The following is a 115,343-nucleotide window of genomic DNA, read 5'->3' on the forward strand; positions in this document are numbered from 1 at the left end:
CAGAGTAGATGTAACTGTAAACGATAAAATTTCAATTCTTGACTATTTAAAGAAACAGCCGAAAGCGAATGTCAAAATTGCAGCTGAAGCTGAAGATGCAGGACAAAGTGGTCTTATGTTCCGTAAAGGAAACGACAAGTTAGTAGAAGAAGTAAACAAAGCGTTAGAGGAAATGAAGGAAGACGGTACGTACAAAGAGATTTCTGAGAAATGGTTCGGAGAAGATGTATCTCCTAAGTAGTATCTACCAGGACCCTGAAGCAATGATTGATATTCTACAAAGCTCCCTGCTTCCAATGCTAGAGGGGGCTTTGTATTATTCTATCCCTCTGACGCTGATTTCTTTTGCTTTAGGAATGATCCTGGCCGTCCTTACTGCCCTTGCCCGATTGTCCAATGTAAAGATTTTAAGGGGTATTGCACGATTTTATGTATCTGCGATTAGGGGAACACCATTACTTGTTCAATTGTTCATTATTTTCTACGGATTACCGACACTTGGAATAAAGTTCGATCCGTTCCCGTCTGCCATCATTGCTTTCTCATTAAATAAAGGTGCCTACTCCTCTGAAATCGTCCGTGCAGCGATTCAATCGATTCCCAAGGGCCAATGGGAAGCAGGCTATTCCATCGGTATGACGTATTCACAGGCTTTAAAGAGAATCATCCTGCCTCAGGCTACCCGGGTTTCCATCCCGCCATTATCGAATTCATTCATCAGCCTGGTGAAGGACACGTCGCTTGCTTCACTGATTCTTGTAACAGAAATGTTCAGAAAAGCACAGGAGATTGCTGCGACCAACTATGAGTTCCTGCTTATGTACATGGAAGCCGCACTCTTGTACTGGATCATTTGCTTTATCTTATCCATCATTCAAGGCCGTATCGAGACACGACTAGATCGATATATTGCCAAGTAATTATATGCCGCAACAAATTAAAGGGGATTGAATATGATTTCCATCAAAGGATTAACGAAACGATTTGATCAATTAGAAGTGTTAAAGGGAATGAATGTAGAGGTGAATAAAGGACAGGTAATCGTCCTGATAGGCCCTTCGGGTTCAGGGAAAACAACCTTCCTGCGTTGTTTGAATGCCCTCGAAATCCCTAATGACGGAACCGTTTCAATAGGCGGAACCTCCGTTGATTTCAATAAAAAAGTATCCAAGCAAGAGCTTATTAAACTAAGAAGAAAGACAGGGATGGTGTTCCAAAACTACAATCTGTTCCCTCATATGACAGCCCTGGAAAACGTCATGGAAGGACCTACTATTGTACAGAGGCGCAATAAGTCTGAAACAAGGGAAAAAGCCATCAGACTGCTTGAAAAAGTAGGATTGGGTGACAAAGTTGACTACTACCCATTCCAGCTTTCAGGAGGACAGCAGCAAAGGGTAGGAATCGCCAGAGCACTTGCTATCGAACCTGAAGTCATGCTTTTCGATGAACCCACCTCAGCACTCGATCCTGAACTGGTTGGAGAAGTTCTGAAGGTCATGAAGGATCTTGCCGAAGAAGGGATGACAATGGTTGTCGTTACTCACGAAATGAGATTCGCGAAAGAAGCGGCCGATAAGGTCATTTTCATGGATGGAGGATATATCGTAGAAGAGGGAACGCCACATGAAGTCTTCGAAAACCCTACGAACGAACGTACGAAACAATTCCTTAATTTAATACAATAGAGTGAAAAAGATGAATGAGAAAACTGCTCATTCATCTTTTTTATGTTCATGAAAAAACAACTTAACATTACGATTTAAAGAATAAATTGATGAGTCTTTAATAAACTTCTCAGAAAAAGGTTAGTTCACCGGGATTAGTGGAAATATGGTAATAATAAGAATAAAACAAGGGAGGAACCAGAATGGAATATCGTATTGAGCATGACACAATCGGAGAAATGAAGGTGCCGAAAGAGAAATATTGGGGTGCCCAGACTCAGCGGAGTAAAGAAAACTTTCAGATCGGTACAGAGAAGATGCCCATTGAGGTTACATATGCCTTTGCACACCTGAAGAAGGCGGCTGCGGTTGTTAACCATTCACTTGGAAAGCTTTCAGAAGCGAAGCGGCAAGCAATCAGTACAGCATGTGATGAAATACTGGAAGGAACATGGGATGATCATTTCCCCCTTGTCGTATGGCAAACAGGTAGCGGTACTCAATCCAATATGAATGTAAATGAGGTAATTGCCTATCGTGCGAATGAAATCCTTGGAGAAAATGGTGTAGATGAAAAAGTCCATCCCAACGATGATGTGAACATGTCCCAAAGTTCCAATGATACATTCCCGACAGCTATGCACATCGCAGCATATCAGGAAATCGAAACAAAGCTTTTTCCGGTCCTTCAGGAATTCACTATGACGCTGAAAGAAAAAGAAAACCAATTTCAAGACATCATCAAAATAGGTCGTACCCATCTTCAAGATGCAACGCCATTGACGCTGGGACAGGAAATCAGCGGGTGGAGGGCCATGATGGAAAGATCCTATAGTATGTTAAGAGAAAGCGTTCATCGATTAGTCAACCTGGCTATCGGGGGAACGGCTGTAGGGACGGGCATCAACGCCCATCCAGAATTCGGTGACAGTGTGGCAAGACAATTAGAAAATCAAACAGGAATCAAGTTTCTTTCATCAGATAATAAGTTTCATGCCCTAACGTCCCATGATGAAATCGTGTACGTACATGGTGCTGTAAAAGCCCTGGCTGCGGATCTTATGAAAATAGCGAATGATGTAAGGTGGTTAGCAAGCGGGCCCAGAAGTGGAATTGGAGAAATTACGATACCTGCCAATGAACCGGGAAGTTCCATCATGCCTGGCAAAGTGAATCCGACCCAAAGCGAAGCAGTGACGATGGTAGTGACACAAGTCTTCGGAAACGACGCGGCTATAGGATTTGCCGCAAGTCAGGGTAACTTCGAGCTGAATGTATTTAAGCCAGTCATCATTTATAATATGCTGCAATCCGTACGATTGCTGACAGATGGAATAAAGTCTTTCAACGACAAATGTGTGAAGGGACTAGAAGCGAACGTAGAGGTAATAGAAGACTTTGTTCAACGGTCTCTTATGCTTGTAACCGCATTAAATCCTCATATCGGGTATGAAAAAGCTGCTGAAATTGCCAAGAACGCTCATAATGATGGCTCTACACTAAAAGAAGCAGCCATAAAATCAGGCTACTTAACAGAAGAGCAATATGACGAGTGGATTGATCCCGCAAACATGGTCCATAATAAGTAACAGGAAGAACTGGCTCTGAGCCAGTTCTTCTTTATAGTGCCTGACTGACATATTTAAAACCCCCGGCCAAAAACCGGGGGCTTGATCCATTCATATGAAATTGCTAATTATTTTTGGTACCCGCCACCGATTTGTTGTTCAGCCATTTGAACTAGGCGTTTTGTGATTTCTCCACCTACAGAACCGTTAGCACGAGCTGTTGCATCTGGCCCTAATTGTACACCAAATTCAGAAGCGATTTCGTACTTCATTTGGTCGATTGCTTGTTGAGCTCCTGGAGCTACTAATTGGTTAGATGAATTGCTGCGAGATTGTTGCTGTTGCATAATCTGTCATCTCCTTAAAATGTATAAGTTTTTTTGGTTGGGTTAGCTGGACTTGCACCAGCCCGCTATTCCATGAGCGACCATCTTTAGTATGGTGTAACCCATCGAGTTGGGTGTAAGAAGGCTTGTTGCTGCCTTGTTACTAGGTATTATGGTTTTTCCGGGGAATTATATTCAACGTGGGGACAGGGAATTTATTCCTGTTAGTTACCTATAAGTTTTCTACATAAATCATCATGAATGTAAAAAGGATAACACTATACAATGATTAGATTGAAAGTATGGTGACACAGCATGAAAGCTTGCGCATTATGTAATGGAATCGTTGAATATAGGGGGCTTTGCAAAAAATGTGGGGACTCTACAACGGATCAGGGAAGATATTATGATTTTTACGATGAGTACAGTGCGTACATGGATATACAGCATGTACAATTAGCCGATGGCATTCCGAATAGCAGCTGCTCGGAAACTTGTCTGCATCTGTTTATTTGTGTACGATGTGGTGAAGAAGAGGGCAAAAGCATAGATTTGACGGAGTTTTAATAAAAATGGCGCGCCCTCGGTAAGGGTGCGCCATTTTCTTTTATTTTTATCGAATTCTGGACTCGGATTCTGAATCAAAGAAATGAGCTTTGTTCATATCAAATGCCAGTTCAATCGTTTGACCAGCCGCAATATCTGTGCGGGAGTCAACGCGTGCTACAAACTCTTGTCCTTCTAATTGAGAGTAAAGCATTGTTTCAGCACCCGTTAATTCAGATACTTCAATTTTCGCCATGATTTTGGCACCTTCAGCAGTATCTAAGAACAAGGGTTCATCATGAATATCTTCAGGACGCACTCCGAGAATAATGCTCTTGCCTACATGCCCTTGTTCGCGAAGCACTTTCATTTTTCCTTCTGGTACCGAAACCTTAGCATTACCGATAACGAATTTTCCCTCTTCAAGGGATCCGTGGAAGAAGTTCATGGCAGGTGATCCAATGAATCCGCCTACGAAAACATTTTCAGGCTTATCGTATACTTCTTTTGGAGAACCAACCTGTTGGATGACTCCATCCTTCATGACAACGATACGTGTTGCCATTGTCATTGCTTCTGTCTGATCATGTGTTACGTAGATTGTTGTAGTTTGTAAACGTTGGTGAAGCTTGGCGATTTCCGCACGCATTTGCACACGAAGCTTAGCATCAAGATTGGATAATGGCTCATCCATTAAGAACACTTTCGCATCACGGACGATGGCACGGCCAAGTGCCACACGCTGACGCTGACCGCCTGATAATGCTTTCGGTTTACGATCAAGCAGTGCTTCAAGGCCAAGGATCTTAGCCGCCTCTTGAACACGACGGTCAATTTCCTGTTTATCGAACTTACGTAATTTAAGACCAAATGCCATATTATCATATACGCTCATATGTGGATAAAGTGCATAGTTCTGGAAAACCATGGCGATGTCACGGTCTTTTGGCGCTACATCGTTCACGCGTTTCCCGTCAATGGAGAAATCTCCTTTTGAAATTTCTTCAAGTCCTGCAATCATTCGCAGAGTAGTTGATTTTCCGCAGCCAGATGGTCCAACAAATACGATAAATTCTTTATCTTGAATGTGAAGGTTAAAGTCATTTACTGCCGTTACCTTCCCATCATAAATTTTGTGGATGTGATCTAATTTTAATTCAGCCATCTTTCTTTCTCCTCCTTGAAATGCAATCGTTTTCATCTATAGATTCATTGTAGAGAAAGCGGATTCAAAACGATATGGTCAACCTGCACAAAGTTCCTTAATCCTTTTTAGGCAGGTTGTCAGATTGAAAGTTCAAGCAGGCGAAATAAGCCAATATACCGCCTTGAAACGTTTTAATATCAATATTGGTCTTTTCAATAAACTTATCAATTCGATACTGGACGCTGTTTCGGTGCATGAATAATTTCTTGGCGGTTTGACTGATATTTGATTGATTCTCGAGAAAAGCTTTTACGGTATAAATCAGTTCAGCATCCTCCCTGAAGATTTCGGCAACCTTCGAGAATAACTGTGTTCTCCACTCCTGGGGTAAATGATGCAGGGTGAATGCAGGCAGCACCGTCACTACGGTTTGAATAAAAGACTGCTTCTGAACCGTCCTGGAAAACGAAAACAACTCCTGCTCATATTTAAAAGTGAGAGGGAAATATGAATCAATTACTTGAAATTGACCTATGAAAAATGAAAGACTGACAAAGAAGTCCGACTCAATCACATGTGAAATCGACAGCAATTGCTCTTCATCCATATTCCATTCATTTTTCTCTTCAATGAGTAACCCCATATTGTCATCTAGTAATACAAGAGTCGTGTTGAGAGGTAAAAGGTGTTGAAACGCCTCTTTTAATAGAAGCTGGTCCAAGCTTTCCTTCATGGAGAATTGAATGATACGGAATTCTCCTGCTATATTCGAAGGGAATGGTCCGTTCTTAAATAAAAAGGAGAACCATTCCATAGATTGGGGAGAATCATTGCCGGGGCCAGATGGGTTCTTAATCTCTTTGAACAAACAATGCAATAACTCCATTTCCTCTTGAGTGATCTCGCTTCTATCAATCCCTATGTATTCATCAGCCGCATCATTTGTAAACCAAATCTTTGTCGCTTCGAGGTTGATTGGATAATGATCTTGAATAATTGCAGCAGGATATTTTTTACGTAAAGGTGTAAACATGTCATCCCTCTTTGTTCATTATTATAGTAAAAAAGGTTATAATGATATTGTACTGAAATAGTTCGAGTAATCAAAGGGTACATGATTGCAAAAATTCACTAATTTTAATACTATTGTAGAATGAATAAATCATTATGAGGTGTCCAAAATGGAATATAATAAAGAAGTTACGAATCGAATGAAGCGTCTTGAAGGACAAGTCCGCGGCGTTTTGAAAATGATGGAAGAGGAAAAACATTGCAAAGATGTTGTGACTCAGTTATCTGCCGTACGTACTGCCGTAGACCGTACAATCGGCCTCATTGTAGCCAAAAATCTGGAAGCTTGCATACGCGAATCAGAAGAAGAAGGCATCAATGCAGAAGATGCTATTCAAGAAGCGGTCAATATGCTTGTCAGAAGTCGATAAATAGTAAAAAGCTGCCGAAGGATCATGATCCTTTTTGGCAGCTTTTTTGTTGGCCAGCTCCAGCGCCTAGCCCCTCGAGGTCATAAGTCAGTCTTGCTAAAAAGGCAAAGAGCGCCTTTCCAGCAAGCCCGCCATATGCTTGTCGGGGCTGAACAAGGCGCTTCCGCTTTTCTATTTAGGCGGTTCTTCATAGTCCGTGATTTCTATCGCTTCTTCAATGTTGGTGGTGTTTTCCCTCATGTGGACGGAACCTCCGGACATTCCTTCGTTGATGAAGCGGTCAACATCGAGAAATGCTTTTTCTTTTCCTTCATAATTCGTATCTGGAAGGAATTGATCGTCTTTATTATCCTTTTTCATGCTCATCAGCCTCCTTTCTTTAGTTTTGGAAAGGGGGCTGAAGTTATTCATGATGAACAAAATAATTTATTATCTCATGTGCATTATGTGAATTTTATCAATCATAAACATGGAAGAGCATTAGTTCATGCAGTTGCTTTATAAGGGTTTCTTCCTTCTCCACTGGTGGAGTGGGACCGGTCCATTCAACCCTCCCGTCTTTATGGTAATTCCCTTGGTATTTCAACCCGCTGAAATAAAAGGAAAAGGTCCAGCCGGGCAGCTGTTTATTTTCGAACATGCTTTTATATTGAAAATGTTGGATCATTGTTCATCACCTCCATCATTATTGTAAACGTTTTAAACCAAGCTGTGTAGGATTGGTAGTTAAATGTATCATAAATGGAATTCTCCTCTAATAGAATTTACTGAAGAGATAGGGGAGGGACGAAGAATGAATTCGTTTATTCGTGATTTGCAAAAGGCGATCAGTGATGAATGGACAGCCTATTATTTCTATAAAGAATTAAAAGGACGGACGAATAATCCATTATATGTAGAGTTTATCGATCATGCCCAGAAGGATGAAAAAGAGCATTATGAAATGTTTCAATACCTCCATTATTTATTAACGGGAGAGTATTACGAGCATAAGAAAGAGAAGGTGGGGTTTACTACTTTTAAAGAAGGAGTCCTGCGGGCACTGAAGGATGAGCTTGAGGCAGCAGAATTCTACCGGGACATGCTGCTGGAGATTCCGAATCAACAAGCATATAAGCCCCTGTTTATTGCCATGACAGATGAAATGGAACATGCTACGCGGTTTTCTACCATCTATAATTCATTGCGATAGACTAAAAATGAAAAAGGTTGAACCAGCCCGGATTCAACCTTAGTTATTTTTTGCGCTGAGTGTGAGAAATGTGCGGACGAGCTGTTGTCGCCGTTTGCTTTCAATTTCTTCTTCATCAAAGCTCATGGGCTTTGAGTTGATTTCAAATAATACAAATCCCCCTTGTTCCCTGGGAGCTAAGTCGATGGAAAATTCTCCTACATACCCAAAGGATTTAGCCAGCTCTTCTCCACATTCTTGAACGATCAGTGAGATCTCCTTTTTTGTTTGAGCGTCTGCCACTTCTTTGAGTGAAATGATCTTTCCTCCTGTAGGTACATGAGTTGTGACTTCCTGCCGCTGGGACATGCGGACTCCGATACCTATTAAACGAAAATCTTCTCCCGTGTGAAGAACTAAAATCCGGAAGTCATAGCGGTGATCATGCAATGTTTTACAGGAAACTGCTTCCTGCATGATCCATTGATTACTCTTAAACCATTCGCTATAGGATTGAAGTAGACGGGATACGTTCATAAACCTCTCCATTTTTTTGATGCTTTTGCAAAGAATACGTCCGTTGGAATCCATCTCAATGAGTCTGATTCCTTTTCCTTGAGAGGCAAGTGAGTGTTTCACATACACTTTTTTATGTGTTCTAAGAAAGCGGATAAAGGACTCTTCATTTGCTACAAGTTCAGTTTGAGGCAGGTAAGGCGCGAGTTCAAGGCTCCTGGAAAGAAGCTCGTGAATTTTCCATTTATTAAAGAAATGAGGGTTGAAAAAAGGGATCTTGTGTTTATTGATGAAATGAATCAGCTTTTCATATGCTTGATTTTCCTCGGCATGCCTCGAGGGTACCCGATTGTAAATGACATTTGGAACAGGGAACATACATTTTACCCATTTGTTCAAAGGCTGATTGTACATAATCCCCGAAATGGTCTCTCCGAATACATCCTGGGGGGAAAAGACGAAGCAAATCCCCCCAGCCTGTTCTACGTCTTGCTGGATTGCCCTGAATAATTCAAAGTTCCCTTTGTATTTATTGCTTTCTTCCTTACTTGCGACAATCCCGATCAACGGGATCGCCGGGATGTTCTTTTGCTTGGAGGTGATTGTAAATTGATAGCAGTCCTTTGAATCTTTAGAAGAAAGAAGAAATGAATTCTTAGCAAATCCAAATGTCGTAATGGATTTTTCTTCATGAAAAAAGGTTTTCTTTACCCGATCATACAGGATATTCATGGAATCATTTCCTCGGGATGATTCAAGCTTTGCTGAGTAAGGAAGATCCCGAATGATAAGGCGAGTTTTCTTGTTAATAAGTCAAAGCTTTTAAGGTGTGGGTGAGAAAAGATCGATCTTCCCGGCTTAGAGTTTGCTTCGAACATCCAAATACGGTGATTTTCGTCCACTCCGAAGTCAAAGCCGATTTCTCCAATATATCCTTCCAGATTTCGTTCGATGGCAAGAGAAAGTTTTAAAGCAGCATCCTTAAGTGCATCTTCAATACATTGTCGATCCGCTTCATCTGTAAACAGCTCGGATAGAATCTTTACTTCTCCTCCGTTATTGGCATGGGTTGTCACACTCCCGGATCCGGCAACTTTTCCAGCCATAGCGCTTACCTGCCAGGCACCTTCTTCATCTTTGTTCGTATGCACCCGGAAGTCGATTGGACGATTGTTTTCCTGCAATAAGGAAATCCCTTGTTGAACGATAAAGGTGTCAAGGTTTCGATGTTTAAACACCGTATTGACAAGCTGCTCCAGGGTTTTGAATTTCAGTAAGCGGTTTTTGTGATCTTGATCTCTGAACCTGCAATAATACTCCTGGGTTGAGCGGCTATACGTAATCTTGTGAATGCCGTTACCCAGGCTGCCATTTCTGGGTTTTAAGTAAATATGCTGGTAGGTGGCAAGCATGCGTTCAATCTCATCGAATGATTGAAAAGGATGTGTTTCTGGGAGGAAATGCTGGACAGAAGAATCGTTTTCCAATCGTTCAAACAAATCAAGCTTATTAAAGAACCCTGGATTGTACCAGGGAATACCGTACTCCCTCTGCAGCCTCTCTTTGAGACTCTGATACGTTTTCCTTTTTTCACTGCGGCGGTTTGGCAGTCTGTCATAAATGACATTGGGAAAAGGGATCTCCTCGATTTCCCATCCTTCTCCAAAGTGAAAATAACCCTTTACGAGTCCGTTCTCCCAATCAATATGCCGCTCCCCGAACACAAAGGGAATGACTCCCAGGGATGATTGGACAGATAAGAGCTTTTTGAAAAAATAGGAACGCTCACCTATGGGACTTAAGCGAAAGCTTGTGAATCCAGAGGTGAATATACCTATGAGCACTCCTGCATATAGACAATCTTCTTTACACAAGAGTGAAAGGGACTTTACTTTAGAAGGAAGATGTATCTTCGCAGCTAAACCCGAGCTAATGCCTATCACGTTACGTCCGTTCGGATGACGCTTACATTCGGCGGCTTGCCTTGCAGTTCCAAGGATCACTGTATGAGGGAGCGTTTTTCCCTCCAGCTTGAAACCAGAGGGAAGATAGAGAAGGCTTTCTTCACCTTGAAATTGTTCTATTTTGTACGTTTTAAGCATTAGAAATCACCTCGTTTTAGTGATGAGAGACATTGGGAAGCCATGAAATCACAATAATCTAAAGGAGCTCGAAATAACGAAGAAAGCTTCTCAGGGCCTAATTCATCGACTACCTTATGTCCCGGCTTTGAGTTCATATCCAGTATCCACAGTGATCCATCTTCTGCAATAATGATATCCACGCCAATTTCAAATAGAGATGAAAACTGTTCTTCCAGTATTAAAGGCATTTCTTCCAGGATGTCAGTGAGTTCTTCTTCAATATAGTCCCATGAAGAATCCTGTAAAGCCTTCCAATCACTGTATGATCTATAGGAAGCCCCCCGGCTGATATTGGTCAGAAGTCCCTTCTCTTCCCCTACTCGGATCGCCCGCTGAAATTCTCTCCATTCTCCATAAGCGTCTTTATTCAGAAGAATGCGAAGATCAAAAGGAGCATCGTCTTTCGTCAGGTTGAGAAGGCGCTTTTGACAAATGAATGTGTGCTTCTGAAGAATTCGGTTCAGCCACTTAAGAAAAATCTCTTTGTTAGGAAAGGATTGTTCCATGATCCCTTGCTTTTTTGTTGTTCGAACGACTATGTCCTGTTTGCTTATCACGAGATGGTAAACGGCATATCCATGGGCCCCATCGACTGGTTTGATTATTATATCTTTATGTTCGGTAAGAAGATTTAATAAATGAATTCCATCGGTCACAAGGTGCGTTTCAGGTATATAGGGGGAGAGAGAAGTCTTTTTAAGTTTTTCGTATAGATGCCATTTGTTTGGTAGTCCATAGCCGAGAAATCGAATATGCTTCTGGTTTTTTAGCCACTGAACAACGGCCTTTGCTTGACGGGACTGCATATCCTTCTGGTAATACGTACGGTCATAGATATATACGGGGATTTCAAAGGCTTCATTTTCCCATGTTTGTGACTCCTTATTGAAATAGTATCCGTCCACCGTTTCGTGTAAAGGAGAAATTCCTTGGGGAGAGAACAGATACAGGTCAATAGGATAAGAGAGGGATTGCTTCGCAATTTCAGTAAAGTAGCTGTTCGTTACTTGTGGAGTCAGGGTCATAATGCCCATTGAATGGTTCATCGTTTTAATCCTCCTTGTTCATCCATTTTGTGAAGCTATATTCATAGAGTGCTTTAACCGACGGACGGGTCCGGTCATTTTCCAGATACGTTCGTTTAGAAGGTTTGGAATTGACTTCGATGAGCCAAGGCTTCCCGCTTTCATCGATGCCGACATCAATGCCAAGCTCCGCGTAGTGGCCATCAACAGTCTCAGAAAGGAGCATGGCTGAAGTCGTACATAATTCCTTCATGTCAGTTAGAATCTCAACGCTTTTCTTATGTGGAAAGACAGTGTGCAAGATGGAAAGAGGTCTTTCAATGCTTCCCCCCTGATCAACGTTTGCCACGAATTGATCCTGTGATGCAACACGTGCAACAGAAGAGACGATCTCCCAGCTTTCTCTCCCATTGAGATGACATAGAAACCGAAAGTCCAATGGCTGACCTTTCACAGTAAGGAAAGGAATGGTTTCCTGAATGATATAAGAGGAAGGTTTACACCAGGATCGAATTTGTTTATAGAGTGCTGAGTAAGTTGGGAAAGTAAGTGGACTCTGAGAGGAGAATGAATTTTGGTACATGATAAATCCTTTATCTCTTTTTTGAATACGCATGATGTAACGTCCCTTGCTCCCGTTTATCCCTTTAACGAACACATCGTTATTCAAGGAAAGCATTTTCTCCAATGAATCGATTCCGTGCATTGTTTGGGGCAAGTGATGTGCTAGGGACGGGCTGTCTTTCAATGCATTGTAAACATCGTCTTTCGATAGAAAACCAGAATTGAAAACATGGATTTGGCGATTTTCAGAGCGGGTAAGGGCTTTTTTGTAGGAAGGGGTTCTTTCTACCTTCCGGGAATGACAACGATTGTAAATGACGTGAGGAGCAGGAAGCGTTGTGGACTGCCATTCTTGATCGAGATATGCGACCCCTTCAGGGAGGTCTCCAACAAAGGTTGAGAGTGGAAGCAGGTAAAAAAGTCCACCTTTTCGTTGAAACCAGCTCTGACACTCTGTAAAATATTCTTTTAAAGAGTGTGAATGTAATTCATTCAAAGAAAATTGGTTGATTAATAGGGCCACAACCGGTCCCATGTGAATGAGGGCATTCCTTGAATCGATGAATATCCATATGTTTTCCAGATTTGGTATAGAAGAGAATAATGAATCGCTAGTATCTAACATAATCTGTAAAGAATCAGTCGAAGCCTCCTTACATGTAACATTAAGAAGGGAGTTCCCACATTTCAACGTCATGCTCCGTTGAAAAGGGTATCGATTCATCATCTGCTTAGGGATGTATAAGTGATGATGATCATGAATATTTTTATGCGAACTAAATGAACATTTTATCTTCATCCGGCATTCCCCGTTTGCATAACCCGTAAGAATGATTCTATAATTATTTATTGGGCTAATGTTGATATAGCATTCTATGTAAACCCGGGCAAAATGTTCAAACTGGAGAAGTAGAAAAGGAAGGTGCAATCATGATGGATGCTTTCATCCTAATACTGTTCATGGTTTTGATTGGAGCCCTCATTGGAGGAGTCACCAATTCATTAGCCATTAAAATGTTATTCAGACCTTATAGGGCTTACTATATCGGGAAATTTAAAGTACCATTCACACCGGGGTTGATCCCAAAACGCCGGGGAGAATTGGCAGAACAACTTGGGAAAATGGTGGTCGAGCACTTAATCACTCCTGAAAGCCTTCAGAAAAAAGTGATGAACGAAAATTTTCAAAAGGATGTAACCCATTGGCTGTCAGAAGAAATACAGCCTGTCTTCACATCGGACAAAACCGTGAATGAATGGCTGGACATCCTGCAAATCCCTGTCTCCTCAGAGCGTCTTAATGGATGGCTTAAGGAGTGGGTAGCTGTAAAGGTGAAAGATACGAAGGCTTCCTACACATCTAAAAATCTTGAAGAGGCTCTTCCTGAAAAATGGCAGGAAAAAGTAGAAGAAAGTATTCCTAAGCTTGTTGACTTTATCGCAAACCGGGCGGAAGCCTATTTCACAAGCCCTGAAGGAAAGCTGAAAGTGAAAATAATGATCGACGATTTTCTGAAAGAACGGGGTATGCTTGGAAACATGCTGGGAATGTTCCTGGGTAACACATCGGTTGCTGACAAAGTACAACCTGAAATCGTAAAGTTCATCAAGCATGAGGGGACACAGGAAATCTTATTCAATCTGCTGACAAAAGAATGGTCCAAACTGAAACAAATGAAGCTGGGAGAATTTCTCGATCGATTACCAGAATATGATCTGATTCAGACCGTCCAGGCATCCCTGATCAAACTCGTCAACATCGAAGGCCACCTATGTAAGCCGTTAAGACACTTTATTGAGCCACATAAGGATTCCTTCTTCAACCTCCAGCTCCCAAGATGGGTGGACAGAGGGACGGACCTCTTATCGAAGAAGATTCCGAACCTCATGGAGAAGATGCACCTGCAGCATATTGTGCAGGAGCAGGTTGAATCTTTTTCAGTTGGAAGATTGGAAGAATTGGTTCTCGGCATTTCCCGTCGTGAATTCAAGATGATCACCTACTTAGGGGCATTACTTGGAGGAGTGATCGGAATCGTTCAAGGGGTCATAGCCCTCTTTATCTCTTAATTCAGCATGGCTTAAGGGTCCTTCCTAGAATTTCACTCTATAGTTTGTTATAGTGGTGTAGGAAACATAGAGTGAAATTATAGGAGGTACGTATTTTGGCTATTAACTTATACGATCAAGCGAACGAATTGGAAAGTGCTTTACGTCAAAGCGATGAATTTTTACAACTGAAAAAAATGTATGACGAAGTAAACAATGACGAATCTGCTAACAAGATGTTTGAAAACTTCAGAAACATTCAAATGAATCTTCAACAAAAACAAATGAGCGGTGAAGAAATCTCTCAAGAAGAAGTAGAGCAAGCTCAAAAGACAGCTCAACTTGTTCAACAACACGAAAAAATCGCAAAGCTTATGGAAGCTGAGCAACGCATGAGCATGGTCATCAATGACTTGAACAAAGTCATCATGAAGCCGCTTGAAGAACTTTACGGTTCAATGCAGAAATAATAGTGATGAAATTGACCGACTTCTTGATGGGGAGTCGGTCTTTTTTTATGAACTGGCTAATGGTATAAAGATGCATAAAAGGTGGAGTCGGCCACCGGTCCTCCGTGAATTCATAATTTCCGAATTACCTGACCCCCTTGTCATATTTGTCTCCCTCCATTCATAAAAGTAAAGAAAGGGAGTAGACAACATATAGGGGGGACACCAATGATGATCTATAGAATGTTAGCGTTAAATATTGATGGTACAATTGTAAATGAAAACGGAAAAATTGCGAAGGAAACAAAGGATGCAATTGAGTACGTCCAAGATAAAGGGGTACCGGTCACATTGGTTACAAGCAGGAGCTTTGCTTCAGCAAAAAAAGTAGCCAAAGCCCTAAAGCTCAAAACCCCGCTCGTCACACATAGTGGGGCCTATATCGCTGGTGAGCTCGAAAAACCGATGTATGTAAAGAAGATTGCCGAAGACATTACGTATGAAATTGCTCAATTCCTCGAAGGGTTCTCATGTCAGGTACACCTTTCCCATGAGAAGCGCTCAATCGTGGGCAAAGCCAATTCCCAGGCAAGGGATATGGCGAAAATCTCTTGGCAAAGAGAGTCCAAATTACTGTATAGTAAGCAATTTGTGGACCGTGTGAGTGATCATCTCTTAGAGAATCCAATGTCGGTTCCAAAGATATCGGTGGTCATGGAGCATCGGGAAGATGTGTGGGACGTTGTCGCATCTTTAAAAGGGATGTATGAAGAGGTGGACGCCATTCCGACATCTGACTATAAGCTGGATATCGTACCAAGGGGCGTATCGAAGCTACGGGGACTAATGTATCTGTCTGAGCGCCTTGGAGTGAAGAAGGATCAAATCGTGATGGTCGGATCGGGGCTGGATGACATCGATTCCTTGGAATGCTGCGGTCTTGGGGTTGCTATGGGAGACGCCCCAAGACAGGTAAGAGAAGCAGCGAACTGGATTACACGCAGCCAAAGCGAAAAAGGCATCCCGTACTTTGTAACAGAACTATTTCGGAAGCAGCACCCCATCCCATTCCTGAAAAAAATGAACATCATTAAATCTTGAAAAACAACACCCCGCACTTCCATGAGGAAATGCGGGGTGTTGTTTTTATATGAGTTGAGCCCGCCGGCCATTGACCATTCCACCCCCTTTCTGTACACTTATAAAAGCTTATTAGATTTTGGAAAAGGTGATTAGAACGTGAATGTTTTGATAAAAGGGATCGAGGATGAGCGTTTCGAGCGCCCTCTGAGATTGATTGCGAATTTATTTTTTGAAGAATCCGTGATTCACTTTGGTGTTTGTGATGGCGCTGATCTTCAAGTCCATATAGAGCTTTCGATAGAAGAAAAGATTAGAGCAGAAGCGATATTAACAAAACCGTTCTCTGAACAATCATACACTGCCAAGTATGAACATGATTGGGCACCGTATGAAAATGAGAAAGAACGATTCAAACAGTTGAAAACTGCCGTATCCCATGTGTATTTAAATGTACTTCAAGACATGACGGGAATCAGGCAAAAGTGGGGGATTTTAACGGGAATCCGACCAACCAAGCTCCTGCATAAGCAGACGCAGTTGGGAGTGCCCCAGGAAGAAATTCATTCGAAATTGAAGGAAGAGTACCTCATTACCGATGAAAAAATTCAGCTGATGCAAAATATAGTAGACCGTCAGTTATCTGTTGTACCAGACCTCTATGATCTGCAGCATGAAGTAAGCATTTATATCGGAATCCCATTTTGTCCGACCAAATGCGCCTATTGCACTTTCCCGGCATATGCAATTCTTGGCAAACAAGGACGGGTCGATTCCTTCCTGGCCGGACTTCACTACGAAATCCAGGAAATGGGACGCTGGTTGAAGAAGAATAACGTCAAGATTACGACTATTTATTACGGTGGCGGTACACCGACGTCCATCACCGCAGAAGAAATGGATGCCTTATACGAAGAAATGTATCGCTCCTTCCCTGATGTGGACAAGGTAAGGGAAGTGACAGTGGAAGCGGGGAGACCCGATACGATCTCCACTGATAAACTTAAGGTACTCAATAAATGGAATATCGATCGCATTTCCATCAACCCTCAGTCGTACACTCAGGAAACACTAAAAGCGATCGGCCGTCATCATACAGTGGCAGAGACAATTGATAAATTTCACTTATCCCGCGACATGGGAATGAACAACATTAATATGGATCTGATTATCGGCCTTCCCGGTGAAGAACTTCCGGAGCTTCAGCATTCTTTGGATGAAACCGAGAAACTCATGCCGGAATCGTTGACTGTCCATACTCTTTCCTTTAAACGTGCTTCTGAAATGACGAAGAACAAAGACAAGTACAAGGTGGCAGACCGGTTCGAAATCGATAAGATGATGAATCGAGCTGAAGAGTGGACAAAGCAGCATGGTTACGAGCCGTACTATTTGTATCGTCAGAAGAACATTCTCGGGAACCTGGAAAATGTCGGTTACGCCCTGCCCGGACAGGATAGCATTTATAACATCATGATCATGGAAGAAGTCCAGACGATAATCGGAATAGGATGTGGAGCGGCAAGTAAATTTATCGATCCGAAGACAGGAAAGATCACTCACTTTGCCAATCCGAAAGAGCCTAACGCCTATAACCTTGGCTTTAAAGAGTATACAGAAAAGAAAATTAAGATTCTTGATGATTTGTTTTCATAAAAAAACACGCTGTTCGGGAGAAGATCCTGCACAGCGTGTTTTTGACTGATCATTTGCAACCACAAGAATTTGTACATTACAGAAGTCACCATATCATCAACTCATAGCTGGTTGTAACAAAAGATAAAACGTCAATTATCGGAATTTTTCAACATTACATAAAGGATTAATCGTATAAAGGTAGAATTACTTAAGATAGACATAGACATTTTTGTAAACGCTTACCGAATTGAAGGGAGAGATCGAATATGATGCAAACACCTCTGCTTCTGACACAAATGATTGAACGAGCTGAAAAGTATTTTCCTAAGAAAGAAATTGTTTCACGTACGGAGTCCGGAATTAACCGCTTTACCTATAAACAGTGGGGGGAAAGGACACGCAGACTTGCAAGCTCCCTTTCTAAACTTGGGGTAGAAGAAGGGGATAAGGTCGGTACACTGGCTTGGAATCATCACCGGCATCTTGAAGCGTACTTTGCGATTCCTTGTAGCGGTGCCGTGCTACATACAATCAATATTCGCTTATCTCCGCAGCACATCGTTTATATTATCAATCATGCCAAGGATCAAGTATTGCTCATTGATTCAGACATTGTTCCACTCATTGAAAAGATCCAAGATCAGATTCCAACGGTTAAAGCCTTCATTGTGATGACCGATGGAGACTTGCCCGAGACGTCTTTAGAACCAGTTTATCATTATGAAAGATTACTGGAAGAAGGAGATCCTTCTTTTAAATTCCGCACAGACATTGATGAAAATGCCCCGGCAGGAATGTGTTACACTTCCGCTACCACCGGCAATCCCAAAGGAGTCATCTATTCTCATCGTGGAATCGTATTACATGCCATGGCTTTAGGGCTTGCAGATACGACTGGAGTTTGTGAGCGCGATGTTGCCCTTCCTGTTGTACCCATGTTTCATGTAAATGCATGGGGACTTCCGTTCGCATCGGTTTGGTTTGGAACGAAGCAGGTACTTCCTGGACCATACTTCACTCCTGGATTGCTGGCTAAGTTAATGCAGGATGAGGAGGTAACCATCTCTGCTGGTGTACCGACGATTTGGCTTGGGCTGCTCAATGAACTGGAGAAAAATGATTATGATCTTTCAAGCCTTCGTTCCGTTTTATGTGGGGGATCAGCTGCTCCTAAAGGAATGATCAGGACCTTTGAAGAGAAATTCGGGATTCCGTTCATGCATGCATATGGAATGACAGAAACAAGTCCACTTGCCGTGATTGCAGCATCGAAAAGCTATCATGATGCCCTATCTGCTGAAGAAAAGCTTGATTTGAAAGCAAAGCAAGGGATCCTCGTCCCTGGATTAGACATGAAAATCGTCGGGAAAGACGGGGAAGTGGCTTGGGATGGAAAGGAAATGGGAGAGCTTGCCCTAAGAGGACCATGGATTGCTTCTGAATACTATGAGGATGAAAGAACAGAGGAAGCATTCCGTGATGGCTGGCTGTATACAGGTGATGTCGTCACCATCGATGAAGAGGCCTACATTAAAATCGTTGACCGCACAAAGGACTTGATCAAATCAGGTGGAGAATGGATTTCTTCTGTAGACATTGAAAATGCTCTCATGGCACATGAACATATATTCGAAGCAGCGGTAGTTGCAGTTCCCCATGAAGAATGGCAGGAGCGCCCGATCGCTTGTGTGGTGTTAAAGGACTCGGGAAAAGGAAATGTGGCCAAAGAAGAAATCATGGACTTTCTGAAACCACAGTTTGCCAAATGGTGGCTGCCGGATGAAATCCTGTTCCTTGATGAGATTCCCAAAACGTCTGTAGGGAAATTTTTAAAGAGAGCCTTGAGGGATCAAGTGCAGGATAAAATGAAACAAATATAACTCGTAAGAGAGAGGTCGGTCAGAAGTCGATCTCTCCTTTGAATTATTGTACTATTCAAAATAATAATTCCTAAAAATAGGATATTACGCTATGCTAGAAGAAAGGGGAGGGATTTTTTTGACAGTGTCAAATCAATACGAAACAGTAAAATTACATAAGAAAGGTAAGGTGGCAAGGCTACAGCTGAACCGTCCTCAATCACTGAATGCGTTGGATGCAGGGCTTATGGGAGAGCTCCTGGCTGCATTAAAAGAAGTGAAAAATGACCCATCTATTTCTTTATTGGTCCTTACAGGGGAAGGAAAGGGGTTTTCTTCTGGAGGAGATATCAAATCCATGCTTTCATTAAGTGGAGAAGAACAGTTCTCAAGTATTATGGATACCATCAGTGAATTGGTGATGACGCTATACACCATGCCTAAAATAGTTTTGACAGGTATACATGGTGCTGCTGCAGGTCTTGGGTTCAGCCTGGCGCTTTGCTCTGATTATATTTTGTGTGAAGAAGACAGCAAACTCGCCATGAACTTTATCGGCATCGCACTGATTCCGGATGGAGGAAGTCACTTTCTTCTTCAGGAACGCCTGGGAACGCATAAAGCAAAACGAATGATATGGAACGGTAAAGTATTTGAAGGACAAGAAGCCCTTATGAAAGGACTTGTCGATGAAGCGATACCTTCGGGTAAACTGGAGGAGGGCATCGAGCGCTACACGAAGCAAGTATTAAGTGCACCGACAAAAGCGATGCTGAAAACGAAAGAAGTGTATGTCTCATTAAACAAAGACAGGCTTCAACGTGCGCTTGATCTTGAAAAAGAGGGTCAATGGCTCATGCGTCAAACCTCCGATCACCAGGAAGGCATTCGTGCATTTGTGGAAAAAAGAAGACCTGAATTCAAGGGGGAATAGTGGTTAACGAGAACTGACCTGATGGAGGTTGGTTCTTTTTTGTTCAATGAATCTCCCCCATATAACAAAAAATGCATCACAAGCCACTCGAGGTGACCCGTAATGCAGGATGTAAGTCTTACACATGGAACAACAATAGTTTCCCCAGAGGAGAAGTACAGCGGTGAGTATGATCGGCATACCCCTTTTCCTCTAACATGGATTCTCCCATTTTCTTTGCATCGCTATCGGATGAAGCTTCGAAGGATTCATCCAGAATCTTTTTTCCGTCTTTTTCAAAGACTGTCAGTTTGTAGACCTTCATCGTATTTTACCCCTTTGTATAGAATTCATTTACTCTTTTATTTTTTCATATTATCATTTTTTTGGAAAGTCTAAATAGTTTGATAATGAAAAAAAGAATTGGGAAATGAAACCTTTTGTGGATGAAATCGTAGAGTACTAGAGAGAAAAAAGATGCTTGTTTACGGGTATAGGAGGGGAATGCTGAAATGAGTTTGAATATACAACAGGTAACCAAAAGGTTTGGACAATTTACAGCAGTTGATCAGCTGTCACTGGACATCCCATCAGGTGAAATGTTTGGGTTCCTGGGCGCGAATGGGGCCGGGAAGACGACGACATTTCGAATGGTGTTAGGGTTGATAGATGCTTCGGAAGGGCAGATTACGTGGAAAGGGAAAAAGATCGATTATTCCACAAGTCCGGAAATTGGATATTTGCCTGAAGAGAGAGGGCTTTATCCTAAAATGAAGGTAAGTGATCAAATCGTCTATCTGGCACGTCTTCGTGGGATGGAGAAAAAGACCATCCTGGAAGAACTGAATTACTGGCTGGATCGATTCAATGTTCCTCAAAACGTCAACAAGAAAGTTGAAGAACTTTCAAAAGGAAATCAGCAAAAGATTCAGTTTATCGCATCGGTCATTCATAAGCCCAGTTTACTGATTCTTGACGAACCTTTCAGCGGTCTGGATCCGGTTAATGTTGAATTATTAAAGGATGCGGTCAGGGAAATCAAGAATAATGGAACCACAATCGTGTTCTCCAGTCACCGCATGGAGCATGTAGAGGAGCTCTGTGAAAGCCTGTGCATCATGCATAAAGGACGTCCCGTGGTGCACGGTGGCTTGAAGGAGATCAAGCGTTCCTTTGGGAAGAAGAATGTAGTGATTCACTCCGATTTTGATCTTCTATATTTAAAGGATATGAAAGGCGTGACAAAGGTGAAAGAAACAACAGAAGGAGTTCTCCTTCAGGTCGAGTCTGAGGATGCTGCCCAAAGTGTATTTCATGACGTTGTTCAAAAGGGATTTCTTCGTAAGTTCGAATTAGAAGAACCTTCCCTGAACGATATCTTCATAGAAAAGGTGGGGACTTCTTATGAATAATTTCTTCTTGATTCTTAGTCACTCTTATTTATCAAAGCTTAAGGCAAAATCTTTTATCATATCCACCGTCATTATAGCAGCTGTCCTCGTATTACTGGCCAATTTTGATAGTATCATCTCGAACTTCAGTAATGATGACACGAGTATAATAGCGGTTCAGGACGAGTCGGGCAACCTGTATGATCCCCTTGTGCAGCAGATGAAGATCATGAATAGCGAGATCGAGCTTGAACCTGCCACTCAATCGATGGAAGAAATCGAAAAGAAAATAGAATCTGAAGAATTAAAAGGATTACTCATTTTAAGTGAAAGCCCTGAAGGTCTTCCGCAAGCTCTGTATAAATCCAATTCATTATCAGAGTCCAATGTGAGCGGGGAATTACAAGTCGCCCTGCAAAATGTGAAGTCTTCACTGGCTGCAAGTAAACTGGAGCTTTCAGGTGATGAACTGGTACTGTTAAGCGGTCCTGTTCCCTTTGAAAAGGAAGCCCTTGTCGAAGGAGCCAAGTCTGAAGAAGAACTGAGCCAGGCGAGGGGCATTGTCTATGTCCTATTGTTTTTTATTTATTTCTCTGTCATTGCTTACGCTAACATGACGGCCATGGAGGTCGCGACGGAAAAAAGCTCGAGAGTGATGGAAATCCTGATATCAAGTGTGTCTCCAGTAAAACAAATGTTTGCCAAGATCATTGGAATCGGTCTCGCCGGCTTGACTCAATTAGCGGTTATCTTGGCAGTAGGCTATTTTACTATGATTCGAAAGAAGGATGAACTAGTAGGTGGATTTTTTGAAGGGTTCGGATTTGAATCTCTGTCCGCGAGTGTCGTTATTTACGCGATCATCTTCTTCTTATTAGGATATTTCCTGTATGCGACCCTTGCAGCATTACTGGGATCCCTTGTCAGTAGAATTGAAGATGTGCAGCAGATGATCATGCCGATGACCTTCCTGATCATGATCGGATTCTTCATTTCCATGTTCGGTCTTGGAAATCCGGAAGCGGGCTTTGTCACGATTACTTCTTATATCCCATTTTTTACACCAATGGTGATGTTCCTGCGCGTTGGGATGCTGAATCTTCCGGTGTATGAACCGGTCATCGGCATTGTGGTCCTTCTTGCTACGATCATTATTCTCGGGGTATTTGGGGCACGTGTGTATCGTGGAGGAGTGCTTCTTTATGGAAAGTCCAATTCCTATAAAGATATTAAGAAAGCAATCGATTTAACATCCAAAAAATAATCCGAAACGAAAGGCTGTCTCTGTGCCCGGGGCAGCCTTTTTCTGTTAATCGTGCAAATTGTGAATACATACTGAAATTATCCCCCGTTTTAGGATATAATGAAAGAATATCAGAACGTATATTCGTAGTTACGGGAGGGAACTTCATGGATAAAATCCGTTTTTTTCATGTGGCAGATCTACATCTGGATAGTCCATTTATTGGACTTAAACATTTACCGAAAGAAGTGTTCGAACGTATTCATAATAGTACCTTTGCTTCTTTTGAAAGAGTGGTAAAGGAAGCGATTCATAGACAAATTGACTTTATGATCATAAGCGGGGATCTATTTGACGAAGAAGATAGAAGTATTCGGGCGCAAGCTAAATTATTGAAGCAATATAATCTGTTGCACACAAATAATATCCCCGTATATGTCGTGCATGGCAATCATGATCATCTGGGAAGCTATCGATTAGAGCTCGATATGCCGGAGAATATACATATTTTTAACGAGGATACCGAAGTGAAGCAAGTTACCACTCAAAGTGGAGAACCCGTCGATATTGTGGGATTTAGCTATGGTACCAGACATATTAGAAATCGAAGAATAGAAGGCTTTCCTAAACGATCCGAAGACCGCTATACAATCGGTATCCTTCACGGGAGCGAGGGAAGTGTCCACTCTTCTCATGAAACATACGCCCCTTTTACTGTCAGTGAACTCTTGGAGAAGAATTACCACTACTGGGCCCTGGGGCATATTCATGAGCGACGGATCCTACATGAAAATCCTTTTATCGTCTATCCAGGAAACATCCAGGGAAGGCACAGGAAAGAAACCGGGATGAAGGGATGTTATGAAGTTGAGCTTGATCAGCACCATACGAAATTAACGTTTATTCCGACTCACGACATGATGTGGAAGACTTGTACAGTATCCCTCAAAGGCGTCAATCGCTTTGGAGAAGTGTTTCAACGCATCCAGCAAGCCCTGGAACCCTTGAACGACGGGGATATGCTAATAGAGATCCTCCTGACCGATGATGATTCGCTTCCCCAGGACATGGCAGGGAAAATAGAAAATGGTGATCTGTTGGAAGCATTGCAGTCAGATTATGAAAGTCAACAGGGGGTGAAGTGGGTTCATTCAATACGGTGGGATCGAACACAAGCGAGTAGGGGCATTGAACGGGATCCGTTTACACAGGAAGTCATGGCGACGTTAAATGGCATGAATGAAGAAGAGTGGGAGGATGCCCTGGCAGAGCTGTATGAGCACCCTTCTATTTACCGCTTCCTGGATCCCTTAGGGGAAGAAGAGAAGAAATCTTTAATAGGAGAAACAGAGCACTTGTTACAAAATAAAGGCTGAACGTGGAGGTGGATGAGGTGAAACTACTCGAACTTCATATATACGGATATGGAAAAATAGAAAATAAGCGTTATTCACTTAGAGACCTTCAATTATTTTTTGGGGAAAATGAAGCTGGTAAATCGACGATAATGTCTTTCATTCATAGCATTTTATTCGGTTTTCCGACTAAGCACCAATCACTCCTGAGGTATGAACCGAAATCATCTACAGAGTATGGCGGGAAAATCCTTTGCCAATTGGAAGGTCATGGAATCGTTGGTATCGAGCGCATCAGGGGCAAGGCAGCAGGCAACGTAACCGTCCAATTCGAAGATGGAAGAATGGAAGGAGAAGAAACCCTTCAACAATTGCTGGGGAATATGGAGAGAGCCACCTACCAAAACATATTCTCATTCAATCTGGAAGGACTCCAAAACATCCAGCGCCTCAAGAAAGAAGACCTGAACCGCTACCTGTTCTCTGCAGGCTCGACAGGGACGGACCTCCTTTTAAAGCTGGATCAGAACTGGCAAAAAGAAAGGGAGCAGTTGTTTAAGAAATCAGGTAGGAAACCACAGATCAATACGGTGCTGACACATTTAAAATCCCTTGAAAACCAAGTAAGGGAAGGAAAAGAAAAAAATGAGCAATATCTTCCTCTTATAGCAAAGAGGCAATCGTTGGAAGCCTCCGTTACATCCATGGAGGCAGAGAAGGCGGATCTTACTGAAAAGAAACAGTACCTGGTTTCGGTCAATGAAAACTGGGATTCACTCACTGGCTTCAAAAGAGTGAAAGAGCGGCTTTCTCAGCTGGAAGTAATCGATTTTCCTGCAAAAGGATTAGAGCGCTTAAACGAGCTTAAAACCGAGGAAAGACAGGTATCAGCGCACCTTGAATCCCTGATGGTGAAACAAGAGAAACTCCAACATAGATTAGAATCTGAAGAAATCGATACTTCCTTAAATGAAGACCTTCCATATATGGAAAAGATAATCTCTCAACAATCCTTTTATCTGAAATGGAAAGAAGAAAGTAGTGAACGGAGCAGAGAACTGAGAACGGTTCGTAGTAAAATCAATGACACGATCCGGGAATTGGGATTAACAGTAGAGATGGAAGAAATTCGGTCACTGGATACAAGCTTAATGATGTCTGACCGTATTCACAATGCGCTAGATCAGCAATCAAAGCTCCTTCATGAACGTGATAACTTGCAGAAGCATTACGAAGAGGAAAAAGAAGAGCTCCGCCTCATTGAAACCAAATGTGATGATTTAGAAGATAGGCTGATGAAAGAAGATGAGTATCAAGAATTACAAAGGAATGTGAAAAACCAATCTTCCCGGCAAGCTTCACGGGATCAGGCACATTGGATGAACTTACAAGTGAAAGAAGCAGAGGAACGATTCACCAGAAAGAAGGCATCCTTTTCTCAACAGCTCCTATTAATTGGTGCAGCACTCCTCCTTTTATTTGGGTTTGGTGCGTGGTCTATCGTAACCGGGAATTGGCTGGTTACAGGGATCAGCCTGCTTCTCCTCATTGTGGTCGGTGCAATGGGAATGCAGGCCAGGGGGAATCTGCAGGAAGAATCAAAAAGCCTTCAAAAAGCTAAAGCAAGAGCTAAAGAGCTCCAGCCTGAAGAAAAGATGGAATTCAATTCTCCCGAAAGAACCGAGCAAAACTTAAAGCAGCAAATGGAATTGAGGAACGAGTGGAAGCAGCGTATTCTTTCATTAGAAGAGCAGCAAGCAAAACTTCAGAAGCTCCGTGAGAAACAGAAGGGGATAGAGAGCGAAATTGTTCAGGGAGAAAAAAGATTATCCCACTTGAAATCAGAGCTTTGTTTACCTTCTGATTTTCACTGGGAGTGGCTGCGTGATGCGTTTGTCAAAATGAAAGCAGCGGTCGCTAATTATGAGACTTATATCCACTTGAAAGAAGAACAAGCCTATGTGGTCCACAAAATGAATGAGTATAAGGAAGGCTGCCAGGAATGGTTTCATCGACATTCTTTCACGTTTACGACAGTCGAGGAGGCTTTGATTAAACTGAAGGGGATCATGCAGGATATTGAAAAGAGAAAGCTTACAATCAATAGTATCCAATCGGAGCTCGAACCTCTTTCTCTTGAGATAGAGAAGCTTTCCATTGAAGTGAGAAAAGTCAGGGATGAAACCCAAACCCTTATTGAGTCTGCTGGCTGCCTGGTGGAAGCTGAATTTCGTGAAAAAGCACTTCGCGTCGAAGAAAGAAACGAACTAACTGCTCAGTATAGTGGAATGAAAACACGGATGACGAAACGGACATTCGAAACATTTCTTCGGTTCGATTCCAAGGAAGAAAGCAGAAAAGAATTAACAAGCGTGTCACAAAGAATCGACGAGCTTTCGGCAGAGCTGTCCGCTCATCAAAAAGAGCTCGCTTCCATTTCGTATGAAATAAAAGTGTTAGAAGAAGGAAAGAGTTACTCAAGCATCCTCCAGGAGTTTCAAGGTAAGAAAGCGGAGCTTCAGGAGCTTGCGTATGAATGGTCAAAGTATACGTTAGCACAAGTGTCCTTAAGCAAAACAATGGATCTCTATCAGAAAACCAAGATGCCTAAGGTGATGAAGCTTGCAGAACAAAATTTCAGGGAGCTCACAGAAAATCACTATCTTCACATTTTCTTGCAGGAAGGTGAGATGATCAAGGTAGAGAGGAAGGATGGTGCAGTCTTTCACGCAGTGGAGCTCAGTCAAGGAACGAAAGAGCAGCTTTACATCGCCATCCGATTTGCCCTTATACAATCTTTCCGAGACAAGTACCCATTGCCGATATTGATCGATGATGGGGTAGTCAACTTTGATAGAGAGAGAACGAACGCATTTTTAAAGCTGTTGAGGAAAATGGCTAAGAAGCATCAAATTCTGTTCTTTACCTGTCATCCTCATATTAAAAATACGTTCTCCTGCGAGGAAATGATTGTATTAAAACGGTTGGAAAAGGAATCGATCCGCACAACCTGATTTTTTGTCCAATAGAATTAGCAAAAAACTCCTGGATTCGTTACAATACTACAAGGACTTGTTTAAACATCCATGACGGCTGATTATGAAAAGAAGTCTCATGGTGAAGAAATGATTGCTGGAAAGAAGGAACACATAGTATGACAAAAACAAAAGGGTGGAAACGAAATAGGGGGCCATTGGCACTGCTCAGCTTTAATTTATTTATCGTCATGGTTGGAATCGGTCTGGTCATCCCCATTCTTCCTTTCTACGTAGAAAAATTCGGCGCCAATGCCCAAACGCTTGGAGCGTTGGTGGCTGTATTTGCATTTATGCAGTTTTTATTTGCTCCCATTTGGGGACGTCTATCCGATCGAATCGGGAGGAAACCATTAATCACAATCGGCCTGATAGGCTTTGCCATAGCTGAATTCATTTTCGCCTTCGCTGTAGGATTATGGATGCTATTCCTGTCCAGAATCCTGGCAGGTGTTTTCGGTTCTGCATTAATGCCAACTGCAATGGCCTACGTATCAGATGTAACGGATGAGGATAATCGGGGTCAAGGGATGGGGATCCTGGGTGCAGCCATGGGTCTAGGTATCGTCATAGGGCCTGGAATCGGAGGGTGGCTGGCAGAAATCAATCTCTCCTATCCATTTATTTTTGCAGGGATCGCAGCCTCCATTGCAGCGATCGTCTCGGTCATCATATTACCGGAATCCTATCCTAAGGAAAAAAGAACGTTCGATCAGAACGAGAGACGTGAAAACCGCTTTGTGGTCATGAAGAATGCTGTCTTGAGTCCTGTCGGATTTCTATTGATTCTTGTGTTTATCATGAGCTTTGGATTGGCTAACTTCCAATCGATTTTCAGCTACTATGCACTTGAACGTTATGGATATGGTCCGCAGGAAGTCGGTATCATCATTTTGATTATCGGTATCATCGGTACCGTTGTTCAAGGAGTGGGTGTGGGAAGGGCGACGAAGAGGTTCGGTGAAGAAAAAGTCGTAACGGGCTCTTTACTACTTAGTGCACTGGGATTTGTCATCATGACATTTGCCACCAGCTTTATAGGGGTCTTGATCACAACCGCCGTTTTCTTTGTCGGAAACTCCATGCTCCGTCCATCGTTGAATTCCCTTATTTCAAAACTGGCAGGTGAAAGACAAGGGACCGTCATGGGTCTGAACAACTCGTTTCTCAGTCTTGGTAACGTCGCTGGGCCATTACTTGCCGGGACACTTTTTGAGTGGAATATACATATTCCCTACTTCTTCGGAGCATTCATTATGCTCGTAGGGCTGGTAGCGACGAAGGTTTGGATTAGTAAGAAAGAGAAGAAAGCGGTAGTGAATTAGATTTGAACCGTCTCCCATGGGGGCGGTTTTTTATTGTGGGAGGAGAGGGAAAGGCCTTTAAAGGGTGTTCACAATTTTGAATAATTTGGAATCAGGCAAACGATTTGCAGAAAGGCGGCACAACAACATCTAAATTCACCCCAGCCCTTTCCACCCATGTACTTTGACGAAATATGATATACTTAAACTACTAATATAGTTGGACGGAGGAGAAGAGATGTCTGGGATTACACATTTTAATGTAGGAGAAACAATCGATTTACCACTTTTAATTAAACAAATGACCAAAGGTACGACAAATACAGGAAAGCCGTTTTTAACGCTGATTCTGCAAGATAAGAGTGGAGATATGGAAGCTAAGCTTTGGGATGCTTCTGAGCAGGATGAGAAGGCATATCAGCCTGAAACGATCGTTAAGGTTGTTGGGGATATACATAGTTACCGTGGAAAGAGTCAGCTCAAGATCAAACAGATTCGCCCGGCTTCCCCGGCAGATGGTTATGCCATTTCCGACTTTCTTGAAACGGCGCCGGTGAGCATTGATGAAATGACGAGTAAGATCACTCAGTATATATTTGAAATGAGAAATCCAAATATCCAACGCATCACAAGACACTTGATTAAAAAATATCAGAAGCCTTTCCTGGAATATCCGGCGGCTACTAAGAACCATCACGAATTTGTATCAGGGCTTGCGTATCACGTTGTCTCGATGCTGGATCTTTCGAAAGCCATTGCTGGACTTTATCCTTCCCTGGATTCAGATCTTCTCTATGCCGGGGTGATCCTGCATGACTTAGGGAAGGTCATCGAGCTGTCAGGTCCTACCTCTACAACGTATACAATTGAAGGGAATCTGATCGGCCATATCTCTATTATGGTCAATGAGATTGGTAAAGCTGCCGACGAACTTGGAATTGAAGGGGAAGAAGTGATGATCCTTCAACATCTGGTACTGAGTCATCATGGAAAAGCGGAGTGGGGAAGTCCTAAACCGCCACTCATTCGTGAAGCTGAAATCCTTCATTACATCGATAATGTAGATGCAAAGATGAATATGCTGGACCGCGCTTTGGAGCGAGTCAAACCAGGAGAATATACAGAAAGAGTATTTGCCCTGGATAATCGATCATTCTATAAACCGACTTTTCATAAATAGGTAAACAAAAGCCCCCGGTCCATGAATCGGGGGCTTTTTCTGTAGAATAAGTGTACTGTTTTATCTATTCACTACATATAGTGTTAATAAAAGAGGACAAACCTATAAGGAGATGAAGCAGATGACACTACCTATTTGGATGTACTTGGTTGTAGCAGGGATTTTCGGGAGTGCCTTTATGACGATTAAATCAGCTAAGGAAGAAAAGAATATGGAAGATGAATGGATCGAGAAGGAAGGGGAAGTCTACATCCATCGTATGGAAGAGGAGAAGCAGCGAAGACGTCAATTATCGTCTTGATTATCATACACATACATTAAAAAAGGACTGACGGAATGGATCCGTCAGTCCTTTTTGGTCTATTCCTCCGCAGGTGCAGGAGCTTCTTCTCCTTCAGGTGCAGCGGGAGCTTCTCCGCCTTCAGGTGCAGCGGGAGGATTTAGCACTTGATCAAATGCCTTTTTTAGATCTTTATCTTTAATGTTTAAATCAGCTTTTTCGATTTCAGCTTTCATGGCTTCCTGGATTTTTTGAGGATCTACTTTCGAAAGCTTCAATTCTTTTTCGATTTCCTTCTTCATCTCATCAAAGGATTTCTTTTCTTTTTTATCTGTCACTTCAATGATGTGGTAGCCATATTCTGTTTTGATCGGCTCACTCACTTTGCCTTTTTCAAGAGTGTCCAGTGCTTTAGAGAATTCAGGTACGAAGTTTTGACGACCTGCATTGTCTACCCAGCCCAAGCTTCCGCCATTTTCAGCAGAACCGGGATCTTTAGAGTATTCCTTTGCAAGATCTTCAAACTTTCCACCATCAGCTAATTTTTGTTTTACTTCTTTGGCGGTTTTTTCATCATCCACAAGAATGTGACGAACTTGAATGTCAGGCTTCCATGTCTCGTAGTATTCCTTTACTTCTTCTTCTGTCACTTTCACGTCGGAAATCGCCGCTTTTTCTTGAAGTAATTGAAGCTTTAAGTATTCTTTAAACGATTTTTCATCAAGATTATATTGTTGTAAGAACATTTCAAATTGAGGTCCCAATTGATCTTTGGCTTCATTCAGCTTTTCATCAACTTCCTCTTTTGACACGTCATACTTTTCTTCAAGTACTTTCGTGTAAACCAGTTCTTGAAGGGCTTGTTCCATTTGTGGAGTGAATTTTTGCTTCATTGATTTGTAAAGTTCATCTTTTGTTACGTCGCCAGCTTTTGTTGTTGCAACAACGTCACTGTTTCCTTCAGCACCATCTCCACTGCATCCTGCAAGTCCAGCGACTCCGGCAGCCAATGATACTGAAATGATCCATTTTTTCATGGTGACCAACTCCTACACTAAATTCGTTTAATGGCTTGTCAAATTTCTACAAAACATACTATAACACACTTTTTCCATGAAAAAAAATATTTTCCAACTTAATCTTCAGAAAAATGGGCATTTTACACACCCATTTCCTAGGTACTTTCATATGATAAGAGCGAAGAGAGAAAAGGAGGTAATAAATATGAGCTGTGGATACAATTCCGGATTCGCGTTAATCGTAGTGCTGTTCATCTTATTAATCATCGTTGGTGCCGCATATATTTGCTAAAAAAACTTAAATTTATGACATTAGCCTAAAACAAATGGCAGCTAACTTGAATAAGATAAATTAGCGCTTCAAAGGAGGTGGGAAGTTATGGGTCACGCATACGGCGGAGGTTTCGCGTTAATCGTAGTACTGTTCATCCTGTTAATCATTGTAGGTGCAGCATGGCTATAATTTAGCCTCAGGGTTTAGGTTTACCGGATAAAGACTGTAAGAGGGGGCAATACCTTTGAAAGGCTGGCCCCTTTTGCTTTATTCCTATTTAGGTGGCTTTTTCATACATGAAAGGAGGAAGCGCAGATGTCAGGTGCTTACGGCGGAGGATTTGCGTTAATCGTTGTTCTATTCATTTTGTTAATCATCATTGGTGCAGCATACGTTTATTAATTAAACGATGACAATAGAAAAAACAAAGCAGATCCGGATTTCCGGATCTGCTTTGTTTTTATGGTTTTCTAATTGTCCAGCTCCGGCGGCTAGCCCCTCGAGGTCATAACTAAAAAATCCCCAAAGGCAAAGAACGCCTTCAGGGATTTCCCAGTTATGCTTGTCGGGGCTGACCAAGCAGCCTCCGCTTTTCTATGTAAAAAGTATTTCTATATAAGAAGAAACCAGTAAGATGGTGATTAGGATATTGATGGTTCTAAACACCTTAGGTTGGCGTTCTTCAGGTATTTCTTTTTGTAAACATAATGCGTTTGTCATTTTATTTATATAAAATAAGATGAAAACTGCAAACACTAAAAACATGGAGATCATCCAAACCCCTCCCCGTTATCTCCTATAAGCTATACATTACCAAATTATTTCTCTAATTGGTAGCGAGAGTATTGCCGAAATCGTGCAAAAAAGACTTTTTCGCATTCTTTGTTACATTCAACCCAGTGCAGGTAGGTATTTATGAGCACGTAATCGAAGAATTTCACCAAAGAGACCTTTGATAAAAATAGAAGGATGACTTATACCATCGAGTGTATGTTTCAATGGCCATCCATCATCCTTACTGATAAATCAATATTTCGTATCCATCATCATTCTCTTCAATTAATGCATCCTTTGGCGAATCCATTAGTTGTCTCGCATAAATAAAGTCAATGGCGCAGATTCCGGAATGGAATGCAAGCAGCATTGAAAAGTAATGAGAGTAGTGTGGGAAATAGATGCATCCGTATATCAAAATGCCGTTTAGTATGAAGAAGGGTGCCAACAGTGCAAGCATATAACGGAACTTTGAGATAGGCTGATCCACCCGCAATGAAACGATCGGTAATAGATATAGTTTTCGATTGCATCTGCATTTGATTTTTTTAACAAAGGGCAGAATGGGTACAACGTGAAAAAACTTATGCAATGGATATATACTTAACAGTCCTATTAAGAATCCAAGGAAATGGTTATCATAGAATGCGCTAGGGAATAGTAAGTTAATTGGTACGTATATTAATGAGAATACCATCATCATGATGATGGATGAAAGTAAAAAGACTCGGTAAAACCCGAATTGTTTTTCCAGATTGATTGTTTTCCAGCAATGCATAAAAAAATCGCCTCCATTAGACGAATAGGTTTTAGATAAGTGCTTTACATACTTTATTACGATTGCCGGAAAAAATCAATACATTTTGCCATGATTTTTTCTTATTTTTTAGGCGAAGTTTTTGGGACAGGTATGTTATAGTTTTGTACAATGAGAGTATGAGAATTTGTGCAATGAATGGAGGGTGATTAATATGAATGAATTAGAGAAACGTTTAGAGAAACTTGAGTATTATCAACGATTGATGGTTGATATGATTCCCGAAAATGGTTTTCCATTTCATCGATTAATTATTCGTAATGGTTTGTCGGAGAGAGAAGTGAAGGAGTTCTTTATCACTTGTGATAGATTGAGCATGAAACTTGAAAAGCAAAAAGCGGAAGGATTTGTGTACAATACTCCGCTTTTCAAAGAGTTTGAAGAAGAGCTTCATTCAAAGCTGAAGGTTCAGGAAGTGGTGGATGGCTGTTTATCTCAAAACCTCTATCCAGCTTTGATGAAACTTTTAAAGAAGAGCTTGTAGATCAAGCCAGTTCTTCTTCATCCTGAAATAGTTCTCCCAGTTTTCCGTTATCATCAGAAAAATCATTTTCAATGTTATGAAACGATTTTTCAAATATCTCCATAAAATCATTCCCATATATATTTCGTACGACGGTCATCATCTCGATCATTTCAGGGAACTTTCCATATAATTCTCTTAATGGAGAAACTCCTTGGAAGATTGAGTGACTTTCAGGCTTATAGTTCTTCATTAGTTCGAGAAGGATTTTTTCCCCTTTGTCCGTCAATTGAATATAGGTGTTTCGTTTATCGTTCTCCCGTTTAGAAAACTGCAGTAATTCCCGTTCTTCTAATTTCTTGGAGAAGTTAAATGCAGTCGAAACATGCATAACACCAAACTTGGCCACATCTGAAATAGAAGCACCCTTTAAATGATACGCAATCCAGAGAATATGATGTTCGTTAATATTTAAGTCGTATGGCTTTATCCATTGCTGCCAGTCCTTTTCTATGGCCTTCCACAGAGCCTTACTAAGCTGGGCCATTCTTTGACTGAAGAGCATAGCCTCTTTCAAAGTAAATTCTCTTTCCTTCATCTCATTCACCCACTTTGCTAGAAAATCTTTTTTGAATTTAAGTAGTACGAAAATGACTCACCAAAACAACTATCATAAAAAAGAAAGCGCTTATATTTTATTATGCCAATAAAGTAATAATTAATAAAGGTTAAATTGACAAAATTTTTCGAAGTATATAATTTTTGGCTGATATATTCATAGGAAAACAGCAGTCGGTGAGTAGATGAATACTGTGATGACGGGATTTGTAAGTGTAATCATTATATTGAAAGAAAAGAAAGGAGTATATTTAATTTTTTAAATGTTTCTGCAGAAACGTTACAATCCCCCTATCCAATTAAAGTAAAAAAAGTCCCGCAGCCTTCCATCATTAGTGAATGGAGGGATGCGGGGTTTTGGTTATTGATTCGTAGTGTTTGCTGTGTTAATCGATTTTTCCAAGTCTTCGATGGTTCTTTGGATGGATTGGATCTCTTCTTGAAGTCGTCGATTATTTGGTTCTGTCGAAGCCTGCCATTGCTTGAATGAAGCTTGAAGATCCTTTGATAGCTGAAGGACCGTTTCTTTTCCTTCTTGAGACAGGGTGCCGATGGATTCTTTCAATTCACCAATATGGACCTTCATCTCATCGATTATTTCTGACCAATCGTCCTTCTTGTCTTTAATTTGTGCCCGGATTTCTTTCCCTGATGAAGGAGACGTCAGAAGAGATGCTACTCCTCCAACCACTCCACCAATTAAAAGCCCGTAAGCAAGAGATTTTTTATTCACTATGATCACCTCGTTCTTCTACTTCTATAATACTCTATTTCTACAATCAACATGTATTCTCCTTTTCCCTTTTAGAACAGATTAAAACAAGTGAATTCATAACCTGCTTATTTTCAGCATAAAAATAAAGGTAAGAGGTGGAGTAAAGGAGGGGGTTCTAAGTAATGGACGGGATAATTTTTGGGTTCTTTGCTCTCTGTGGCGTATTATTTCTAAGTATGGTGTATAACTTCATTACCATTCAAAGGCCGGGAATGTATCCTCCTAAGAATATACTGAAAAAGCGTGCTGCCATATTGGGATCCGGTGGGGTGATCACTTTTTTAATTGGGGTACTCTTGTGGGTTGCTGTCAAGTAAGGAATTGGAAAAAAGCCCTCCATTTAATGCCGGTAGCATATTTAATGGAGGGCTTTACTATGATCTAATTTAGGATAGCTGTTCTGTTGTAACAGCTTCTCGAATGGTTGAACGTTTTAAAATCCCGTTAATGATTGGATATACCACAAACATTGCTCCAGCGTTAACTAGTGTAGCCGGAAGTACGACTGCTGCAAATAAAGCAAAAAATGCTCCAGGCAGACCGACAATCACATAAGCAGAAAGTAAGAAGACACTTCCTGATACGAGTGTACCAATAGCTGTCAGAACAGAAGCTCCTACAAGTGAACGAGTGATTTTTTTAGTGGCCAGGAAAAGTCCGTAAAAAACGAATGCCGTGATCGGCTTATCGATCAGGTTAGGTAAGAATCCACCAGGGAACTGAGTTGTTAATCCTGAAATAACCCCTGTTAATAAACCTAATAACAATACGTTCTTCTTGGCTGGAAATAATATAATGCCAAGAAACATCATTGTCAGCATCATATCCGGCTTCATCCCTAAGAAAATTCCCGGGATCACTGTGTGCAGGACAGCTCCGATCCCTACTAATAATGACAGGGATACAAGTGTTTTTGTATTCATTTCTCATCTCTCCTCAACTAAACTATACTTTTTGCTTCTCCTAATGTGCACTGTTGCCATTAGCGAAAAGATAGGTATATTATAACATACAGGGTATCGTTGTCAAAGATTAATTATTCTGAAAAAGTGCCTGATCCAAGGGGATCAGGCACTTTTCTTTATGTCAGATGCTGGGCAATGGATTCAGCTATTCCTTTCAGGTCTTCTGAATTGTAGTCATCGTTATGTGTCTTCCAGACGGCTCCAAAGCCATCTCCCTGGCCATAGCGGGGAATGAAATGCATGTGGAAATGGAAGACGGATTGTCCTGCTTCTTCACCTGCATTGCTTAACAGGTTCATTCCGACTGGGTTAAACTCGGCCTTGATACTGTCAGCAATCTTAGGTGCAACAGAGAAAAGGTGGCTTGCAATATCAGGAGTCAGTTCATAGATATTTTCTTTATGTACTTTAGGAATAAGTAATGTATGCCCTTTCGTCACCTGGCTAATATCAAGGAAAGCAAGGACATGCTCATCCTCGTACACTTTCATAGCAGGAATTTCACCGTCGATAATCTTGCAAAAAATACAGTCACTCAATGCTTTCTCCACCTTTCATTAATGGCATTTTTATGTATTTTATCATGAAAGAGAAAATAAATGAAGAAGAGACAGGAACGATTTTCCTGCCTCTCTTCTTGAAGGGGTAATACTATAAAGGTTTATATGTCAGGCTTCATTCTCTTTGATAAACACCTCATTCGCTAGTAGCTTCGAAATGTGTACCATTCTGGGTTAGAATGAAAATTGTTCAATGCGACCATCCCCTTATCTTTTCGCTATTTAAGCAATTCAGACAATAGAAACTGTTAGCCGTCTTGGACAAACACCTCATTTGCTATAAGGATGATATGTGTAAACCATTAGAAACATGAATGACTTTGTGCAATGTGACCATCCCCTTATCTCCTAAGCTTAATAAGCTAATAAAGTAAGTTGATTCAGTCAAAGTGTGCTTTAACAAACACCTCATTTATCAATTTTTTGAACAAATGAATATGGTGAGTGTGTCATTCACTATAGAAGACGACAATCCTTACAGTCGCAAACAATAGTGAAATCGGTTAGCTGGTCTTTAACAACCATCCCCTTTTTCTTATTGCTGGCCCCTTCAAATATTATGATGTGCAAATCGGGTAGAGTTATGAATGTTAAAATGTGGAATGAGAAACTGGATTAACAATGCCTTTACCATGAAATTTTGATAAAATAGAGAAAACCATGTAGAAGAGAAAGGACGTTGCTGCTCGTGTCATTATTAGAAATCAAACACCTGGTTGGCGGATATACCCGAAAACCGGTATTAAAGGATATATCATTTTCCATACATTCAAATGAAATTGTCGGATTAATCGGCCTGAACGGGGCAGGGAAAAGTACGACTATCAAGCATATAATCGGTCTCATGGAACCCAAGCAAGGAGAAGTGTCCATAAATGGTCATACCTTGAAGAGTGATGCCGATCAGTATCGAAAACAGTTTTCATACATACCGGAAACGCCGATTCTTTATGATGAGCTTACCCTTGAAGACCATTTAAAACTCACAGCCATGGCTTATGGATTATCAGAGTCTGAATATAAAGGTAGAATTGATAAATTATTGAAGGCCTTTCGTATGGAGAAAAAAATGAGCTGGTTTCCTGCCCATTTTTCAAAAGGGATGAAGCAAAAGGTGATGATCATGTGCGCTTTTCTCATTCAGCCCAGTCTTTATATCATCGACGAACCTTTTGTTGGATTAGACCCACTTGGGATTCAGTCGCTGCTGGATTGGATGCAGGAAATGAAGCAAAGTGGAGCTGGAATACTGATGTCTACGCATATTTTAGCAACGGCAGAAAGATATTGTGACTCATTCATCATCCTTCATGAAGGGAAAATTCGCGCAAAAGGTACGCTTCAGGAACTTCGTACGGAATTCTCCATGCCGGATGCGACTTTAGATGATATTTATATCCAGCTGACAAAGGAAGAATCCCATGATGAATAAGGTGGAAAGTATTTGGAAGAAACGAATCCTAGAGTATAATCAAGAGCTTCAAAAGTACTTGAAATACATGTTTAACGATCATTTATTATTCGTCCTGATTTTTGCATTGGGAGGAGCAGCGTATACGTATAACCAATGGGTGAAAACCCTGGATCCGGCTTTTCCGGCACCACTCATCATGGCGGTGATCCTAGGTCTCTTACTGGCATGGAGTCCCGTTTATACGTTTCTGAGGGAAGCGGATGCCGTGTTTCTATTGCCATTAGAAATGCGCCTATCCCGTTATTTCACCAAATGCATCTGGATCAGTTTCATGTTTCAATCGTATATTCAGCTGCTCGTATTGGCTGCACTGATGCCAATGTATGTAGCTGTATCGGGCAACAGCTTTGGAAGCTTCTTTCCGTTACTTGGCTTTGTTTTAGCATTAAAGGTCTGGAACCTGTATGTACGCTGGTTTATGCTGCGATTTCAGGAAAAGGAAGCTCATTGGATCGACAGCTTTATGCGCTTTTTATTAAGCGGTGCTCTCGTCTTTTTAGTGTTATCTGGCGCTGCTATCGTGATGGTCGTAGTTGTTGCCACCATCATGATCGGATATGCGCTCTACTTTTATCAGTCAACAAAAGGAAGAAATCTTAAATGGGATTTGTTAATCGACCTGGAGCAGCAGCGGATGCTGATTTTCTACCGAATCGCCAATATGTTCACAGATGTACCTAAGCTGAAAGGGAAGGTGCACAGGAGAAAATGGCTTGATGGAATGGTGAAAACATCATTCTCCCAAGCATCTACTTATCGCTATTTGTATCTTCGCTCCTTGGTGAGGACAAGTGAATATTCAGGTCTTTATCTTCGATTGACCCTGATCGGCGTTTTGCTGATTTATTCAAATTCGTCCTTTATTTTCAGCATTCTGACGGCTTTGGTGTTTCTGTATTTAACTGCTTTTCAGCTCATACCATTGTTTAAACGGTTTGATTATAAAATTTGGGTGCTCATTTATCCCGTATCAAGGGAATTAAAGAAATCATCCTTCCAAAAAATCATGAATCAGGCGATGATGATCCAATCAGTTGTATTTTCCCTTCCTTTATTCATTAAGGGGGCTTGGATGGAAGGATTGATCACCCTCCTGGCTGGGCTGTCATTCTCCATTTTGTTCAGCCAATTTTACTTAGTAAAGCGATTGAAAAAGATGGAAGAAACATTGTTTTAGTGAAACTATCCAGTGGGAAAGAACGTATAGATTGAGTAAGCCGATAAAAAAGGACGGTGGTTCAGTGTGAACCATGAAAGAGAGGAACTCAGTTCCTGGAAACGTAAGTTCAGTAGAAAATCGTCTATCTTTCAACGGGTTTCTAAGCAAGCTCAAACAAAAGTGAATCAATTGATCCCTGAGAAAGCGCACAAATTGGTAACGGAAAGCATTAAGAGGATGGTAGAAGTTACGTTAAAGGGCAGCGAGTGGGTACCTCTTCATCAGATATCATTGAAGGCTTCATTAGAGGAAAGAGAAAAGCTAATGAAGGAACGGATGGAATTTTACCGAAAAGCTGCGACGATTGAAGGAGCAGGTACAGGTGCAGGAGGAATCTTTCTCGGCCTCGCGGATTTCCCCTTGCTCTTATCAATCAAAATGAAATTTCTGAGCGAATGCTCTGCCATTCATGGGTATGATGTAAAACAATATGAAGAACGACTGTTTCTTCTGTATGTCTTTCAACTGGCATTCTCCAGTGATTCCCATAAAAAACATGTCCTTTACATCATCGAAAACTGGGATGAGGAAAAAGAAAAGCTGATGGAATTGGATTGGCGAACCTTTCAACAGGAGTATCGGGATTACATCGATTTCGTAAAATTGTTTCAACTCATTCCGGGGGTAGGGGCGGTCGTTGGAGCTTATGCAAACTATCAGCTTCTTGATCAACTCGGGGAAGTGGCAAAATTTGCTTATCGGATTCGGTACTTTAATGATTTAGAATAGTAGCGAGGGAAGGTCGATCATGATGGTCGATCTTTTTTTGTGATGTGGGCTTTACGGGAAACGAACGCATTTTTTTATTTCCTCTGAATATTCAGGTATAGTTAGGTAGTACTGTTACATTGATTTAGAGAGGTGTTTACTTGATGAACAAACGTAAAAAGGGATTGAAGCTGTTAGGACTTATCCTATTCTCATTCTTCTTCTTTTTAGCAGGGGTGTTTCACTTTATTGAAGCGCAAGGATTTGCCCGAATGATTCCTGAATTCATACCCCTGAGAGAAGAAATCATTTATATTACGGGAATGATTGAATTTATATTAGCTGTGCTGCTGCTCATTCCAAAGACACGTGAAAAAGCCGGAATCATAACAGCGATTTATTTAGTTCTCATCTTTCCTGCCAATATCTATGCGGCCATTAAAGGAATTCCAGCTCCAGGGAATGAAGAAGCGAATGTAGTGCTGCTTTGGGTGAGGTTATTGTTTCAACCTCTCCTGATCTGGTGGGTATTGGTGGTAAGTAAGATCGAGAAAAATCATCGCTTTTATTAAGAGTAAAGGATCAGGCCTTATGGTACCTGATCCTTTTTTATGAGTCAATTTGTCAGCGTCGTTTCTGTGGCAGAATGCCTTTGTTGATATTCGATGGTAGCAGACGCCAGTGATTTAGCGGCTATCAGAAGAGCCTTTTCATTAATATCAAACTTGGGGTGATGGTGGGGGAAGGCAACTTCAACATTTTCGGGCTTGGCTCCTGTAAAAAAGAAGGTACCCTTTACATGTTCTAAGTAATGAGAGAAATCTTCCCCGCCCATTTGCATTTCAATTTCTTCCACTCTATGAACTTCATCGACTTTATCCACACTTTGAATCAACAGATCCGTTTCTTCTGCGTGATTAACGACAGCAGGATATCCCCGTTCATACACATATTTATACTCGCAACGTGCTGAAAGACATGCACCTTTCAGGATTTGTTCAATCTCTTCTTCAATAAAGTCTCTGACCTCAGGATTGAATGTACGGACGGTTCCAATGAGTTTAGCGGAATCGGCAATCACATTGAATGCGTTATCTGCCATGAAGGAACCGATTGTGACGACGGCCGGGTCGATCGGGTTCACTCTTCTGCTGACAATTTGTTGTAGTTCGGAAACAACCTGAGCTCCGATCACGATGGAATCCTTTGTTTTATGAGGTTGTGCCCCGTGCCCCCCGGACCCCTTGATGACGATTTCAAATCTATCAGCAGCAGCCATGATGGGACCTGTTCGATATAGGACCTTTCCAAGAGGTTCACTTGACCATAAATGAGTTCCGAAAATAACATCCACTCCATCTAGGCAGCCCGCTTCAATCATGGGTTTCGCTCCTCCTGGTGCATATTCTTCCGCATGCTGATGAATAAGAACCACTGTACCATAAAGCTTACTGCGCATTTCATGCAGGGTTTTACCCAATACTAACAGGGTTGCTGTATGACCGTCATGTCCGCATGCATGCATGACTCCTGGAACGGTGGAGCGATATTCCACATCCTTTTCATCCTGGATGGGAAGGGCATCAAAGTCTGCACGAAGAGCTACCGTTTTACCGGGGAGAGCTCCTTCGATTCTTGCGACTACCCCATTGCCGCCGACATGTTCCTTAACTGTAACGCCGATGCTTTTGTAGTATTCAGCTATGTATGCAGCTGTATTTTTCTCTTGGAAGGATAATTCAGGATGTTGATGAAGAAATCTTCTGATCTCAACCATTTCTATCCAACGTTCTTCTAATTTCTGATATAATTCATTCAGCAAGTGCACAACCTCCTAATATTTGATGAATATTACGAATATTATAACACTAAATATTGAGTGGGAAGTGGGTAATTAGAGTGAAATCCAAGGAGGATCAAGATGAAGAAGTTTCAATACATAACGGCCATCATTTCATTTGTACTGTTTATGACCATCGCGCATTTTGTTTTTTATGAAATGGAGATTTTCGGTGAGGATTATTTATTGTCAAACATGCGCAACCTTCACTTTATTGAATTGTTTTCCGTAATCGGCACTGAATTAGTGATCGGGATCACATCCATCGCCCTTATTTTATATCTTTGGTGGGCCAAGAAGGACTTTGTGGGAATCATCACAGTTGTTGTCCTGGTAGCCGGAAGTAACGTGCTGAATAAAACAATCAAAGGTTTGATGGAAAGAGAGAGACCTCCGTTCTCACATGGAGAGGAAGGGTTCAGCTTTCCAAGCGGCCATGCCATGGTGGGACTGGTCTTCTTACTCGTCATTGCTTATTTCATCAGTAAAGAGGTTTCTTCCACAGGAGCAAAAATAACGCTCTATATAGTGGCCATCACCCTTTCCGCGCTGACAGGACTCAGCAGGATAGTGGAACAGGCTCACTATCCATCAGATGTCGCAGCCGGATACCTGCTCGGATACTCCTTTTTCGTACTGTGCATCTTTCTCTATGAGAAGAGGCCGAAACAAGAAAAATAGAGGGACGGACCTAAAACAAGGTCCGTCCCTCACTATATTCAAATTAAAAACATCGCTACAATCGTGGTTGCTACTAATCCGATGACGACTGGAAGCATGTTACGTCTTGCGAGTTCGAATGGATCGACTCCACAGATGGCGGCAGCCGGGATGAGGGCCCATGGGACGAGTGTTCCACCGCCGACCCAGATGGCTGCGACTTGCCCGAGGGCGGTGAGGGTTGCGCCCCCTGAGCCAATGCTGTCTGCGAATAGATTGGCTACAGAACCTGCTAGGGAAATACCGGAAAAACCGGATCCGTCGAGGCCCGTGATCGCTCCAACTGTCGTAAGGGTGATCGCCCCGACTGCTGTAGAGAGGGGAACGACGGCAGCAAGGGATGCCCCGAGGTCATTGACGATTCCTTGCGACGTTGAAGGAAGGAAGTCGCCGATGATCGTTTGAAACCCTGAATCCCCCAAGTAGAAGAAAGCAGCGATTGGAATCACGGGACCAAACACTTTAAATCCAAACTGAAAGCCGTCAATCATGAAACTAGTCGTTTTCTCCAATCCCTTTCCTTTATAGGCTGCCAATGAAATCAAGAGAAGTATGACGATGGATGTTCCACCGATCAGTGCGGTTGCATCTCCTCCTTGAAGATCAAATAAAACCATTGCGGTAATATCCAGGGCAAATAAAATAGGGATAAGAATGGCAATTGTTCGTTTCCACACTGAAGATAACAGGTTTGGTGACTCCTCCTGGACCTGGTTGATGGACGCCAGGGAGCTCGAATCCACCGAAAGGATTCCTCTCTTCATATCTCTTTTAAGGAAAAGGAAAGCAGTAACGGTTGTGACGACACCCATCACGATAATTAGGGGGATACTTGCAGAAATAACATCTGATACAGGTATTCCGGCTGCGTCGGCTGTTAACTTCGGGGCTGCCTGAATGACAAAGTCACCGGAAAGGGCGATACCGTGTCCGAATAAATTCATGGCCATGGCAATGCCAAGTGCGGGTAATCCGACTCTAAGGGCGACTGGCACTAACACGGCACCTAGGAGGGCTACAGCAGGCGAAGGCCAGAAGAACCATGATATAAACATCATGACTAGGCCGATTGTCCAGTAAGCAAGGACCGGAGTGCGGATGAACTTCGTAAACGGCCGAATCATCACATCGTTAATCCCCGTAGACGTCAGTACCTTACTCATCGCTACGATAATGGAAATCACGAGAATGGTAGAAAGCAGTTCGGTGATGGCGAATATAAAGCTATTAAATATACTACTAATCGATCCGCTTAATGATCCTGTTGCCACCAGGGCAATACTGAAGATTCCCAGAATACATACGATCGTGGTGTCTTTCCGAAAAATCATGAATAGGATGATGAATCCTATGAAAGCTAAATAAATCCAATGAAGAGCCGTTAAATCAATCTCCATTTGGAACCCCCCCCTCTAAATCATTGCTAAACTTTGGGCATCTGCCCTGATCTGTACTATAGATTATGAAAATATTGAAAAGGTGTGATGCACGACAGAAACATTTTTTCCGTCTCGAGACTGAGGCAGAATCATGCCGATGTTCCTCAAAGACGTTGAGAAACCAATCTATAATGAAAGTCGTAACAGGAATTCATGCATATTTAGCGAAACTAATAGTAGATGTGAAGGTGGTGTCGGGATGAGGTATAAGGGAAGGAAACAATGGTTTTTCTCGTTTATGTTGATGGCGGTAGGGTTGTTGTTATTATTATTGAATATCGGTGTCATTTCCTTGGAAATAACGCAGATATTTGTCAATATTATTCCTATTTTGTTGTTGCTCCTTGGCTTGAAGTGGACGATAGACAGTTTTTTGAAGGGAAGCTTTGGGAAATTGCTGTTCGGATTATTCAGTATGGTGTTAGGGGGGCTCATTATACTCGATGGGTATGATGTAGTGGATTTCGACTATGGAAGCTGGTGGAAACTATGGCCTCTCTTCATAATTGCCATTGCCATTAATAGAGTGGGAAGAAATAAGCCCCTCAAGATTAGCATAAGCAATGAATCACCAAATAAAGAGGAGACAACTCAAATAGGTTTTGAAAACCAGCCGATGGGGGAGAAAATCCTTCAAAAGAAAAATAAAATGAACAAAGGGTTTATTGTGGGGGATATACGTTTTTCTGAGCCAAACTGGCCGCTGGAGTCAATGAATCTTTACAATGCCATTGGAGATTACTATTTTGATTTTAGTAAGGCCTTTATACCTGAAGGGGAAACCCCCATTGATATTAAGGGCTGGATAGGTGATGTAAAGATGATCATTCCAGAAAACGTTCCCGTGGAGATCACCTTGAAAGTGCAGGTGGGGGATATTAAATTATTCGATCAAAAGTCTGCTGATATTCGTTCGGAGCTTTATTACCGTTCCCCTGAATACGAGCTTGCAAGCAAAAAGATCAAACTGAACGTTAATGTAAAAATAGGATCGATTCGAATCAGCCGAGTGTGATTTGAACCGGATATATCAGGTGAAAGGAGGGGAGAGAGTGGAAAAGTCATCAAATATTCGCAACTGGATTTTTAAAAGCTTTTTCATGATGTCCATCATGACTGTCCTGCTTTTCTTTATTTCCTTGCAAATCTATCTGTACTTAGCAGACAACCCAAGCTTTTCTCTTCAGGTTTCCCTTTATATAACCATTTGGCTTGCAAGCATTCTTCTATTATTAAGCATATATTTCGGATTTCGCACAGGGTATACATTTAAAGGGAGAATTGATGATATTTCCACCTTTGTAACGCTGTTAAGAAGCGGGAAGTTTTCTGCCAGGGTGGACCGATTTGAACACGATGAGCTTGGGATCTTATCGGATGAGTTAAATCAACTTGCTGTGTTCATTCAAGAACAGGTGAAATCACTACAGAGGTTAGCCGATGAAAAATCCGAGCTTGCCGACCAGGCTCACCAGGCGGCCGTGATGGAAGAACGGCAAAGGCTGGCGAGAGATCTGCATGATTCAGTCAGTCAGCAATTATTCGCATTAAATATGCTATCTTCTGCCGCGCAAAAAAGTATCGGGAAAGACTCGAAGAAGGTTGAAATGATCGTTAAACAAGTAGCGGACATTGCGGGGAAAGCGCAAGGGGAGATGAGGGCTCTTCTCCTCCATTTACGACCGATCGATTTGAAAGGTGAAAGTCTTTGTGAAGCATTAACCATTTTAATTAGAGAATTAAAGGAAAAAACACAAATCGAGATCGAAGCAAGTCTTAATGGGATCGAGAATCTTTCAAAGGGAACCGAAACCCACATGTTCAGAATTATTCAGGAAAGCCTATCCAATATCCTGCGTCATTCTGAGGCAACGAAAGTAAAGATTGTGACGGAGAAAAAGGGTGGATATGTCACACTGTACATTAGTGATAATGGAAGAGGTTTTAACCTGAAAGAAAACAAGATGACATCTTACGGACTGCAGACGATGAGAGAACGGGCCGAGGAAATCGGAGGATTGTTTCAAATTCGTTCTAAAGAGAAAGAAGGAACGTATATTGACCTGCGGATTCCAATTTAATCGAAGGGGGAAAACAGGTGGGTAAGGTAAAGGTGATGATTGTTGATGATCACGAAATGGTTCGATTAGGAATGAAAACCTATTTGCTGACAGAGGATCGGATCGAATTTCTTGGGGAAGCAAAAAGTGGAAAAGAAGCCGCTCAGCTTGCGAAACTGTATATGCCTGATGTGATTTTGATGGATTTATTAATGGAGAACGGGAACGGGATAGACGCAACCAAGAAAATCCTGACCTTTCATCCACACTGTAAAATCATCATTCTCACAAGCTATTATGATGATGAAAAAGTGTTTCCCGCCATCGAAGCAGGAGCTCATAGTTATTTGTTGAAAACGGCAAGTGCGGAAGAAGTGACATCTGCTATTTATAAAGCGGTGAAAGGGGAGTCCGTCATTGCCTCCAAAGTGGCGGATAAAATGATGAACCGTTTCCGCACTAGGGAAGCGATGCCTCATGAGGAGCTGACCTCTAGGGAAATGGATGTATTGAAATGCCTGGGAGAAGGAATGACGAACCAGGAAGTATCAGAAGAGCTATTTATTGGGGTTAAGACTGTCAAAACTCATGTAAGTAATATCCTGAGCAAGCTTGGAGTGGCCGATCGTACGCAGGCAGCGATTTATGCAAATCGAAATGGAATCTTGTATAAAGCTGGTAGTAAAGAGTAGAAAAACTTTTGCAAGAAGAATTTATATTGAAAAAACGCAAAGGGGCTTAGTCAAAAGGGATGATTTCATCCCTTTTGACTAAGCCCCTTTGCGAAAACAAAACATTTTTTAGAATGTAACAGGTTTACTTAATTTTAATCGTGAAGAAAGAATGGATTCTGTTGAAGCGATGGTGGCGAATTCATGATGAAGATTAGCAAGTGACAGTCCGTGTACAATTTCTGCAGAAAATAATGAACCGTCATAGGAATATGTTTCAAAGCATGCTGTAGCATCAAAAGGTACCGTCACATCATACCCTAAATTCGCAGCCATCCGAACCGTACTGGACACACAGTGATTCGTCGTTAAGCCCATGACGACAAGGGAGGTAAACTTTTCCCGTTTCAGATATAAATCCAGGTCTGTATCGATAAATGCGCTGTTGACGTGCTTGATGATTTGCTTTTCGTTTCGTAGTGGAAGGAATTCTTCTATAAAATCGAAACCTGCTGAACTGGAATGCAGCGGTGATTCCATATCATTAGAAGAGTGCTGTACGTGAACGACCGGCCATGCTTTTTCTCTCCAGGCGTGAAGAAGCTGATAGGCGTTTTCTTCCATACCCGGATTATTCCGCTTTCCCCATGAAGGATGACTAAATGCCTTTTGGAAGTCAATCAGAAGCAAACACGTTTGACTCATCGGTACTCCACTCCTTTCATATACGTTGTGTAGTCTTAACCTGCAAAGTAAATATCTATGACCAATACGATAAAGTATACTGTTAATAATTTGTAATTATGTATGTACACCTTAAGTGTAATGATTAAGATTGAAGGTATAAATATCAGGATAATAAATAAGCTGCCAGGAATATGGCAGCTCATGTTTTACTCTTCACCGGTTACATGGTATTCACTCACATAGGAAGCGCGGGGAAAGATATCCTTTTTATTATCAATTCCTTCTTCCGTCCCTCGCTTTTCATGTGCTTTTTTGTATTGCTCTGACTCCTGCCAGGCAGTGAAGTTTCTCTCGTCTTCCCAGAGTGTCATAATCACATATGTATCCGTGTCTAATGGACGAAGGACCCGGATAGCCGTAAAGCCTGGAACTTCTTCGATCAATCCTGCACGATTTTTGAAGCGGTATTCAAAGAGTGGGCGCCCTTCATCTGTAACAGGGATGTTATTGAAAACCACATACCCTTTATTTTTAAGCTCACCTGATTGATCGACAATTTCATATTTCCGGGGGGATTCAAATACACTCTCTCCATTTGTCTCATGAAGCAGCATTGCATCTTTCCCCTGCATTAAGATCATGTTTTCACCTTTATGCCGATTCATTAATTTTTTTAGAAATTCATGGGTTCCCGTTGTTATATACACCTTCATTAAAATCACCTCAATTAGTTAGTAGTCTCTATTATACTCTTCCCTAATCATTTGCTCATGTAACATGATTTCTGGATATTTTTTCATCCCCCTTGAAAATCGGCAAATTTATGACATTTTCCCTTGATAACTATACAATTCTCTTTAAAACGTCTATAGTTTAAAAGGGTTACAATCCGTACGGTTCATATTAAAAATAGGACAATTTCAGAATCTAAACAAATTAGTATACAATGGGAATAATGGAGTTACATAGAAAGGTGGACGAACAAAGGTATGAAACAAATGAATGATACATTTTTACGAGCAGCAAGGGGAGAGAAGACGGACTATACTCCGGTTTGGTATATGAGACAAGCCGGGCGTTCACAACCTGAATACCGTAAAATCAAAGAGAAGTATTCTCTGTTTGAAATTACACACCAACCTGAGCTTTGTGCATATGTGACAAGGCTGCCGGTGGAACAATATGATGTGGATGCAGCGATCCTTTATAAAGACATTATGTCACCACTTCCTTCTATAGGAGTGGATGTAGAAATCAAATCAGGGATCGGTCCGGTGATCGATAACCCGATTCGTACGACAGCGGATGTAGAGAAGCTGGGGGAAATCGACCCCGAAAATGATGTTCCTTATGTACTGGATACCATTAAGTTATTGACGCAGGAGCAACTGTCCGTGCCATTGATCGGATTTGCCGGTGCACCATTTACAATGGCAAGCTACATGATTGAAGGCGGTCCTTCGAAAAACTATAATAAAACAAAAGCGTTTATGTATGCAGAACCTCAAGCCTGGTTTGCATTAATGGATAAACTTGCAAACATGACAGTGACGTATGCGAAAGCTCAAATTAAAGCAGGAGCGTCTGCTTTCCAAATTTTCGACTCATGGGTCGGTGCATTGAATATACAAGATTATCGTACATTTATTAAGCCGGTCATGGAGAAGATCTTTACAGAATTGAAGGAAGAGAACGTACCATTGATCATGTTTGGTGTTGGTGCAAGTCACTTGGCAAATGAATGGCATGACCTTCCTCTTGATGTAGTTGGTTTGGACTGGCGCCTGCCGATTAAAGAAGCAAGAGAAAGAGGCATCTCCAAAACAGTTATGGGAAATCTGGATCCTGCGATTCTGTTAGCTCCTTGGGAAGTGATCGAAGAAAGAGCCAAAGAGATCCTTGATCAAGGAATGGAACTTCCTGGCCACATCTTTAACTTGGGACACGGGGTATTTCCGCAAGTTAATCCGGATACATTAAAGCGTCTTGCAAGTTTCGTACATGAATACAGTGCCAGGTAGAGCACATTCATATGTGTGCATCCATGGATTCAACTGAAGAAACATGGCACAATAATGGAATGTATGATACTGATAATGAGGTGAAATGGTATGACAAAGAAAAAAATGGGTCTATTGGTGATGGCCTATGGAACTCCATATAAAGAAGAAGATTTGGAACGTTACTATACTCATATCCGACATGGAAGAGCTCCCTCGGCTGAATTGCTGGAAGACCTACGTGGCCGTTATGAAGCGATCGGTGGGATTTCCCCACTGGCTAAGATCACCCTGGATCAGGCGAAGAGCCTTGAAGAACATTTAAACAGCATTCAGGATGACATTGAGTTTAAAATGTATCTTGGTCTGAAGCATATCGAACCTTTCGTGGAAGACGCTGTTGAACAAATGCATAAAGATGGCATTGAAGAAGCCGTTTCGATTGTACTTGCCCCTCATTTCTCCACGTTCAGTGTTAAATCCTACAATGGACGTGCGAAGGAAACGGCAGAAAAGCTGGGTGGACCACACATTACATCCGTTGAGAGCTGGTATGATGAACCTAAATTCATTCAGTATTGGGTGGATAGAGTGAAAGAAACCTATGCAAGCATGTCAGATGAGGAAAAGAGTCATGCTGTCCTGATCGTATCTGCCCACAGTTTACCGGAACGTATCCTGCAGTCAGGCGATCCATATCCAATGCAATTAGAGGAAACAGCGAAGATGATCGCAGAGGGCGCAGGCGTGAAGGAATATGCAGTAGGCTGGCAAAGTGAAGGGAACACTCCTGATCCCTGGTTAGGTCCTGACGTTCAGGATTTAACCCGTGATCTTTATAAAGAAAAAGGATACAAGACATTCGTCTACACACCGGTAGGTTTCGTATCAGATCATCTAGAAGTGCTATATGACAATGATTATGAATGTAAAGTGGTAACAGATGATATTGGAGCTTCGTACTATCGTCCTGAAATGCCGAATGCCAAACCTGAATTCATCGATGCAATGGCAGATGTCGTGTTAAAACACCTTAAATAATTTCTCGTTTTTGGCTGAAACAAATGAAGGACTGAGGCAAATGAGTTTACACTCACCGCTTTAGTCCTTCTCTATTGTTCAATAAGATATATTGTTAAAGAAGGCGATGAACGTGTTGGAACAAAATAAAAGGGTCGTAATCATAGGTGGAGGGATCACCGGATTAACGACGGCGTACTACCTGCAACAGGAAATAAAAGAAAAAAACCTTCCCATAGAAGTAAAGCTGGTGGAAGCAACCCATCGACTCGGTGGAAAAGTGCAAACCTTGAAAAGAGACGGGTATGTGATCGAAAAGGGACCGGACTCATGTTTAGCCAGCAAACCGGAAGTCTCCCGCTTAGCGAAACGACTGGGAATCGAGGATACGCTCATCCGTAATCGTAAAGGCACGTCCTATGTGATAGCGGGTGGTGAGCTGTACCCCATACCCGGTGGATCCATCGTAGGTATTCCAACCCAAATCGCCCCTTTCATTACGACCAGTCTGTTTTCATTGACAGGAAAGATGAGGGCTGCGGCAGATTTCGTGCTTCCCCGCTCACAGGAAACAGAAGATCAGTCCCTGGGGAAATTCTTTAGAAGAAGAATGGGGGATGAAGTTGTTGACCATTTGATTGAACCACTCCTAACAGGAATCTTTGCCGGAGATATCGATCAATTAAGCTTAATGTCAACTTTCCCGCAACTCTACGAATTGGAGCAGAAACATCGCAGTTTAATAGCAGGTATCAAAAAGAGCGGCCAATCAGCCAACACGGATGAAAAAGGTAACTTCCTTACATTCACAGGAGGGCTTCAGTCCTTGATCGACGCCATGGAGGCAGGTCTGGAGCCGAACACGGTATACAAAAGCATGAAAGTAACCAACATAGAAAAAGAAGACGGCAATGATTACACGATTACCTTCACAAACGGGGAGCAATTAGAAGCCGATAGCGTAATCGTCACTACACCTCATCATGTAGTACATTCCATGTTTCCCACCTACCCATTCTTAACCTTTTTGAAAGAAATGCCAGCTACCTCGGTGGCAACCGTTGCAATGGGGTTTTCACAGGATGCCATAAAAAAAGACATCGCCGGTACGGAATTCCTTGTGTCAAGAAACAGTGACTATTCCTTGACGGCCGGTACCTGGACCCATAAAAAATGGCCACACACCGCCCCGGAAGGGAAGGCACTATTGCGATGCTACCTGGGGAAATCGGGTGACGAAACCATCGTCGATTTATCTGATGATGAAATTCAGCAGATTGTCCTTGAAGACCTGAGCAAGGTCATGGTTATAGAGGGTGCTCCTGAGTTTACGATCGTGTCCCGTTACAAGAACTCCATGCCGCAATATACAGTGGGCCACAGGGAACGGATACTGGACATGTATGAACAGGCTGAAGCGAGCCTGCCTGGACTATTTATCGCCGGGAGTTCTTATGAAGGAGTAAGTATCCCGGACTGTATCGAGCAGGGAGAAAAGACCGTATCGAAAGTATTGGAGTACCTGCAATAGGATTATGGAGGCCGCCATGGTGGCGGTCTTTTTTTGGATCTATTAGGAAAGCATTCACGCCAATTTCTTCAAGATAATCAACAGAAAAATACCTCCTGCAGACAACAGGAGGTACACCACTCACTTCACAACCCGATACCTTGAATGCTGCAGCATCCAATTCTGTGGAAAGGCAGATCCCAAAACCCAGTAACTTAAACCCCTAAGTCCATACTCATCCACCGTTTTCTGTTTGGCCAGCATGCTTCGTGCGTCTTCAAACCAGACTTCATGCTTTTGGCCGGTTTCATCCCAATAAGTGAAATAAGGGGATTGATTAACGTCGTTGTATTGAATCCTTACACCATATTTGCTTGCGAGATCAAGTGCTCCTTGAGGCGAGACCGTTTTAGCGAAGGTTCCGTCTACCCATGGAACATTCCAGTTGCGTCCATAGAGGGGAGCGCCCATCATGATTTTGTTTCTCGGTATTACGGTTACGGCGTAATCAAGTACTTTTTTCACTTCATTAATGGGGGCAATCGCCCATGGTTTTCCGCCTGCCCATCCCCATTCGTATGTCATGAGGACAACGAAATCGACAATATCTCCGTGAGCTTTATAGTCATGGGCTTCATACAAGAGTCCTTTTTGGTCAGCTCTAATTTTAGGTGCGAGGGCCGTCGATACAGAGTACCCTTTAGGTTTTAAGGCTGCAACGGTTCTTCTTAAGAAGGTATTATAATTTTCCCTGTCTTCGGGGTACACATATTCAAAATCAATATTTAATCCTTTATAGCCCTTCCTCTCCATTTTCTTCAAGATCGATTCGATTAAGGTGATTTGCAGAGATTCACTTCTAAGGATGGTGGCAACTAGGTCAGAGTCGAATTTTCCAGCTGAATAATTCGTGAGCACCATTATTGGATCCACGCTTTGATTGTACGACGCTGTAATTAAACCACTATCGTTTAATTCAGTGACAGAGCCTCCTTTTGTAATGGAATGAGTAAAGGGAGTCAGGTAGGTGAAATAGCTGCCTAATCCGTTCACTTCGGCTACTCCTTCACTGTCTGTCCTTGTGATGTAGGCGTTTACCTCCTTCGTGATTTTCGTGTTTGGAATCCTGATTTGCTGGTTTGGATAAATGAGAGAAGGATTCGAAATAGAATTGGCCTTTAAAATCTCCTGAAGCGGGACTTTATAGTTATAGGAAATGACATAAAGTGACTCACCCGATTTTACTCTATGGATAAAGGAAGGCATAACGATCAATTGACCAACGAATAGCATTGATGGATCAGAAATTTGATTGAAATCGATCAGTTCATTTAGACTAATATTATACTTTTGGCTGATGCTATACAATGTATCTCCTGGTTGTACGATGTATTCTTTTAGAGGTTCCGGAATAAGAAGACTTTGTCCAATCACGAGAATATTGGGGTTTTTCAATTGGTTTCCGTATGAAATTTGATTCATGTCTGCACCATATCGTTGAGCGATCGACCAAAGAGAATCCCCGCTTTTAACAACGTAAATATTCATAAGACACCCCCAAACAAACATTATCCTTATAGCCTATTCACGAAGGCTTAATCTATATGAGGGATGAAAGGTATACTATAAGAAAAAAAACACTTGTGGATCGGCAGGAAATGTGATAAATTATTCAATGTTAACAAAATGACCGAATTACAAATTTGGTCAAATGGTCATATTAAGGGGTGTGTTCATGGCGATCGATCGAAAAAAACAGGTTCTGGAGGCAGCGACGAATTCGTTCTCACTGTTCGGTTATAAAGCAACGACAATGGATCAAGTGGCAAAATTGGCTAATGTGGGAAAAGGGACGATTTATACTTTTTTTAGAAATAAGGAAGAATTGTTTGATGAAATTGTATCATCGTTAATCAATGAAATGAAACGGGAAGCGGAAGAAGTCATCGATCCCCAGGAATCCTTTTCTGAAAATGTTCATCGTGCATTGTTCCGCATGCTTGAATTCAGGAAAGAGCATAAGCTGACCATCAAGCTTTATCAAGAAGCCCGGGAGATGGGAACTCCTGCTGTATCGGAAGTCATTGATCGCATGGAGAAAGTGGTCATTGAGTTCGTGAGTAAACGAATTGAAAAAGCGATCGCCTCAGAAGCGATTAAGCCATGTAATCCTGAAATGACCGCCTTTGTTATGTTGAAGATGTACGTTTCACTTATTTTCGATTGGGAACGAGCACATGGTCCCCTTGATAAAGATGAAATTGCCAACCTCTTTGAACTATATTTAATTAAAGGGTTATCGAATCGATAGTCCTTCATTTTTGGCAAATAATGACCAAATGAATAAAATAGTCATTTATTTTTTTGTATAAAATGACTACTTGGACTAAATGGTCAATTATTCAAATTTAGGTAAATTGGAGGAAAACATGAAGAATTCATTTATTGGTTCAGAGTTCAAAGCGATATTCAAAAATAAGAAACTTCTCATTCCGATTCTAGCCGTCCTTTTCATCCCTGTTCTGTACAGTGGTATGTTCTTGTGGGCATTTTGGGATCCATATGAACAGTTATCAGACTTACCTGTGGCTGTAGTAAACAGCGACCAGGGAGCTGAGTTTGACGGAAAGGAATTGCATATCGGGGATGAACTTGTTGATAAACTGAAGGATAGCGAGCAATTCGACTTTCACTTTGTCGATAAGGAGGAAGCATACAAAAATTTAGAGAAACAGGATTATTACATGCTTGTTGAGATTCCGGAGGATTTCTCTGAAAATGGAACAACATTACTAGAAGATCATCCTAAAAAGCTTTCTCTGAAATATGTTCCGAATGAAAGCTTTAACTTCCTGTCCGCCCAAATCGGTGATACAGCGATGAAAGAAATCAAGGCGAGCCTTTCGAAGTCTGTCTCTGAAACCTATGCAGAGACCATGTTTGATAAAATCAAGCAAATGGGAGACGGCTACCGGACGGCCAGTGACAAAGCTGGTGAAATCAATAATGGGGCCATCGATTTATCTCAAGGTGCCAATAAGTTAAAGGATAATTTAGCCGTTTTAGCAGAAAAGAATGTTGAGATGAATGACGGTGTGGCGAAAACGCGGGCAGGTGCCGAGAAACTCGCAAAGGGTTCTCAGGAACTATCGGACGGTGTTGGGGTCATGACGGATAAATCACAACAACTATATAAAGGAACACAGGATGTCCAATCCGGAATCAATGCCCTTGCAGCAGGGATTGATAAAAGCAAGGCTGGTTTAGAGCAGGTGGATGCCGGATTAGCCAGTGCAGTTGCTAATACTTCAAGAGATTCGGAACTATACGGTGGTACTAAGAAACTGGCTGCCGGGCTTGAAGAATTGAAAGGGTATGCGAATAGTGCAGGGACAGGTGCTCAGCAAATCAATTCCGGGGCAAATGAATTGGAAAAACAATTGACTCCATTGATGGGAAGTCTTCCTGACGAGCAACGTGCTGAATTAGAAGCAGCCATTGCACAAATAAAAAATGGGGCTTCTGATCTTCAAACAGGTACAGGTGCATTAAGTAAGGGAGCAGGCGACCTTAAAAATGGTGCAGATGGTCTTACAGCCGGTATTGAGAAACTGAATAATGGCCAAATGGAGCTTCATGCCGGAGTCGGGAAATTAGTAGACGGCTCAGCCCAACTGGATGAAGGATCCAATCAGCTTCAAGCAGGTCAGGGTGAAGTTGTGAAAAACTTTGGCTTATTAAACGATAAGCTCGGTGAAGTATATCAAGGAACAGTAAGTGTCGCTTCAGGAGCAAGCGAACTAAGTTCAGGTCTCAATAAAGTATACAATGGTTCCACTCAATTAACAGATGGTTCTAAGAAACTTGCCGATGGTTCAACAGAATTAGCAGAAGGTTCAACGAAACTATCAGATGGAACAACAGAATATGAAACAAAATTAAAAGACGCATCAAAAGAAGCAAACAGTGTCAAAGCGGATGACGATACGTATGACATGATGGCTGGTCCAGTCGATGTGAAAAATGAGAAAATCAATCATGTTCCAAACTACGGAACTGGTTTTGCTCCTTATTTCTTATCTCTAGGGTTATTTGTCGGAGCACTATTAATTTCGATTGTGTATCCATTGAGAGAACCGGCAAATCGTCCTTCAAGCGGGATGAGTTGGTTCCTTGGTAAATTCACTGTCCTTACAGTGGTAGGGATCATTCAATCCCTGGTTGCAGCCGGTATTTTACTACTTGGATTAGGCCTTGAAGTGGAAAGTGTTCCATTATTCTTACTTTCTACGATCATTACGAGTCTTACATTCCTAGCCCTCATCCAAATGCTTGTAACGATTTTAGGAGATCCGGGACGCTTTGTAGCAATTATTATATTGATCCTGCAATTAACTACGAGTGCAGGGACATTCCCATTAGAATTAATCCCGAGTGCTCTGCAGCCAATCAGTGCATTGTTACCGATGACTTACTCAGTATCAGCGTTCAAAGCGGTCATCTCAAGCGGGGACTTTGCCTTCATGTGGCAGAACATCTTCATCCTGCTGGGATACTTCAGTGTGTTCATCGCATTGACAGTTGTATTCTTCATAGGGTTATTCAAGAAACAATATACGAAAACAGTAGAAGCATAAGGAAAAAAACGGGAGATGCAACACAAATCTCCCGTTTTTTCTTCATAAAATGGACAAACCATCCGTATGCATGACAGTGTATACTAATTGGTGAGAAGTACATAATGGTGAGACACTAAATAGAGAATGCCTAAAGGAGAATATAATTATGAAGAAAATAAGCTTGTTTTTGCTGGTGGGTTTCCTGGCATTGTTTATCGCTGCATGTGGTAATTCAAATGAAGATAACGGAGCAAAAGAAGACGAGAAATTGGAAGCGATTGAAGCAAAGTTAGACGTGCCTGAAAAAGGGGAAAAGGGTGAAACCGTTTCTCTATTGACTAAAGTCACTCAAGGTGATGAGAACGTCGAGGACGCTGGTGAAGTGAAATACGAGATTTGGAAAAATGGTCATAAAGAACAAAGTGAAATGATTGAAGCGATGCATGATAAAGACGGTGTATATAAAGCTGAAAAGACCTTTGAAGAAGACGGCATGTATACTGTGCAGGTCCATGTAACGGCCCGTGATATGCACACCATGCCGACAGCTGAAATTGGAATTGGAGAAGTAGAGGCAGAGGAACATGGAAAGGAAAGCGAAGACGATCACCACGGTCATCACGAAAGTTCAGTTTCCATCCATCTTATGAAGCCTGATACGATTAAGATGAACGAAGAAGCAGAAATGAACGTTCATGTGGAAAATGAAGATAAAGCACTGGGAAAAGCAGAAGTGCGTCTGGAAATTTATAAAGAGGGTCAAGAGAAGCATGAGTGGGTCGACTTAACAGAAGGTGAAGCCGGTAAGTATAATGGGTCGTATGCTTTCCCGGAAGAGGGTACATACAATGTACAGGTTCATGTGACCAAAGGTGAGGAAATTCACGAACACACAATGCAAACAGTAGAAGTACAATAAACCTAAAAGGGATGCTCTTCACTTTGAAGAGCATCCCTTTTATTACCCCTTGTTTCTTAACTCCTAGTATTCGTAATCAGTCGTACATTTCTCGCAATAAATGCCGTAGCATTCATGCTGTTCTTCAATTGTATCTCCACACTGTGCACAAGACTTAGGCGGCAAATTTCGAAAGAACTCCACAATATTTTTTACCATGTTAATCACCCTCCGTAAATTTTTTCACCCATCAATTGTTCGTGTTATATAACTGATGTGTTAATTTATTTTATTGTATTATAACAGTATGAACTTCGTCAACAATTAATTCAAAAATAGGCGAAAAAAATGAAAAAATAGGCACAATGAAGTATAGTAAGGGTACAAACTAAAGTGAAGGGCGAGGTTCAAATTGAAGCTAACCGTTATTGGCCAATGGGGCGGCTATCCGAAGGCAGGAGAAGCGAGCACCGGGTATTTACTTGAACATAATGGCTTTAAACTGCTTATAGACTGTGGCAGTGGTGTACTATCCCATCTACAACATCATGTAGAGGCAACAGATTTAGATGCGGTGCTTCTATCCCACTATCATCCAGATCATGTAGCTGATATAGGTGTACTACAACACGCTCTATTGATTCAATACTTCCTGGGGAAAAATAAAGGTACATTACCTGTATATGCCCATAGAGAGGATCAACGGGGTTACGATACGATTACATATAAAGATTTAATGAAAGCTCACGAATATAAGGAAGATACATCATTATCGATTGGCCCTTTTACGGTAACATTTGTGAAGGCCAAGCATCCCGTGCCATGCTACGGAATGAGAATCGAAGCAGACGGCAAATCGCTGTTCTATACAGCAGACTCGGCTTTCAAACAGTCATTTGTTTCATTTGGGATAGACGCAGATGTACTGCTCTGTGAATGTAATTTTTATGGAGGGATGGATGCTTCGAATGCTGGTCACATGACGAGTCTCGACGCCGGGAATCTTGCTCAGAAAACCAATGCCGGAATGCTCATTCTCACACATTTACCTCATTTCGGCGAACTGGAGCAATTGGTAACAGAAGCGAAAACCATGTATAGCGGCGAGGTATTGTTAGCGAAGAAAGATATGGAAATAGATATTTAGGAGGAAGAAAGATGTTATTTATCGATAATAAAGGGATTACGGATCCAAGGATCAATCTTGCTATTGAAGAATATGCACTGAAGAACTTAGATATTAATGAGAGTTATTTATTATTTTATATTAATGAACCTTCCATCATTATCGGGAAGAACCAAAATACGATTGAAGAGATTAATACAGACTACGTGGAGAAGCAAGGTCTCCATGTCGTTCGCCGACTTTCCGGCGGGGGAGCGGTCTATCACGATTTAGGAAACCTGAATTTCAGCTTCATCACGAAAGATGACGGAGAGAGCTTTCACAACTTCAAAAAATTCACTGAACCCGTTGTAACCGCCCTACATAGGCTGGGGGTGAAGGCGGAGCTTAGCGGACGTAACGATATTATCGCAGAAGGCAGAAAGATTTCAGGTAACGCCCAGTTCTCCACTAAAGGCCGGATGTTCAGCCACGGAACGCTCCTGTTCGATTCCGAAATGGAAAACGTCGTGTCAGCTCTACGGGTGAAAAAGGACAAGATTGAATCAAAAGGGATCAAATCGATCCGAAGCCGTGTGGCCAACATTTCTGAATTCCTGTCAGAAAAAATGACCATCGAACAATTTCGTTCAACCCTTCTGGATTATATTTTCGACGGAAGCGACGTAGAAGAATATGTCCTGACGGAAGAAGACTGGAAGAACATCCATGAGCTTTCAAAAGAGCGCTATCAGAACTGGGATTGGAACTACGGTAAATCACCGAAATTCAATCTCCAGCATTCCCACCGCTTCCCGGTCGGATCCATTGACGTTCGTCTAGAAGTGAACAAAGGGAAAATTGATAACTGTAAAATTTTCGGTGATTTCTTCGGAGTCGGGAATGTTGATGACATCGAAGAAAAGCTGATAGGCACCCGCTACGAACGAAAAGACATTGCCAGGGCTATGGAAGGTGTTGATATTCAACACTATTTCGGGAATGTGACGAAGGATGAATTTGTGGATTTGGTGTACTAATAAAAAGAGATTTCCTAATTTAGGAAATCTCTTTTTGTCTCAACTAGGAAAATCCTCCCAACCAAAATATAGGACTAAATATTTATGTACCGTTATGAATATTTATTCTATCATTATACTATTACATAATTTGGAGGTACATAAATGAAGCAGAAGATTATTGCAGGAATTGCCAGTTTTACTCTACTATCCACCACACCATTCAACGTTTTAGCAGAATCTCCTCAAACGACGATTCAAAGTACTCAACTCGATGAGAAAGATAAAAGCTTATTTAATAGTGAGCACTATGACTTTGTGAAGTACTCTGAGATTGAAGGGAAGCTTGATGCGATCGCACAGGAAAGCAATCGTGTGACGGTCGAGAAGAGCGAAACAAAATCGGCAGCAGGTCATGATATGTATGTAGTGACTGTCTCGGATGCGAAAGCGAAAGGGAAGTATGGTTACTATAAAGGTCTGCGTAAAAAAATGATCCAGTCCCCTGAAAAAGCACAGGACTTTATCGATAAGCACCCTGATCTGAAGGTCCCTGTCATGATCAATGCATCCATCCATGGAACAGAATTTGTTGGAACCGATGCAGCTCTTCAATTAATCGAGCGCTTCGCCACAGAAAATGACGAACAAACGATGGGGATCCTTGAGGATAATATCCTGATCTTCAATGTTGTGGCGAACCCGGATGGGCGGATTGATGCTACACGTTTCAACGGGAATGGCATTGACTTGAACCGTGACTTTATCACGCAATCTCAACCTGAAACAGAGCATATGGTTAACCTGATCACGGAATGGAACCCGATGGTGTTTCTTGACCTGCATGGTTATGTGAGAGGATACGGCGGACCGACGAAACCAGGTCTGATTGAGCCTTGTACGCCTCCTCATAATCCAAACTATGAATATGATCTGTATTCGAAGTGGGCATTGAATCAAGCAGAGGCGATGGAATCCAGTATCGTGTCGAATAAAGAAAACTATGAAAATACTCATACGGATTCGTCAAAAGTAGATTATCAGAATATGGAAGGGACTTATATCCCGCAACGTGATGATTCAGCAGGCTGGGATGATTATCCGCCGATCTTCACTCCAATGTATGCCATGTACCACGGGGCATATGGGTATACACTTGAAGCACCGACCAATGATTGGGACGGGGTTCAATGGACATATGATGCCGTGATGGGTGCACTGGGCTATGCGAGCGAAAACAAAGTGGGAATGGTCAAAGATCAGATCGAAGTATTTAAACGTGGTGTGAAGTTTGACCACCCGTTCCACACTGAAGGCCATTTCCCATCTGCATATATTCTGCCAAATGATGAACAGGATCAAACGAGTACTTTGAAAGCCGTTCGCCATCTTCAAGATAATGATATTGTCGTAGAAGAGGCTCAGAAGGATTTCACCTTTGATGGCGTGACGTATCCGAAAGGAACGTATATCGTACCGATGGATCAAGCGAAAGCCGGCCTTGCCAACACGATGCTTTGGGACGGTGAAGACATCACAGAAGATACACCGAGTATGTATGACATCTCTGCCTGGAATCTGCCTGAATTATGGGGCTTCGATGCAGTGGAAGTGAGCAGTGACAATGAACTGAATGTGAAATCCAGACAGGTAAGAGCACTGAATGAAAGTGGAGCCGTCATTGGGGACGGACCTTATGCGATCCCCAATACCTCTGCCAAATCAATTGCGATTGCCAATCAATTACTAAATAGCGGATACACTCTTCAGCGGGGAGAAGATGGAACATTGTATGCAGGAGCAGACGCGAAAGCAAAACTTTCCGACCTGGTGAAAAATACTGCTGTCACGGTTTCTTCCCAATCTGTTCCTGTTGGAGCGAAAGAAATCACGTCCCAGCATGTGACCCTCTTAAAAGATGGAGGAATGAATAAAGCTCAATCCCACTCTGGAACGAAGCTGGCACTTGAACGTCTCGGCTTCACAGTGGAGGAAAAGACCCCCGGACAAGTAGCAGAAGAGGGTCTTGGCTCAACGGATGTGTTTATTTATAACGGCAGATCGAATCTCATTTCCTATCAAAATAGTGTGGCCAATTCGGAATTTGGATTGAAGGATGCAGCACAATATGAAGCATTTAAAACGAATGTGGAAGGTTTTGTGGCGGATGGCGGACAATATCTTGCCATCGGTGCAGGTGCATCCCAAGCTACGACAAAGCTTGGATTAAGTGATGTGAAAGTGGAAACAGGCGGCTCCAACAGCAACGGAATCGTCCAATTATCCCACACGGATTCTACTTACACAGCCGGTTACGAGACAGAAGACCTTGGATTTGTTTATCAACCAACTTGGTATACAAACACAGGAAGTGCAGACATTCTATCAAGCTATCAAAACAGCAGTGAATTCTTCCTGGCCGGACATTGGAAAGGCAGTGAAGCGGCTCAAGGTAAGGCCGTTATCGTGAAGGATGAAAATGTATTATTGATTGGACTCGAGCCAACATTCCGGGATCATACGGATTATCTGTTCAGACTCGTTTCAAATGCGATTTTTGCACAATAAGAAAATGGAAGAGCCGTCCAAATTGGGCGGCTTTTTTCTATAAGATACTTGTATTAATACTATTCTTTATATAGAATATATTTTGAATACTTTTAATAGTTTGATGAATGACCATTCATTCAGTTTATCTAAAAGGGGAGGGATACAATTGAATATCGCAACACGGTTAGACCAAATCGCTCAAGAGAAAGCAGATAAAACAGCCTATCATTTCTTAAATACCTCAAGTACATACGGGGAATTAAATGCAGCTGTATCGAAATTTGCAAGCGGCTTAGAGCAATTGGGTCTGAAAAAAGGGGATCACATCGCGCTTGTATTAGGGAATTCACCACATTTCGTCATTGGATTATATGGGGCATTACGAATGGGGTTAAAGGTGATACCGATCAATCCGATCTATACACCGGATGAAATCGGCTACATCCTGAAAAATGGTGACGTGAAAGCTATCGTCACACTTGATTTGCTTGTGCCATTAATCGAAAAGATGCAGCATCTTTTATCTGATGTGGAGCACTTCATCCTATGTGAATCAGGAGATGAACGAGCTAGTGATATCGACTTAGAAAAGATTTCTCTCGTTTATCCAAAAATGAAATCGTTTACAGGTGTTCTCGGAAAGGGCGATCCTGCATTTAAGGGGGAGGAAGTGGATGAAAGTGAGGTAGCCATCATCCTTTACACTTCCGGAACGACTGGGAAACCGAAAGGCGCCATGCTGACGCACAAAAATATTTATTCCAATGCAACCGATGTCGGCAGCTATTTACGAATGAATGAAGACGATCGCGTCATTACAGCACTGCCAATGTTCCATGTATTCTGTTTGACAGTGGTACTGAATGCGCCATTGATGACAGGTGCGACCCTTTTAATCGTTCCACGCTTCAGTCCAAAAGACATTTTTGAACTGTCCAAGGCCTATCAGCCAACCGTATTTGCCGGTGTACCAACCATGTACAACTTCCTGTACCAGTATCCAGAAGGGAATCCAGAAGATCTATCAACTCTCCGTCTCTGTATTTCAGGCGGCGCTTCCCTGCCGGTGGCCTTACTAAAGAACTTTGAAAAGAAATTCAACGTCATGATTTCTGAAGGCTATGGCCTATCCGAAGCATCACCTGTGACATGTTTCAATCCATTAGACCGTCCGAGGAAACCGGGCTCCATCGGAACTTCGATTATGAACCTGGAGAATAAAGTCGTCGATGAACTGGGAGAAGAAGTACCAGTCGGACAAGTCGGCGAATTGATCGTCAAAGGCCCTAATGTCATGAAGGGTTATTACAAAATGGAAGAAGAAACAGCCGCGACGATCCGTGATGGCTGGTTATACACCGGAGATCTTGCCCGCGTAGATGAAGAAGGCTACTTCTATATTGTCGATCGAAAAAAAGAGCTGATTATTGTTGGAGGATACAACGTCTATCCACGTGAAGTAGAGGAAGTGCTATACAATCATCCTGGAATCGTAGAAGCAGCGGTCATCGGTGTACCGCATCCCGAACTGGGTGAAGCCGTCAGCAGCTATGTTGTGAAAAGCGAGCGATCCTTAACCGAACAGGAAGTGCTGGATTACTGTAAAGAGCATCTGGCGAAATACAAACTTCCAACTTCCATCGAGTTCATTGATGAGCTTCCGAAAAATACAACCGGGAAAATTTTAAGAAGAGCGCTGAAAGAACAAGTGCTTCAATCATAAAAAAAGAAGATGTTCAGTGGATACTGAGCATCTTTTTTACGTTATTTCATCGCCTTGCTAGCCTGTAAAAGCTTTGATTCACCTTTCTCCCACGTTTCTACCTGCTCGATTGCCTGTTCGGGTGTGAATCCCTGCCCGACCAGTACACCTGACAAAATGAACTCCTGGAAGAGATGGGTAAGGTTGATGCCTTCTTCCACTTCAGACAGGGCGCGGGTGACTAGAGGCTGAATATACTCAACCCATTGATCGGGAAGACTTTTGGTTTCACGGTAGTAGTTGTGCAGCCAGGCAATATCGTTTGCATATTGGTTTGAATAAAGATTCACCTGTTGATGCCTAATGTAAGGGTTTTGATTTGAAGGATTATACAAAAGAATTACAGCTCCTTTATGGGTAGATGTCACATTTTAGTCTATGCACCCAACCGTGAAGTGTTCAGCTCTATTAAAAAATGAAAGGGTTTTCTCGGTTTGTGTCGAATCATACATAGGGAGGAAACACTTAAACAAAGGGGAGAACTAACATGGAATCAATCTTACTAGAACAAAAAGGCAACGTCGCCACTGTAACCATCAACCGATCTGAGGCAATGAACGCCTTTAATTACGATACCCTGAACGAACTCCAGCAGGTAGTCGAAGCACTCCGCATCAACCCGGACGTCAGAGTCGTCATCTTCACGGGAAGCGGGGAGAAAGCCTTCTCGGTTGGAGCCGATCTAAAAGAGCGCAAAACCCTTACCGAACAACAAGTCATCCGCAACGTCTATAAAATCGGCGAAGTCTTCCAATCCGTCGCCACCCTTCCACAACCGACCATCGCCGCGATGAACGGCTACGCATTCGGCGGAGGAATGGAGCTGGCACTGGCATGCGATTTCAGAATCGCAGTAGCAGGCACCACAATGGGACTGACCGAAACGAGCCTGGCCATCATCCCGGGAGCAGGCGGAACCCAGCGTTTGCCGCGATTGGTCGGAGAATCCAAAGCACTGGAACTTATTCTGACAGCTAAGCGATTAACTTCAGAAGAAGCCTTGGACATCGGACTCGTTACAAGAGTAGTAGAAAAAGAGAATTTCCTGGGGGAAGTCCATGCATTTGTGGAACCGATGCTGGCAAATGGCCCGATTGCCCTGCAGCAGGCTAAATTTGCCGTGAAGAATGGTATGAATGTAGACCTCCAAACCGGATTGCAGATTGAGAGAAAAGCATATGAGATTACCATTCCTACGGAAGACCGGGTGGAGGCTTTATTGGCGTTCAGTCAAAAGCGGAAGCCGGAGTTTAAGGGGAAGTAAGTGGGTTAGTCCATAATCGGGGCCAGTTCCAAATTTCCAAAGATCAAATTTCTCAAGTATATCACAGAGAAATTTGATCTTTTTATATTCAAAAGTTCTTAGATAAACGATTACACCTCAAGTCTTACCTTAAGGTAGTCCCTAAGCCGTTAGAGAGAATAATCATTTAATGGTAATTTTATGTAAAAGATATATATGAATTCGATGACGGATTAGTAAGGGGGATCAAGGGTTTGAGAAAAGTACTGATAGCTATATGCTTGTTTTGCCACATTTTTTTTTCTTTTCAGTTCCATGTAAGGGCAGAGAATGATAGTCAAATAGAACTCTTAGAAAGATTTATGAATGAATCGATGGAGGAGTATGGAATTCCCGGGGCTTCTTTAGCGATTATTCAAGATGGAGAGCTCATGTTTCAACAAAGTTGGGGGGAACAAAGGAAAGGGACTCCTGTCACAAAGGATACACTGTTTACGATTGGTTCTATCAGCAAGCCTTTAACCAGTCTTGCTATCATGAGGTTAGTTGATGATAAGATGATTGAACTTGATCAGGAGATTGATCGGTATTTGCCTGACTTTCATTACAATAGAAATGGATTTGATAAGAAAATCACCATTAGGCACCTATTAACACATTCAAGTGGAATCAGTTCTTATGATGGGTTGAAAATTGCTGATCGTAATTTGCGAGGGGAAAATGCAATAAATGTTGCGGTTCAAAATCTGAATAATGTTCATTTGAATTATGAACCAGGGGAAGTGCATCAATACAGTGCTGCGAATTATTTACTTTTAGGAAGAATCATAGAGAATGTCACAAACCAAACATTTTCGGAATTTATGGATGATGAGATATTCAGTGTGATTGGGATGGATCGGACCGTATCGAATTTCGAATCGGCTAGAGTATTGGGGTATCAGCCCGGCTATCAATCATGGTTTGGAAAGCCCATGAAAAGCAGAGGTTTTTTTGATGATAGTGGGGCTCCATATGGTTACATGGTCTCTACAACTGGTGATATATCAAAGTTTATTAAATTTCTGCTGGATGGTGGTGAGATCTTATCTAAGGATTCATTCGATACTTATACTTCACCTCATTATCATAGAAAAGAAGATATGTATTATGGACTGGGCTGGAGAATCTCTACAGAGGTTGATAATTCTTATTATTTTCACGGCGGAGAAACACCTGATTCCCGGGCTGAATTATTCATTAATCCCCAACAAGGCTATGGATTTATCCTACTCACAAACAAAAATAACTTCTCTGAAGTCCTTTCCACCTTTAGGATGAGGGAAGGAATCAAAATGATTGTGGAAGAGGGAAAGTCCCCGGAAGTTCAGCAGTTGAACCATCACATGCAATGGAGCACTTTTATAGTAACTCTTTTTCTTCTGCTATTGTCATCCTGGAACTTATATCGACTAATAAAGAAAACCAAAATTAAGTCGAAGGTATGGATATTCATTGGAGTGCTATCTATACTGTTATCAATTATTATGATTCCACTTATAATCTATCTGTTCAACTCTCCTTGGAATACAATCAATCTATATGCACCTGCTATTGCTATCCTCATCAAGGTTTTAGTTGGTATACTGGCAACGAATGGAGTTCTTTTGTTATTTGTTGTTTATTTCAAAAAAAGTTCAGTTGGTGATTGAAGGATAATACCTGTAAGCAGAATGTATTACTCAGCTAGAAAAAACGATTTAACAAACATATTTTAACCAAGAGGTTCCAACTCGGAGCCTCTTTTTCACATGGCCCTTTTTAAACACCAAAAATCATGTAAAATAAAGAATCATACTAAAAAACACTGGAGTGACTCCTGTGAAAAAGAAACAGCTTAAACTAAGTACCATCATCATTCTCTTCGTATGCATCGTTGTCCTGGTATCACTTGTAATAACCGACTTGCTTATTTCCAGGACGATTAATGACAACATTGAGTCTAATATTGAAGAAAAGGCGAAAATCGTTTCCCGGACGGTCGCTCATTCCACGATTGTGAAGAGCGGTTTAGAGGGGGAAGGGAATGCAGATCGGATTCAGGAGTACACCCTTGATATCCAGAAATCAGCAGAGGTTCTGTTTGTAGTGGTCATGGATATGGAAGGGATACGTAAGTCTCACCCTGATCCTGATCGTATCGGCAAGCATTTTGTCGGCGGGGATGAGAAAGATGTACTCCAAGGGAAGGAAACATTGTCTATTTCAGAAGGGACTTTGGGCAAATCCGTCAGGGCATTTTCTCCTGTCTTTAATAATGAAAATCAACAGATAGGGGCTGTCGCAGTAGGGATTTCCCTGGGTAGCGTGGAGGAAGCATTGGACCAGAGTCATTGGAATATTTTAGTGGGATCTATGATCGGGATTATTGTTGGAGTCATTGGGGCCATTATTATAGCCAGGTACATAAAGAATATGTTGTTTGGGTTGGAGCCGATTACGATTGCGAAAATATTGGAAGAGCGAAATACGATGCTCCAGTCGGTTCATGAGGGGGTGGTGGCTGTCAATAAAGATACATCCATCTCATTAGTGAATAAATCTGCCCTGAAAATATTTAATAAAGCGGGACTAAGCTCGGATCCGATTGGAATGCCCATCAAAGAATACATGCCACAAACCAGGTTGGAAAGAGTCATCGCAACGGGTAACCCAGAGCTTGACGAGGAGCAAACCATCAATGGGGTATCTATTCTGGTAAACCGTGTTCCGTTGATCGTCAATGATGAAGTAGTCGGAGCGATCTCTACCTTCCGTGATAAAACGGAAGTGAATCAATTAGCTGAGCAGTTAACGGGTGTCAAATCGTATGCGGAAGCACTCCGGGCCCAGTCCCATGAATTTATGAATAAGATGCATGTGATTCTGGGGTTGGTGAAGATGAAGGATTACAATCATTTAAATCGCTACGTGAAAGAGCTTGTTTCCTTGCGGGTCGATGAAGTGAGCACGGTGACGTCGAAAGTGAAGGATCCTGCTTTGGCTGGTTTTATCATGGGGAAACTGAGCTATGCGAGGGAAAAGAACATATCGTTAACTATCGAATGCCATGACTTCATACCAGAACCCAAGGAGCCTGCCGTTACCCATGAGCTGATTACCGTGATCGGAAACCTCTTGGATAATAGTATTGAAGCAACGGTGGATGGTGACGTAAAGGAAGTACTGATGGAGTTATTTTATCAGGAAGGTCAGTTTGAAATGGTTGTGACCGATACAGGAAAAGGGATGCCGGATGATATGGTAGAGGATATTTTCACCAAAGGGTATTCTTCTAAGGGGGAAGGACGAGGTTACGGTCTTTACTTAGTGAAAGAGAGTCTCCGTAAACTGAATGGAACTCTGCACGTTGAATCAAAGGTAGGCTCTGGAACGACAATGATTATTCAAGCTTCATATAAGGAGGGGGAAAAAGGGTGATTAATGTATTGATCGTGGAAGACGATCCGATGGTGGCCCGGTTTAATCAAAGGTATCTAGAAGAGATCAAAGGGTTTCATTTAATCGGTATTTCGCATTCGATTGAAGATGCCATGGTGAAAGTAAATGAGTATAAGATTGACCTGGTTTTATTGGATGTTTATATGCCTGGGAAACGAAACGGGATGGACTTGTTAGAGCAAATACGGAAGGAACAGCGGGAGACAGATGTCATACTCATCACAGCGGCATCAGAAGTCGATAATATCCAGAGTGCCCTTCGCATGGGGGTAGTGGACTATTTGATCAAGCCTTTTGAATTTGAACGGTTTAAAAAAGCATTGACGTCTTATCGGGAGAGTAATCGTATGCTTCAGAAGCAATCTACCATCGATCAGAGTGAACTGGATTTACTTTTACTTAGGGATGTACAAGCCGGGGAGAAGTCACCCCTTCCTAAAGGATTGACGAGCAGTACATTATCGTCTATTTACGATGAGATTATGAGTTTTGAAGACGAGTCGTTTTCAACAGATGATATTGCTGACGTAACGTCCATTTCACGGGTTTCGATCAGAAAGTACCTCAGGTTTCTGAAAGATATCGGGGTGGTGGATGAGACCCTGATCTATGGTATTGGAAGGCCGGTCTATCAATATACATGGAACAAACTGAATAGCACGCGTATTCAAAGCTATTTGTAAGCAGCCCATCCGGCTGCTTTTTTTAATTTCAAAAGTCAAACAATAGTTTCATAACCTATGAAAAGATAAAGCGTTTTCATATGATGGGTATACATTGTAAGCGATTACGTTAGGAGCGATTGGATGACTCGAAAGAATTTAAAGGAAGAAGCAATATCCATACATGCATCTCATGCAGGAAAAATTGAAGTGGTGAGTAAGATTGATGTTTCATCTGAAGAAGATCTTAGTCTTGTCTATACACCGGGTGTCGCGGATGTATGTAAGACGATAGCCGAGGATCCCAGGCAGGCCAATACGCTGACATCGAAAGGAAACATGGTGGCCATCGTCACAGACGGTACAGCTGTATTGGGTCTTGGTGATATCGGTCCGGAAGCCGCGATCCCGGTCATGGAAGGGAAAAGCATGTTGTTTAAGAAGTTCGCCGGTATAGATGCCTTCCCCCTTAGTTTGGATACGAAGGATGTAGATGAAATCGTCACGATCATTAAAGCCCTGTCGCCTTCATTTGGAGGGATCAACCTGGAGGATATTTCAGCGCCTCGCTGCTTTGAAATTGAAAATCGGTTAAAGAAAGAGTTGGATATTCCGGTTTTCCATGATGATCAGCATGGTACAGCCATTGTCGTCTTAGGCGCGTTAGTCAATGCGCTGAAGGTCGTAAACAAATCATATAAGAAAGTGAAAATTGTCATCAATGGGGCGGGGGCAGCTGGAATCGCGATTGCGGAACTCCTTTTATTCGCTGGTTATGAAGATATTACTCTCGTAAGTTTGGAAGGTGTCCTGTGCAAGGGGGAGAAATGGATGAATGCTGCCCAAGAAGATATTACTTCACGCACAAACCTTTTGGGGGTGCGGGGTGAATTATCGGATGCGATAAAAGGGGCCGATGTATTTATCGGTGTATCCGGCCCTGGAGCCCTCAAGAAAGAGTATATTAAAACGATGAATATGCAGCCGATTGTGTTTGCCATGGCTAATCCGATTCCTGAAATTTATCCGGAGGAAGCATTGGAAGCAGGCGCAGCGGTAGTGGGGACGGGGAGATCGGATTATCCGAACCAGGTCAATAATCTTCTCGCTTTCCCTGGGATATTCAGAGGAGCGCTGGATGCGAAAGCAAAGGACATCACAATGGAAATGAAAGTGGCCGCTTCTTATGCCATAGCCGATGTGATCAGTTCTTCTGAATTGAGCCCTCAATATATTATTCCGAAGGCGCTTGATTCCCGAGTGGCAGAAAAAGTCGGGGAGTCCGTGCGAAAGATTGCATGTAAGGAAAGCAAAGCAAACAGTTCTGTTTCGTAATTATTAATATGACAAAGGGGATGATTAAGATGGGACAAGCAGCATCAACACTTTCATATAAGAATGAGAAAACAAAAGAGAATGTGACGCTTACGAAAGATCGATCGCTTCAGATTTTCAATATGCCGATCCTTTGGTTCCTGATCTTTACGGGAATTACGTTGGCCAGCTTGTATACGGGGAACCTTCCAGGGGGAATGATCGGTAGTCTTCTCGTCATGATGGTTCTTGGGGAATTATTCGGATGGTTAGGAGACCGTACGCCGATTGTGAAAACATTCCTTGGCGGAGGTGCCATCATTGCGATCTTTGGATCTGCTTTTATGGTTTACGCAGGTTTACTTCCGGAAGCCACCGTCACGTCCATGACTGACTTTATGAAATCAGGCGGATTTTTGAATTTCTATATTGCTGCATTAATTACGGGAAGTATTTTAGGAATGAATTCAAAGGTTTTAGTTAAAGTGGGTCTGCGCTATTTCCTGCCGATTTTCGGAGCGGTAGCCGGAGCCGTGATAGTAGCAGGAATCTTTGGATCTCTTGTCGGATTTACCCTTCAAGAAGCCATCCTCGTCATTACGATGCCGATCATGGGTGGCGGAATGGGAGCTGGAGCTGTTCCTATGAGTCAAATCTATTCTGAAATGATGGGGAATGATCCAAGCTATTATATCTCCATGCTCGTGCCTGCACTGGCATTAGGGAATGTATTTGCCATCATTTTAGCATCGGTTCTTGATATTATCGGAAAGAAAGTACCTTCCCTAAGTGGAAACGGACAGCTTATGAAAGGCTTTACTTATGAGAAGACAAAGCAGAAGTATAATATTGAAAAGATGGGAGTGGGCTTACTCGCTGCCCTGACATTCTTCACGGTTGGGACATTACTGGGATCCGTTCTTCCCCTTCATCCATATGCCATCATGATCATTCTTGTGGCTGCAGCGAAGATTTCGAACATGATCCCTCAAAACGTCGTAGAGGGAGCAAGTCAGTGGTATCAATTTGTAGCCAGCAACTGGACGTTCGCTTTATTATTCGGGATCGGTGTCGCGTACACGGACTTAGATACCGTTCTTGCTGCGTTGACGCTGCAATATATCTTGACTGTATTCGGAGTCGTTTTAGGAGCGATCCTCGGTGCGGCGATCCTTGGCAAAGTCGTTGGCTTTTACCCGATTGAAGCAGCGATCACAGCGGGATTATGCATGGCGAATATGGGAGGAACGGGAGATGTTGCTGTGTTGTCAGCATCGAAACGAATGGAGCTTATGCCTTTCGCTCAAATCTCTTCCCGATTAGGCGGCGCATTGATCCTGCTGTTAGCCGGATTAATCATCCCGCTGTTGTAAATATGGTACACTTAGGCTTGACTCTAGTAGTCAAGCCTATCTTTCATATTAATAGATTGTGGTGACGTAAATGGACGTAATATTGATTGTACTGCCTGCATTACTCGTCTTTGCCGTTGGATATATCGGCCAAAAGAAACTTGGTTTCGAGATCAATTCGATTTCGAAGATGGCCATATACTTAATGTATCCGTTTCTTGCATTCAAGACCTTTTACGAGAATGCACTGAATATGGACTATCTTTATATTTTTCTCTTTTGTATCGCGCTTTGTGTAATTTTGATTGTTTCTATTAAAATAGTGGCGAAGGTTAGGAACTATTCAAAACCGAAAGTGTCGGCCATGATTCTATCCGGGGTATTCATGAACAGCGGTAACTATGGAGTACCGATCATCCTATTCGCTTTCGGTGAGCTCGGTTTTCGCTATGCGGTCATTATGATGGTGATACAGTCATTTCTGATGAATACAATCGGCCTCTATTATGCTGTCAGTGGCAGTGATAAAAAGAGGGAAACGAGGGAAATTTGGATGAAGATCGTCAAGATGCCGATTCTGCATGGTGCTTTTCTTGGATTGGGCTTTCAATTGTTGCATCTTGATGTGCCGGTATTTATGAGTCAGACCATTGATCTGATTTCCCAGGCAACGATCCCTACTATTATGGTGGTGTTAGGGATGCAATTAGCGACATTGGGAGGGAAGAAGGTGGAAAGAGGCGCCCTTTCCTTAATTGTGATCATGAGAATGGTAGCTTCACCCCTCATAGCTCTCGTCGTCGTTTCATTCCTTCCTATTTCTACCATGTTGGGATCGATCCTCATAATTTTGGCAAGTATGCCGACTGCTGCGAATACGACGATGTTTTCTCTGCAGTTCAATACAGAGCCTGATTTAGTGTCTACAAGTACCCTTGTCACTACACTTATGAGCATTGTGACGATTCCGATTATGCTGGCTCTTGTATCCTTATAGACCCGAAGCTGCTTGAGATTTTTCAAGCAGCTTTTTTTAATAGAAGAAAATAAGTGGAAGTCTGTCTTTTTGACAACAGCCTTCTATTCTATTACTATTGTAAAATAAATTCCAACCAATTCAATAAGATTAAGGAGGATTATTCATGGCTGGCTATGTTCAACCGATTAATGAACAAAAGGGCCCAGAGAAAGCGAGTAAGGAATTGAACCCGCCACAGACATCTTTAGTGGCCGGCGGTTTAATCGTTTCAGCGATTCTTGGCCTATATCTACTCTTTACACAAGAAATTGCCCAAACCGTGTTATTGGTGCTGGGGCTTCTGTTAGGATATACATTATTTCATGCACGATTCGGATTCACTTCTGCTTTCCGCAGAGTGATGTCTGTAGGGAACGGGCAGGCACTGCGGGCACATATGGTGATGCTTGCCGTTGCCGTTACGCTGTTTGCTCCGATCCTTGCGACAGGTTTTACATTCTTTGGCGGAGAAGCGGCAGGTTATGTATCACCCGTCGGGGTAAGTTTACTGGTAGGTGCCTTCCTGTTCGGGATTGGCATGCAGCTTGGAGGAGGCTGTGCTTCAGGTACCCTTTACGCAATCGGCGGCGGCCGCTCCGTTATGTTTATCACATTGCTATTCTTTATTGTCGGTGCCACAGTCGGAGCCTATCACCTTCCATTTTGGACAGAGGAAATGCCGTCCTTTAAACCTGTTTCATTAGCAACCTCTACCGGTTTAGGTTATTTCGGGGCATGGGCCGTTTCGATTTTATTCTTTGGGTTCATCGCGTGGATAACACTGCGGGTCGAGAAGAAGAAAAACCCGCCCCGCATGGCGACACTTCCAACATCTAAGGGATGGAAACGGATTTTACGGGGATCTTGGCCACTTATGGCAGCAGCGATTGTTTTGGCTGTGTTAAATGCCCTCACTCTCATGACACGGGGGAATCCTTGGGGAATCACTTCTGCCTTTGCTCTATGGGGATCAAAGGTTGCCGGAATGTTCGGGGTCGACGTGGCAGGCTGGGGCTACTGGACAGGAGCCAATGCTCAAGCTCTTCAAGCATCGATCTTTGCTGATTCCACAACGGTATTAAACTTCGGTGTCATCCTTGGAGCATTTCTTGCATCTGCTGCAGGAGGCCTGTTCCGATTTAATAAAATCACTGGGAAAAATGCCATGGCGTCCGTCATTGGTGGACTGCTGATGGGGTACGGTGCCCGTTTGGCATTTGGATGTAACATTGGTGCTTACTTCGGAGGGATTGCTTCCTTCAGCCTTCACGGTTATATTTGGGGGATCCTCGCCCTTGGAGGTACGTTCCTGGCACTGTATCTTCGTCCGCTATTCGGATTGTCGGTGCCGAAACCGAAGGATACATTTTGCTAGCCGGATAGTTTAAAAGATCCTGCATGTCATCTCATATGCAGGATCTTTTTGTTTATTCACCGCCATAATAAATAACCATCTGGCATACAGCTGGTTCTCCAGAATCATTTACATATTCATGCCCGGAGTCAGCGGCAAAACGAATCGAACTTCCTTCTGTCAGCTCATAGGTTTCTTCTCCGATTTTAAGGTCGACCTTCCCAGACAGCACCGTGATGTATTCCTCTACACCCTTCGTATGCCCTTCATTTTGATACGAGCAGCCCGGCTTCATTTCAACCCGGTAGCTTTCCCATTTTTTTAGGGGATCGAAAGGGAAGATGGGATAAACGATGTAATTGCCGTTATCTTCAAGAACAGGCTGGACGTCTTGATAGTGAATGATGGATACTTGATTGTTTGGCTTTTCAATCAGCGTAGAGAAGGAAACCTTTAAACCATTGGCAATCTTCCATAGAATCGCGACCGTCGGATTCGAATCACCACGTTCAATCTGACCGATCATCGCCTTGCTTACACCGGTGCGCTCTGCCATCTGCTCAAGACTGAAGCCACGCTCCCTTCGGATTTTTCGTATATTATCACCAATTTGAATCGGGAAATTTTCCATGCCAAAACTCCTCTTGTATACTATAACGTCTATATGTATAATATAATAAATTATCAAAAAATTAAAATAGTAAATTACCTCTATTATAAAGGATGTGAGTGGATGGAGGCACTGCTTTCCACGAAAAAAGTGAGTGATTTTCGTCTGGGTCTACAGGGAGGACTCAGCATTGCCATCGGATATATGCCTGTCGCGTTAACCTTTGGGTTGTTGGCACGTACAACCGGCCTCACGGTGACGGAAACGGTACTGATGAGCATGCTCGTGTTTGCAGGGGCTGCTCAATACATATCACTGAGTCTGATTGCGGTTGGTACAGGTATCTTTGAAATCATTCTTACAACGTTCATCGTAAACATCCGTCACTTCCTGATGTCGGCTTCTTTAAGTGAAAAACTGGAGGAAGACCGTTTGTTTAAAAAGCTTTTTTATGCGTTTGGTATTACGGATGAAACCTTCACGGTCATCAGTGTCAAAGATGGCAAAGTAAGAACGGGTTTTGCCGTCGGGGTGATGCTCATTTCATACGGGAGCTGGGTCGTGAACTCTGGTGTAGGTTACTTCATTGGGGAAATCCTTCCTGAATTTCTACAAGCGAGCATGACGGTCGCTCTTTATGCCATGTTTGTGGGGCTCCTCGTTCCTTCCATGAAAAAAAGTGTGAAGGTCACGTTTTTAGCTGTCGTGGCGGGTGCGTTAAATAGCATCCTTCTTTTCACGACGAACCTTTCAAACGGCTGGTCGATTGTCCTGGCTACCCTCGTTTCAGCCGTGATTGTGGAATTGGTGGTCATGATGAAGGGAGGAGGGAGAACGAATGAATAGCACGGTTGTTTTGATGATCATCGGTATGGCGGTTGTCACGTATATTCCCAGAATGCTTCCTTTCCTCGTATTCAAAGGGAAAGAACTGCCTCCATTTCTTCAAGGGGTATTAAAGAATGTCCCCTTCGCTGTATTAGGCGCTTTAATTTTTCCTAGCATCTTGTTGATTCAAGAGGGGAATCTTATGTTTGGAGCCGTCGGGACGGCATCCGCATTTGTCATTGCCTTTCTGGGTGCCAACGTCATCCTTGTGGTGATTGGGGCGATTTCTGTTCTGTCTTTGTATTCGGTATTCCTGATGTAAGCCGCGATTCGGATCGTGGTTTTTTTTATTGGAGGGAGATGTCGCGATTTCTGCCGTAATGTGTTTAGGTTCTAAATCTTTGGACAGGGTATTACATATAGTAATGAAGACGAGAAGGGAGGAAATATGTTGGCTAAAAAATGGGCACTTCGTTCGATATCGGCTTATTTGCTATTAGGCATGCTTCTATATGGGTATTTATTTTTCTTGGCGGATTCTACTTTGCCTGACATGTACAAAGGAAGCAGTGCTGATCCAGCCACCTTTATGAATGATAAAGAAATCACGCTGAGTGAGGATTTCTCGAAAATCAAGAATCTCCTGTTTTTCTTATCCACTCCTTATGAATGGTTGTTTTATTTTCTGATCCTGATTCTAGGGGTCTCTCGTGTGTTTGAGAAGTGGGCAAGGGGAACGGTGAAAAATGGTTTCCTGCAAACGGCCATTTATTTGTTTTGGTTATCGATTGCTTCTTTCGTAGCGATTTTTCCTCTTCAGTATATTTCCTATAAAATTTCGAAGAGCTACAATATTTCCACTCAAACCTTTTCCATGTGGATGAAGGATGAGGTAACGGATTTCTGGGTGAATTACCTCCTCATGTTCATCATTGTATCGGTGTTATATGGATTGATGAAACGATTCAAGCAGCGCTGGTGGTTAGCGGCCTGGGCATTGTCGGTACCCTTTACGATTTTCATGATGTTCGTGCAGCCGGTTGTGATTGACCCGCTATATAATGACTTCTATCCACTGAAGGATAAAGCGTTGGAGGAACAAATCCTGACTCTCGCCGACAAGGCAAACATTCCAACGGACCACGTATTCGAAGTCGACATGTCGGAGAAAACGAATTCACTCAATGCTTATGTAACCGGAGTCGGATCCAATTCCCGGATCGTTCTTTGGGATACGACACTTGAAAAATTAACGGACAGGGAAATCCTGTTTGTGATGGCCCATGAAATGGCTCACTATGTGGAAAAGCACATCTATATCGGCATTGCCATATACCTGTTTCTATCCTTTTTCGGGTTATTCCTGACGGCCAAGCTGATGAGAGGCATCGTCGCCAATCATAAGGAGGACATGAAAGTATCGAGCGTGTCTAACTTGAGCTCATTACCTCTGTTCTTAATGATCACTTCCATGCTTCTGTTCACTGTCAGTCCCCTTAGCAACTGGATCTCCCGCTACCAGGAAACGAGGGCTGACCGATATGCAATAGAAATGACCGGTGACCAAGAGGCCGCCATCTCATCTTTCCAAAAGTTATCGAAGGTGGGATTATCTCAGGTCAATCCGCCTTTACTTGTGAAGATTTTCCGTTACGGTCATCCGACGATGCTTGAACGATTGACGATGCTTGAGGAGTATGAAAAGGAGAAAGATACAGAGTAAAGGAATAAAACTGACGAGATACCTTATACAGATTGAGAGAAAGCGAATGACAGGAAGGACGACTTGTGAATGGAAGCGAGTCGTTTTTTTGTCTATTTTTCATTTTTATTTTCGTTATTCCAAATTTTAGTGTGCAACCCTCGTGTATATGGTAAAATAAGGGATTATATAGTTTGAATTTTCCGTTTTTTTTAAACAGGCAGGAGGATGGGGAAGATCAAAAATCATAAAGTTTGGATATTGTTTATTCGTTTTATGTTCACCGTTTTAGCGTTAATCGGTTTACCTTTTTTGAGTTATCTTAAAACTGGTCGCCCGATGATGGAGTGGTCTCTAATTATTGGGATACTAGTTACCTTGATCATTATCTATGTGAATGGAGACGGCTATTTTTACAAAAAGGGGCAGCATTTGATCAAAGAAAAAAAGAAAAGGTTTTATCATTCGATCTCTTTTTGGACAGCTTTCGTTTATACCGCAGTGGCATTATACTTTACGATTAAAATTTATGGGGATTTACTACATTAGATTTTTCGTGAATTGATTATGAACATGCGATGAATAAACCGCCATACTGAAAAAAGCCCAGTCTTTTAAGTAGAGACTAGGCTTTTTCTCTTTTATTGATAATCAGGTTCTTCGCTTTCTCTGTCATATAAGCGAAAATCACATCTTTATGATGAAGTCCGGAGTTGGTCAGTTGAGTTTCCAGCCATTCTTTTGATTTCCCAAGGAGCACCAGGTTCCGAGTTTGGATTTTGCCATCCACAATCACTGAAATTGGCAATCCCTCGTCATCTATTTTGAGGTTGAGATGCTGTACGGTCACAGGGGTGTTTTCCACCTTTGGAATGATGCTCACTTCACCGATGGGCTCGAGCATGGCATAGTCCACGTCTGAAATCTTAGGGTAACCTTGTGAGCGTAGAATGGAGGTCAACTGAATCAGCGATATCTTGGATTTCTCCAGGTTATCCTCTAAAATCTCACCATTTTTAATCAGCAAGGTCGGTTCTCCAAGAAAGAAACGGTTTCCCCATTGACTCAAGGTCATGAATGAAAAAAGTACATGCAGTCCTACTAAAATTGAGAGAGCCGCAATCGTCGGCCAGAATTCTGTGGAGATTAAGGGCTCAGAAGCAATGGTCCCGACTATGATGATGGCCACAAGATCATAAGGGGTCATTTGTACAATTGTGGATTTTCCCATCAGTCGCATAGCGGCTATGGTAATTAAGTAGAGGACAAGAACTTTTATAAGCAGCATCATCGTATTCGCTCCAGAGTGTTTAAGTTAGCTATAGGATTTGCTATTAGAGTAGAAGTCATGCATGAAAAGGGGTACCAATGGCCCGTCCATTAAAAAAGGAATAGCTGACTCTGTGGAGAGTCAGCTATTATTTATCATCCGTAGCTTAGGTTCAGTTCGTTTAATTCTTTTGTTAATTTCATGAACAAAGGTTTATTTTTCTTATCCAGGGCGGCGTCAATGTCTGTCAGGAGTTTTGTCTTGCGCGTCGTCAGAATGCTTTCATGCAGCACCATGTCAATATAGATCTCCATTACGCTTCTCTCAGCGGCTTTCTTCCGGGTCATGGCAGAAGCTTTCATCATTTCGGTATAGGACTTTTTGTTTTCCATATACGGTCACCCCTGAATTCTTTTTATTAGTATATGGGGTAAGTAGTAAAAATTCAACCAAAAAATTAAATATTCTGATAATTTTTTACTCATAAACGGGTGGCGTGCAGTAAATTTCAGAATTTTTAAAAATATGCGAGACAACCCTCGAAATTTATGGTATTATTTTGGTGAAAAATGTAAATGGAGGCGATGAAATGAGAGAAAAATCTCGAATTATAGAAGAATATGAAGTGAATCCCCATACGATGATCCTGCAGCCAATTGAGTACGGTGCCAGGACATTCACCAAAATCATAGAGGTAGATGACGTGCTGATCTCCCCATTCAAACCGTTTGATATCTTGAAGAAAAGCTGTGAATTCTTTGGTTCCTCCTATGAAGGACGAAAAGAAGGCACCAAGAGACTTACGGGTATAATCTACAAAGCTCCCATCATGGTGAATCCCCAGATGTCCATTTATCTCTTTCCAACATCATCTCCCGTCAAGCAAGAATGTGCCTGGGTTTCCCACACCCATGTTCGTGGGTATGAACGATCGACAAATGGATCAACGAAGGTATATCTTCAAAACAATGAGTCCTGCACGGTTCCGATCTCATACAGTTCCTTTGAAAATCAAATGCTCCGTACCTCTGATTTGCGTATCGCATACACACAGCGGGTTGCAGAAATGGAGAGTAAATATAATTCGAAGGTTCACACTGAAACGAGTAATATAAAAACGTTTTATCTTAATCCAAATATCAAAAAAGCCGATGCGTGAGATCGATCACGCTTCTTTTGTTGTGTCTGTTTTCGTTTCCAGGAATCGGCGAAACAAATAATGCCTCATTAAATCCTCCACCCGGTTGCGAAGGCGCGGATTAAAGTAATTATGATGTTCTTCATAACCTTTATAAAGGAACATATACATCGTAAAAGCATCATCTGATTGAATTCGCTCAACCTTCATCTTATTGGTCCTCATGTACTTTTTCACATGAGCGAGTTCTCCTTGGATGACCTTCATCGTCTCCTCTATCATTTCCAGATACGGTCGTTTTAATTTAAATGGACTGCTGTCGACGATTTGCAGATCACGATTCAAAATCGTCAGTACCATCGGTAAATAAATCGCCTGTTCTAATATATTCCTGTCGTTCTCCGGGATTCTTGTCATATGAAAAGACTCCTTTTCATTTTGGTATAGAACAAATGTTCGTATTTTTATTTTACGTGGAATCCGATTTACTTTCAATAGGGAAAGTTGTAGAATTTGAATTTGTTTCTATTATGAAGGGCAGATCGTATTTTTATTCATAAAGGGAAAAGTATTTCTAACGTCGAAATAATAATGGAACAGAAGAAAGGAAGGTGCAAGAACATGAATAAAGGAATTGAAATACAGGACCTCTACGAGTTAAAGGCCGTATCCGATCCAAGGCTGTCTCCAAGCGGAGAAGAAGCCGTATTTGTCCAAACCATCATGTGTGAAGAAAAAAATGAGTATTTTTCAACCTTACATAGCATTCACCTGCAAGATCAAACCACTCGCCAATGGACTTTCGGGGAAGAAAGGATTTCATCTCCTAGATGGTCACCTGATGGGGGGACCATTGCTTTTGTCTCGAATCGTTCCGGAGTGAATCAGCTCTACGTCATCCATCGTGATGGAGGGGAAGCCGAGCAGCTGACGGATTATCAAAAAGGCGTTTCGAATCCTGTTTGGTCTCCTTGTGGTGAGAAGATAGCTTTCTCGATGCGGTTGGAGAAGGGGGAGTCCTTTGAAAAAAAGGAAGGCGAAGAAGAGAAATTAAAGCCATTCGTTACGACAAGCATGAAATATAAAAGTGATGACCGGGGTTTCAATGACAACTGCCACTCACAGATAGTAGTGCTGGAAGTGGCGTCGAAGAAATTAAGAAGAGTCACGGATGATGTCCATGATCACACTCTTCACTCCTGGTCTCCCGATGGTAAGCACATTGCGTTTTCAGTGGACAGAACAGAAGATAAAGATTTCTCCTTCCAGTCTGATTTATTTATTTTTCACCTTGAAACGAACGAATATAAAAAGATTAATGGAGAATCGGGGTACTACGGAGAAGCAAGCTGGTCTCCCGATGGAAAGCATCTCGCCTACTTAGGGCATGGACGGGAATATGAGAATGCGACACAAGATAAGGTGTGGCTGCATCACCTTGAAACCGGCCACTCCATATGCCTGACAGAAAGCATGGATGTTCCTGTAGGAGACTATCTCAATAGCGACAGCATCCAAGGCTCATCTCAAGCTGGAATCCTGTGGTCACGGGACAATGAAAGTTTCTATTTCCTGGCATCTGATTCAGGAAATACGGTTCTTTACTACGCTCACATCGAAGGGGCCATCTACCCAGCATTGCTGCAGGAGGAGCAGCATGTATACGGATTCGACTTCGATTCCGATCGACAAGTAATGCTCGTTGCCATGAGTAAACCGACAGAACCCGGTGAATTGTATACTCTTCATGTCCCTACCGGAGAGTTGAAGAAAATGACCAACCTCAACGGGGACCTGGCGGGTCGTGAATTATCATCTCCTCAACCGTTTATGTACAATGGTGCGAAAGACTGGCCGGTACAAGGTTGGATCATGAAGCCGGCCGGTTATGAGGAAGGAAAGAAATATCCACTGATCGTTGAAATCCACGGAGGCCCCCACACCATGTATGGGAACACTTTCTTTCATGAATTCCAAGTGCTTGCAAGCAAAGGGTATGCTGTTTTATATGTGAATCCAAGAGGAAGCCATGGCTACGGGCAAGAGTTCGTAGATGCCGTAAGAGGAGATTACGGCGGCGGGGATTACGAGGATATCATGGCAGCAGTCGAGTACGCCCTGGAGGAATTTTCGTTTATTGATGAAACTCGCTTAGGTGTGACCGGTGGAAGCTACGGAGGATTCATGACCAACTGGATCATCGGCCACAGCGATAAATTTAAAGCAGCCGCCACCCAACGGTCCATCAGCAATTGGATCAGCTTTTACGGAGTGAGCGATATCGGCTATTACTTCTCAGAGTGGCAAATCCAAAGCGACCTCGGCGACATCGAAACCCTTTGGAAGCATTCACCCCTTGCTTATGTGAAGAATATGAACACACCCCTATTAATACTTCACAGCGAAAAGGACTACCGTTGTCCGATCGAGCAGGCAGAACAGCTATTCATCGCATTGAAACGTGAGAAGAAAGATGTGAGATTTGTGCGTTTCCCTGAATCCAATCATAATTTGTCCCGGACTGGAAAGCCTTCTTTGAGGGAAGCGAGGTTACAGGAGATTGTGGATTGGTTCGGTAAGCATTTATAGAGGGGAGAGCTGTCATTCCTGGATGGGGATGGCAGTTTTTTTAGGGAGAAACGGGAGATGAAGAATAAAAATATTGGACGAGTGTGAAGCGACTATTCTGTAAGTCGATAATATATAGGGAGAAGTCGATAATATATGAAGTAAAGTCGATAATAAAATGAAAAACTCGATAATATATAGGGAGAAGTCGATAATATAGACCGTACGGAGCCGAGGAATCCTTGTCTGGATTGTTTAGAGAAGGAATTTATCTACCGTTTGCCGATTTATCACCTTGAGAAATACTTTTATCTGCCATATTCTCATTTTACCTGCCAAAAATTAAATATATCTGCCATTGTGCGTAATTCGACAAATTTCACAAAAAACCTACGAACCTACGAACGAATCCAAATCCAAATAATATTCCAGAACCCGCCCCCAAAAATAACCCACCACAAAACGTTTACATCCCCCCTCATTAGGCAAGGTTATAATAATAAAACCAACAATAGACAACAATGTGGAAATCCTGATCCGGTGTGATATGATGAAAATATAAGTAACGATATAACGAAATGAGTTTATTTGTTCATGGTCGTTTAAGGGGAAACATATAATATGGATATAAATAAGATAAAAGACTGGTTTACGCTCGAGAATATGATGGACTTGATTCAGCAGTATCGTTCCTTTGGACCGATTCCTGGGATCCTGCTGCCGCTGTTGGAAGCATTTCTTCCATTCCTGCCCCTTGTCGTGTTTGTGACAGCCAATGCAAATGCATTTGGGTTATGGTGGGGGTTTCTGTTTTCGTGGATCGGGGCTACGCTTGGTGCGCTCATTGTGTTTCTGTTAGTACGAAGGTATGGGGAAACCCGATTTTTTCGTTTCCTGAGAAGGAACCGCCAAGTGAAACGATTGACGAAATGGGTAGACAAGCATGGGTTTGGCCCGTTGTTCATTCTCTTATGCTTTCCCTTTACACCCTCTGCGGTGGTGAATGTGGTGGCGGGATTGTCGTCGATCAGCATCGCTCAATATATGCTTGCGGTGGTTACGGGGAAAATGGTGATGATTTTTACCATAAGTTTTATCGGATATGATATTATATCATTAGTAAGACAACCAATGCGTACTGTGATCGTTGCAGCCATTATCTTTGTGCTATGGTTTGTAGGGAAACGAATTGAGATACATCTGAATAAGAAGATGGAAATAGACCAACGAATTGAACGGAAAAAGCAGGAGGAATCAAATTGAGAGAAGAGGTAAAAAGAGAAGGACTCGAATGGATAAAAGCCTTAGGGATTGGACTGATCATCTTTGTCATCATTCGAACCTTTCTCTTCTCCAACTATGTAGTCGAAGGTGAATCGATGATGCCGACACTACAGGATGGAAATAAGCTTGTTGTGAACAAAATCGGTTATCAAATTGGAGACTTGGATCGCTTTGATGTTGTCGTATTTCATGCGAATGAGAACGAGGATTATGTGAAACGCATCATTGGACTACCCGGCGATAAGGTCGTTTATAAGGACGATAAGCTTTATATTAACGGGGAGTACTATCCTGAACCCTATTTAGAGAAATTCAAGCAGGAGTATATCGGAAATAAGCTGACGGGTGACTTTACGCTTGAAGAAATCACAGATGAGCAAACGGTTCCCAAAGGAAAAGTATTTGTTCTTGGAGATAACCGGCGGGGAAGCATGGATAGCCGCTACTTCGGGTTCATAGACCGGGAACAGATCGTCGGGAAAGTGGATCTTCGTTATTGGCCTATCAACGAATGGGATGTACAATTCAGAAACTAAAGATATGGCAATGCTGTTCAATACATGAACAGCATTCTTTTTTTTTAAAGATTCTTCGCGTTTGCGGACTGTGGAAAGGATGCTAACTCGAAAAGTGATTATTTCTATGTTGATGGGTATTTATATTGCAGCATTAGATAAGATATGGGATGTGCCTGTCACTTTAATCCCACTCATAAACGCTTTAACAAACTCCTCATCCCACTGTGTCCCTGAGCCTTCTTCCAAAATGGAGAGGGCTTTTTCGATAGGCATTCCTTTTCGATAAGGGCGATCAGAGGTCATGGCGTCAAAGGCATCGGCAACAGCAATCAATCGTCCGAACACGGGAATCTCGTCTCCTTTTAATCGATCCGGGTATCCGGAGCCATCCAAGCGCTCATGGTGATGCTTGATCCCGGGTAAGATGGGGAGGAGATCTTCTGTTAATTGAACGCCTTTGACAATTTCCTCGCCAATGACAGGATGGCGCTTGATTTGCTCAAACTCTTCATTGGTCAATTCACCTTCCTTTAAAAGCACATCATCCCGGATTCCTATTTTTCCAATGTCGTGAAGGAGGGCCGATTTATTGAGTAAGTCGATGTCTTTTTGAGACCAGTTGCATTGTTTGGCAATTATAACAGAAAACTCCGCAACGCGTTTAGAATGTCCGGCCGTATATGGGTCCCGTGCATCCAATGTACCTGCTACCACTGCAAAAAATTGATCGAGCAGCTGCTGGTTTTTCTGATCTCTCAGGTTGATGGCTCCTACCATGTGGTTAAAGCCGGAAAATAAATGAGAAAACTCATCGGTGTATGTATTCACTACGGGTGAAACATGCCCCTCTTCTACTTTTTCAAAACGGGCTACAAGCTCTTTTACGGGTGCTTCGATACTTTTGAAAATAAGGAGGGCTCCATAGAAAGCTAGAATTGTAATGATGAAAATCAGAGTCCCTGCCCATTTCCAGTAGTCTACTAAAATAGTGGAGTCTGCAATCGATAATCGAATCTGTGAAGCTAATGAAAAAAGCAGGATTGGAAACAGGGCAAGAAACAGGGAAGCCGCCAAGATTTTTCTTTTTAAACTGATAAATAGGGTGGACTGACTCGACGGATCGACTCCGTATGTTTCAACTGTTTTCCGAATAAGGTCCACTTGGAGCGAATGACAAGCTCTAAAGGTTAAGAAAAATTCAATCAAAGCATGAAGAATCGCCACTAAAAAGGCGCCGCACCAGGCATAAAAAATGTAGGTGTACGGAATTGACAACCATTCTGCGTTGATGCTGATAACCGTCAAGAAAGTCGACGGAAGGGCAAGCCCCAGAAAGTGGGGAAGCATGATTCGTTTAACTGTTAAAAGTGGGAACCTTTCCACTTGTTGATAGGCAGTTGAGAAAAGGTCCAGACTTAGTGTTGATGTCTTCTTTTTATAGACGAGCTTCATCGGACGAATATGCTTCTGATACACCAAAAATTCACAGCTGAACATCGTGACGATTGAAAGGGTGATAATGCCCCCCATTGTTAATAGTTCTCTTTCATTAAGGGCAAGGGTTTGAAAAATGAATACAGATCCAACACCAAAGACAGCTATAAAACTCCCGATTAGATAATTGTTAATGATTGTACGTTGAAACTGCTGAAATACATTCAAGGATGAATCCTCCAATTTCACTAACATTTAGTAGATTCATTATATAGGAAATTTGGAGGGTGGGACATACTGTTATAGAAGTTTGTTCTATTCTAAAGAAAGTCGGTGCTGTCATTACTCTATTCATACTTCCGAATCCATAAACTTAAACCACGTGTAACTCATTTTTAACTCCCCTCACCTGATATATCACACACCCGATATAAGAAATCGTCTTCATACAATTGAAGAAGTGATGATGGACAGCGGGAAAACCTTACCGGCTCTTGTTTTAAGAGGGGACCGGGATAATGTGATCACAAAAGAAATGACAGAGGAAATCGTCGAAGATATAGGAGAAAACGCTACATTTGTTGAATTAAAGAATAGTGGGCATTCACCGCTCATCGATGATGTAGATCAATTGCTTCAGACAATGACATCATTTTTGCAGATGAAGGAGGAACTGGCATGAGACTGGAAGGGAAAGTAGCCCTCATCACGGGTGCAGCGAACGGAATAGGATATGCCGCAGCAGAAATTTTTGTGAAGGAAGGCTGCCACGTTGCCCTCGTTGATTTCAATCAGGAGCTGGGCGAGGAAAAAGCCCGACAGCTGAATGAACTGGGAACGGGGAAAGCAGCCTTTTTTCAAGGGGATGTAGCTGATCGCTCTTCTGTTGATTCTTTTGTAAAAGAGGTAAGAGAGCAATTTGGGAAAATCGATATTTTAATTAACAATGCTGGAATCACAAGGGACGGAATGATTCATAAGTTATCACCGGAAGATTTTCAAAAAGTGTTGGATGTGAATTTGACAGGTGTCTTTAATTGTACCCAAGCGGTCCTCCCCCAGTTGATTGAAAATGGAAAAGGGAAAATCATCAACACATCTTCAGTAAGCGGGGTTTACGGAAATGTCGGTCAAACCAACTATGCGGCAACAAAAGCTGCAGTGATCGGAATGACGAAAACATGGGCGAAGGAATTAGGCCGCAAAGGGATCAACGTGAACGCAGTCGCGCCAGGATTCACCGAAACGAGCATGGTGGAAGCCGTTCCGGAAAAGGTCATCGAGCAAATGAAAGCGATGATTCCCCTTGGAAGATTAGGGAAACCGGATGATATCGCGAAAGCATATTTGTATCTGGCATCTGATGACAGTGACTATGTGAATGGAACCGTCCTGCATGTAGATGGCGGCATCATGATGTAACTGATAGGAAAGGGAAGTGACAAGATGAGAAATGTAGTGATTACATCGGCTCTACGTACGCCGGTCGGTGCATTTGGTGGAGCTTTCAAGGATCTGCTCCCGACCGATCTGATTGTACCTGTTATGAAAGAAGCGGCTAAAGCAAGCGGATTGTCGGCAAGTGATATTGATGAAGTGATCCTCGGGCATTGTATTCAAAGGACAGATCAGCCAAATACAGCAAGAACAGCCGCATTACTGGCCGGTTTTGATGACACGACCACGGGCTATACGATCCAGCGCCAATGTGCCAGTGGAATGCAGGCGATCATTTCAGCAGCCATGCAAATTCAAACAGGCTTATCTGATATTGTCCTGGCAGGCGGGGTGGAAGCGATGAGCTCCAGTCCGTATATTTTGAAGCAGCACCGATTTGGTCAAAGATTGCAACATGGAGAAATTCGTGATTCGGTTTGGGAGGTCCTAGAAGACCCCATCCACGGCATCATGATGGGCGAAACAGCGGAGAACCTGGCGGAAATTCACTCGATTACCCGTGAAGAGCAGGATGAGTATGCAGTGTTAAGCCATGAGCGGGCAGCAGCCGCGATGGAGAATGGATATTTCGATTCTCAGATCGTTCCACTCACCATGAAGGAACGAAAAGGAGAAAAGGTCATTGATAAAGATGAAAGCCCACGAGCTGCATTGATGGTAGAAAAACTGCAGAAATTAAAGCCTGCATTCCGGGAAGGCGGCACGGTGACTGCGGGGAACTCTTCAAGCCTGAATGATGGAGGGGCGGCACTGATTCTTATGAGTGAGGAAGAAGCCCGGCGAAGAGGACTTCAGCCTCTTGGAAGAATCGTTGGCTACTCAGTAGCAGGTGTGGATCCGAAAGTGATGGGAATCGGTCCCGTACCCGCCATTCAAAAAGGACTACATACAGCGGAAAATTGGTCATTGGATGATATTGAATTATTTGAAATTAATGAAGCATTCGCAGCTCAATATTTAGCCGTCGAAAAAGAGCTTGGTCTGGACCGTGAGAAAGTGAATGTCAATGGCAGCGGGATCAGTATCGGTCACCCAGTCGGCTGCACAGGTGCACGACTTGTCGTTTCTTTACTGCATGAATTGAAGCGTCGTGAATTAAAAAAGGGAATTGCGTCATTATGTGTAGGCGGTGGTATGGGCGCTTCGGTATTGGTTGAAGGGATGTAAGAAGAGAAAGTGCTGGTTCTGAATGGGGCCAGTGCTTTTTTATGGGATTTTTTAGTGTGAAAATGGTGATTTTATTCGCTGGAAGAGTGAGAAATAGGCAAGCGGGATTGACTTCTAAAGAAAAAACGGTTTTGGAATGGGCATGTAATCAGCATTTATTTTCAAATTAAGAATTTGATAGTTTCCAAGAGATGAATTTTGACACTCAAGAGATGATGATAAACCCGATATTAACGATTTTCCCGGTTATATTATCGACGATTCGGATATATTATCGACATTCCCGCATTTATTATCGACTTTTCAAAAAAGCTCATTATTCAAACAGGACCGGCAACACGATCCATCCCCTCCCGAAAACCCGCCCGCACCTATTATGGAATGAACGCATTCCCTCCTGCCATACACATCACAAACCCTATGATAATAGACTCATTTTCTCGGATTTACACAAAATTTACCCTGTTTTGACAATATGTAATGTACGCTAAATGTATAGTCATATTAAGAGGAGGCGAAGCAATTTGAAGATTGTAAACAAAAAGCTCATCAGCATTTTTTCTATTTTAATTATTTTTATGATTGCTTGTGGTCAAGTATCTCCAAGTCAAATGAGTGCAGCTGGAAATGGGACGTGGAGTTCGCCATTTACAGTTGATCAGGCATTATCCAATCAGAATGGCTCCACTCAGTCTGTGGAAGGGTATGTGGTCGGGCAGCCAACCTCTACGTCATCCGTTGTCACAAGTAATTTTCCAAATGATTACGCACTTGCCTTGGCGGATTCCCCCTCTGAATCCAACACGGATGAGATGGTCTATGTTCAAATCCCATCTTCTTACCGTTCAAACTTTGGATTGGAAAGTAACCCTGGGCTGATGGGTGAAAAAATCAAAGTGACCGGCAGTTTGACGGCCTATTTCTCTCATCCCGGAGTGAAGTCAGCGTCAGCATTTGAATCAGTGGAAGATGGCGGCACTGATCCTACCGATCCCCCAACCGAGCCAACAGACCCGCCAGCCTATGAAGAATACTACAACACAGCTGAAGGAAAAACGGGATCTTCTTTAAAAACAGCACTACATAACATCATCGATGATCATCAAACCCTTTCCTACAGTGATGTATGGGGAGCATTGCGTAACACAGATGAAGATCCGAACAATCCAAACAATGTGATACTCCTTTACTCAGGCCGTTCCCAATCGAAAACGACAAATGGCGGTGGAGTCGACGACTGGAACCGTGAGCACGTGTGGGCGAAATCCCACGGTGACTTCGGAACGGCGCAAGGACCAGGGACGGACCTTCATCACTTGAGACCGACTGATGTAACGGTCAATTCCACAAGGGGAAATCTTGACTTTGATAATGGTGGAACTCAGCATAGCGAAGCGCCAGGCAACTATTATGACGGGGATTCCTGGGAGCCTCGTGATGAAGTGAAAGGTGACGTTGCCCGCATGATTTTCTACATGGCTGTCCGCTATGAAGGAGACAGCGGAGAGCTGGATTTAGAAATTAATAATAACGTCAACAACGGAAGTGCCCCTTACCACGGGAAAATGTCCGTTCTTCTTCAATGGAATGAACAGGACCCTGTCGATGAAAGGGAAATCAGACGCAACGATATCATCTTCGAACAATATCAAGGAAACCGTAACCCATTCATTGACCACCCCGAGTGGGCGGAAATGATTTGGTAAGTTAAATTGAGCCTGGAATTTTTCCGGGCTCTTTTTTTGAACGAATGGCGGTAGATCGACATGGTACGAAACTTTTTCAAGGGCATTAAAGGAATCGGAAAGAAACTCCTCGAAATACATACGTCGAGGTGAAAAAACATGAAACGGCTATTGACGGGTACAAGGATTTATCTTTCCGGATTTCAGGAAGAAGATGTTACGGCCATAAGGGAATGGAATCAAAATGAAGAAGTTCAGAGGTTACTGGATGCTCTTCCCCATAAGCCGAAAGCAGAGGAAGACATAAAAAAATGGATGGGGGATCCCGGAGAAAACGCCTTTCGTTTTGCCATTCGTTTAAAGGAGGATGGCAGGATCATAGGCTATGTCGAATTGGACGGTATTCTGTGGACCCATCGTGTGGGCTGGGTAGCCATTTCCATCGGTGACGAGCAGTCATGGGGAAGTGGATACGGCAAGGAAGCCATGGAGTGTCTCTTGGCATATGCCTTTCATGAGTTGAATTTACACCGTCTTCAATTAACGGTATTTTCGTATAATGAGAGAGCGATCCGTTTATATGAATCACTTGGATTCACGAAAGAAGGAAGTTTCCGTCAGTTCCTGCAACGAGACGGGAATCGTTATGATATGATCCTGTATGGGTTATTAGTAGATGAGTGGAAAGAAGGATAATGGTGTCCTTCTTTTTTTGGTGTGTGGTGGGATGGTGAGGGTGATTGAGCGATCAGTCACCTTCCTTTATTTGTTAATTGACGCAATAACCATCCGGAGTGACGCAATAAAATTCAAAACGACGCAATCGCCTTCCCAAACGACGCAATTAACTACCCGATGGATAGGTCAATGGGTATAAATTCACTACAAAGCTCCTCGATTTATCCTGCTGACACAATAAACGGACATATCCAAACGAAAGGAGGACAATATGTGAACATAACCGGCTTTAATCATCTGACAATCAACGTTAGCAGTTTAGAAGAATCGCTGACTTTTTATATGGAAATCCTGCAGGCAGTACTTGTACATAAAGGGAGAAGGGATGCTTATCTGGAATGGGGTCCGATTTGGATCTGTCTCCAGGAAAAAGACAGCCTCGGAACGTCCAGGGGATATGGGGTCGATCACATCGCCTTTTCCATCAATGAAGAAGAATTTTTTAAGGCTGTTCAACGATTGAAGGAGAAGGAAGTGTGTATTGTAAGAGGACCTTTAAGAAGAGGGAAAGGGTGGAGTGTCAATTTTCTTGCCACGGACAATGTCCAATTCGAGCTCCACACCTCAAATCTTCAGGAAAGAATGGAGGACTGGCACTAACCCCCCATCCCCCATCTTCTCCGACCCGCATACAGCAATCCTCCCATCCAGGCATGAAACAAAAAGCATCCCAGTAACAGAAACAACGATTGAACGTAAGTCAGCTGCATGATTACTAAAGGAGCTAAGCTGGTACCCCCTAATAAAAGAAATGAGTAAAGACTGAGAGCCTGGCTTCGGTTTTCGCCACTCATATCTCCAATAAGGGTAATCACCGTTGGGATCAACAATGAGATGCCGGAAACAAATAGGACAGAAGAAAGAACGATGATAAGGGGGTCACTCAAATGCACATAAATGAAAGCAATGGATACACTCGTAATAGAGATGGTTACACCAATAAAAAGTGTCTTATAGACTCCAATGGCTTCAAGGAGTCGGCCGGTAAAGAGCGATAATCCGACGCCGATCAATCCGACTGCCCTGATGAGGAAGAGTAGATCGGGACTTCCGGACAAGTACCTGGTCAAGCTGTCATAATAAGCAATAAAAGAGGCGAGAAGTGTGAGAACAATACCGTAGCAGAATAAGAGATCTTTTCTCATAAGGAGTTTATAGATCGTGACGATTTGGTGTGTGACGGAAACGGATCGAGTGGAGGTTGTAGGCAGCGTTTGTTTTCCTATAAAAAACAAGGAGACGTACACCAATGCGAAAAAGAAGAACACAATCGTCCAATGGCTGAAGCGTGTGATTCCCTCACTTAGTATTTGCCCAAGGATGCCCGAAAAGAGAAATCCGGAATTGATAAATGCCAGAAGCAAGGTTCTCTTTTTTCCTGAAAACAAATCATACGTATAGGCAAAGGCGACGGGTGCAAAGCTACCCAGACAAAATCCTTGAATTCCCCGTGTGATAAATAAACTCCAGAAATCATCGGCAAGGCCTACCAGTCCTGTTGAAATCCCGGAAGCAAGCATTCCCCAGACGAGAATCTCTTTTTTTCCAAACCGATCGGCGCTATTGGCAAAAGTCAGAAGTCCACAGGCGTAGAAAAAGATAAATGAGCTACCTGCAATAACGACTTCACTTTGTGGGATGGAAAGGGAGGAAGCGATATTCCCGTATATGGGAAGGAACGTGTAGATATTGCAGGCTACCATAACCGCCATTACCACAAGAACAGAAGCGATTCTGTTAAAATATTGATTCATCATGCCATCACCTACCTCTTTTTACTGTATGCGGATGTTCCAAATTTTTTCAATAAAGATTGAGGCGGGAAAGATTTGTTCCTGTGTACTATAATGAACCTATACAAAAATTCAACCTGCCTCTTGGTTACAATAGATTAGTATAAGAAAAGGAGTGAGAGGATGGCTGTACGTTTTATTCTCGGACGCTCTGGTACGGGGAAAACCCATCGCATATTAGATGAGATGAAACAGAGCTTATTGGTAGCGCCGAATGGGGATCCCATCATTTACATCGTACCGGATCAGATGTCCTTTATATCGGAATACGAGCTTGTCAACACACCAGGATTAAACGGGATGATTCGTGGACAAGTGTTCAGTTTCACCCGACTCGCGTGGAAAATCCTCCAGGAAACCGGTGGGATGAGCCGCTATCACCTATCCGATGTCGGTTTAAATATGATGATTCGAAAGATTATAGATGAAAACAAAGATCGTCTCCATATTTTCTCGAAGGCCGCGGATAAGCCGGGTTTCATTCACCATGTAGAATCTATGTTGACGGAATTTAAGCGCTATTGCATTTCGCCTCGGGATCTCCAGTCACTTGATGGAGAAGATGAGCGGGAGTCGAAGGTGCTGAAGGATAAGCTTCACGATCTTGAATTGATTTATGGGAAATTCGAGGAGAAGCTCGAGGGCAAATACATTGATTCAGAAGATTACTTTCAATTGTTGGCTGATAATGTAAAAAACTCTGAACTTCTCAGGCGGGCAGAGATCTACATAGACGGCTTTCATAGTTTCACTCCACAGGAATATCTCATTATCGATCAGCTTATCCGGCATAGCAAGAAGGTGACGGTTGCCCTCACCACGGATCCGGAACAGCAATTGGGCGCTATGAACGAATTGAGCTTGTATCGAATGACGAACGAATCCTACCATACTCTTAAGGATATTTGCTATGGAGCAGGGAAATCCGTAGAGGAAGATGTGTTAGTGAAGCCGATTCGCTATCATAATGACACGATGTTGCATCTCGAACGGCATTTTGAGGACCGGCCAACTGTTCCATGCGAAGAATCAAAAGGATCCATTGAGTTTCTGGAAGCCTCTAATCGCCGGGCAGAGGTCGAAGGGGTCGCAAGGGAAATACGGAAGCTTGCCCGGGAAAAGGGATATCGCTACAAGGATATTGCAGTGCTGGTTCGAAACAGCCAGGACTACCGTGATAAGGTCGAAACGATTTTTCAAGATTATAGTATTCCGTTTTTCCTTGATCAGAAGCGGACAATGTTGAATCACCCTCTGATCGAGCTGATCCGTTCGACTATGGAAATCATGAACACGAACTGGAGATATGAGCCTGTATTCCGGGCGGTGAAAACAGACCTTTTGTTCCCTTATCAAAAAAATCCAACCGATCTGCGTGAAAAAATGGACCGTTTGGAGAACTATGTGTTGGCTTACGGTATCAAAGGAGATCGCTGGACGAAGAAAGACCGCTGGAAATACCGCCGCTTCCGTGGTCTTGAGCATGTGGATGCACCACAAACCGACCGTGAAAGGGAACTAGAGCATGAAATCAATGAGCTACGTTTATTTATTTCTGCACCGATCATCCGTCTTGGAAAACGGTTGAAAAAGCAATCCACAGGACGGGAATTCTGTGAAACTCTCTATCTTTATCTGGAAGAGTTGGATATTCCGGCTAAACTTGAACGTATGCGTATTGAAGCAGAAGATAAAGGCGACTTGATTGCGGCAAGGGAGCACGATCAAGCGTGGTCAGCCGTAATGGACTTACTTGATCAATATGTAGAAATGCTCGGCAATGAGGAAACGACGATGAAGAAATTCTCGTCCATTTTGGATGCAGGAATCGAAACGATGCAGTTCTCGTTAGTTCCCCCTGCCATCGATCAGGTCATTATTGCAGATCTTGAGAAATCAAGGCTCGGAGATATTAAAGCAGCCTTCATCATCGGAGCGAATGATGGTGTGCTGCCGGCGAAAATGAATGAAGACGGAGTCCTGTCGGATGAAGATCGCGAATCGTTGATCAATAGGGGCTTCAAGATAGCACCCAGCAACAGGACGAAGCTGCTGGACGAGGAGTTTGTAGCGTATAAAGCCTTTACGACTCCGAGTGAACGATTATTCGTCAGCTATCCGATTGCCAATGAAGAAGGAAAAGCGTTATTAGCATCCTCTTTCATCAAAAGGCTGAATGAAATGTTTCCGGATGCAAATACGAAGCTTCTATTCAATGAACCATCCGAGCTTTCTGAGGAAGAGCAGCTTCATTATGTATGTCATCCCAATGTGACGATTTCTCATTTAACGTCGCAATTACAAATGAAGAAACGCGAATATCCGATCTATGATTTCTGGTGGGATGTGTATAACTTCTATGCAACGTCAAATGATTGGAAATGGCATTCACAGCATATTTTATCCAGTCTCTTCTACCAGAATCGGGCGAATCAGCTTTCAGAGGATACGAGCAGGGATCTGTATGGTGACCATATTTTAGCGAGTGTATCCCGAATGGAGCTGTTCCATAGCTGTCCGTTTTCTCATTTTGCGAGTCATGGGTTGAAGCTTAGAGAGCGGGATTTCTTTAAACTGGAGGCACCTGATATCGGGGAAATGTTCCATTCCGCTCTTAAATGGATATCAGAAGAAGTGGAGCGTCATGGTCTCACCTGGGCATCTTTATCAAAAGCCCAGTGTCTCAAGCTTGCTAAAGAAGCCGTATTGATGCTGGCACCGAAGCTTCAGCATCAGATTCTATTAAGCTCTAACCGCCATTATTACATCGCTCAGAAGCTTGAGCAAATCATCAGCCGTGCGAGCCTAATTCTTAGTGAGCATGCAAAGGCGAGTGGGTTTGTTCCTGTCGGGGTGGAGCTTGGATTTGGTCCACAAGCGACCCTGCCTCCGTTCCAGTTCCAGCTGAGAAATGGTACGAAAATGGAGCTACAGGGAAGGATCGACCGGGTAGATAAAGCAGAGGATGCAAGTGGAGTTTACCTCAGGATTGTTGATTACAAATCGAGTGCGAGAGATTTGGATATGACGGAAGTGTACTACGGATTAGCTCTTCAAATGCTGACATATTTAGATATTGTGCTAACGAATTCCAAGCAATTTGTCGGGAAGGAAGCAAAGCCGGCAGGCGTGCTCTATTTCCACGTTCACAACCCAATGATCAATAGCAAGAAAATCTTGACGATGGATCAGATTGAAAAGGAAATATTTAAGAGTTTTAAGATGAAGGGACTTGTTCTTGGGGATTCCAATATCGTTCGTTTGATGGATCAAACATTGGATACGGGAAGCTCTGATATCATCTCGGCTGGAATCAAGAAGGATGGATCACTATCCTCCCGTTCGAAAGCAGCTTCACAGGAAGACTTTCACTATATGCAGAAGCATGTGAGAAAGCTCTATGAAGAGTCAGGGAACCGGATCGTTTCGGGGGAGACCAATATTACTCCTTACAAGCTGAAGGACCGTACACCATGTCAGTTCTGTTCTTTCCGTTCCGTTTGTCAATTCGACCAGTCCCTGGAGGAAAACGAGTACAGAGTGCTGCCAACGGCAAAACCGGAAGATCTATTAAAGAAAGTAAGAGAGGAGGTAGAGTCCAATGAGTAATGGTACGATTCCAGCGAAGCCTGATCATGTTACATGGACAGACGATCAGTGGAAAGCGATTTGGGCAAAAGGCCAGGACATTCTCGTAGCAGCTGCTGCAGGATCAGGGAAGACCGCAGTACTTGTAGAGAGGATCATTCAGAAAATCCATTCTGAAGAAGATAGAATGGATGTGGATGAACTATTGGTTGTAACCTTTACCAATGCATCTGCCGCTGAGATGAGACATCGGATCGGGCAGGCATTGGAAAAAGCAATTGATGAGGATCCCCACTCCCATCATTTACGAAAGCAGCTGAGCTTACTGAACCGGGCTTCCATTTCTACTCTTCACTCTTTTTGCCTTGAAGTGATTCGTAAATATTATTATCTTATCGATATCGACCCGGGTTTTCGGATTGCTGATGAAACAGAAGGTGATCTGCTGCGTGATGAAGTGCTTGATGAGCTGTTTGAAGAGGAATACGGTAAAGAACATAACCATGATTTCTTTAAGCTGGTAGATACGTTTACGAATGATCGAAGTGACGGAGCACTTCAAGAAATGATTCGAAAGCTTTATGATTTTTCCCGCTCTCATCCGAACCCCGATGAGTGGCTAAGAGGGTTAAAAGAAATGTATGAGGTTGAAGAGGGGGCAGAAATTGATCAGCTTTCCTTTATACAACCTCTAATAACCGATATTCAGTTACAGCTTCATGGGGCGAAAAGCCTGTTCCAGCGTGCATTGGATCTGGCCCGTGTACCTGGAGGGCCAGGCCCGAGGGCGGAAAACTTCCTAAGCGATATTGAGATCGTCGAGAGCCTTGAGGAAAGCCTGCATATTTCTTGGAACGCTTTATACGAAACCATCCAAACTTTACCCTTCACCAAGCTAAAAGCTTGCCGGGGGGATGATTATAACAAGGATATCGTTGATGAAGCGAAAAAGCTTCGGGACCAAGGGAAGAAAATGTTAGAGAAGCTCCAGGAGGATTTATTTTCGAGAAAGCCGGAGTCATTCATCGAAGACATGAAAAAGATGAAGGAAGTGATTCACACACTGGCAGAAGTGGTGGTGGAATTCGGCAAACGTTTCCGGCAAGTGAAAGAAGAAAAGGGACTTGTTGACTTTGCTGATTTAGAGCATTTTTGTCTCGACATTTTAAGAGACCCTGCTTCAGATGCTTTACTTCCTTCAGAGGCTGCAAAGCAATATAAAAATAAATTCAAAGAAGTACTGGTCGATGAATATCAGGACACGAATATGGTCCAGGAATCAATTCTTCTTCTTATTACAGAAGAACGTGAAAAAGTGGGGAATCGGTTTATGGTAGGAGATGTGAAGCAGTCCATCTACCGCTTCCGATTGGCAGAGCCCAACTTATTTTTAGGAAAGTATACCCGCTTTCTTCCAGTAAGCGGGGAATCGGGATTAAAGATCGATCTATCTCAAAACTTCAGAAGCAGGAAGGAAGTATTAGAGGGAACCAACTTTTTATTTAAGCAAATTATGGGATCCTCTGTCGGTGAGATGGAATACAACCGGGAAGCAGAGCTTGTGAAAGGTGCCCCTTATCCTGAAGAGAAAGAGTATCCGATCGAAGTAGCAATCATTAATCAGGAATCAGAGGAAGCTTCTGGTGATGACGAGGAATTGTCCATTTTTGACGAAGGTGATATTGAGAAATCGGTACTTGAAGCCCGCTATATGGCAAATAAGGTGAAGGCCATGATTGAAGGGCGTACACCGATCTATGATGCCAAAACAAAAACCGAGCGTCCGATTCAGTACAAGGATATTGTGATTCTGCTCCGTTCCATGCCTTGGGCGGCAGAAATTATGGAAGAATTCAAACAGCAGGGGATCCCGATATATGCGAATCTGTCTACTGGTTATTTTGAAGCAACAGAGATTGCGATTATGCTCTCACTCCTGAAAGTGATTGACAATCCGTATCAGGATATCCCCCTGGCTTCGGTTCTTCGTTCTCCGATTGTTGGACTGGACGAGCAGGGGCTTGCAAGCATTCGGATCCATTCCAGAGCGGGAACGTATTACGAAGCCTTGAAGAAATTTGCAAGTGAAAAACCAAGTAACGCACGTGAAGAAGAAACATTTGAAAAGGTCAAAGTGTTTCTGTATCATCTGCAAAACTGGCGGACCAAGGCTAGACAAGGTTCGGTTACGGAGCTGATTTGGCAATTGTACCGGGACACCCGATTCTATGATTATGTCGGAGGGATGGCCGGCGGGAAACAGCGACAGGCAAATCTTCGGGCACTATACGACCGTGCCCGCCAATACGAATCAACGTCCTTCAGAGGGTTATTCCGCTTCCTGCGATTCATTGATCGGATGAGGGAAAGAGGAGATGACCTCGGGGTAGCGAGAGCTCTCAGTGAACAGGAGGATGTGGTCCGCTTAATGACCATTCACTCCAGTAAAGGACTTGAGTTCCCAGTTGTCTTTGTCGCTGGCACATCGAAGCAATTCAATCTTATGGACTTGAACGCTTCCTATTTATTAGATAAAGATCTGGGTTTGGCTGCAAAGTATACAGACCCGGGAAAGCGAATCAGTTATCCATCCCTACCTCAGCTGGCATTTAAGCGGAAGAAGCGCATGGAGGCCATCTCAGAGGAAATGCGGGTGCTCTATGTTGCGTTAACCCGAGCAAAAGAGAAGCTATTCTTAGTGGGAACAGTGAAAAGTCTAGAAAAATCCCGTAAGAAATGGCAGGGAGCTTTAGGACAGACAGAATGGTTGTTATCTGATTTTGACCGGGCCGGAGCCAGTTCCTATCTTGATTGGATAGGTCCGTCCCTCATGCGACACCCCCATTGTAAAGAGCTTGGGGAAGATGCAGTTTTAGAAGGAAGTGGGATCAATGAAGAGATTCTAAAACATCCTTCTTGCTTTCATATCACGATGATTCATAAGTCTGAGCTTGGTGCAGAAGATGAAGAGTCAATGAGTGAAGGTGACAATTGGAAAGAGCAGGTGAAGAACGGTGGGGAAGTGGAAATACAGTCCACACACAAAGAAGAGGTATTGCACCGTTTGTCGTGGAAGTATCCACATCTGAGCGCTACAAACCTTCGCTCGAAACAGTCGGTTTCTGAGCTGAAGCGAATGGTGGAAATAAGGGATGAAGCATCGAGTATCGATATTCTTCGTCGCCATCAAAAGCCTGTGTACAACCGGCCACAATTCATGCAGTCCAAAGAGCTGTCTCCTGCTGAAAGAGGAACAGCCATGCACACTGTCATGCAGCATATTTCTTTTGCAGATGGAGTGCCGACAGAAGAAGATGTCGCAGAGTTATTATTAAATTTGGTACACAAAGAAATCTTGACGGAAGAACAGAAAAGAGCAATCTCATTAGAAGACATCGTTGGATTTTTCCAAAGCGACCTCGGTCAGCGTATGGCCAATGCAACGAATATACAAAGGGAAATTCCTTTCAGCATGAGCGTCCCCCTTAGTGAGATTTCAGAAACAGGAGAAGGGGCCCCGGAAGAAACGATCCTTGTTCAGGGGGTCATCGATTGTGTATTCAGGGATGAATTTGGAATCGTACTGCTGGATTACAAAACCGACGGTATTCATGACCGCTTTAAGGATGGTTTTGCAGGGGCGAAGCCCGTTCTTGAAGAACGATATAGAGTGCAAATTGAATTATATACCCGTGCACTGGAATCCATTTGGAAAGAAACAGTTTCTGAAAAGTATCTTTACTTCTTCGATGGAGGGCATGTGTTGGAGCTATAATAGTAAACCACTTTGAGACCTGGTCTTCAAAGTGGTTTTTTAAGGTATAAAAATTAGGGAATACCTATACTAACTATATTTAGGGGGGATTAGATGAGTAAAAAGTCGATTGGTACATGTGAATTATGTTCGCGGCAGAATGTTGAAACCACGATTCATCACCTGACACCCAAAGAGGTTGGTGGAACCTTCCTTCCCACGGCACAGCTTTGTATTCCATGTCATAAGCAAATTCATTCCCTCTATACAAATGATGAATTGGGCATAAGGTTGAACACCATCGAAGACTTGCGCAGGGATGAAAAGATTCATAAGTTCATTAAGTGGATACGAAAGCAGCCCTCCACTAAATTGGTGAAAACGAGGAAAAGCAAAGAACGGAGAAAAAAAGGATAAGGGTAAAAAAACAAAAAGCCACAATGTGGGCTTCTTGTTTTTCTAATTATTTCCGGTGATGGGTTGATCTACGACATTACAATCAAAGGTGGTACTTACACTGAATACATTGTAGCTTAACTGAAATGGACCAGTATTGAAGCCGCCGGCACCTCCGAATGTCTTAGAAGCAGACTTAGGTGAGATAATTGCTGTATCCCCAAACTGAACATTTCCTCCACCGACATTAAGAATAGCGACAGGACCTACTAAAGCGGGCATAATCAACATCCTCTTTTTATTTGTTTATAATGTTAGCCTATGTGAACTTCCAGGGAAGGTTCTTCATCTAGTTTGGACTTTCAATCGTCTCAAACGTAAGTGGTTCGGTATCTTTTTCCAGCTGACGGATATTTTTCACCCGGCCTTCCATATACACGTTGGAAGTATTTCCGATGTGTATGATGGATGAAAACGACGTTGCCCGTATATACATATTATTTACTTTGATGGGACAAAGGTTTAGCCGGTTTACCTTGACATTCGGATTAATGCGGGGGAGGTCGATCGGCCCGGTAAATACGGGAGAATCAAAGCTTCCTTCACTGGTTAAGAAAAACTCCCTTTCACGCTGCACCGCATATGCCTTAGACACGGCATAAATGTTTTGAGAATCCCCTAATTGATAAAGCGAGCTAAAGGCTAGTGTGATTCCTTCTAAACTATCAACAATCGAGTAACGCTTAAGCATTACTTAGGTGTAAGAGGAACGAATGGACCGATGATCAGTGATTCAGGCGGGGTATCGAATGCTGAGGCTAGCTGTATGACATCAGCATCACCGACAAGAACGAGAGAGGAACTCGTAACCCCGGCGATCTCAATATTCCCAACCGATAGTTCACGATTGATTACTTGGAGGTTCATTGTTCTTCATTCCTTCCATATTATTTGGGATCTGTGACATGAAGGAGAAGAGGGCCGTTTCGATATCCTTTTTGATTTTGCTGATGATTTTCCTTTCCCATTCTCCTTCTTGTTGTTTTGATTCAATATAGGGTATGTTCTGTAGATAGAAATCGATTCTTTGTGGCATCTGGTTCAATAAATCCTGCTGAATCATCTCGTAATATGAGGGATCCAGTGAACGATTAAATTGCATTTCATTATCCTGAATAAGACTTGGTAATTCTGAATCGATATACGCTTTAATTTCAGCAGTGATTCTTTCTTTATATGGCTTGATGTCTTTTATTGATTTGACATCCACATTTTGCTCGACGGCAAGATCCTCTATTGTTTCTTTTAAATTATTTGGATTCAATCCAATATTTAAGGTGCCATCAAGGGATTCAACTTTGAGCTGATCAAATTTGTATTCGATTCTTTCAACATTGATTTTCGGTGTATCCCTTAGAGTTATCAACTCTTGTGACAGCTCATTCACTTTTTTTTCCAACGCGACAATTTTCGTGTTCAACATCTCGATATACTGATAAAGTTGTTGTGGGGTCATATAGTAATTGTTCATACTGCCACCTCTTTCTTTTGTCGCGATTTAGGTTACCTAGGCGTTTGCAGGGGGACGAGTGGGGTTATAGAGGGAGGCGGTTTCCCATTACCATTTTTCTCCGCTTCCGGAGCAGGCTCCGTGAAGCCCCCTGTATTATAAAGAAAGTCATTTGTTGTGATTTGTCCGCATGTTCCAATCTGAAAGATGGAGGAATTGGACATTCCCCCGATTTTAATAAATTGAATCTGTATGGATTGTTGAACATAATAATTCGTCATTCGGCATCACACTCATAGGTTAAAGTTTATTCCTTGGTCCATTCCATCATCGTCCACGGTATAGGTCAAAGAACTTTCATTGTAGACTGAAATCCCTTTCCCTGTTATGAACGAACCTGCCCCTGCGAAGGTCTTGGCTGTGGAAACTGGACTGATGTTAAATACATCTCCAATATGGAAGACGGCACTTGAACCGACGCTCACGACTTGAGCAATTCCTACGATTGCGGGCATATCAACTCACACCTTTAAGACAAAGTTAATTATTGTTATTCTATGTGAGAAGAATGAATAGGTGATAATCGCCTATTTTCACATTTGGAGTTAAAATGGAACTAAGATTATATTTTTCGGAGGAACTGTTAATGAACTCTTTATCGCCAACTGAACATTCAGAACGTATTGTAAGTCTTGATGTGATTAGAGGATTTTCATTACTTGGAATCTTTATCATCAATATGATTTCCTTTCATTCACCATTTCTCTATCTTGACCCCTATTCCTGGTGGAAAGCGCCTGAAGATGTCGCCTTGTATCCATGGATAGATGTATTGGTCCAGGCAAGCTTCTATCCTCTGTTCGCCATGATGTTTGGTTATGGTTTGGGCATTCAGCAGCAAAGGGCAACTGCCAAGGGAACGTCTTTCTATCTATTTGGAATCAGAAGGCTTCTTATCTTATTAGTGATTGGCTGCATTCATGCTTTCCTGATCTGGTCTGGGGATATCTTGATTAACTATGCCGTATTCGGGCTGCTGCTCCTCGTTTTTATGAGGCTGTCTGGAAAGGGATTATTGTGGTTAGGGGGATTATTATTTCTGCTGCCTCAATTATTTTTCAGTATTCTGCTAGTACTAATGACATTTACAGATCCCACAGGCGTAACGCAGTTCACTGATATCCAGTCGCTGCAGGATTCTGTTGCCGCTTATGCATCTGGTAGCTTCAGCGGTATTATGGAGCAGCGTTTTCAGGACTGGTATGCTGTGAATTCACCAGGTAATCTCATATTCTTGTTACTTTCTATCTTACCAATGATGATGATTGGAGCAGGTGCTAGTAAACTGCAACTATTGGAAAAAGTAAGAGCTTATAAGAAATCATGGATTGTTATAGGAAGCTGTACTTTAGTAATTGGGATTATCATTAAATCAATGCCATTATTCTTTCAGGTCAATTTTGCATATGGGTATATTCAAGACTTCTTGGGAGGTCCGTTCTTATCAGTATCTTATGCAATAATCCTCTCATTATTATTGTTGAATGAAAAAATCATGAAGTGGACCAAGCCATTAGCCTCAGTAGGGAAAATGTCTCTAACCAACTACCTCATGCAATCGATCATCGGTACCCTGATTTTCTATTCGTATGGATTTGGACTGTATGGGGAAGTGACGTTAACGACGGGGACTTTATTGGCGATTGGCATTTACACTATCCAAGTGATTCTTTCAGAAATTTGGTTATCCAAGTTTAAATACGGTCCTGTTGAGAAGCTGTGGCGTGTATTAAGCTATGGAAAAAGCAATATTGTTAAAAAGGGAGAATTATAGTTTATTAATCAAAAACGAAGGGGATGAGTAAGGGATGAAATTTGTCAGTTTTCAGGTTGGGGATAGACAGACGTATGGTGTGGAGCGAGATGGAAGAATTATAGAGTTAGCGGGTTTGCACGGCTTGCCTCAGGATTTGCTTGGTGGAATAGAACAGGGGGAAGGCTTTCTTCAAAAGGTGAAATATGTTCTCCAGGACGATTCGGTTGAAGCCCCCTCTTATTCACATGATGGGATAAAGTGGCTTTCACCGCTTCCGAAAGTGAAGAGGAATATTATGTGTGTGGGGAAAAATTATCGTGATCATGCCATCGAAATGGGCAGCGAACAGGATATCCCAAAAGACATCATGATTTTTACTAAAGCCACCAATACCGTAATCGGACATGGAGAAACGGTGCTGCATCATGGTGAAATGACGGAGCAGCTTGATTATGAAGGGGAGCTTGCTGTAGTGATTGGCAAGAGAGGGAAAGGAATTTCCCCGGAAGACGCCTTGGAGCATGTATTTGGATATACGATACTCAATGATATAACCGCCAGGGATCTGCAGAAAAAGCATGGCCAATTTTTTATCGGTAAGAGCCTTGATACAACATGCCCGATCGGTCCATATCTTTTGACAAAGGATGAAGTAATCGATCCTCAGAATCTAACGATAACTACTAGGGTAAATGATGAAATCCGCCAATCTTCGAACACGCGTGAAATGATTTTCACCATCCCCATCATCATTTCAACGTTATCAATGGGGATGACACTTGAACCTGGTGATATTATTGCTACAGGAACACCTGCGGGAGTAGGGAAAGGCTTCAATCCTCCGCGCTTTCTCAAGAAGGGTGACAAAATGGAGATCGAAATTGAATCCCTCGGAATTTTGACAAATCAGTTACAGGCTTAGTTAAAATTTCTGTTGGAGTAAAGACTATGGTAATATTATGAGCGTAAACTATCTACCTGTAGGAGGTTCATTATGTTTGATAATACACACGCCCATATTACAACTTGGGTCATTGCGATTATTCTTTTCTTTGTAGCGGTTGGATTACATAATGCAGGAAAGAAAAAAGGCATGAAAGTTGTACATATGATTTTACGGTTATTCTACCTGCTCATTATTTTAACGGGCGCCCTATTATTCTGGAAGCATCAAGGAATAAATCCTGCCCTTTATGGCATCAAGGGATTGGTTGGAATCTGGGTCATCGGGATGTTCGAGATGGTCTTGGTTCGCATGAATAAAGGCAAGAGCACTAAGATGTTCTGGATTCAATTGATCATCGCTTTAATCATTGTTCTTTATTTGGGATTACGTTTGCCTCTGGGCTTGAATTTTCTTGGATAGAGAGGTAATAGAAAAAAAGCAAATGCCTGCCGGTATCCGGCAGGCATTTGCTTTTTTCTATTTGGGTTTATGAATGGATTAAATATTAAAACTTTCAATTACGATTCGTCTACCCGTGCTTAAAGTGAATTCAAAGCGGTCACGCTTTTTTTTGTAATAAGTGAAGTGATGCTGAACGGCACACACTTCTACCCCGTTATCGAAGGTGATGAAGTTCACCCCTTCTTTGATTTTTTGATTTCCGAGAAAAACAAGGTGGTTGTGGCAAAAGATACTATCATAAATAGAATACCCCAGATTGTTTAAGGCTGTTGTAAACTGATGAAAAGCATCATCAGAAATCTCTTCCAATAAATTCTCCAACGAATACAATATAGTCTTCTTTATTTGAATTCGATCGCCATTCTCGATTCTTAACCGCTCATAAGGCGTAACGATAATGCCATCTTCCAACAGAACACCTGTAAGCCAGTCTCCATCTCTATATACTTTCAATTCATGATTGAGGTAAAATTCGAGCTCTGACTCTTCCTCGGCATCGATTTCGAAAAAGTACCACGTATCCTCTTCGAAAAGAGCAGTGCCCTCGGAGTAGGACCTTTTTTGGGATTTTAAAATGTTTGATCGAAATATGTTGCTCAAGTGAATATCCCTCCTTAACTACATTTCTTGTCATAATTATCATATTTCATTCATGTAAAGATTGATTGAGACAATTAACCATTTCAAGCTACGGGCATAGAATAATTTATGTGTCCGTGAGCCCAGTTTGTTTGATTAGAAAGTGAGGATGATCACTATGTGCGGAATTACAGGTTGGATCCATTATAAACGAGATTTGTCGGATCAAAAAGAAGTAGTAGAAAAAATGGCTGAAACCCTTTCTAAAAGAGGACCTGATGAAACGAATGTATGGATTGATCAACATGTTGCCTTTGGTCATAAACGATTAATTGTAGTAGATCCGGCAGGTGGAAGACAGCCCATGAGCATTCAGCATAATGACCACTTTTTTACCATCTGCTACAATGGAGAACTTTACAATACTGAGGATTTAAGAAAGATACTTATTTCTAAGGGGTACACATTTAAAGGCCATTCTGATACGGAGGTCCTGTTGACGTCTTATATTGAGTGGCGAGAGGAATGTGTCCATCATTTGAATGGAATATTCGCTTTTGCGGTATGGGATAGCGAAAAGGAGCACGTATTTATAGGCAGGGACCGAATGGGCGTTAAGCCTTTATTTTATTTTGAAAAGGAAGAAGGAATCCTTTTCGGTTCGGAAATTAAAGCATTATTGGCTCATCCTGATGTTTTGCCTCAGGTGGACCATCAAGGGTTAGCGGAAGTGTTGGGACTCGGACCATCCCGTACGCCAGGGAATGGTGTATTTAAAGGAGTGAAGGAACTCCGGCCGGCTCATGCTTTACTATTCTCTACAAAGGGCTTGAAAATATGGAGATACTGGAATGTGAAGAGTGAGAAGCATACAGATTCTTTTATTGAAACAGTTGCGAAAGTTCGCTTTCTCGTAACCGACGCCATCAAAAGACAGCTTGTTTCCGATGTGCCCCTTTGTACTTTCTTATCCGGCGGACTTGATTCCAGTGCCATTACAGCGGTGGCAGCGAATTGCTATAAAGAAGAGGGTAAAGGAAGTCTTCATACGTACTCCATCGACTATGAGGAAAATGATCAATACTTTAAGGCAAACGATTTTCAGCCGAACTCCGATGCACCTTGGATTGAAAAGATGACTTCTGAATTTAAAACAGTCCACCATCGCAGTGTCATTAGTCAACAACAATTAAAGGACTATCTCACTGAGGCGGTTCATGTAAGAGATTTACCGGGAATGGCTGATGTTGACTCATCCCTCTTATGGTTCTGCCGGGAAATTAAACAGGACTTCACGGTTGGTTTATCAGGAGAATGTGCGGATGAAATATTCGGGGGATACCCTTGGTTTCACCGTCCTGAAGATTTTGACCGAAGAGGATTTCCATGGATGCGGTCCACGGCTGAGCGTCAAGGCCTTCTGAAGGAAGAATGGAGTAAGAAATTAAATCTTGAAGAATATGTGCTGGAGCAATATGATAGCACGGTAGCGGAAACCCCATTATTAGAAGGGGAAAATGAAGTTGAATCGAAAAGAAGACAATTATTCTACCTGAATTTAATTTGGTTCATGACGACATTGTTAGATCGCAAGGACCGCATGAGTATGGGGGCAAGCTTGGAGGTCCGGGTGCCATTTGCTGATCATAGACTTGTAGAATACGTCTGGAACATCCCATGGGAGATGAAAATGCACGAAGGAAGAGAAAAGGGGATTCTGCGAAAGGCTCTCGAGGGAGTACTCCCACACGAAGTCCTTTATCGCAAGAAGAGTCCGTACCCGAAAACACATCACCCTGTATACACGAAACTGGTCAGTGACTGGTTGAATGAAATACTTGAAGACAAATCAAGTGTTCTATATGAATTGTTCGATGAAGAAAAACTGAAAGAAATCGTTGCCACAGGCGGATCTGCCTTTCAGGTTCCATGGTACGGCCAACTCATGACCGGTCCCCAACTACTTGCCCACCTGGCACAGATCCATGTTTGGTTTAAAGATTATAATGTTGAGATTGTGGAATAATAGCTATTTGAAAAGGTGAGCTTCTTTTAAAGGGCTTGCCTTTTTGGTTTGGATTAGAACGATAAGATAGATGTGATAGGGGAGGTTACTAAAAAGCTAATGTCGGGTTTCATTTGATAACGGCTGAATTATCTTGAAAAACAGCATGGATTTTAATAAAACCTATAAGAATTAAGAGACAGGTACAAACATAGATTTAAGTATTAATGATTTGAAAAGGAGGCATAGTAAAAGGAGGGTACCTTTTATATGTCTCCTTGTTGTGTTTTCAAATAGTGAGCTATCCATGTTCACACAGCGGATATAAGCTGAGCTGAATGCTTAAGGTACGCGATCATTATATAAGAGACAAGCCCAATTATATTGGGGTGATGAAATTTTTTTTGAAAATGAGAGCTTAAACTTTGTTTCTAGTAAAAAAGAATTGTATACTATATTTGTATAAGTATTGTATAATAAATGTACAAATAAAAACATTGGAGGCTGTAACGATGGCCAAAAAAATGATCGTCATAGGCGCTGGTCCAGGTGGCTTGGCAGCGGCAATGCTGCTAGCCGGCAAGGGATACGATGTAGAAGTGTATGAGAAGCAAACATTCGTTGGCGGACGAAACGGTTCTGTCACCATGGATGGGTATACGTTCGATATTGGTCCAACGTTCTTGAGCATGCCTGAAATTGCTGAAGAATTATTCGAGGCAGCAGGAAGAGATCTTCACGATTATCTGGATTTAAAAGAGCTCTCCATGATGTATGAACTTATTTTTAAAGATAAAAGGGTGCAAATGTTTAAAGACCCGGAGAAACTATCCCGGGAAATCGAGCGTCATTATCCTGGCAATGCAGAGGGGTATACACGCTTTATGAATGATACTCGTAAAAAAATGGAACGTTTAAAGCCGATTCTACAAAGTCCCATGGATCGGTATTATCAATATATCAGCTGGAAGGTTTTGAGAGCACTTCCCCAATTATCATTAGGGAAATCACTGTATAGTGTGTTAAGTGATTATTTCACCGATCATGAATTGAGGTTGGCTTTTACCTTCCAATCAAAATATTTAGGGATGTCACCGTGGGAGTGTCCGGGAGCATTCTCGATTTTATCTTTCATGGAACATGAATATGGCATTTTTCATCCGATAGGCGGGTTGAATCAGCTTTCTGAAGCCATGGCCAAAGTAGTAACGGAGCATGGCGGTTCCATCCATTTGGGCCGGGGGGTCAAGAAATTGTGGATTGAAGATCGTAATGTAGTGAAGGGAATCATTACAGAAGATGGAGAGAAGGTTTCCGCAGATGAAGTCATCATCAATGGAGATTTTGCTCATGTGATGAGTAACCTTGTGGAAGATGGGGTTCTCAAGAAATACAGTAAAGAAAAACTGAAGAAGAAGAAGTATTCTTGCTCCACCTTCATGATTTATCTTGGAATCGATAAACAGTATGATCTTCCTCATCACAGCATCCTGTTTGCAGAGGACTATAAGAGAAATGTGGAGGAAATAACGGAGACATTCACACTTCCTGAAGATCCCTCCATTTATATTCAAAATGCTTCTGTGACAGATAAGACGCTTGCTCCTCCAGGACATTCCACTTTATATATCCTTGCTCCCGTTCCAAATAATGTAAGCGGAATCGATTGGACAGAGAATGAAAAAACGTTCCGGAACCTTGTTCTGGATGTGGTTGAAAGCAAAACAGGCTTAAAGGACATTCGGGAACATATTCAAGTCGAAAAAATCATCTCGCCTCATCACTGGGAAACGGACTTCAATATATACGAAGGTGCTACCTTCAATCTTGGTCACCAATTAACCCAGATGATGGCCCTCAGACCTCACAACAAATTTGAAGAACTTGAAAACTGCTGGCTGGTCGGTGGAGGAACTCATCCGGGAAGCGGATTGCCTACGATATTAGAATCAGCCCGTATTACAACGAATATGCTGATGAACGAAGATCCGTCCTACTCATTCCGAAAAGATCAAGCAATGGGGGAAGCCTTATGAAGACGGCAGTTGTTGGATCGGGTATCGGCGGATTGATATCGGGACTGTTACTTTCGAAAGAGGGCCATGAGGTGACGGTGTATGAAAAAGAGTCCATCATCGGTGGGCGCCTTGCCTTTGTTCAGGAAGGTGAGTACAAAATTGATAAAGGACCGACCATCGTGCTTCTGCCTGAAATGCTACTTTCCATTCTTTCAGAAGCAGATATAAATACAGACGCAATTGAATTTGTTCGTTGTGACCCTTTGTATAATGTTCATTTTGCAGATGGGCAGACATATACCAAGTATGCTGATATAGATAAGCAATATGAAGAAATAAAACAAAAGTTTCCTGGAGATGAAGACGGATTCCTGCAATTTATGGATGATATGGATGAACGGTTTACAATCGGAAAGCCTCAGTTTCTTGAATCCTCTTTTCTAAAAACAAAAGACTATATGAACAGGCAAACCCTGGGTTCGCTGCTTAAGTTAAAAGCATACAGGAACGTGATGGGAAACTTAAAGCATTATTTTCATCATGAAAAACTACAAACCGCTTACGGGCTTCAAACCTTATACATCGGCGGGAATCCCTATACGACTCCTGCGATTTATAGTTTAGTATCCTTCAGTGAGCATAAACATGGTATTTATTATATAAAAGGTGGTTATGCCTCTCTTTTGGAGCATGTACTAGAGGCATGTGAACGAAATGGTGTCATCATCAAGACCTCCTCAGCTGTCACAGAAATAGAGACTACAGGAGAAAAAGCGACTCATATCGTCTACGGAAACCGTAGAGAAGAAATAGATGCAGTGATCATCAATGGAGATTTTCCTACGGCATCAAAATTAGTAAAGAAGAAGTCCCCTAAACCATACAAACCTTCGTCTGGTTGCGTCCTGTTGTATATGGGCGTGGAGGGGAAGTTTGATGAAAAGGAAATGCATCAATTTTATCTAAATGAACATTTCTCTAAAAATATGGAGGATATTTTCAAGAATAAGAGAATTCCTAAAGAACCTTCATTTTACGTATTTAACCCGTCGAAGGTTGATTCATCCCTTGCTCCTTTGGGGAACAGTGTCCTATACGTCCTTATTCCTGTTCCGGTTTCCGAGAAATTGGACTGGAAGGAGGCTTCAGAATTTCTTTCCAATTCCGTATTGGATACAATGGAGAAAAGGGGCTTTAAAGAGTTAAGAAAGCGAATGAAGTGGATGAAAGTAAGGACACCTGAAGAAGCAAGACAAGAGGGGCTATATTCAGGAGGAAGCTTCGGTATTGCACCCAGTTTACGTCAATCAGGCCCGTTCAGGCCACAGGTACAACCGTTTGCAGAAAAGAATATCTTTGCTGTGGGAGCATCCATCCATCCGGGTGGGGGAGTACCGATCGTCATGCAGGGGGCGAAACTCGTAGCTGAAACCTTTAAAGAACATTATAAAACCGAGTCGGAAAGGAAGGATGTGGCCTTACATGAACAAGATCTTGGAAGCGTACGATCATTGTGAGATTATCATTAAACTTCACTCAAAGACGTTTTACAGAGCATTCTCCCTGTTACCGAAGGACCAAAAAAAAGCAGTATGGGCTGTATATGCATTTTGTCGAAAAGTAGATGATATCGTGGATGAGGGCATCTGCCCTTCTGAAGAATTGCTTCAATTCGAAAGAGAATTCGAATCATTTCTTAGGGGATATTATAACGAAGAAGAGCCTATGTGGATAGCCTTGAACGATGTGTTTAAACATTTCAATATGGATATCGGAGCTTTTCGGGATATGATTAAAGGTCAACGGATGGATTTGAACGAGAGAGTTTACGTGACGATGGATGATGTACTGGACTATTCTTATCACGTAGCGAGCACTGTAGGGTTAATGCTGCTGCCTATCCTTGCTCCCGGGAAAGAACATCAATTGAGAGAAGATGGGATTTACTTAGGGTATGCCATGCAGCTTACCAATATATTAAGAGATATTGGTGAGGATCTGGAAAGAGGAAGATTATATATCCCGCAGGATTTATTAGTTAAATATGAATATACCGTAACAGAATTAATGGATTATCGAAATAATGATGCTTTTCGGTCAATATGGGAAGAAATGGCCCGGGTTGCAGAAGATTATTATGATAAAGCATTCCGTACAATGAATCTTTATCCTGTGTATTCAAGGACACCGGTGAAAGGTGCTGCATTATTGTATCGGGCCATCCTGAGTGAAGTTAGAAAAAATCACTATAATGTTTTTTCCAAGAAGCATTTTGTGTCAAAAGATGTAAAAGAAAAAATCATTTCAACGATATCGTAAATAAGCCCGTCTGGAAGCTTTAGCTGGAAGCCTTCCAGACGGGCTTATTTTTTTTGGCGGCAAAAAAAAGAAAGCCGCTCTAAAGCAGCTCCCGATTGATTAAATCGTGTTTCGTTGATTCATGTTTTCACTTACTTTACCTGTTCCGATCGAATTTAATCGGTCGACCAGGTCAGACCCAAAAGGAGAAGTGGAAGAAACGTTCGATTCTAATACAGTATCCTTTAGTTCATATGCGTTCGATCCATGCTCTGTAAAGTCCAGTCCTGAAAGTTCTTCTTCACGTGAAACCCGGATACTTGATACTCTCGTGACGATGAACAGGAAACCGCCGACTGTAACGGAAGTCCAGGAAATAACCGCTAGAACGCCGAGGGCCTGAGTGGCTACTAAAGAAACGCCACCACCATATAACAAACCGTTTGAAACATCAAACAATCCAACTGCTACAGTACCCCAGATCCCACAAATACCATGGACGGCAATGGCTCCAACAGGATCATCGACTTTAAGCTTTGAATCGATGAACGTTACTGCTTCAACCAGGATCACTCCTGCAATAAGCCCGATAAAGAGAGAACCGACAAGTGAAACATTGGCACAACCTGCGGTGATTCCAACAAGTCCTCCCAGTGCTCCGTTTAAGGTCAGGGAAGGATCGATGCGTTTATATCTAACCAAAGTGTAGAAAGCGGATGAAAGGATGGCAGCTGATGCTGAGAACAAAGTTGTTGTAATGACATGAGGCACAAGTGTCGGATCAGCCGCTAAGCTGCTGCCTCCATTGAATCCAAACCAGCCGAACCAAAGGATGAATACGCCAAGGGCACCGATCGGGATATTATGACCAGGAATAACATTCACTTTCCCTTTATTGTATTTGCCGATACGTGCCCCAAGGAAAAGCACCGTAATGAAGGCCCCGACAGCACCAGTTAAATGAACGACTGTAGATCCGGCAAAATCGACGAAACCAAGCTCTGAAAGCCATCCGCCACCCCAAATCCAATGTCCGACAATCGGATAAATGATTCCGGTCATGGCAATGGTCAATAGAATATAACTTTTAAGCTTCATTCGTTCAGCTACTGCACCTGAAATGATCGTTGCACATGTAGCGGCAAATACGGATTGGAATAGGAAGAAGCCGATGTCTTCACGCCCTGAAAGGAAAAAACCGTCAGATCCAATGATGCCTCCGGATGTTCCTCCAAACATAAACCCAAATCCTACAATAAAAAACAGGACAGAAGCAATGGCTACAGTTAGGAAGTTTTTCATCAGGATATTAAGGGAGTTCTTGGCTCGGGTAAATCCAGTCTCCACCATGGCGAATCCAGCGTGCATGAAGAACACAAGGATTGCAGCAATCATGACCCAAAGGGAGTCAACAGATGCTTGAACAGATTCTGCGGTAGGGGCCGCAGTAAAAGCAGTAGTGCTCACAAACAATGACAAAAGCAACAGAGCAGAAATTTTTTTAATCAATGGTATCCCTCCAAAATTGGTTTGGTAAAGCGTTAGTGGTTATGAATGAAATGATCTACAAAACGGCTTTTTTTCCTCGTTCACCTGTACGGATGCGAATGACATCCTCAACCGGATAGATGAAAATCTTACCGTCTCCTACGGTATCAGTACTGCAATGTTCAACAATGAGATCAATAATGTCTTCAACCTGACCATCGTCGACAATCATTTCCACCTTTACACGGGGGACTAACTGTAGTTCAAATTTATTCCCTCTGAAAATCCCTTGCTTTCCTTTTTGTTTTCCACAGCCGGCTGCTTCCGATACCGTCAGTCCGCTGAATCCACGAAGGCATAACGCTTCCCGCAGGGACAAGAATGCTTCTGCACGAATAATCGCTTCTACTTTTTTCATTGTGGTTCCTCCTTTGTTTTTTTTGTTTCCTTCTAAAAAAAATCATTTCTTAGATGTAAGGTTTTATGACATGAATAAGTTATATTATTTATCATATTCAGAAAATAACAAAAGTTCAAGTGTTAATTTGTAATGAAAGCGTTTTTATGTAAAAAAACTTAACATGAGTTGGTGGATGCGTTTTCATTTGGAGTGAAAAGGGGGGAGGGGGGGCAAAACTAAAAAACCACGACATAAAAACGAACGATTTCAGCGTAGGTTCTTCATGCCGCTAATGATTTCCGTGCAAGACTACGCTTTCCGCGGGTAGCTCGTGAGCCTCTTCGGCAAGCCTGCGGGTAGAAAAGCGGAAGGGCTTCGCTCAGAGGCGGTTGGCATAAGGCGGAGCGACCTTGAAGGCGTTCTTTGCCTTCATGGACGATCAGACTTATGACATTTGCCTCTAAGCCCTATAGCTGGACAAGTCTCACATAAGCTACTTTTCCCGCAGGAGTCTTCGTCTTGCATTCCAATCAACCGCTGGGAAGAGCTGAAATCAAATGTACCGTAAATAAATAAAAAACCCGAACAAATCTCCCTAAAGCAGATTTGTTTGGGTTTTACTTAGACTAAAACACTTTTGTCCCATCCTTTTTATAAAAAGAGGGAGGGTAGCAGCGGTCATATGGACTTGCGCCAAGGTTCGCAACCACTTGAAGGTCCGTCCCTCTATACTGCGCTTTTATCACTTTGGACAAATCGTTTGTGGATCCATATTTTGGATCGCCAGCGTTTGAGCATGATAATGCCTCGGAGCCATTCATCGGCAATGAAGGATATCCAGATCCCGATAAGTCCGAGCCCGAACCAGATGCCGAGTATATAGGAGAGCGTAACGCTTACTCCCCACATTGATAAGATCCCCATATAGACAGGGAAGCGTACATCACCTGTTGCTCTCAGGGCATTAATGACGACTAAATTGAAACTTCTGCCTGGTTCGAGAATGATGGTCAGGTAGATCAATGTTTTACCAAGAGAAATGATTTCTTCGTTGTTTGTGAATATTCGCAGCAGCGGCTCTGCTGCGATAGAGAAAATTCCGGCCATAATAAGAGAAATGAAGATAGCAATCTTTAAACTTTTCAAACACCGCTCATAGGCACTGTCGAATTGTTTCGCTCCGATCATATGACCAATGATAATTTGAGTTCCCTGACTGATCGCTACGCTGAATAAAAAGATAAACATCATCAGGTTTTGTGCATACACCTTGGTGGTCAATGCGTTCGTCCCGATACTTGCTATGAAATACGTAATGACCATTTGTGAGCCATTATAAGATAAATGTTCTCCTGCAGAGGGAATCCCGATGCGCAATAAATTTTTCACATGCGAAATGGGTAAACGAAAAAGTCTCTTGATTGGAAGAGCATTGGGGATTCGTTTTGTGATTACGATGATGCTCACTATGAATCCGATCAGTCTGGAAGCGATCGTGGAAATCGCTACCCCTTCCACCCCTAAAACAGGAAAGCCAAATGGACCAAAGATAAATAAATAGTTCCCGATCACATTGATGATATTCATTCCGATCGTAATGTACATGGCGTCTTTTGTGTAGCCATAGCTCCTCATGATGGAACCTGCAGTCATGATCAAGGCCTGGATGAAGGCGAATCCTCCGACGATTTTTAAATAAGAAGAGGCTTCATTCATCAGTGATCGTGGAAGATCCATCGATAGCAGAATCGGTTCACTGAAAAATACAAGGACGATACTAAGGAAGAGGCCGAATCCTAAATTAACGGCAATGGAAACGATGGACACTTCTCCAGCCAATCGATTCTCCTGGGCTCCCAGATGCTGAGCAACAAGAATGGCGGTACCTGTAGCGACAAATCCAAACATGACAATAATGAGAGAAAGGATTTGATTGGAAACCCCGACGGCTGCAACAGAGTCATCTGAGTACTGACTTAGCATTAACGTATCGGCATTTCCCATCAGCA

The 115,343-nt window shown here is 42.4% G+C and carries 114 protein-coding genes (2 of these 114 only partly in view); 74 read left to right on the forward strand and 40 right to left on the reverse strand.

The annotated features are described in order from the left end of the window. The 4 genes from ACCB35_RS06965 to fumC all read left to right on the forward strand — a co-directional run. Positions 1-241: the final stretch of an amino acid ABC transporter substrate-binding protein gene (locus ACCB35_RS06965; RefSeq protein WP_044338049.1), read on the forward strand. It extends 584 nt beyond the left edge of the window; 241 of the gene's 825 nt are visible here — the last part of the coding sequence; its start codon lies beyond the left edge, outside the window; the stop codon is at positions 239-241. Further along, positions 225-920, forward strand: a complete 696-nt coding sequence (locus ACCB35_RS06970; RefSeq protein ID WP_044337816.1) for an amino acid ABC transporter permease — start codon at positions 225-227, stop codon at positions 918-920. Before ACCB35_RS06965 ends, ACCB35_RS06970 begins: the two co-directional genes overlap by 17 nt. Positions 921-953: 33 nt before the next feature. Further along, positions 954-1,688: an amino acid ABC transporter ATP-binding protein gene (locus ACCB35_RS06975; protein ID WP_374056320.1), complete on the forward strand. Its 735-nt coding sequence runs from the start codon at positions 954-956 to the stop codon at positions 1,686-1,688. Between the two features lie 182 nt (positions 1,689-1,870). Then, positions 1,871-3,256, forward strand: a complete 1,386-nt coding sequence (gene fumC, locus ACCB35_RS06980; protein WP_374056321.1) for a class II fumarate hydratase — start codon at positions 1,871-1,873, stop codon at positions 3,254-3,256. A 107-nt stretch (positions 3,257-3,363) separates the two neighbouring features. Here fumC and ACCB35_RS06985 read toward each other — a convergent pair whose 3' ends face one another. From ACCB35_RS06985 to ACCB35_RS06995, 3 genes are all read right to left on the reverse strand, one after another. After that, entirely contained in the window at positions 3,364-3,582 is a 219-nt protein-coding gene (locus ACCB35_RS06985) for an alpha/beta-type small acid-soluble spore protein (protein WP_034763234.1), read from the reverse strand. A gap of 592 nt (positions 3,583-4,174) precedes the next feature. Continuing rightward, complete coding sequence (locus tag ACCB35_RS06990; RefSeq protein ID WP_044337812.1) at positions 4,175-5,272, reverse strand: ABC transporter ATP-binding protein; 1,098 nt, start codon at positions 5,270-5,272, stop codon at positions 4,175-4,177. Positions 5,273-5,369: 97 nt separating this feature from the next. Next, positions 5,370-6,287, reverse strand: coding sequence for a PucR family transcriptional regulator (locus tag ACCB35_RS06995; RefSeq protein ID WP_374056322.1), 918 nt, complete (start codon positions 6,285-6,287; stop codon positions 5,370-5,372). 148 nt (positions 6,288-6,435) lie between these two features. On the opposite strand from ACCB35_RS06995, the gene ACCB35_RS07000 reads away from it, so the two are divergent. Next, a complete protein-coding gene (locus ACCB35_RS07000; RefSeq protein ID WP_044337810.1) occupies positions 6,436-6,696 on the forward strand; it encodes a metal-sensitive transcriptional regulator in 261 nt (86 codons plus the stop codon). A gap of 171 nt (positions 6,697-6,867) precedes the next feature. Here the strand turns inward: ACCB35_RS07000 and ACCB35_RS07005 are convergent, their stop codons facing one another. Together ACCB35_RS07005 and ACCB35_RS07010 are read right to left on the reverse strand one after the other, a co-directional pair. Beyond that, on the reverse strand, positions 6,868-7,056 hold the full coding sequence (locus ACCB35_RS07005) for a hypothetical protein (protein WP_374056323.1): 189 nt from the start codon (positions 7,054-7,056) through the stop codon (positions 6,868-6,870). A gap of 97 nt (positions 7,057-7,153) precedes the next feature. After that, entirely contained in the window at positions 7,154-7,363 is a 210-nt protein-coding gene (locus tag ACCB35_RS07010; RefSeq protein ID WP_374056324.1) for a YheE family protein, read from the reverse strand. A gap of 126 nt (positions 7,364-7,489) precedes the next feature. Between ACCB35_RS07010 and ACCB35_RS07015 the strand changes: the two genes are divergently transcribed. Next, positions 7,490-7,888, forward strand: coding sequence for a ferritin-like domain-containing protein (locus tag ACCB35_RS07015; protein WP_299739948.1), 399 nt, complete (start codon positions 7,490-7,492; stop codon positions 7,886-7,888). A gap of 39 nt (positions 7,889-7,927) precedes the next feature. Here ACCB35_RS07015 and ACCB35_RS07020 read toward each other — a convergent pair whose 3' ends face one another. Genes ACCB35_RS07020 through ACCB35_RS07035 form a run of 4 tightly spaced genes read right to left on the reverse strand, consistent with a single transcriptional unit; the run spans position 7,928 to position 12,741 of the window. Continuing rightward, entirely contained in the window at positions 7,928-9,115 is a 1,188-nt protein-coding gene (locus ACCB35_RS07020; protein WP_374056325.1) for a YheC/YheD family protein, read from the reverse strand. After that, a complete protein-coding gene (locus ACCB35_RS07025; RefSeq protein ID WP_374056326.1) occupies positions 9,112-10,485 on the reverse strand; it encodes a YheC/YheD family protein in 1,374 nt (457 codons plus the stop codon). The genes ACCB35_RS07020 and ACCB35_RS07025 overlap by 4 nt, the downstream gene beginning before the upstream one ends. Next, on the reverse strand, positions 10,485-11,573 hold the full coding sequence (locus tag ACCB35_RS07030) for a YheC/YheD family protein (RefSeq protein WP_374056327.1): 1,089 nt from the start codon (positions 11,571-11,573) through the stop codon (positions 10,485-10,487). Before ACCB35_RS07030 ends, ACCB35_RS07025 begins: the two co-directional genes overlap by 1 nt. 4 nt (positions 11,574-11,577) lie before the next feature. Next, complete coding sequence (locus ACCB35_RS07035) at positions 11,578-12,741, reverse strand: YheC/YheD family protein (protein ID WP_374056328.1); 1,164 nt, start codon at positions 12,739-12,741, stop codon at positions 11,578-11,580. 305 nt (positions 12,742-13,046) lie between these two features. Between ACCB35_RS07035 and ACCB35_RS07040 the strand changes: the two genes are divergently transcribed. From ACCB35_RS07040 to ACCB35_RS07065, 6 genes are all read left to right on the forward strand, one after another. Next, positions 13,047-14,186, forward strand: a complete 1,140-nt coding sequence (locus tag ACCB35_RS07040) for a DUF445 domain-containing protein (protein ID WP_374056329.1) — start codon at positions 13,047-13,049, stop codon at positions 14,184-14,186. 95 nt (positions 14,187-14,281) lie between these two features. After that, a complete protein-coding gene (locus ACCB35_RS07045; protein WP_044337803.1) occupies positions 14,282-14,635 on the forward strand; it encodes a YlbF family regulator in 354 nt (117 codons plus the stop codon). A gap of 207 nt (positions 14,636-14,842) precedes the next feature. Then, positions 14,843-15,715: an HAD-IIB family hydrolase gene (locus tag ACCB35_RS07050; protein ID WP_374056330.1), complete on the forward strand. Its 873-nt coding sequence runs from the start codon at positions 14,843-14,845 to the stop codon at positions 15,713-15,715. A gap of 138 nt (positions 15,716-15,853) precedes the next feature. Beyond that, on the forward strand, positions 15,854-17,350 hold the full coding sequence (locus ACCB35_RS07055) for a coproporphyrinogen III oxidase (protein WP_374056331.1): 1,497 nt from the start codon (positions 15,854-15,856) through the stop codon (positions 17,348-17,350). A gap of 248 nt (positions 17,351-17,598) precedes the next feature. Continuing rightward, positions 17,599-19,212 carry a long-chain fatty acid--CoA ligase gene (locus tag ACCB35_RS07060; protein WP_374056332.1) on the forward strand — a complete coding sequence of 538 codons (1,614 nt, stop codon included), beginning with the start codon at positions 17,599-17,601 and terminating at the stop codon, positions 19,210-19,212. A 118-nt stretch (positions 19,213-19,330) separates the two neighbouring features. Then, the gene (locus tag ACCB35_RS07065; RefSeq protein WP_374056333.1) at positions 19,331-20,125 is read left to right on the forward strand and encodes an enoyl-CoA hydratase; all 795 of its coding nucleotides are present in this window, start codon (positions 19,331-19,333) and stop codon (positions 20,123-20,125) included. A 118-nt stretch (positions 20,126-20,243) separates the two neighbouring features. Here ACCB35_RS07065 and ACCB35_RS07070 read toward each other — a convergent pair whose 3' ends face one another. Next, positions 20,244-20,429: a YhzD family protein gene (locus ACCB35_RS07070; protein ID WP_044337800.1), complete on the reverse strand. Its 186-nt coding sequence runs from the start codon at positions 20,427-20,429 to the stop codon at positions 20,244-20,246. A gap of 187 nt (positions 20,430-20,616) precedes the next feature. On the opposite strand from ACCB35_RS07070, the gene ACCB35_RS07075 reads away from it, so the two are divergent. The 7 genes from ACCB35_RS07075 (at position 20,617) to ACCB35_RS07105 (ending at position 29,913) form a co-directional block, all read left to right on the forward strand. After that, the gene (locus ACCB35_RS07075; protein WP_374056334.1) at positions 20,617-21,516 is read left to right on the forward strand and encodes an ABC transporter ATP-binding protein; all 900 of its coding nucleotides are present in this window, start codon (positions 20,617-20,619) and stop codon (positions 21,514-21,516) included. After that, the gene (locus ACCB35_RS07080; protein ID WP_374056335.1) at positions 21,509-22,759 is read left to right on the forward strand and encodes an ABC transporter permease; all 1,251 of its coding nucleotides are present in this window, start codon (positions 21,509-21,511) and stop codon (positions 22,757-22,759) included. Before ACCB35_RS07075 ends, ACCB35_RS07080 begins: the two co-directional genes overlap by 8 nt. A gap of 146 nt (positions 22,760-22,905) precedes the next feature. Beyond that, entirely contained in the window at positions 22,906-24,114 is a 1,209-nt protein-coding gene (locus tag ACCB35_RS07085) for an exonuclease SbcCD subunit D (RefSeq protein WP_374056336.1), read from the forward strand. Positions 24,115-24,131: 17 nt separating this feature from the next. Next, positions 24,132-27,107, forward strand: coding sequence for an ATP-binding protein (locus tag ACCB35_RS07090; protein ID WP_374056337.1), 2,976 nt, complete (start codon positions 24,132-24,134; stop codon positions 27,105-27,107). 140 nt (positions 27,108-27,247) lie between these two features. Next, on the forward strand, positions 27,248-28,453 hold the full coding sequence (locus ACCB35_RS07095) for an MFS transporter (RefSeq protein ID WP_374056338.1): 1,206 nt from the start codon (positions 27,248-27,250) through the stop codon (positions 28,451-28,453). Between the two features lie 217 nt (positions 28,454-28,670). After that, positions 28,671-29,612 (forward strand): 3'-5' exoribonuclease YhaM, encoded by a 942-nt coding sequence (gene yhaM, locus ACCB35_RS07100; RefSeq protein WP_044337794.1) that lies wholly within the window; start codon positions 28,671-28,673, stop codon positions 29,610-29,612. A 121-nt stretch (positions 29,613-29,733) separates the two neighbouring features. Next, complete coding sequence (locus tag ACCB35_RS07105) at positions 29,734-29,913, forward strand: sporulation YhaL family protein (RefSeq protein WP_044337793.1); 180 nt, start codon at positions 29,734-29,736, stop codon at positions 29,911-29,913. A gap of 59 nt (positions 29,914-29,972) precedes the next feature. Here the strand turns inward: ACCB35_RS07105 and ACCB35_RS07110 are convergent, their stop codons facing one another. Continuing rightward, on the reverse strand, positions 29,973-30,929 hold the full coding sequence (locus ACCB35_RS07110) for a peptidylprolyl isomerase (RefSeq protein WP_044337792.1): 957 nt from the start codon (positions 30,927-30,929) through the stop codon (positions 29,973-29,975). A gap of 187 nt (positions 30,930-31,116) precedes the next feature. On the opposite strand from ACCB35_RS07110, the gene ACCB35_RS07115 reads away from it, so the two are divergent. The 3 genes from ACCB35_RS07115 (at position 31,117) to ACCB35_RS07125 (ending at position 31,587) form a co-directional block, all read left to right on the forward strand. Continuing rightward, positions 31,117-31,203: a YjcZ family sporulation protein gene (locus ACCB35_RS07115; protein ID WP_044337791.1), complete on the forward strand. Its 87-nt coding sequence runs from the start codon at positions 31,117-31,119 to the stop codon at positions 31,201-31,203. 87 nt (positions 31,204-31,290) lie between these two features. Then, the gene (locus ACCB35_RS07120) at positions 31,291-31,374 is read left to right on the forward strand and encodes a YjcZ family sporulation protein (RefSeq protein WP_060670486.1); all 84 of its coding nucleotides are present in this window, start codon (positions 31,291-31,293) and stop codon (positions 31,372-31,374) included. 126 nt (positions 31,375-31,500) lie between these two features. Beyond that, the gene (locus tag ACCB35_RS07125) at positions 31,501-31,587 is read left to right on the forward strand and encodes a YjcZ family sporulation protein (RefSeq protein ID WP_113971259.1); all 87 of its coding nucleotides are present in this window, start codon (positions 31,501-31,503) and stop codon (positions 31,585-31,587) included. A gap of 192 nt (positions 31,588-31,779) precedes the next feature. Here ACCB35_RS07125 and ACCB35_RS07130 read toward each other — a convergent pair whose 3' ends face one another. Beyond that, positions 31,780-31,959, reverse strand: a complete 180-nt coding sequence (locus tag ACCB35_RS07130; RefSeq protein WP_034763303.1) for a hypothetical protein — start codon at positions 31,957-31,959, stop codon at positions 31,780-31,782. 241 nt (positions 31,960-32,200) lie between these two features. Beyond that, positions 32,201-32,737, reverse strand: a complete 537-nt coding sequence (locus ACCB35_RS07135; protein ID WP_374056339.1) for a DUF3267 domain-containing protein — start codon at positions 32,735-32,737, stop codon at positions 32,201-32,203. Between the two features lie 193 nt (positions 32,738-32,930). Between ACCB35_RS07135 and ACCB35_RS07140 the strand changes: the two genes are divergently transcribed. Beyond that, positions 32,931-33,260: a DUF1878 family protein gene (locus ACCB35_RS07140; RefSeq protein WP_374056340.1), complete on the forward strand. Its 330-nt coding sequence runs from the start codon at positions 32,931-32,933 to the stop codon at positions 33,258-33,260. A 1-nt stretch (position 33,261) separates the two neighbouring features. Here ACCB35_RS07140 and ACCB35_RS07145 read toward each other — a convergent pair whose 3' ends face one another. Next, complete coding sequence (locus ACCB35_RS07145; protein WP_044337788.1) at positions 33,262-33,837, reverse strand: HTH-type transcriptional regulator Hpr; 576 nt, start codon at positions 33,835-33,837, stop codon at positions 33,262-33,264. Positions 33,838-34,218: 381 nt separating this feature from the next. Further along, on the reverse strand, positions 34,219-34,590 hold the full coding sequence (locus ACCB35_RS07150) for a YtxH domain-containing protein (protein ID WP_374056341.1): 372 nt from the start codon (positions 34,588-34,590) through the stop codon (positions 34,219-34,221). 164 nt (positions 34,591-34,754) lie between these two features. Between ACCB35_RS07150 and ACCB35_RS07155 the strand changes: the two genes are divergently transcribed. Further along, complete coding sequence (locus tag ACCB35_RS07155; RefSeq protein ID WP_044337786.1) at positions 34,755-34,949, forward strand: hypothetical protein; 195 nt, start codon at positions 34,755-34,757, stop codon at positions 34,947-34,949. Positions 34,950-35,018: 69 nt separating this feature from the next. Here ACCB35_RS07155 and ACCB35_RS07160 read toward each other — a convergent pair whose 3' ends face one another. Together ACCB35_RS07160 and ACCB35_RS07165 are read right to left on the reverse strand one after the other, a co-directional pair. Continuing rightward, the gene (locus ACCB35_RS07160) at positions 35,019-35,555 is read right to left on the reverse strand and encodes a tryptophan transporter (protein ID WP_044337785.1); all 537 of its coding nucleotides are present in this window, start codon (positions 35,553-35,555) and stop codon (positions 35,019-35,021) included. A gap of 158 nt (positions 35,556-35,713) precedes the next feature. After that, positions 35,714-36,136: an HIT family protein gene (locus tag ACCB35_RS07165; RefSeq protein WP_374056342.1), complete on the reverse strand. Its 423-nt coding sequence runs from the start codon at positions 36,134-36,136 to the stop codon at positions 35,714-35,716. Positions 36,137-36,845: 709 nt separating this feature from the next. Between ACCB35_RS07165 and ACCB35_RS07170 the strand changes: the two genes are divergently transcribed. The 4 genes from ACCB35_RS07170 to ACCB35_RS07185 all read left to right on the forward strand — a co-directional run bounded on the left by ACCB35_RS07170 (position 36,846) and on the right by ACCB35_RS07185 (position 40,130). Beyond that, complete coding sequence (locus tag ACCB35_RS07170; RefSeq protein ID WP_374056343.1) at positions 36,846-37,589, forward strand: ABC transporter ATP-binding protein; 744 nt, start codon at positions 36,846-36,848, stop codon at positions 37,587-37,589. Next, positions 37,579-38,808, forward strand: coding sequence for an ABC transporter permease (locus ACCB35_RS07175; protein ID WP_374056344.1), 1,230 nt, complete (start codon positions 37,579-37,581; stop codon positions 38,806-38,808). Before ACCB35_RS07170 ends, ACCB35_RS07175 begins: the two co-directional genes overlap by 11 nt. Before the next feature lie 66 nt (positions 38,809-38,874). Further along, positions 38,875-39,579, forward strand: coding sequence for an EcsC family protein (locus tag ACCB35_RS07180; protein ID WP_374056345.1), 705 nt, complete (start codon positions 38,875-38,877; stop codon positions 39,577-39,579). Positions 39,580-39,722: 143 nt separating this feature from the next. After that, complete coding sequence (locus tag ACCB35_RS07185) at positions 39,723-40,130, forward strand: hypothetical protein (protein ID WP_374056346.1); 408 nt, start codon at positions 39,723-39,725, stop codon at positions 40,128-40,130. Positions 40,131-40,174: 44 nt separating this feature from the next. Here ACCB35_RS07185 and ACCB35_RS07190 read toward each other — a convergent pair whose 3' ends face one another. Beyond that, positions 40,175-41,380 carry a M20 family metallopeptidase gene (locus ACCB35_RS07190; RefSeq protein WP_374056347.1) on the reverse strand — a complete coding sequence of 402 codons (1,206 nt, stop codon included), beginning with the start codon at positions 41,378-41,380 and terminating at the stop codon, positions 40,175-40,177. A gap of 99 nt (positions 41,381-41,479) precedes the next feature. Between ACCB35_RS07190 and ACCB35_RS07195 the strand changes: the two genes are divergently transcribed. Next, a complete protein-coding gene (locus ACCB35_RS07195; protein WP_374056348.1) occupies positions 41,480-42,079 on the forward strand; it encodes a phosphatase PAP2 family protein in 600 nt (199 codons plus the stop codon). A gap of 38 nt (positions 42,080-42,117) precedes the next feature. On the opposite strand, the gene ACCB35_RS07200 is transcribed toward ACCB35_RS07195, so the two are convergent. Next, positions 42,118-43,515 (reverse strand): hypothetical protein, encoded by a 1,398-nt coding sequence (locus ACCB35_RS07200; protein ID WP_374056349.1) that lies wholly within the window; start codon positions 43,513-43,515, stop codon positions 42,118-42,120. 241 nt (positions 43,516-43,756) lie between these two features. On the opposite strand from ACCB35_RS07200, the gene liaF reads away from it, so the two are divergent. From liaF to ACCB35_RS07215, 3 genes are read left to right on the forward strand one after another with little or no spacing between them, the layout of a single operon-like run. Then, positions 43,757-44,572 (forward strand): cell wall-active antibiotics response protein LiaF, encoded by an 816-nt coding sequence (gene liaF / locus ACCB35_RS07205; protein WP_374056350.1) that lies wholly within the window; start codon positions 43,757-43,759, stop codon positions 44,570-44,572. A gap of 37 nt (positions 44,573-44,609) precedes the next feature. Then, the gene (locus ACCB35_RS07210) at positions 44,610-45,638 is read left to right on the forward strand and encodes a sensor histidine kinase (RefSeq protein WP_374056351.1); all 1,029 of its coding nucleotides are present in this window, start codon (positions 44,610-44,612) and stop codon (positions 45,636-45,638) included. Between the two features lie 17 nt (positions 45,639-45,655). Further along, positions 45,656-46,309 (forward strand): response regulator, encoded by a 654-nt coding sequence (locus tag ACCB35_RS07215; RefSeq protein WP_374056352.1) that lies wholly within the window; start codon positions 45,656-45,658, stop codon positions 46,307-46,309. Between the two features lie 108 nt (positions 46,310-46,417). On the opposite strand, the gene ACCB35_RS07220 is transcribed toward ACCB35_RS07215, so the two are convergent. Further along, positions 46,418-46,993, reverse strand: a complete 576-nt coding sequence (locus tag ACCB35_RS07220) for a cysteine hydrolase family protein (protein ID WP_374056353.1) — start codon at positions 46,991-46,993, stop codon at positions 46,418-46,420. 188 nt (positions 46,994-47,181) lie between these two features. Further along, on the reverse strand, positions 47,182-47,688 hold the full coding sequence (locus ACCB35_RS07225) for an antibiotic biosynthesis monooxygenase (protein WP_374056354.1): 507 nt from the start codon (positions 47,686-47,688) through the stop codon (positions 47,182-47,184). 276 nt (positions 47,689-47,964) lie between these two features. Between ACCB35_RS07225 and hemE the strand changes: the two genes are divergently transcribed. From hemE to hemY, 3 genes are all read left to right on the forward strand, one after another. After that, positions 47,965-48,996 carry a uroporphyrinogen decarboxylase gene (gene hemE / locus ACCB35_RS07230; protein ID WP_374056355.1) on the forward strand — a complete coding sequence of 344 codons (1,032 nt, stop codon included), beginning with the start codon at positions 47,965-47,967 and terminating at the stop codon, positions 48,994-48,996. Positions 48,997-49,086: 90 nt separating this feature from the next. Next, positions 49,087-50,016, forward strand: a complete 930-nt coding sequence (gene hemH / locus ACCB35_RS07235; protein WP_374056356.1) for a ferrochelatase — start codon at positions 49,087-49,089, stop codon at positions 50,014-50,016. A 112-nt stretch (positions 50,017-50,128) separates the two neighbouring features. Beyond that, complete coding sequence (gene hemY / locus ACCB35_RS07240) at positions 50,129-51,526, forward strand: protoporphyrinogen oxidase (protein ID WP_374056357.1); 1,398 nt, start codon at positions 50,129-50,131, stop codon at positions 51,524-51,526. Positions 51,527-51,646: 120 nt separating this feature from the next. On the opposite strand, the gene ACCB35_RS07245 is transcribed toward hemY, so the two are convergent. Further along, positions 51,647-53,053, reverse strand: coding sequence for a LysM peptidoglycan-binding domain-containing protein (locus tag ACCB35_RS07245; RefSeq protein ID WP_374056358.1), 1,407 nt, complete (start codon positions 53,051-53,053; stop codon positions 51,647-51,649). Positions 53,054-53,240: 187 nt separating this feature from the next. On the opposite strand from ACCB35_RS07245, the gene ACCB35_RS07250 reads away from it, so the two are divergent. From ACCB35_RS07250 to ACCB35_RS07260, 3 genes are all read left to right on the forward strand, one after another. Next, on the forward strand, positions 53,241-53,816 hold the full coding sequence (locus tag ACCB35_RS07250) for a TetR/AcrR family transcriptional regulator (protein WP_374056359.1): 576 nt from the start codon (positions 53,241-53,243) through the stop codon (positions 53,814-53,816). 118 nt (positions 53,817-53,934) lie between these two features. Beyond that, positions 53,935-56,142 (forward strand): YhgE/Pip family protein, encoded by a 2,208-nt coding sequence (locus tag ACCB35_RS07255; RefSeq protein ID WP_374056360.1) that lies wholly within the window; start codon positions 53,935-53,937, stop codon positions 56,140-56,142. A 148-nt stretch (positions 56,143-56,290) separates the two neighbouring features. After that, the gene (locus ACCB35_RS07260; protein WP_374056361.1) at positions 56,291-57,043 is read left to right on the forward strand and encodes a FixH family protein; all 753 of its coding nucleotides are present in this window, start codon (positions 56,291-56,293) and stop codon (positions 57,041-57,043) included. A 63-nt stretch (positions 57,044-57,106) separates the two neighbouring features. Here the strand turns inward: ACCB35_RS07260 and yhfH are convergent, their stop codons facing one another. Continuing rightward, positions 57,107-57,241 carry a protein YhfH gene (gene yhfH, locus ACCB35_RS07265; RefSeq protein WP_079533738.1) on the reverse strand — a complete coding sequence of 45 codons (135 nt, stop codon included), beginning with the start codon at positions 57,239-57,241 and terminating at the stop codon, positions 57,107-57,109. A 193-nt stretch (positions 57,242-57,434) separates the two neighbouring features. Between yhfH and ACCB35_RS07270 the strand changes: the two genes are divergently transcribed. From ACCB35_RS07270 to ACCB35_RS07285, 4 genes are all read left to right on the forward strand, one after another. Next, positions 57,435-58,169, forward strand: a complete 735-nt coding sequence (locus ACCB35_RS07270; RefSeq protein ID WP_374056362.1) for an MBL fold metallo-hydrolase — start codon at positions 57,435-57,437, stop codon at positions 58,167-58,169. An 11-nt stretch (positions 58,170-58,180) separates the two neighbouring features. Next, on the forward strand, positions 58,181-59,167 hold the full coding sequence (locus ACCB35_RS07275) for a lipoate--protein ligase (protein ID WP_374056363.1): 987 nt from the start codon (positions 58,181-58,183) through the stop codon (positions 59,165-59,167). 144 nt (positions 59,168-59,311) lie between these two features. Then, the gene (locus tag ACCB35_RS07280) at positions 59,312-61,714 is read left to right on the forward strand and encodes a M14 family zinc carboxypeptidase (protein WP_374056364.1); all 2,403 of its coding nucleotides are present in this window, start codon (positions 59,312-59,314) and stop codon (positions 61,712-61,714) included. 148 nt (positions 61,715-61,862) lie between these two features. Continuing rightward, a complete protein-coding gene (locus ACCB35_RS07285) occupies positions 61,863-63,419 on the forward strand; it encodes a fatty acid--CoA ligase family protein (protein WP_374056365.1) in 1,557 nt (518 codons plus the stop codon). Between the two features lie 41 nt (positions 63,420-63,460). Here ACCB35_RS07285 and ACCB35_RS07290 read toward each other — a convergent pair whose 3' ends face one another. Next, a complete protein-coding gene (locus ACCB35_RS07290; protein ID WP_374056366.1) occupies positions 63,461-63,793 on the reverse strand; it encodes a hypothetical protein in 333 nt (110 codons plus the stop codon). Between the two features lie 152 nt (positions 63,794-63,945). On the opposite strand from ACCB35_RS07290, the gene ACCB35_RS07295 reads away from it, so the two are divergent. The 8 genes from ACCB35_RS07295 (at position 63,946) to ACCB35_RS07330 (ending at position 73,902) form a co-directional block, all read left to right on the forward strand. Beyond that, the gene (locus ACCB35_RS07295) at positions 63,946-64,722 is read left to right on the forward strand and encodes an enoyl-CoA hydratase-related protein (protein WP_299740060.1); all 777 of its coding nucleotides are present in this window, start codon (positions 63,946-63,948) and stop codon (positions 64,720-64,722) included. A 341-nt stretch (positions 64,723-65,063) separates the two neighbouring features. Further along, positions 65,064-66,392 (forward strand): serine hydrolase, encoded by a 1,329-nt coding sequence (locus tag ACCB35_RS07300; protein WP_374056367.1) that lies wholly within the window; start codon positions 65,064-65,066, stop codon positions 66,390-66,392. Between the two features lie 169 nt (positions 66,393-66,561). After that, complete coding sequence (gene dcuS / locus ACCB35_RS07305; protein WP_374056368.1) at positions 66,562-68,160, forward strand: DcuS/MalK family sensor histidine kinase; 1,599 nt, start codon at positions 66,562-66,564, stop codon at positions 68,158-68,160. Continuing rightward, entirely contained in the window at positions 68,157-68,864 is a 708-nt protein-coding gene (locus ACCB35_RS07310; RefSeq protein ID WP_374056369.1) for a response regulator, read from the forward strand. The genes dcuS and ACCB35_RS07310 overlap by 4 nt, the downstream gene beginning before the upstream one ends. Before the next feature lie 123 nt (positions 68,865-68,987). Next, on the forward strand, positions 68,988-70,178 hold the full coding sequence (locus tag ACCB35_RS07315; RefSeq protein WP_374056370.1) for an NADP-dependent malic enzyme: 1,191 nt from the start codon (positions 68,988-68,990) through the stop codon (positions 70,176-70,178). A 29-nt stretch (positions 70,179-70,207) separates the two neighbouring features. Further along, positions 70,208-71,530 (forward strand): 2-hydroxycarboxylate transporter family protein, encoded by a 1,323-nt coding sequence (locus tag ACCB35_RS07320; protein WP_374056371.1) that lies wholly within the window; start codon positions 70,208-70,210, stop codon positions 71,528-71,530. A 70-nt stretch (positions 71,531-71,600) separates the two neighbouring features. Continuing rightward, positions 71,601-72,506, forward strand: coding sequence for an AEC family transporter (locus tag ACCB35_RS07325; RefSeq protein ID WP_374056372.1), 906 nt, complete (start codon positions 71,601-71,603; stop codon positions 72,504-72,506). Between the two features lie 145 nt (positions 72,507-72,651). Next, positions 72,652-73,902, forward strand: a complete 1,251-nt coding sequence (locus ACCB35_RS07330) for a YeeE/YedE family protein (RefSeq protein ID WP_374056373.1) — start codon at positions 72,652-72,654, stop codon at positions 73,900-73,902. Positions 73,903-73,954: 52 nt separating this feature from the next. On the opposite strand, the gene ACCB35_RS07335 is transcribed toward ACCB35_RS07330, so the two are convergent. Next, the gene (locus ACCB35_RS07335) at positions 73,955-74,512 is read right to left on the reverse strand and encodes a helix-turn-helix domain-containing protein (RefSeq protein WP_374056374.1); all 558 of its coding nucleotides are present in this window, start codon (positions 74,510-74,512) and stop codon (positions 73,955-73,957) included. 102 nt (positions 74,513-74,614) lie between these two features. Between ACCB35_RS07335 and ACCB35_RS07340 the strand changes: the two genes are divergently transcribed. From ACCB35_RS07340 to ACCB35_RS07355, 4 genes are all read left to right on the forward strand, one after another. Continuing rightward, entirely contained in the window at positions 74,615-75,337 is a 723-nt protein-coding gene (locus ACCB35_RS07340; protein WP_374056375.1) for an AzlC family ABC transporter permease, read from the forward strand. After that, positions 75,330-75,641 carry an AzlD domain-containing protein gene (locus tag ACCB35_RS07345; RefSeq protein WP_374056376.1) on the forward strand — a complete coding sequence of 104 codons (312 nt, stop codon included), beginning with the start codon at positions 75,330-75,332 and terminating at the stop codon, positions 75,639-75,641. Before ACCB35_RS07340 ends, ACCB35_RS07345 begins: the two co-directional genes overlap by 8 nt. 129 nt (positions 75,642-75,770) lie before the next feature. Next, positions 75,771-77,042 (forward strand): M48 family metallopeptidase, encoded by a 1,272-nt coding sequence (locus ACCB35_RS07350; protein ID WP_374056974.1) that lies wholly within the window; start codon positions 75,771-75,773, stop codon positions 77,040-77,042. Positions 77,043-77,249: 207 nt separating this feature from the next. After that, the gene (locus tag ACCB35_RS07355) at positions 77,250-77,570 is read left to right on the forward strand and encodes a hypothetical protein (protein WP_374056377.1); all 321 of its coding nucleotides are present in this window, start codon (positions 77,250-77,252) and stop codon (positions 77,568-77,570) included. A gap of 76 nt (positions 77,571-77,646) precedes the next feature. On the opposite strand, the gene ACCB35_RS07360 is transcribed toward ACCB35_RS07355, so the two are convergent. Continuing rightward, positions 77,647-78,312, reverse strand: coding sequence for a DUF421 domain-containing protein (locus ACCB35_RS07360; protein WP_374056378.1), 666 nt, complete (start codon positions 78,310-78,312; stop codon positions 77,647-77,649). 134 nt (positions 78,313-78,446) lie between these two features. Then, a complete protein-coding gene (locus tag ACCB35_RS07365) occupies positions 78,447-78,683 on the reverse strand; it encodes an IDEAL domain-containing protein (protein WP_299740086.1) in 237 nt (78 codons plus the stop codon). A 197-nt stretch (positions 78,684-78,880) separates the two neighbouring features. On the opposite strand from ACCB35_RS07365, the gene ACCB35_RS07370 reads away from it, so the two are divergent. Further along, positions 78,881-79,450: a competence protein ComK gene (locus ACCB35_RS07370; protein WP_044337752.1), complete on the forward strand. Its 570-nt coding sequence runs from the start codon at positions 78,881-78,883 to the stop codon at positions 79,448-79,450. Between the two features lie 6 nt (positions 79,451-79,456). Here the strand turns inward: ACCB35_RS07370 and ACCB35_RS07375 are convergent, their stop codons facing one another. Next, positions 79,457-79,846, reverse strand: coding sequence for a hypothetical protein (locus ACCB35_RS07375; protein WP_044337751.1), 390 nt, complete (start codon positions 79,844-79,846; stop codon positions 79,457-79,459). Between the two features lie 204 nt (positions 79,847-80,050). On the opposite strand from ACCB35_RS07375, the gene ACCB35_RS07380 reads away from it, so the two are divergent. The 3 genes from ACCB35_RS07380 (at position 80,051) to lepB (ending at position 83,817) form a co-directional block, all read left to right on the forward strand. Further along, positions 80,051-82,018, forward strand: coding sequence for a prolyl oligopeptidase family serine peptidase (locus ACCB35_RS07380; RefSeq protein WP_374056379.1), 1,968 nt, complete (start codon positions 80,051-80,053; stop codon positions 82,016-82,018). Positions 82,019-82,618: 600 nt separating this feature from the next. Continuing rightward, complete coding sequence (locus ACCB35_RS07385) at positions 82,619-83,260, forward strand: TVP38/TMEM64 family protein (RefSeq protein ID WP_044337749.1); 642 nt, start codon at positions 82,619-82,621, stop codon at positions 83,258-83,260. Continuing rightward, positions 83,257-83,817 carry a signal peptidase I gene (gene lepB / locus ACCB35_RS07390; RefSeq protein ID WP_374056380.1) on the forward strand — a complete coding sequence of 187 codons (561 nt, stop codon included), beginning with the start codon at positions 83,257-83,259 and terminating at the stop codon, positions 83,815-83,817. The genes ACCB35_RS07385 and lepB overlap by 4 nt, the downstream gene beginning before the upstream one ends. A 120-nt stretch (positions 83,818-83,937) precedes the next feature. On the opposite strand, the gene ACCB35_RS07395 is transcribed toward lepB, so the two are convergent. Further along, positions 83,938-85,461 (reverse strand): HD-GYP domain-containing protein, encoded by a 1,524-nt coding sequence (locus ACCB35_RS07395; RefSeq protein WP_374056381.1) that lies wholly within the window; start codon positions 85,459-85,461, stop codon positions 83,938-83,940. Between the two features lie 232 nt (positions 85,462-85,693). Between ACCB35_RS07395 and ACCB35_RS07400 the strand changes: the two genes are divergently transcribed. The 6 genes from ACCB35_RS07400 (at position 85,694) to ACCB35_RS07425 (ending at position 90,881) form a co-directional block, all read left to right on the forward strand. After that, complete coding sequence (locus ACCB35_RS07400; protein ID WP_374056382.1) at positions 85,694-85,915, forward strand: alpha/beta fold hydrolase; 222 nt, start codon at positions 85,694-85,696, stop codon at positions 85,913-85,915. Then, the gene (gene fabG, locus ACCB35_RS07405; protein WP_374056383.1) at positions 85,912-86,655 is read left to right on the forward strand and encodes a 3-oxoacyl-ACP reductase FabG; all 744 of its coding nucleotides are present in this window, start codon (positions 85,912-85,914) and stop codon (positions 86,653-86,655) included. The genes ACCB35_RS07400 and fabG overlap by 4 nt, the downstream gene beginning before the upstream one ends. Before the next feature lie 24 nt (positions 86,656-86,679). Beyond that, positions 86,680-87,858 carry an acetyl-CoA C-acyltransferase gene (locus ACCB35_RS07410; RefSeq protein WP_374056384.1) on the forward strand — a complete coding sequence of 393 codons (1,179 nt, stop codon included), beginning with the start codon at positions 86,680-86,682 and terminating at the stop codon, positions 87,856-87,858. 611 nt (positions 87,859-88,469) lie between these two features. Continuing rightward, positions 88,470-89,564: an endonuclease gene (locus ACCB35_RS07415; protein ID WP_374056975.1), complete on the forward strand. Its 1,095-nt coding sequence runs from the start codon at positions 88,470-88,472 to the stop codon at positions 89,562-89,564. A gap of 138 nt (positions 89,565-89,702) precedes the next feature. After that, positions 89,703-90,239, forward strand: coding sequence for a GNAT family N-acetyltransferase (locus ACCB35_RS07420; RefSeq protein ID WP_374056385.1), 537 nt, complete (start codon positions 89,703-89,705; stop codon positions 90,237-90,239). Positions 90,240-90,494: 255 nt separating this feature from the next. Continuing rightward, on the forward strand, positions 90,495-90,881 hold the full coding sequence (locus ACCB35_RS07425; RefSeq protein ID WP_374056386.1) for a VOC family protein: 387 nt from the start codon (positions 90,495-90,497) through the stop codon (positions 90,879-90,881). On the opposite strand, the gene ACCB35_RS07430 is transcribed toward ACCB35_RS07425, so the two are convergent. Further along, positions 90,878-92,038, reverse strand: coding sequence for an MFS transporter (locus ACCB35_RS07430; RefSeq protein ID WP_374056387.1), 1,161 nt, complete (start codon positions 92,036-92,038; stop codon positions 90,878-90,880). The two genes, ACCB35_RS07425 and ACCB35_RS07430, sit on opposite strands and share 4 nt — an antisense overlap. A gap of 159 nt (positions 92,039-92,197) precedes the next feature. Here ACCB35_RS07430 and addB point away from each other — a divergent pair, with 159 nt between their 5' ends. The 3 genes from addB (at position 92,198) to ACCB35_RS07445 (ending at position 99,833) form a co-directional block, all read left to right on the forward strand. Then, complete coding sequence (gene addB, locus ACCB35_RS07435; RefSeq protein ID WP_374056388.1) at positions 92,198-95,683, forward strand: helicase-exonuclease AddAB subunit AddB; 3,486 nt, start codon at positions 92,198-92,200, stop codon at positions 95,681-95,683. Further along, a complete protein-coding gene (gene addA / locus ACCB35_RS07440) occupies positions 95,676-99,437 on the forward strand; it encodes a helicase-exonuclease AddAB subunit AddA (protein WP_374056389.1) in 3,762 nt (1,253 codons plus the stop codon). The genes addB and addA overlap by 8 nt, the downstream gene beginning before the upstream one ends. A 93-nt stretch (positions 99,438-99,530) precedes the next feature. Then, positions 99,531-99,833, forward strand: coding sequence for an HNH endonuclease (locus tag ACCB35_RS07445; RefSeq protein ID WP_374056390.1), 303 nt, complete (start codon positions 99,531-99,533; stop codon positions 99,831-99,833). A gap of 42 nt (positions 99,834-99,875) precedes the next feature. Here ACCB35_RS07445 and ACCB35_RS07450 read toward each other — a convergent pair whose 3' ends face one another. The 6 genes from ACCB35_RS07450 to ACCB35_RS07475 form a co-directional block, all read right to left on the reverse strand. Next, positions 99,876-100,094, reverse strand: coding sequence for a spore germination protein (locus ACCB35_RS07450; RefSeq protein WP_044337736.1), 219 nt, complete (start codon positions 100,092-100,094; stop codon positions 99,876-99,878). A gap of 67 nt (positions 100,095-100,161) precedes the next feature. Beyond that, positions 100,162-100,563, reverse strand: coding sequence for a spore germination protein GerPE (locus tag ACCB35_RS07455; protein ID WP_374056391.1), 402 nt, complete (start codon positions 100,561-100,563; stop codon positions 100,162-100,164). Further along, positions 100,563-100,739, reverse strand: coding sequence for a hypothetical protein (locus tag ACCB35_RS07460; protein WP_044337734.1), 177 nt, complete (start codon positions 100,737-100,739; stop codon positions 100,563-100,565). Before ACCB35_RS07460 ends, ACCB35_RS07455 begins: the two co-directional genes overlap by 1 nt. Beyond that, positions 100,714-101,343 carry a spore germination protein GerPC gene (gene gerPC, locus ACCB35_RS07465; RefSeq protein ID WP_374056392.1) on the reverse strand — a complete coding sequence of 210 codons (630 nt, stop codon included), beginning with the start codon at positions 101,341-101,343 and terminating at the stop codon, positions 100,714-100,716. The genes ACCB35_RS07460 and gerPC overlap by 26 nt, the downstream gene beginning before the upstream one ends. Positions 101,344-101,375: 32 nt before the next feature. Further along, positions 101,376-101,603: a spore germination protein GerPB gene (locus ACCB35_RS07470; RefSeq protein ID WP_044337732.1), complete on the reverse strand. Its 228-nt coding sequence runs from the start codon at positions 101,601-101,603 to the stop codon at positions 101,376-101,378. Between the two features lie 12 nt (positions 101,604-101,615). Next, positions 101,616-101,837, reverse strand: a complete 222-nt coding sequence (locus ACCB35_RS07475) for a spore germination protein (protein WP_044337731.1) — start codon at positions 101,835-101,837, stop codon at positions 101,616-101,618. A gap of 131 nt (positions 101,838-101,968) precedes the next feature. Here ACCB35_RS07475 and ACCB35_RS07480 point away from each other — a divergent pair, with 131 nt between their 5' ends. From ACCB35_RS07480 to ACCB35_RS07490, 3 genes are all read left to right on the forward strand, one after another. Continuing rightward, positions 101,969-103,156 (forward strand): DUF418 domain-containing protein, encoded by a 1,188-nt coding sequence (locus ACCB35_RS07480; RefSeq protein WP_374056393.1) that lies wholly within the window; start codon positions 101,969-101,971, stop codon positions 103,154-103,156. 34 nt (positions 103,157-103,190) lie between these two features. After that, complete coding sequence (locus tag ACCB35_RS07485; RefSeq protein ID WP_374056394.1) at positions 103,191-104,060, forward strand: fumarylacetoacetate hydrolase family protein; 870 nt, start codon at positions 103,191-103,193, stop codon at positions 104,058-104,060. A gap of 72 nt (positions 104,061-104,132) precedes the next feature. Next, entirely contained in the window at positions 104,133-104,504 is a 372-nt protein-coding gene (locus ACCB35_RS07490; RefSeq protein WP_044337728.1) for a YisL family protein, read from the forward strand. A 78-nt stretch (positions 104,505-104,582) separates the two neighbouring features. Here ACCB35_RS07490 and ACCB35_RS07495 read toward each other — a convergent pair whose 3' ends face one another. Next, complete coding sequence (locus tag ACCB35_RS07495; protein ID WP_044337727.1) at positions 104,583-105,146, reverse strand: DUF2777 family protein; 564 nt, start codon at positions 105,144-105,146, stop codon at positions 104,583-104,585. Between the two features lie 148 nt (positions 105,147-105,294). Between ACCB35_RS07495 and asnB the strand changes: the two genes are divergently transcribed. From asnB to ACCB35_RS07515, 4 genes are all read left to right on the forward strand, one after another. Then, the gene (gene asnB / locus ACCB35_RS07500) at positions 105,295-107,151 is read left to right on the forward strand and encodes an asparagine synthase (glutamine-hydrolyzing) (RefSeq protein WP_374056395.1); all 1,857 of its coding nucleotides are present in this window, start codon (positions 105,295-105,297) and stop codon (positions 107,149-107,151) included. A gap of 491 nt (positions 107,152-107,642) precedes the next feature. Further along, on the forward strand, positions 107,643-109,166 hold the full coding sequence (locus ACCB35_RS07505) for a phytoene desaturase family protein (RefSeq protein WP_374056396.1): 1,524 nt from the start codon (positions 107,643-107,645) through the stop codon (positions 109,164-109,166). Then, complete coding sequence (locus ACCB35_RS07510; RefSeq protein WP_374056397.1) at positions 109,163-110,665, forward strand: phytoene desaturase family protein; 1,503 nt, start codon at positions 109,163-109,165, stop codon at positions 110,663-110,665. The genes ACCB35_RS07505 and ACCB35_RS07510 overlap by 4 nt, the downstream gene beginning before the upstream one ends. Beyond that, positions 110,631-111,467 (forward strand): phytoene/squalene synthase family protein, encoded by an 837-nt coding sequence (locus tag ACCB35_RS07515; protein WP_374056398.1) that lies wholly within the window; start codon positions 110,631-110,633, stop codon positions 111,465-111,467. Before ACCB35_RS07510 ends, ACCB35_RS07515 begins: the two co-directional genes overlap by 35 nt. A 99-nt stretch (positions 111,468-111,566) precedes the next feature. Here the strand turns inward: ACCB35_RS07515 and ACCB35_RS07520 are convergent, their stop codons facing one another. The 3 genes from ACCB35_RS07520 to ACCB35_RS07530 all read right to left on the reverse strand — a co-directional run. Further along, the gene (locus ACCB35_RS07520) at positions 111,567-112,955 is read right to left on the reverse strand and encodes an ammonium transporter (protein ID WP_374056399.1); all 1,389 of its coding nucleotides are present in this window, start codon (positions 112,953-112,955) and stop codon (positions 111,567-111,569) included. Positions 112,956-113,010: 55 nt separating this feature from the next. Beyond that, entirely contained in the window at positions 113,011-113,352 is a 342-nt protein-coding gene (locus ACCB35_RS07525; protein WP_060670328.1) for a P-II family nitrogen regulator, read from the reverse strand. Between the two features lie 708 nt (positions 113,353-114,060). Continuing rightward, positions 114,061-115,343, reverse strand: the 3' portion of a protein-coding gene (locus ACCB35_RS07530; RefSeq protein WP_374056400.1) for an MATE family efflux transporter. It continues 73 nt past the right edge of the window; 1,283 of the gene's 1,356 nt are visible here — the last part of the coding sequence; its start codon lies beyond the right edge, outside the window — the gene reads right to left on this strand; it ends in the stop codon at positions 114,061-114,063.

This window comes from Rossellomorea sp. FM04394 (genome assembly GCF_041889765.1).
In the GTDB taxonomy this organism is placed as follows: Bacteria; Bacillota; Bacilli; order Bacillales; family Bacillaceae_B; genus Rossellomorea; species Rossellomorea aquimaris_B.

Coding starts and splice junctions, on each gene's coding strand:
- ACCB35_RS07060 (WP_374056332.1), top strand. CDS start 17,599: ATGATGCAAACACCTCTGCTTCTGACACAAATGATTGAACGAGCTGAA.
- ACCB35_RS07480 (WP_374056393.1), top strand. CDS start 101,969: ATGAACTCTTTATCGCCAACTGAACATTCAGAACGTATTGTAAGTCTT.
- ACCB35_RS07365 (WP_299740086.1), bottom strand. CDS start 78,683: ATGGAAAACAAAAAGTCCTATACCGAAATGATGAAAGCTTCTGCCATG.
- ACCB35_RS07505 (WP_374056396.1), top strand. CDS start 107,643: ATGGCCAAAAAAATGATCGTCATAGGCGCTGGTCCAGGTGGCTTGGCA.
- ACCB35_RS07315 (WP_374056370.1), top strand. CDS start 68,988: ATGACTCGAAAGAATTTAAAGGAAGAAGCAATATCCATACATGCATCT.
- liaF (WP_374056350.1), top strand. CDS start 43,757: ATGAGGTATAAGGGAAGGAAACAATGGTTTTTCTCGTTTATGTTGATG.
- ACCB35_RS07450 (WP_044337736.1), bottom strand. CDS start 100,094: ATGCCCGCTTTAGTAGGTCCTGTCGCTATTCTTAATGTCGGTGGAGGA.
- ACCB35_RS06995 (WP_374056322.1), bottom strand. CDS start 6,287: ATGTTTACACCTTTACGTAAAAAATATCCTGCTGCAATTATTCAAGAT.
- ACCB35_RS07275 (WP_374056363.1), top strand. CDS start 58,181: ATGTTATTTATCGATAATAAAGGGATTACGGATCCAAGGATCAATCTT.
- ACCB35_RS07160 (WP_044337785.1), bottom strand. CDS start 35,555: ATGAATACAAAAACACTTGTATCCCTGTCATTATTAGTAGGGATCGGA.
- ACCB35_RS07250 (WP_374056359.1), top strand. CDS start 53,241: ATGGCGATCGATCGAAAAAAACAGGTTCTGGAGGCAGCGACGAATTCG.
- ACCB35_RS07380 (WP_374056379.1), top strand. CDS start 80,051: ATGAATAAAGGAATTGAAATACAGGACCTCTACGAGTTAAAGGCCGTA.
- yhfH (WP_079533738.1), bottom strand. CDS start 57,241: ATGGTAAAAAATATTGTGGAGTTCTTTCGAAATTTGCCGCCTAAGTCT.
- ACCB35_RS07070 (WP_044337800.1), bottom strand. CDS start 20,429: ATGAAGGTCTACAAACTGACAGTCTTTGAAAAAGACGGAAAAAAGATT.
- ACCB35_RS07455 (WP_374056391.1), bottom strand. CDS start 100,563: ATGCTTAAGCGTTACTCGATTGTTGATAGTTTAGAAGGAATCACACTA.
- ACCB35_RS07355 (WP_374056377.1), top strand. CDS start 77,250: ATGGGGAAGATCAAAAATCATAAAGTTTGGATATTGTTTATTCGTTTT.
- ACCB35_RS07185 (WP_374056346.1), top strand. CDS start 39,723: ATGAACAAACGTAAAAAGGGATTGAAGCTGTTAGGACTTATCCTATTC.
- ACCB35_RS07325 (WP_374056372.1), top strand. CDS start 71,601: ATGGACGTAATATTGATTGTACTGCCTGCATTACTCGTCTTTGCCGTT.
- ACCB35_RS07515 (WP_374056398.1), top strand. CDS start 110,631: ATGAACAAGATCTTGGAAGCGTACGATCATTGTGAGATTATCATTAAA.
- ACCB35_RS07245 (WP_374056358.1), bottom strand. CDS start 53,053: ATGAATATTTACGTTGTTAAAAGCGGGGATTCTCTTTGGTCGATCGCT.
- ACCB35_RS07015 (WP_299739948.1), top strand. CDS start 7,490: ATGAATTCGTTTATTCGTGATTTGCAAAAGGCGATCAGTGATGAATGG.
- ACCB35_RS07490 (WP_044337728.1), top strand. CDS start 104,133: ATGTTTGATAATACACACGCCCATATTACAACTTGGGTCATTGCGATT.
- ACCB35_RS07095 (WP_374056338.1), top strand. CDS start 27,248: ATGACAAAAACAAAAGGGTGGAAACGAAATAGGGGGCCATTGGCACTG.
- ACCB35_RS07035 (WP_374056328.1), bottom strand. CDS start 12,741: ATGTTAGATACTAGCGATTCATTATTCTCTTCTATACCAAATCTGGAA.
- ACCB35_RS06975 (WP_374056320.1), top strand. CDS start 954: ATGATTTCCATCAAAGGATTAACGAAACGATTTGATCAATTAGAAGTG.
- ACCB35_RS07145 (WP_044337788.1), bottom strand. CDS start 33,837: ATGAAGGAAAGAGAATTTACTTTGAAAGAGGCTATGCTCTTCAGTCAA.
- ACCB35_RS07020 (WP_374056325.1), bottom strand. CDS start 9,115: ATGAATATCCTGTATGATCGGGTAAAGAAAACCTTTTTTCATGAAGAA.
- addB (WP_374056388.1), top strand. CDS start 92,198: ATGGCTGTACGTTTTATTCTCGGACGCTCTGGTACGGGGAAAACCCAT.
- ACCB35_RS07030 (WP_374056327.1), bottom strand. CDS start 11,573: ATGAACCATTCAATGGGCATTATGACCCTGACTCCACAAGTAACGAAC.
- ACCB35_RS07420 (WP_374056385.1), top strand. CDS start 89,703: ATGAAACGGCTATTGACGGGTACAAGGATTTATCTTTCCGGATTTCAG.
- ACCB35_RS07510 (WP_374056397.1), top strand. CDS start 109,163: ATGAAGACGGCAGTTGTTGGATCGGGTATCGGCGGATTGATATCGGGA.
- ACCB35_RS07345 (WP_374056376.1), top strand. CDS start 75,330: ATGAATAGCACGGTTGTTTTGATGATCATCGGTATGGCGGTTGTCACG.
- ACCB35_RS07005 (WP_374056323.1), bottom strand. CDS start 7,056: ATGAAAAAGGATAATAAAGACGATCAATTCCTTCCAGATACGAATTAT.
- ACCB35_RS07260 (WP_374056361.1), top strand. CDS start 56,291: ATGAAGAAAATAAGCTTGTTTTTGCTGGTGGGTTTCCTGGCATTGTTT.
- ACCB35_RS07050 (WP_374056330.1), top strand. CDS start 14,843: ATGATGATCTATAGAATGTTAGCGTTAAATATTGATGGTACAATTGTA.
- addA (WP_374056389.1), top strand. CDS start 95,676: ATGAGTAATGGTACGATTCCAGCGAAGCCTGATCATGTTACATGGACA.
- ACCB35_RS07295 (WP_299740060.1), top strand. CDS start 63,946: ATGGAATCAATCTTACTAGAACAAAAAGGCAACGTCGCCACTGTAACC.
- ACCB35_RS06990 (WP_044337812.1), bottom strand. CDS start 5,272: ATGGCTGAATTAAAATTAGATCACATCCACAAAATTTATGATGGGAAG.
- ACCB35_RS07040 (WP_374056329.1), top strand. CDS start 13,047: ATGATGGATGCTTTCATCCTAATACTGTTCATGGTTTTGATTGGAGCC.
- ACCB35_RS07255 (WP_374056360.1), top strand. CDS start 53,935: ATGAAGAATTCATTTATTGGTTCAGAGTTCAAAGCGATATTCAAAAAT.
- fabG (WP_374056383.1), top strand. CDS start 85,912: ATGAGACTGGAAGGGAAAGTAGCCCTCATCACGGGTGCAGCGAACGGA.
- ACCB35_RS07200 (WP_374056349.1), bottom strand. CDS start 43,515: ATGGAGATTGATTTAACGGCTCTTCATTGGATTTATTTAGCTTTCATA.
- ACCB35_RS07460 (WP_044337734.1), bottom strand. CDS start 100,739: ATGAACCTCCAAGTAATCAATCGTGAACTATCGGTTGGGAATATTGAG.
- ACCB35_RS07120 (WP_060670486.1), top strand. CDS start 31,291: ATGGGTCACGCATACGGCGGAGGTTTCGCGTTAATCGTAGTACTGTTC.
- ACCB35_RS07470 (WP_044337732.1), bottom strand. CDS start 101,603: ATGACGAATTATTATGTTCAACAATCCATACAGATTCAATTTATTAAA.
- ACCB35_RS07340 (WP_374056375.1), top strand. CDS start 74,615: ATGGAGGCACTGCTTTCCACGAAAAAAGTGAGTGATTTTCGTCTGGGT.
- ACCB35_RS07105 (WP_044337793.1), top strand. CDS start 29,734: ATGACACTACCTATTTGGATGTACTTGGTTGTAGCAGGGATTTTCGGG.
- ACCB35_RS07085 (WP_374056336.1), top strand. CDS start 22,906: ATGGATAAAATCCGTTTTTTTCATGTGGCAGATCTACATCTGGATAGT.
- ACCB35_RS07140 (WP_374056340.1), top strand. CDS start 32,931: ATGAATGAATTAGAGAAACGTTTAGAGAAACTTGAGTATTATCAACGA.
- ACCB35_RS07175 (WP_374056344.1), top strand. CDS start 37,579: ATGATGAATAAGGTGGAAAGTATTTGGAAGAAACGAATCCTAGAGTAT.
- hemH (WP_374056356.1), top strand. CDS start 49,087: ATGACAAAGAAAAAAATGGGTCTATTGGTGATGGCCTATGGAACTCCA.
- ACCB35_RS07375 (WP_044337751.1), bottom strand. CDS start 79,846: ATGACAAGAATCCCGGAGAACGACAGGAATATATTAGAACAGGCGATT.
- ACCB35_RS07195 (WP_374056348.1), top strand. CDS start 41,480: ATGAAGAAGTTTCAATACATAACGGCCATCATTTCATTTGTACTGTTT.
- ACCB35_RS06970 (WP_044337816.1), top strand. CDS start 225: ATGTATCTCCTAAGTAGTATCTACCAGGACCCTGAAGCAATGATTGAT.
- ACCB35_RS07300 (WP_374056367.1), top strand. CDS start 65,064: ATGAATGAATCGATGGAGGAGTATGGAATTCCCGGGGCTTCTTTAGCG.
- ACCB35_RS07135 (WP_374056339.1), bottom strand. CDS start 32,737: ATGCATTGCTGGAAAACAATCAATCTGGAAAAACAATTCGGGTTTTAC.
- asnB (WP_374056395.1), top strand. CDS start 105,295: ATGATCACTATGTGCGGAATTACAGGTTGGATCCATTATAAACGAGAT.
- ACCB35_RS07125 (WP_113971259.1), top strand. CDS start 31,501: ATGTCAGGTGCTTACGGCGGAGGATTTGCGTTAATCGTTGTTCTATTC.
- ACCB35_RS07475 (WP_044337731.1), bottom strand. CDS start 101,837: ATGCCCGCAATCGTAGGAATTGCTCAAGTCGTGAGCGTCGGTTCAAGT.
- ACCB35_RS07025 (WP_374056326.1), bottom strand. CDS start 10,485: ATGCTTAAAACGTACAAAATAGAACAATTTCAAGGTGAAGAAAGCCTT.
- ACCB35_RS07415 (WP_374056975.1), top strand. CDS start 88,470: ATGAGTGCAGCTGGAAATGGGACGTGGAGTTCGCCATTTACAGTTGAT.
- ACCB35_RS07485 (WP_374056394.1), top strand. CDS start 103,191: ATGAAATTTGTCAGTTTTCAGGTTGGGGATAGACAGACGTATGGTGTG.
- ACCB35_RS07430 (WP_374056387.1), bottom strand. CDS start 92,038: ATGATGAATCAATATTTTAACAGAATCGCTTCTGTTCTTGTGGTAATG.
- ACCB35_RS07280 (WP_374056364.1), top strand. CDS start 59,312: ATGAAGCAGAAGATTATTGCAGGAATTGCCAGTTTTACTCTACTATCC.
- ACCB35_RS07320 (WP_374056371.1), top strand. CDS start 70,208: ATGGGACAAGCAGCATCAACACTTTCATATAAGAATGAGAAAACAAAA.
- ACCB35_RS07525 (WP_060670328.1), bottom strand. CDS start 113,352: ATGAAAAAAGTAGAAGCGATTATTCGTGCAGAAGCATTCTTGTCCCTG.
- ACCB35_RS06985 (WP_034763234.1), bottom strand. CDS start 3,582: ATGCAACAGCAACAATCTCGCAGCAATTCATCTAACCAATTAGTAGCT.
- ACCB35_RS07220 (WP_374056353.1), bottom strand. CDS start 46,993: ATGAGTCAAACGTGTTTGCTTCTGATTGACTTCCAAAAGGCATTTAGT.
- ACCB35_RS07000 (WP_044337810.1), top strand. CDS start 6,436: ATGGAATATAATAAAGAAGTTACGAATCGAATGAAGCGTCTTGAAGGA.
- ACCB35_RS07155 (WP_044337786.1), top strand. CDS start 34,755: ATGGACGGGATAATTTTTGGGTTCTTTGCTCTCTGTGGCGTATTATTT.
- ACCB35_RS07080 (WP_374056335.1), top strand. CDS start 21,509: ATGAATAATTTCTTCTTGATTCTTAGTCACTCTTATTTATCAAAGCTT.
- ACCB35_RS07335 (WP_374056374.1), bottom strand. CDS start 74,512: ATGGAAAATTTCCCGATTCAAATTGGTGATAATATACGAAAAATCCGA.
- ACCB35_RS07445 (WP_374056390.1), top strand. CDS start 99,531: ATGAGTAAAAAGTCGATTGGTACATGTGAATTATGTTCGCGGCAGAAT.
- ACCB35_RS07330 (WP_374056373.1), top strand. CDS start 72,652: ATGGCTGGCTATGTTCAACCGATTAATGAACAAAAGGGCCCAGAGAAA.
- ACCB35_RS07225 (WP_374056354.1), bottom strand. CDS start 47,688: ATGAAGGTGTATATAACAACGGGAACCCATGAATTTCTAAAAAAATTA.
- fumC (WP_374056321.1), top strand. CDS start 1,871: ATGGAATATCGTATTGAGCATGACACAATCGGAGAAATGAAGGTGCCG.
- yhaM (WP_044337794.1), top strand. CDS start 28,671: ATGTCTGGGATTACACATTTTAATGTAGGAGAAACAATCGATTTACCA.
- hemE (WP_374056355.1), top strand. CDS start 47,965: ATGAAACAAATGAATGATACATTTTTACGAGCAGCAAGGGGAGAGAAG.
- ACCB35_RS07010 (WP_374056324.1), bottom strand. CDS start 7,363: ATGATCCAACATTTTCAATATAAAAGCATGTTCGAAAATAAACAGCTG.
- ACCB35_RS07130 (WP_034763303.1), bottom strand. CDS start 31,959: ATGATCTCCATGTTTTTAGTGTTTGCAGTTTTCATCTTATTTTATATA.
- ACCB35_RS07110 (WP_044337792.1), bottom strand. CDS start 30,929: ATGAAAAAATGGATCATTTCAGTATCATTGGCTGCCGGAGTCGCTGGA.
- gerPC (WP_374056392.1), bottom strand. CDS start 101,343: ATGAACAATTACTATATGACCCCACAACAACTTTATCAGTATATCGAG.
- ACCB35_RS07370 (WP_044337752.1), top strand. CDS start 78,881: ATGAGAGAAAAATCTCGAATTATAGAAGAATATGAAGTGAATCCCCAT.
- ACCB35_RS07075 (WP_374056334.1), top strand. CDS start 20,617: ATGAGTTTGAATATACAACAGGTAACCAAAAGGTTTGGACAATTTACA.
- ACCB35_RS07115 (WP_044337791.1), top strand. CDS start 31,117: ATGAGCTGTGGATACAATTCCGGATTCGCGTTAATCGTAGTGCTGTTC.
- ACCB35_RS07410 (WP_374056384.1), top strand. CDS start 86,680: ATGAGAAATGTAGTGATTACATCGGCTCTACGTACGCCGGTCGGTGCA.
- ACCB35_RS07360 (WP_374056378.1), bottom strand. CDS start 78,312: ATGATGCTGCTTATAAAAGTTCTTGTCCTCTACTTAATTACCATAGCC.
- ACCB35_RS07385 (WP_044337749.1), top strand. CDS start 82,619: ATGGATATAAATAAGATAAAAGACTGGTTTACGCTCGAGAATATGATG.